Origin of the sequence: Pantoea sp. Ft-CA_14 (assembly GCF_024520875.1) — a bacterium.
Lineage (GTDB): Bacteria > Pseudomonadota > Gammaproteobacteria > Enterobacterales > Enterobacteriaceae > Pantoea > Pantoea agglomerans.
In genome coordinates this window covers 1-115,343 of the sequence record NZ_JALNPM010000004.1, presented here as the reverse complement: position 1 = coordinate 115,343, position 115,343 = coordinate 1, and the positions used below count along the sequence as shown (strand labels likewise).

93 protein-coding genes, 1 tRNA gene and 5 pseudogenes (1 of these 99 running past the window's edge) are annotated in these 115,343 nt (G+C 54.1%); 50 read left to right on the top strand and 49 right to left on the bottom strand.

Going from position 1 to position 115,343, the window contains the following annotated elements; genetic code table 11:
• Positions 1 to 890, bottom strand: the 5' portion of a protein-coding gene (nrdD, locus tag NR195_RS08365; RefSeq protein ID WP_256844412.1) for an anaerobic ribonucleoside-triphosphate reductase. The gene continues 1,249 nt to the left of window position 1, outside the view; only the first 890 of its 2,139 coding nucleotides appear in the window; its start codon is at positions 888 to 890; its stop codon lies off the left edge, out of view.
• Between the two features lie 249 nt (positions 891 to 1,139).
• Here nrdD and NR195_RS08360 point away from each other — a divergent pair, with 249 nt between their 5' ends.
• A complete protein-coding gene (locus NR195_RS08360) occupies positions 1,140 to 3,524 on the top strand; it encodes a beta-N-acetylhexosaminidase (protein WP_256844411.1) in 2,385 nt (794 codons plus the stop codon).
• A 33-nt stretch (positions 3,525 to 3,557) separates the two neighbouring features.
• Here NR195_RS08360 and galR read toward each other — a convergent pair whose 3' ends face one another.
• The gene (gene galR, locus NR195_RS08355) at positions 3,558 to 4,559 is read right to left on the bottom strand and encodes an HTH-type transcriptional regulator GalR (protein WP_010251726.1); all 1,002 of its coding nucleotides are present in this window, start codon (positions 4,557 to 4,559) and stop codon (positions 3,558 to 3,560) included.
• A 190-nt stretch (positions 4,560 to 4,749) separates the two neighbouring features.
• On the opposite strand from galR, the gene NR195_RS08350 reads away from it, so the two are divergent.
• From NR195_RS08350 to lplT, 8 genes are all read left to right on the top strand, one after another.
• Entirely contained in the window at positions 4,750 to 7,023 is a 2,274-nt protein-coding gene (locus NR195_RS08350) for a molybdopterin guanine dinucleotide-containing S/N-oxide reductase (protein ID WP_033769514.1), read from the top strand.
• A gap of 279 nt (positions 7,024 to 7,302) precedes the next feature.
• Positions 7,303 to 9,042, top strand: coding sequence for a penicillin-binding transpeptidase domain-containing protein (locus tag NR195_RS08345; protein ID WP_010251720.1), 1,740 nt, complete (start codon positions 7,303 to 7,305; stop codon positions 9,040 to 9,042).
• A 420-nt stretch (positions 9,043 to 9,462) separates the two neighbouring features.
• The gene (locus NR195_RS08340; RefSeq protein WP_182504627.1) at positions 9,463 to 10,674 is read left to right on the top strand and encodes an efflux RND transporter periplasmic adaptor subunit; all 1,212 of its coding nucleotides are present in this window, start codon (positions 9,463 to 9,465) and stop codon (positions 10,672 to 10,674) included.
• Complete coding sequence (locus NR195_RS08335; protein ID WP_256844410.1) at positions 10,671 to 13,898, top strand: efflux RND transporter permease subunit; 3,228 nt, start codon at positions 10,671 to 10,673, stop codon at positions 13,896 to 13,898. The genes NR195_RS08340 and NR195_RS08335 overlap by 4 nt, the downstream gene beginning before the upstream one ends.
• Positions 13,895 to 16,996 carry a multidrug efflux RND transporter permease subunit gene (locus NR195_RS08330; protein WP_256844409.1) on the top strand — a complete coding sequence of 1,034 codons (3,102 nt, stop codon included), beginning with the start codon at positions 13,895 to 13,897 and terminating at the stop codon, positions 16,994 to 16,996. The genes NR195_RS08335 and NR195_RS08330 overlap by 4 nt, the downstream gene beginning before the upstream one ends.
• 3 nt (positions 16,997 to 16,999) lie before the next feature.
• Positions 17,000 to 18,388 carry an efflux transporter outer membrane subunit gene (locus tag NR195_RS08325; RefSeq protein WP_256844408.1) on the top strand — a complete coding sequence of 463 codons (1,389 nt, stop codon included), beginning with the start codon at positions 17,000 to 17,002 and terminating at the stop codon, positions 18,386 to 18,388.
• Between the two features lie 90 nt (positions 18,389 to 18,478).
• Positions 18,479 to 20,629, top strand: a complete 2,151-nt coding sequence (gene aas, locus NR195_RS08320; RefSeq protein WP_010671792.1) for a bifunctional acyl-ACP--phospholipid O-acyltransferase/long-chain-fatty-acid--ACP ligase — start codon at positions 18,479 to 18,481, stop codon at positions 20,627 to 20,629.
• Positions 20,626 to 21,816, top strand: a complete 1,191-nt coding sequence (gene lplT / locus NR195_RS08315; RefSeq protein ID WP_033759668.1) for a lysophospholipid transporter LplT — start codon at positions 20,626 to 20,628, stop codon at positions 21,814 to 21,816. The genes aas and lplT overlap by 4 nt, the downstream gene beginning before the upstream one ends.
• A 76-nt stretch (positions 21,817 to 21,892) precedes the next feature.
• Here lplT and ridA read toward each other — a convergent pair whose 3' ends face one another.
• From ridA to argF, 4 genes are all read right to left on the bottom strand, one after another.
• Positions 21,893 to 22,279: a 2-iminobutanoate/2-iminopropanoate deaminase gene (ridA, locus tag NR195_RS08310; protein ID WP_010251687.1), complete on the bottom strand. Its 387-nt coding sequence runs from the start codon at positions 22,277 to 22,279 to the stop codon at positions 21,893 to 21,895.
• A 72-nt stretch (positions 22,280 to 22,351) separates the two neighbouring features.
• Entirely contained in the window at positions 22,352 to 22,816 is a 465-nt protein-coding gene (pyrI, locus tag NR195_RS08305; RefSeq protein WP_010251684.1) for an aspartate carbamoyltransferase regulatory subunit, read from the bottom strand.
• Between the two features lie 12 nt (positions 22,817 to 22,828).
• The gene (gene pyrB / locus NR195_RS08300; RefSeq protein ID WP_010251681.1) at positions 22,829 to 23,764 is read right to left on the bottom strand and encodes an aspartate carbamoyltransferase; all 936 of its coding nucleotides are present in this window, start codon (positions 23,762 to 23,764) and stop codon (positions 22,829 to 22,831) included.
• A gap of 313 nt (positions 23,765 to 24,077) precedes the next feature.
• On the bottom strand, positions 24,078 to 25,085 hold the full coding sequence (gene argF / locus NR195_RS08295; RefSeq protein WP_256844407.1) for an ornithine carbamoyltransferase: 1,008 nt from the start codon (positions 25,083 to 25,085) through the stop codon (positions 24,078 to 24,080).
• 160 nt (positions 25,086 to 25,245) lie between these two features.
• Here argF and rraB point away from each other — a divergent pair, with 160 nt between their 5' ends.
• The 4 genes from rraB to NR195_RS08275 all read left to right on the top strand — a co-directional run bounded on the left by rraB (position 25,246) and on the right by NR195_RS08275 (position 28,973).
• Positions 25,246 to 25,662 (top strand): ribonuclease E inhibitor RraB, encoded by a 417-nt coding sequence (rraB, locus tag NR195_RS08290; RefSeq protein WP_010251675.1) that lies wholly within the window; start codon positions 25,246 to 25,248, stop codon positions 25,660 to 25,662.
• 54 nt (positions 25,663 to 25,716) lie between these two features.
• Positions 25,717 to 26,478, top strand: a complete 762-nt coding sequence (locus NR195_RS08285) for a tRNA-(ms[2]io[6]A)-hydroxylase (RefSeq protein WP_033769520.1) — start codon at positions 25,717 to 25,719, stop codon at positions 26,476 to 26,478.
• A 370-nt stretch (positions 26,479 to 26,848) separates the two neighbouring features.
• Positions 26,849 to 28,177: an OprD family outer membrane porin gene (locus tag NR195_RS08280; protein WP_256844406.1), complete on the top strand. Its 1,329-nt coding sequence runs from the start codon at positions 26,849 to 26,851 to the stop codon at positions 28,175 to 28,177.
• A 10-nt stretch (positions 28,178 to 28,187) separates the two neighbouring features.
• Positions 28,188 to 28,973 carry a histidine phosphatase family protein gene (locus tag NR195_RS08275; RefSeq protein ID WP_010251666.1) on the top strand — a complete coding sequence of 262 codons (786 nt, stop codon included), beginning with the start codon at positions 28,188 to 28,190 and terminating at the stop codon, positions 28,971 to 28,973.
• Here NR195_RS08275 and NR195_RS08270 read toward each other — a convergent pair.
• Positions 28,968 to 29,468 (bottom strand): GNAT family N-acetyltransferase, encoded by a 501-nt coding sequence (locus tag NR195_RS08270; protein WP_010671786.1) that lies wholly within the window; start codon positions 29,466 to 29,468, stop codon positions 28,968 to 28,970. The genes NR195_RS08275 and NR195_RS08270 overlap by 6 nt on opposite strands.
• A 305-nt stretch (positions 29,469 to 29,773) precedes the next feature.
• Between NR195_RS08270 and NR195_RS08265 the strand changes: the two genes are divergently transcribed.
• Genes NR195_RS08265 through NR195_RS08255 form a run of 3 tightly spaced genes read left to right on the top strand, consistent with a single transcriptional unit; the run spans position 29,774 to position 31,184 of the window.
• Positions 29,774 to 30,253, top strand: coding sequence for an Hcp family type VI secretion system effector (locus NR195_RS08265; RefSeq protein WP_010671785.1), 480 nt, complete (start codon positions 29,774 to 29,776; stop codon positions 30,251 to 30,253).
• Between the two features lie 50 nt (positions 30,254 to 30,303).
• Positions 30,304 to 30,666 (top strand): tlde1 domain-containing protein, encoded by a 363-nt coding sequence (locus NR195_RS08260; RefSeq protein ID WP_010671784.1) that lies wholly within the window; start codon positions 30,304 to 30,306, stop codon positions 30,664 to 30,666.
• Positions 30,663 to 31,184, top strand: a complete 522-nt coding sequence (locus tag NR195_RS08255; RefSeq protein WP_124889642.1) for a hypothetical protein — start codon at positions 30,663 to 30,665, stop codon at positions 31,182 to 31,184. Before NR195_RS08260 ends, NR195_RS08255 begins: the two co-directional genes overlap by 4 nt.
• Positions 31,185 to 31,235: 51 nt before the next feature.
• Here NR195_RS08255 and NR195_RS08250 read toward each other — a convergent pair whose 3' ends face one another.
• From NR195_RS08250 to pepA, 3 genes are all read right to left on the bottom strand, one after another.
• The gene (locus tag NR195_RS08250; RefSeq protein ID WP_010671782.1) at positions 31,236 to 34,091 is read right to left on the bottom strand and encodes a valine--tRNA ligase; all 2,856 of its coding nucleotides are present in this window, start codon (positions 34,089 to 34,091) and stop codon (positions 31,236 to 31,238) included.
• A gap of 5 nt (positions 34,092 to 34,096) precedes the next feature.
• Positions 34,097 to 34,555, bottom strand: a complete 459-nt coding sequence (locus NR195_RS08245) for a DNA polymerase III subunit chi (RefSeq protein ID WP_010251657.1) — start codon at positions 34,553 to 34,555, stop codon at positions 34,097 to 34,099.
• 65 nt (positions 34,556 to 34,620) lie between these two features.
• Positions 34,621 to 36,132, bottom strand: a complete 1,512-nt coding sequence (gene pepA, locus NR195_RS08240; RefSeq protein WP_010251654.1) for a leucyl aminopeptidase — start codon at positions 36,130 to 36,132, stop codon at positions 34,621 to 34,623.
• Between the two features lie 268 nt (positions 36,133 to 36,400).
• On the opposite strand from pepA, the gene lptF reads away from it, so the two are divergent.
• Both lptF and lptG read left to right on the top strand, forming a co-directional pair.
• On the top strand, positions 36,401 to 37,501 hold the full coding sequence (gene lptF / locus NR195_RS08235) for an LPS export ABC transporter permease LptF (RefSeq protein WP_010671780.1): 1,101 nt from the start codon (positions 36,401 to 36,403) through the stop codon (positions 37,499 to 37,501).
• Positions 37,501 to 38,577 carry an LPS export ABC transporter permease LptG gene (gene lptG / locus NR195_RS08230; RefSeq protein WP_010251648.1) on the top strand — a complete coding sequence of 359 codons (1,077 nt, stop codon included), beginning with the start codon at positions 37,501 to 37,503 and terminating at the stop codon, positions 38,575 to 38,577. The genes lptF and lptG overlap by 1 nt, the downstream gene beginning before the upstream one ends.
• A 353-nt stretch (positions 38,578 to 38,930) precedes the next feature.
• Here lptG and NR195_RS08225 read toward each other — a convergent pair whose 3' ends face one another.
• Positions 38,931 to 39,566, bottom strand: coding sequence for an NADPH-dependent F420 reductase (locus NR195_RS08225; RefSeq protein ID WP_256844405.1), 636 nt, complete (start codon positions 39,564 to 39,566; stop codon positions 38,931 to 38,933).
• 101 nt (positions 39,567 to 39,667) lie between these two features.
• Here NR195_RS08225 and NR195_RS08220 point away from each other — a divergent pair, with 101 nt between their 5' ends.
• A complete protein-coding gene (locus NR195_RS08220; RefSeq protein ID WP_182504634.1) occupies positions 39,668 to 40,576 on the top strand; it encodes a LysR family transcriptional regulator in 909 nt (302 codons plus the stop codon).
• Between the two features lie 9 nt (positions 40,577 to 40,585).
• On the opposite strand, the gene NR195_RS08215 is transcribed toward NR195_RS08220, so the two are convergent.
• The 3 genes from NR195_RS08215 to NR195_RS08205 all read right to left on the bottom strand — a co-directional run bounded on the left by NR195_RS08215 (position 40,586) and on the right by NR195_RS08205 (position 45,087).
• Positions 40,586 to 41,866, bottom strand: a complete 1,281-nt coding sequence (locus NR195_RS08215; RefSeq protein WP_010251638.1) for a DUF445 domain-containing protein — start codon at positions 41,864 to 41,866, stop codon at positions 40,586 to 40,588.
• Between the two features lie 26 nt (positions 41,867 to 41,892).
• Entirely contained in the window at positions 41,893 to 43,395 is a 1,503-nt protein-coding gene (locus tag NR195_RS08210; RefSeq protein WP_256844404.1) for a helicase HerA-like C-terminal domain-containing protein, read from the bottom strand.
• Positions 43,396 to 43,515: 120 nt separating this feature from the next.
• Positions 43,516 to 45,087, bottom strand: coding sequence for an ABC transporter substrate-binding protein (locus NR195_RS08205; protein ID WP_031592609.1), 1,572 nt, complete (start codon positions 45,085 to 45,087; stop codon positions 43,516 to 43,518).
• Between the two features lie 689 nt (positions 45,088 to 45,776).
• Between NR195_RS08205 and NR195_RS08200 the strand changes: the two genes are divergently transcribed.
• Genes NR195_RS08200 through NR195_RS08190 form a run of 3 tightly spaced genes read left to right on the top strand, consistent with a single transcriptional unit; the run spans position 45,777 to position 49,578 of the window.
• On the top strand, positions 45,777 to 46,505 hold the full coding sequence (locus NR195_RS08200; RefSeq protein WP_010251628.1) for a gluconate 2-dehydrogenase subunit 3 family protein: 729 nt from the start codon (positions 45,777 to 45,779) through the stop codon (positions 46,503 to 46,505).
• Between the two features lie 36 nt (positions 46,506 to 46,541).
• Entirely contained in the window at positions 46,542 to 48,311 is a 1,770-nt protein-coding gene (locus NR195_RS08195; RefSeq protein WP_010251625.1) for a GMC family oxidoreductase, read from the top strand.
• Between the two features lie 4 nt (positions 48,312 to 48,315).
• On the top strand, positions 48,316 to 49,578 hold the full coding sequence (locus NR195_RS08190; RefSeq protein WP_010671773.1) for a cytochrome c: 1,263 nt from the start codon (positions 48,316 to 48,318) through the stop codon (positions 49,576 to 49,578).
• Positions 49,579 to 49,621: 43 nt separating this feature from the next.
• On the opposite strand, the gene NR195_RS08185 is transcribed toward NR195_RS08190, so the two are convergent.
• The 3 genes from NR195_RS08185 to NR195_RS08175 all read right to left on the bottom strand — a co-directional run bounded on the left by NR195_RS08185 (position 49,622) and on the right by NR195_RS08175 (position 51,589).
• Positions 49,622 to 50,290: a MarC family NAAT transporter gene (locus tag NR195_RS08185; protein WP_022625312.1), complete on the bottom strand. Its 669-nt coding sequence runs from the start codon at positions 50,288 to 50,290 to the stop codon at positions 49,622 to 49,624.
• A gap of 24 nt (positions 50,291 to 50,314) precedes the next feature.
• Positions 50,315 to 50,950, bottom strand: coding sequence for a hypothetical protein (locus NR195_RS08180; RefSeq protein WP_010251615.1), 636 nt, complete (start codon positions 50,948 to 50,950; stop codon positions 50,315 to 50,317).
• A 129-nt stretch (positions 50,951 to 51,079) separates the two neighbouring features.
• On the bottom strand, positions 51,080 to 51,589 hold the full coding sequence (locus NR195_RS08175) for a DUF2501 domain-containing protein (RefSeq protein ID WP_256844403.1): 510 nt from the start codon (positions 51,587 to 51,589) through the stop codon (positions 51,080 to 51,082).
• A gap of 544 nt (positions 51,590 to 52,133) precedes the next feature.
• Here NR195_RS08175 and NR195_RS08170 point away from each other — a divergent pair.
• On the top strand, positions 52,134 to 52,535 hold the full coding sequence (locus NR195_RS08170; protein WP_010251609.1) for a DUF2382 domain-containing protein: 402 nt from the start codon (positions 52,134 to 52,136) through the stop codon (positions 52,533 to 52,535).
• A 16-nt stretch (positions 52,536 to 52,551) separates the two neighbouring features.
• Positions 52,552 to 53,547 carry a YsnF/AvaK domain-containing protein gene (locus NR195_RS08165; protein ID WP_256844402.1) on the top strand — a complete coding sequence of 332 codons (996 nt, stop codon included), beginning with the start codon at positions 52,552 to 52,554 and terminating at the stop codon, positions 53,545 to 53,547.
• A gap of 104 nt (positions 53,548 to 53,651) precedes the next feature.
• Here NR195_RS08165 and NR195_RS08160 read toward each other — a convergent pair whose 3' ends face one another.
• A complete protein-coding gene (locus NR195_RS08160; protein ID WP_256844401.1) occupies positions 53,652 to 54,320 on the bottom strand; it encodes a bifunctional 2-polyprenyl-6-hydroxyphenol methylase/3-demethylubiquinol 3-O-methyltransferase UbiG in 669 nt (222 codons plus the stop codon).
• The gene (locus NR195_RS08155) at positions 54,317 to 55,330 is read right to left on the bottom strand and encodes an HNH endonuclease domain-containing protein (protein ID WP_159226696.1); all 1,014 of its coding nucleotides are present in this window, start codon (positions 55,328 to 55,330) and stop codon (positions 54,317 to 54,319) included. Before NR195_RS08155 ends, NR195_RS08160 begins: the two co-directional genes overlap by 4 nt.
• Before the next feature lie 376 nt (positions 55,331 to 55,706).
• Here NR195_RS08155 and NR195_RS08150 point away from each other — a divergent pair, with 376 nt between their 5' ends.
• From NR195_RS08150 to NR195_RS08135, 4 genes are all read left to right on the top strand, one after another.
• On the top strand, positions 55,707 to 56,168 hold the full coding sequence (locus tag NR195_RS08150; protein WP_050679771.1) for a hypothetical protein: 462 nt from the start codon (positions 55,707 to 55,709) through the stop codon (positions 56,166 to 56,168).
• Positions 56,169 to 56,197: 29 nt separating this feature from the next.
• The gene (locus tag NR195_RS08145; protein WP_122889235.1) at positions 56,198 to 56,584 is read left to right on the top strand and encodes a hypothetical protein; all 387 of its coding nucleotides are present in this window, start codon (positions 56,198 to 56,200) and stop codon (positions 56,582 to 56,584) included.
• A gap of 149 nt (positions 56,585 to 56,733) precedes the next feature.
• On the top strand, positions 56,734 to 57,765 hold the full coding sequence (locus tag NR195_RS08140) for a DUF1176 domain-containing protein (RefSeq protein ID WP_256844446.1): 1,032 nt from the start codon (positions 56,734 to 56,736) through the stop codon (positions 57,763 to 57,765).
• 211 nt (positions 57,766 to 57,976) lie between these two features.
• Positions 57,977 to 58,061: transfer RNA gene (locus NR195_RS08135), tRNA-Leu, on the top strand.
• Positions 58,062 to 58,666: 605 nt separating this feature from the next.
• On the opposite strand, the gene NR195_RS08130 is transcribed toward NR195_RS08135, so the two are convergent.
• From NR195_RS08130 to NR195_RS08110, 5 genes are all read right to left on the bottom strand, one after another.
• Positions 58,667 to 59,932 carry a hypothetical protein gene (locus tag NR195_RS08130; protein ID WP_235188739.1) on the bottom strand — a complete coding sequence of 422 codons (1,266 nt, stop codon included), beginning with the start codon at positions 59,930 to 59,932 and terminating at the stop codon, positions 58,667 to 58,669.
• A 152-nt stretch (positions 59,933 to 60,084) separates the two neighbouring features.
• The gene (locus NR195_RS08125) at positions 60,085 to 63,366 is read right to left on the bottom strand and encodes a DEAD/DEAH box helicase (protein ID WP_256844400.1); all 3,282 of its coding nucleotides are present in this window, start codon (positions 63,364 to 63,366) and stop codon (positions 60,085 to 60,087) included.
• Between the two features lie 12 nt (positions 63,367 to 63,378).
• Positions 63,379 to 64,551, bottom strand: a complete 1,173-nt coding sequence (locus NR195_RS22960; protein ID WP_051959686.1) for a restriction endonuclease subunit S — start codon at positions 64,549 to 64,551, stop codon at positions 63,379 to 63,381.
• Positions 64,548 to 66,182, bottom strand: coding sequence for a class I SAM-dependent DNA methyltransferase (locus tag NR195_RS08115; RefSeq protein WP_019725280.1), 1,635 nt, complete (start codon positions 66,180 to 66,182; stop codon positions 64,548 to 64,550). The genes NR195_RS22960 and NR195_RS08115 overlap by 4 nt, the downstream gene beginning before the upstream one ends.
• Before the next feature lie 63 nt (positions 66,183 to 66,245).
• Positions 66,246 to 69,659, bottom strand: coding sequence for a DEAD/DEAH box helicase family protein (locus NR195_RS08110; protein ID WP_256844399.1), 3,414 nt, complete (start codon positions 69,657 to 69,659; stop codon positions 66,246 to 66,248).
• Positions 69,660 to 69,884: 225 nt separating this feature from the next.
• Between NR195_RS08110 and NR195_RS08105 the strand changes: the two genes are divergently transcribed.
• The 3 genes and pseudogenes from NR195_RS08105 (at position 69,885) to symE (ending at position 72,380) form a co-directional block, all read left to right on the top strand.
• Positions 69,885 to 70,856 carry a toll/interleukin-1 receptor domain-containing protein gene (locus NR195_RS08105; protein WP_031593699.1) on the top strand — a complete coding sequence of 324 codons (972 nt, stop codon included), beginning with the start codon at positions 69,885 to 69,887 and terminating at the stop codon, positions 70,854 to 70,856.
• Between the two features lie 744 nt (positions 70,857 to 71,600).
• Positions 71,601 to 71,832, top strand: a pseudogene (locus NR195_RS08100) (restriction endonuclease subunit S); the annotation flags it as partial.
• 218 nt (positions 71,833 to 72,050) lie between these two features.
• Positions 72,051 to 72,380: an endoribonuclease SymE gene (gene symE / locus NR195_RS08095; protein WP_033770916.1), complete on the top strand. Its 330-nt coding sequence runs from the start codon at positions 72,051 to 72,053 to the stop codon at positions 72,378 to 72,380.
• 78 nt (positions 72,381 to 72,458) lie between these two features.
• On the opposite strand, the pseudogene NR195_RS22955 reads toward symE, so the two are convergent.
• Positions 72,459 to 72,679: pseudogene (locus tag NR195_RS22955) on the bottom strand (hypothetical protein); the annotation flags it as partial.
• A 432-nt stretch (positions 72,680 to 73,111) separates the two neighbouring features.
• Between NR195_RS22955 and NR195_RS08090 the strand changes: the two are divergent.
• From NR195_RS08090 to NR195_RS08080, 3 genes and pseudogenes are all read left to right on the top strand, one after another.
• On the top strand, positions 73,112 to 73,639 hold the full coding sequence (locus NR195_RS08090) for a DUF2778 domain-containing protein (protein ID WP_256844398.1): 528 nt from the start codon (positions 73,112 to 73,114) through the stop codon (positions 73,637 to 73,639).
• Positions 73,640 to 74,658: 1,019 nt separating this feature from the next.
• Positions 74,659 to 74,766, top strand: a pseudogene (locus NR195_RS08085) (hypothetical protein); the annotation flags it as partial.
• A 394-nt stretch (positions 74,767 to 75,160) separates the two neighbouring features.
• Positions 75,161 to 75,799: an acyl-homoserine-lactone synthase gene (locus NR195_RS08080; RefSeq protein ID WP_031593697.1), complete on the top strand. Its 639-nt coding sequence runs from the start codon at positions 75,161 to 75,163 to the stop codon at positions 75,797 to 75,799.
• A gap of 14 nt (positions 75,800 to 75,813) precedes the next feature.
• Here the strand turns inward: NR195_RS08080 and NR195_RS08075 are convergent, their stop codons facing one another.
• Positions 75,814 to 76,506 carry a LuxR family transcriptional regulator gene (locus tag NR195_RS08075; RefSeq protein ID WP_256844397.1) on the bottom strand — a complete coding sequence of 231 codons (693 nt, stop codon included), beginning with the start codon at positions 76,504 to 76,506 and terminating at the stop codon, positions 75,814 to 75,816.
• Between the two features lie 754 nt (positions 76,507 to 77,260).
• Here NR195_RS08075 and NR195_RS08070 point away from each other — a divergent pair.
• The 3 genes from NR195_RS08070 (at position 77,261) to NR195_RS08060 (ending at position 78,970) form a co-directional block, all read left to right on the top strand.
• Positions 77,261 to 77,617 (top strand): putative T6SS immunity periplasmic lipoprotein, encoded by a 357-nt coding sequence (locus NR195_RS08070; protein ID WP_256844396.1) that lies wholly within the window; start codon positions 77,261 to 77,263, stop codon positions 77,615 to 77,617.
• Positions 77,618 to 77,747: 130 nt separating this feature from the next.
• Positions 77,748 to 78,173, top strand: a complete 426-nt coding sequence (locus tag NR195_RS08065; RefSeq protein WP_256844395.1) for a hypothetical protein — start codon at positions 77,748 to 77,750, stop codon at positions 78,171 to 78,173.
• Entirely contained in the window at positions 78,170 to 78,970 is an 801-nt protein-coding gene (locus NR195_RS08060) for a CDP-diacylglycerol diphosphatase (protein ID WP_256844394.1), read from the top strand. Before NR195_RS08065 ends, NR195_RS08060 begins: the two co-directional genes overlap by 4 nt.
• Here the strand turns inward: NR195_RS08060 and NR195_RS22950 are convergent.
• A pseudogene (locus tag NR195_RS22950) lies at positions 78,971 to 79,258 on the bottom strand (class II fructose-bisphosphate aldolase); the annotation flags it as partial.
• A gap of 238 nt (positions 79,259 to 79,496) precedes the next feature.
• On the opposite strand from NR195_RS22950, the gene NR195_RS08050 reads away from it, so the two are divergent.
• Genes NR195_RS08050 through NR195_RS08040 form a run of 3 tightly spaced genes read left to right on the top strand, consistent with a single transcriptional unit; the run spans position 79,497 to position 81,001 of the window.
• Entirely contained in the window at positions 79,497 to 80,012 is a 516-nt protein-coding gene (locus NR195_RS08050) for a DUF2778 domain-containing protein (RefSeq protein WP_256844444.1), read from the top strand.
• Positions 79,993 to 80,514 (top strand): hypothetical protein, encoded by a 522-nt coding sequence (locus NR195_RS08045; RefSeq protein WP_022625343.1) that lies wholly within the window; start codon positions 79,993 to 79,995, stop codon positions 80,512 to 80,514. The genes NR195_RS08050 and NR195_RS08045 overlap by 20 nt, the downstream gene beginning before the upstream one ends.
• Before the next feature lies 1 nt (position 80,515).
• Positions 80,516 to 81,001, top strand: a complete 486-nt coding sequence (locus NR195_RS08040; RefSeq protein WP_010671741.1) for an Hcp family type VI secretion system effector — start codon at positions 80,516 to 80,518, stop codon at positions 80,999 to 81,001.
• Between the two features lie 230 nt (positions 81,002 to 81,231).
• Here the strand turns inward: NR195_RS08040 and NR195_RS08035 are convergent, their stop codons facing one another.
• The 10 genes and pseudogenes from NR195_RS08035 to NR195_RS07990 form a co-directional block, all read right to left on the bottom strand.
• Positions 81,232 to 82,092 (bottom strand): ketose-bisphosphate aldolase, encoded by an 861-nt coding sequence (locus tag NR195_RS08035; protein ID WP_010671740.1) that lies wholly within the window; start codon positions 82,090 to 82,092, stop codon positions 81,232 to 81,234.
• Positions 82,093 to 82,097: 5 nt separating this feature from the next.
• Positions 82,098 to 83,522, bottom strand: coding sequence for a PTS fructose transporter subunit IIC (locus tag NR195_RS08030; protein ID WP_022625346.1), 1,425 nt, complete (start codon positions 83,520 to 83,522; stop codon positions 82,098 to 82,100).
• A 107-nt stretch (positions 83,523 to 83,629) separates the two neighbouring features.
• Complete coding sequence (locus NR195_RS08025; protein ID WP_010251532.1) at positions 83,630 to 84,103, bottom strand: PTS sugar transporter subunit IIA; 474 nt, start codon at positions 84,101 to 84,103, stop codon at positions 83,630 to 83,632.
• An 18-nt stretch (positions 84,104 to 84,121) separates the two neighbouring features.
• Positions 84,122 to 85,327, bottom strand: coding sequence for a PRD domain-containing protein (locus NR195_RS08020; RefSeq protein ID WP_229518688.1), 1,206 nt, complete (start codon positions 85,325 to 85,327; stop codon positions 84,122 to 84,124).
• A gap of 126 nt (positions 85,328 to 85,453) precedes the next feature.
• Positions 85,454 to 85,633 (bottom strand): annotated as a pseudogene (locus NR195_RS08015) (HTH domain-containing protein); the annotation flags it as partial.
• A gap of 282 nt (positions 85,634 to 85,915) precedes the next feature.
• The gene (gene uhpT, locus NR195_RS08010; RefSeq protein WP_010251526.1) at positions 85,916 to 87,307 is read right to left on the bottom strand and encodes a hexose-6-phosphate:phosphate antiporter; all 1,392 of its coding nucleotides are present in this window, start codon (positions 87,305 to 87,307) and stop codon (positions 85,916 to 85,918) included.
• Between the two features lie 152 nt (positions 87,308 to 87,459).
• On the bottom strand, positions 87,460 to 88,788 hold the full coding sequence (locus NR195_RS08005) for an MFS transporter (protein WP_010671736.1): 1,329 nt from the start codon (positions 88,786 to 88,788) through the stop codon (positions 87,460 to 87,462).
• Positions 88,789 to 88,797: 9 nt separating this feature from the next.
• The gene (uhpB, locus tag NR195_RS08000) at positions 88,798 to 90,297 is read right to left on the bottom strand and encodes a signal transduction histidine-protein kinase/phosphatase UhpB (RefSeq protein WP_167430372.1); all 1,500 of its coding nucleotides are present in this window, start codon (positions 90,295 to 90,297) and stop codon (positions 88,798 to 88,800) included.
• Complete coding sequence (uhpA, locus tag NR195_RS07995) at positions 90,294 to 90,887, bottom strand: transcriptional regulator UhpA (RefSeq protein WP_010251517.1); 594 nt, start codon at positions 90,885 to 90,887, stop codon at positions 90,294 to 90,296. Before uhpA ends, uhpB begins: the two co-directional genes overlap by 4 nt.
• A gap of 181 nt (positions 90,888 to 91,068) precedes the next feature.
• Entirely contained in the window at positions 91,069 to 91,737 is a 669-nt protein-coding gene (locus tag NR195_RS07990; protein WP_010671734.1) for a YecA family protein, read from the bottom strand.
• Between the two features lie 240 nt (positions 91,738 to 91,977).
• On the opposite strand from NR195_RS07990, the gene NR195_RS07985 reads away from it, so the two are divergent.
• Both NR195_RS07985 and NR195_RS07980 read left to right on the top strand, forming a co-directional pair.
• Positions 91,978 to 93,231 carry a serine hydrolase gene (locus NR195_RS07985; protein WP_256844393.1) on the top strand — a complete coding sequence of 418 codons (1,254 nt, stop codon included), beginning with the start codon at positions 91,978 to 91,980 and terminating at the stop codon, positions 93,229 to 93,231.
• 132 nt (positions 93,232 to 93,363) lie between these two features.
• Positions 93,364 to 93,870: an RcnB family protein gene (locus NR195_RS07980; protein WP_033759783.1), complete on the top strand. Its 507-nt coding sequence runs from the start codon at positions 93,364 to 93,366 to the stop codon at positions 93,868 to 93,870.
• Between the two features lie 57 nt (positions 93,871 to 93,927).
• Here the strand turns inward: NR195_RS07980 and NR195_RS07975 are convergent, their stop codons facing one another.
• The 4 genes from NR195_RS07975 to NR195_RS07960 all read right to left on the bottom strand — a co-directional run bounded on the left by NR195_RS07975 (position 93,928) and on the right by NR195_RS07960 (position 97,494).
• Positions 93,928 to 95,040, bottom strand: coding sequence for an FAD-binding oxidoreductase (locus tag NR195_RS07975; RefSeq protein ID WP_052271139.1), 1,113 nt, complete (start codon positions 95,038 to 95,040; stop codon positions 93,928 to 93,930).
• A gap of 19 nt (positions 95,041 to 95,059) precedes the next feature.
• Positions 95,060 to 95,821 (bottom strand): amino acid ABC transporter ATP-binding protein, encoded by a 762-nt coding sequence (locus tag NR195_RS07970; RefSeq protein WP_010671731.1) that lies wholly within the window; start codon positions 95,819 to 95,821, stop codon positions 95,060 to 95,062.
• Entirely contained in the window at positions 95,814 to 96,620 is an 807-nt protein-coding gene (locus NR195_RS07965) for an amino acid ABC transporter permease (RefSeq protein WP_256844392.1), read from the bottom strand. Before NR195_RS07965 ends, NR195_RS07970 begins: the two co-directional genes overlap by 8 nt.
• Before the next feature lie 61 nt (positions 96,621 to 96,681).
• Positions 96,682 to 97,494: an ABC transporter substrate-binding protein gene (locus tag NR195_RS07960; RefSeq protein WP_022625355.1), complete on the bottom strand. Its 813-nt coding sequence runs from the start codon at positions 97,492 to 97,494 to the stop codon at positions 96,682 to 96,684.
• Between the two features lie 193 nt (positions 97,495 to 97,687).
• On the opposite strand from NR195_RS07960, the gene NR195_RS07955 reads away from it, so the two are divergent.
• Both NR195_RS07955 and NR195_RS07950 read left to right on the top strand, forming a co-directional pair.
• Positions 97,688 to 98,773 (top strand): LacI family DNA-binding transcriptional regulator, encoded by a 1,086-nt coding sequence (locus NR195_RS07955; protein WP_256844391.1) that lies wholly within the window; start codon positions 97,688 to 97,690, stop codon positions 98,771 to 98,773.
• A 149-nt stretch (positions 98,774 to 98,922) separates the two neighbouring features.
• The gene (locus tag NR195_RS07950) at positions 98,923 to 99,636 is read left to right on the top strand and encodes a GNAT family N-acetyltransferase (protein WP_033787429.1); all 714 of its coding nucleotides are present in this window, start codon (positions 98,923 to 98,925) and stop codon (positions 99,634 to 99,636) included.
• Between the two features lie 16 nt (positions 99,637 to 99,652).
• Here NR195_RS07950 and NR195_RS07945 read toward each other — a convergent pair whose 3' ends face one another.
• From NR195_RS07945 to NR195_RS07935, 3 genes are all read right to left on the bottom strand, one after another.
• Positions 99,653 to 100,576 (bottom strand): tropomyosin, encoded by a 924-nt coding sequence (locus NR195_RS07945; RefSeq protein ID WP_256844390.1) that lies wholly within the window; start codon positions 100,574 to 100,576, stop codon positions 99,653 to 99,655.
• 218 nt (positions 100,577 to 100,794) lie between these two features.
• Entirely contained in the window at positions 100,795 to 103,086 is a 2,292-nt protein-coding gene (gene opgB, locus NR195_RS07940; RefSeq protein ID WP_010251501.1) for a phosphatidylglycerol--membrane-oligosaccharide glycerophosphotransferase, read from the bottom strand.
• Positions 103,087 to 103,307: 221 nt separating this feature from the next.
• Entirely contained in the window at positions 103,308 to 103,697 is a 390-nt protein-coding gene (locus NR195_RS07935) for a tautomerase family protein (RefSeq protein ID WP_010671724.1), read from the bottom strand.
• Positions 103,698 to 103,799: 102 nt separating this feature from the next.
• On the opposite strand from NR195_RS07935, the gene NR195_RS07930 reads away from it, so the two are divergent.
• The gene (locus tag NR195_RS07930; RefSeq protein ID WP_033787426.1) at positions 103,800 to 104,717 is read left to right on the top strand and encodes a LysR family transcriptional regulator; all 918 of its coding nucleotides are present in this window, start codon (positions 103,800 to 103,802) and stop codon (positions 104,715 to 104,717) included.
• Here the strand turns inward: NR195_RS07930 and NR195_RS07925 are convergent.
• Complete coding sequence (locus tag NR195_RS07925) at positions 104,694 to 105,707, bottom strand: glycosyltransferase family 32 protein (RefSeq protein ID WP_122459314.1); 1,014 nt, start codon at positions 105,705 to 105,707, stop codon at positions 104,694 to 104,696. The two genes, NR195_RS07930 and NR195_RS07925, sit on opposite strands and share 24 nt — an antisense overlap.
• A gap of 504 nt (positions 105,708 to 106,211) precedes the next feature.
• Between NR195_RS07925 and NR195_RS07920 the strand changes: the two genes are divergently transcribed.
• Positions 106,212 to 107,177: a WD40 repeat domain-containing protein gene (locus tag NR195_RS07920; RefSeq protein WP_207254260.1), complete on the top strand. Its 966-nt coding sequence runs from the start codon at positions 106,212 to 106,214 to the stop codon at positions 107,175 to 107,177.
• On the opposite strand, the gene NR195_RS07915 is transcribed toward NR195_RS07920, so the two are convergent.
• The gene (locus NR195_RS07915) at positions 107,159 to 107,713 is read right to left on the bottom strand and encodes a histidine phosphatase family protein (RefSeq protein WP_010671720.1); all 555 of its coding nucleotides are present in this window, start codon (positions 107,711 to 107,713) and stop codon (positions 107,159 to 107,161) included. The genes NR195_RS07920 and NR195_RS07915 overlap by 19 nt on opposite strands.
• Before the next feature lie 580 nt (positions 107,714 to 108,293).
• Here NR195_RS07915 and NR195_RS07910 point away from each other — a divergent pair.
• From NR195_RS07910 to NR195_RS07900, 3 genes are all read left to right on the top strand, one after another.
• Complete coding sequence (locus tag NR195_RS07910) at positions 108,294 to 109,682, top strand: MFS transporter (RefSeq protein WP_031593277.1); 1,389 nt, start codon at positions 108,294 to 108,296, stop codon at positions 109,680 to 109,682.
• Between the two features lie 86 nt (positions 109,683 to 109,768).
• The gene (locus tag NR195_RS07905) at positions 109,769 to 110,791 is read left to right on the top strand and encodes a LacI family DNA-binding transcriptional regulator (protein ID WP_256844389.1); all 1,023 of its coding nucleotides are present in this window, start codon (positions 109,769 to 109,771) and stop codon (positions 110,789 to 110,791) included.
• 11 nt (positions 110,792 to 110,802) lie between these two features.
• On the top strand, positions 110,803 to 111,789 hold the full coding sequence (locus NR195_RS07900) for a nucleoside hydrolase (protein ID WP_010251479.1): 987 nt from the start codon (positions 110,803 to 110,805) through the stop codon (positions 111,787 to 111,789).
• Positions 111,790 to 111,944: 155 nt separating this feature from the next.
• Here the strand turns inward: NR195_RS07900 and NR195_RS07895 are convergent, their stop codons facing one another.
• The 3 genes from NR195_RS07895 to NR195_RS07885 all read right to left on the bottom strand — a co-directional run bounded on the left by NR195_RS07895 (position 111,945) and on the right by NR195_RS07885 (position 114,589).
• Positions 111,945 to 112,409, bottom strand: coding sequence for a YbaK/EbsC family protein (locus NR195_RS07895; RefSeq protein WP_010251476.1), 465 nt, complete (start codon positions 112,407 to 112,409; stop codon positions 111,945 to 111,947).
• Between the two features lie 94 nt (positions 112,410 to 112,503).
• Positions 112,504 to 113,298 carry a siderophore-iron reductase FhuF gene (gene fhuF / locus NR195_RS07890; protein ID WP_010251473.1) on the bottom strand — a complete coding sequence of 265 codons (795 nt, stop codon included), beginning with the start codon at positions 113,296 to 113,298 and terminating at the stop codon, positions 112,504 to 112,506.
• A gap of 193 nt (positions 113,299 to 113,491) precedes the next feature.
• Entirely contained in the window at positions 113,492 to 114,589 is a 1,098-nt protein-coding gene (locus tag NR195_RS07885; protein WP_064690539.1) for a diguanylate cyclase, read from the bottom strand.
• Positions 114,590 to 114,820: 231 nt separating this feature from the next.
• Between NR195_RS07885 and NR195_RS07880 the strand changes: the two genes are divergently transcribed.
• Positions 114,821 to 115,105 (top strand): DUF1435 domain-containing protein, encoded by a 285-nt coding sequence (locus NR195_RS07880; RefSeq protein WP_010251467.1) that lies wholly within the window; start codon positions 114,821 to 114,823, stop codon positions 115,103 to 115,105.
• Positions 115,106 to 115,343 lie beyond the last annotated feature (238 nt).

Below are 115,343 nucleotides of genomic sequence, written 5' to 3'. Positions count from 1 at the left end.
AGACCAAAACCAAAGGTGACAAACGGCGTCTGGCCGTTGGCGGTGTGCAGAGTATTCACCTCATACTCCAGCGACTGAAAGGCGTCGTAGCACTCTTTCTCCGTACGCTGGCGCGCATACTGCTCGGCCTGCGGGATCTGCCACTGCTCAGCAATCGCCAGATGCCGGGCATAGCTCTGCTCAACAAACGGGGCCAGCACTTCATCAATACGGTTAATGGTAGTGCCGCCGTAAATATGGCTGGCGACCTGCGCGATGATCTGCGCCGTCACGGCGGTGGCGGTGGCGATCGATTTAGGCGGCTCGATTTCAGCATTGCCCATTTTGAAACCGTTGGTCAGCATGCCTTTCAGATCGATCAGCATGCAGTTGAACATCGGGAAGAAAGGGGAGTAGTCGAGATCGTGATAGTGGATCTCGCCGCGCTCGTGCGCCAGCACCACATCGCGCGGCAGGATCTGCTGCTGTGCGTAGTGTTTTGCCACGATCCCGGCCAGCAGATCGCGCTGCGTCGGGATCACTTTGCTGTCTTTGTTGGCATTCTCGTTCAGCAGCGCCGCATTGGTCTGATCGACCAGCCCGCGGATGGCGTGATGTAACTGGCTCTGACGATCGCGGGCGACATCGCGATCGTGGCGGTATTCAATGTAGGCGCGGGCCAGTTGAGGGTAAGGACCCGCCATCAGCGTCTCTTCAACCGCACACTGAATTTCACGGATATCTACTTCCGGACGATCGGCCAGCCGCAATGCCACGCGCTCAGCGACCTGCGCGCACCAGGCCGCGTCTTCTACTTCGGCTGCCCGTGCCGCCGCCACCACGGCCTGCTCAATACGCTGCGCATCAAAGCCTGTCCGGCATCCATCACGCTTGATTACCACCGTCGCCATTTCTCTCTCCATAAACTACATATAGGGGTCGAAAGGATTCTATTCGCTACATGTAGTGATTGCTGAGAATTATTGCGATCAGATTTGACCTGAAACAAGGAAGCCTCAACCCGCTGGAAAACTCTGGCTGATGTAAAAAATCGGGTGCTGGTTCAGGTTTCCTGCAGGATCCACTGGCGGATTGGCGTGCAGCAACTTTAATCAACGTTCTGCCCTGTCAAAACGTTGACGTCACAAGGATGCCCGCCAATGTGGTTACCCCGTTCTCTGCTCCTGCTCCTGTTCCTGCTCCCGGCCCTTTGCCCGATCGCTCTGGCCAGTTCGCTGCCGCTGATGCCCTGGCCGCAACAGGTGGAACAGCCCGCCAGCGGCGGCACGCTTACCCTGACGCCGCAGCTGACGCTGCAAATCTCCGGCGATCATCTGGCGGGTGCCGAAGCGCGCTGGCTGGAGCGAATCAGTAATCAGACCGGCTGGCCGCTGTTGCCCGCCACCCAGCCGGTAGCAGCACCGACTATCCGCATCGTCATTGCGAAGGCGGTGGATCCGCTGCCGCTGCCTGATAGCGATGAGAGCTATCAGTTGCAGGTCGATGGCGACGGCGTCCTGTTAACCGCGCCCAGCCGTTTCGGCGCGATGCGCGGCATGGAAACCCTGCTGCAGCTGATACAAAACGGCGCACAGGGGACAACCATTCCTTACGTCACCATCCACGATCATCCGCGCTTTCCATGGCGCGGCGTGCTGATCGACACGGCGCGTCACTTTATGCCGGTGGAGACGCTTAAACGTCAGATCGACGGCATCGCCGCCGCGCGAATGAACGTTTTTCACTGGCATCTTACCGACGATCAGGGCTGGCGCTTCGCCTCCAGCCACTATCCCCAGTTGCAGCAGAAAGCCAGCGATGGCAACTATTACAGCCAGCAGCAGATGCGGGAGATCGTGAAATATGCCACCGATCGTGGAGTGCGTGTGGTGCCCGAGCTGGATATGCCGGGACATGCGTCCGCGCTGGCGGTGGCAATGCCAGAGCTGATTAGCGCACCCGGCCCCTGGCAGATGGAGCGCGGCTGGGGCGTCTTTAAACCGCTGCTTGATCCCAGCAACGAACAGGTTTATCAGGTGATCGACACGCTGGTGGGTGAGATGGCGGCGATCTTCCCCGACCCCTGGCTGCACATTGGCGGCGACGAGGTGGATCCGACACAGTGGAACGACTCGCCTGCTATCCAGCAGTTTATGCGCGATCACGATCTGAAAGATGCCCATGCGCTTCAGGCATATTTCAATCAGCGGGTAGAGAAGATCCTGGAAGCCCATCACCGTCAGATGGTGGGCTGGGATGAGATTGCCCATCCCGATCTGCCGCGCAGCATTCTGATCCAGTCGTGGCAGGGTCAGGATGCGCTGAGCGCGCTGGCAAAAGAGAACTACCGCGGCATCCTCTCCACCGGTTTCTACCTCGATCAGCCTCAGCCTGCCAGCTATCACTACCGCAATGAGGTCACGCCACAGGGCCTCAACGGCCAGGATCGTCTGCGGCCAGGCGACCAGGCGCAGAGCTGGTCATTCACCATGCCGCGGCTGAAAGGCAGCCCGGTGAAGGGCAGCTTTACGCTGATACAGGGAGAACCAGGCTGGCGCGGTTTTATCGACTTCGATGGCAAAGCCCGCCGGATGGTCAGTCAGATCAACTGGCTCTCGACTCAGCAGGTGCGGTTTAGCGTGGATAGCTGGATGGGGCCGTTCCAGCCGGTGTTTACGCTGCAACAGAACGCCCTCAAAGGTTATGCAGAGGTAGGCAACGTGCGTTATCCCACCAGCGGCCAACGGCTGGCGGAGACGCCTGCGGGCATCGCGCCCGCGCTGCCCACACCTGAGCAGGTGCAGCAAAATCTGCTGGGTGGCGAGGCGGCGCTGTGGGCGGAAAACATCAACAGCCAGATTATTGATACCAAACTGTGGCCGCGCGCCTTTGTGGTGGCCGAGCGGTTATGGTCGGCACAGGATGTCACCAATACCGACTCGATGTATTCGCGGCTGGCGGCGATGGATCGCTGGAGCAGCGTGTCGGTCGGAACGCTGCAACATGCGCAGACGGAGCAGCAGATGATGCGGCTGGTCAGTGGGCATGACATCGCCCCACTGCGGGTTCTGGCCGAGGTGCTGGAACCGGCGCAATACTACACGCGTCAGCATCTCAAGTTTCAGGCGGGCCATTACGACTACCATGAACCCCTGAACCGGCTGGCAGATGTACTGCCCGCTGAGAGTGAGGCGGTACGTCAGCTGGAGCAGCAGGTCGCCGTGTTAATCGCCAATCGTAATAATCCGGCTGCCGCCTCTGCGGTTCGCGCGCCGCTGCAGCGCTGGCAGGCTAACACCAGCGCGGTGCTGCCGATCATTAACGCCAGTGCAACGCTGAAGCCGCTGGCACAGAGCGTGCAGCAGATCGAGGCGCTGAGCGCCATGGGCCTCGCGCTGGTTAATGCTTACGTTCGCAATCAGGCGTTTGGTGCCAGTGAAGTGGCGGAGATGCGTGCGACACTGGATGCCGCCGCAGAGGTACAGGATGAAACAGTGATTGCGCTGGTCAGGCCGCTGGAGACGCTGCTGCGCGCCTTTCAGTAAACGCTGCGGCCGGATAAACCGGCCATAGCGTCCTCAGGCCGGGCCGCTGACCGAGTGGCGGCGCACCAGGGTCGGGCTGAACATGTGGGTCACTTCCGGCAGCGGCTGATTGTTGGCCAGCGCCAGCGCCAGCTGGGCCGCCTGCTGCGCCATGGTGACAATCGGATAGCGGATGGTGGTGAGGCGCGGTCGCACATAGCGCGAAACCAGCACATCATCGAAGCCGATCAGCGACATCTCTTCCGGCACCCGAACGCCGTTATCGCTCAGCACCGCCAGCGCGCCGGCGGCCATTGAGTCGTTGTAGCAGGCGACGGCGGTAAAATTCTTGCCGCGACCCAATAGTTCCGTCATCGCCTGCTCACCGCCCACTTCATCTGGTTCACCCCAGGTGACCAGCCGATCGCTGCACGGCAGGCCATGTTCTTTCAGCGCATCGTAGTAACCCTGCAGGCGATCTTCTGCATCGGAGATGGTGTGGGTCGAGCAGATAAAGGCGATATTCTGGTGGCCAAGCTGGATCAGATGACGGGTTGCCAGCCAGGCACCGTAGCGATCGTCGAGCGCGATACAGCGCTTTTCAAAGCCTTTTATCAGCCGGTTCAGCAGCACCATGCCAGGCACCTGCTTCATCAGCACTTCCAGTTCTGCATCCGGGATTTTCTTAGCGTGAACCACCAGCGCCGCGCAGCGGTGACGCATCAGTTGTTCAATCGCCTGCCGCTCTTTTTGCTCATTATGGTAACCGTTACCAATCAGCAAAAAGTTACCGGTGTCACCTGCAACCTCATCCACGGCTTTAACCATTGCGCCAAAAAAGGGATCGGAGACGTCACCGACAATCAGGCCGAGCGTTTCGGTCGATTGCTGCGCCAGCGCACGTGCGTTGGCATTCGGGTGATACTGAAGCTGCTCCATCGCCTGACCTACGGCCTGTCGGGAGCTGTCGCTGGCTTTGGGAGAATTATTGATTACACGGGAGACTGTGGCGACAGAAACGCCAGCCAGTCGCGCAACATCCTTTATGGTAGCCATGCGTTGACCTGCTTTGGGGAAAACGTTTACACATCGCATCAGTGTTACGGAAAAGGGCGGACACATCAACCCGACAGAATGTCAGCGTCGTCGCAAAAAGGGGTAAAAACGGTCACTGCTGCACGTCTTCTGCTGAGGCGTTGCACCATGCTATGCTCAATCTCCCACCTGGCTACCGTGAAAAACAACGATGAAAACCAAAGTGCCACATCTGGCGCACTGGGGCGCCTTTACCGCCGTAACTGAAAACGATCGCCTGATTGGCTGCGAACCTTTCTTCGCCGATGCCGATCCGTCACCGATGATCCACACCATTCCTGAACTGGTCTATTCCGACAAACGCATTCGTCAGCCGATGGTGCGGCGCTCGTGGCTGAAGTCACGCGAAAAGAGCGACCGTACGCTGCGTGGCCGGGAAGATTTTGTTGCCGTCGACTGGGAAACCGCGCTGGATCTGGTGGCGGAGGAGAATCGCCGCATTCGCGAGCGCTATGGCGCATCGGGCATTTTCAACGGCTCCTACGGCTGGTCATCGGCCGGACGTGTTAACCATGCCCGCACCCTGGTTCGTCGCTTCTACTTTCAGGGCGGCGGCGGCGTTGATCAGCAGGGTAACTACAGCTGGGGCGCCGCGCAGTTCTTCCTGCCCTATGTGATTGGCACCTACATGCCGCTGACCGGGCGCGTCACCGAATGGCCGCAGGTGGTGGAACATGCCGAAATTTTTGTCGCCTTTGGTGGGCTGGCGCTGAAAAACGCCCAGGTCGCCTCGGGGGGCGCAGGGCAGCACAGCCTGAAACCGGCGCTGATGCAGCTGGCGGCCAAAGGCACGCCGGTGATCAATATCAGCCCGATGCGCGATGACTGCCCGGAATTTGTTAACGCCGAGTGGATTCCGATTCGCCCCAACACCGACGTGGCGCTGATGCTGGCGCTGGGACATGAGATCACCCAGCGCGGCGCGGTTGACGAAGCGTTTCTCGCCAGCCACTGCACCGGCTGGCCGCAGCTGCGCGCCTATCTGCTGGGCGAAACCGACGGCGTGGCGAAAACCGCCGGCTGGGCCAGCCGTATCACCGGCATCCCGGCCGATCGCATTGTGCAGCTGGCGCAGCAGCTCACCGGCAAGCGCAGCTTTATTACCTGCTCCTATTCCGTTCAGCGCGCCCATCGCGGCGAGCAGCCTTACTGGATGATGATTGCGCTGTCGTCGATGCTTGGCCAGCCAGGCCTGCCGGGCGCAGGTTTCTCTTTTGGTCACGGTTCGATGAACAGCGTCGGCAACCCGCGCCAGGAAGGTCCTGCTCCGATGATGAGCACCGGCCCCAATCCTTCCGGGCTGTCGATTCCGGTGGCGCGGATCAGCGATATGCTGCTCAATCCCGGCCAGCCTTACCGCTTTCAGGGCGAAACCCTGCACTATCCCGACATTCACATGGTGCACTGGGCGGGCGGCAATCCTTTCCATCATCACCAGCAGCTCAACCGGCTGGTGGAGGGCTGGCAGCGGCCCGATACGGTCGTGGTGCAGGATATCGTCTGGACACCCGCCGCGCAGATGGCGGACATCGTACTGCCCGCGACCACCACGCTGGAGCGCAATGACATCGGCGGCTCCTCCCGTGACCGCTTTGTGCTGGCGATGCATCAGGCGATTAAACCGCAGCATCAGGCGCGCAACGACTTCGATATTTTTGCTGACCTGGCGGAGCGCCTCGGCTACCGCGATACCTTCACCGAAGGGCGCAACGAGATGCAGTGGATCGCCCATCTTTATCAGCAGTGTGCGACGGCGCATCAGCGTAAAGGCATCGATTTCCCGTCGTTTGAGGAGTTCTGGCAGCGCGGCTTTGTGGAGATCCCCGAAGGGGGCAAACCCTATCAGTTTATGGATGATTTCCGTGCCGATCCGCAGGCCAATCCGATTAAAACTGCCAGCGGCAAAATCGAGCTCTTCAGCCAGACCATTGCGGACTACCAGCTGGACGATTTCGCCGGCCATCCGGAATGGCGTGAACCCCAGGAGTGGCTCGGTTCGCCGGTCAGCCGCGACTATCCGCTGCACATGATCTCGATTCAGCCTTCCGACCGGTTACACAGTCAGCTGGATGCTACAGAAACGGTGCAGGGCAATAAAACCGCCGGACATGAAACGCTCTACATGCATCCGCAGGATGCGGCCGCGCGCGGGCTGGTGGAGGGCGACGAGATAGAGGTGAGCAACGCACGCGGCGTGATGCTGGCGGGCGTGCGGATCACCGATGGCGTGACGCAGGGCGTAGTGATTATCGCCACCGGCGCCTGGTTTGATCCCGGCTTTGGCAAGGCGTGGCAGCCGCACGATCGCGCGGGTAACCCCAACGTGCTGACGCTCGACATCGGCACCTCGTCGCTGACGCAGGGGCCAAACGCCATGAGCTGCCTGGTGGAAATCAAAAAACATCAGGATTGCACAATAGCGTAAGGATCTCATGGCTGGTTACATTTTGCCGGTAACTGTTGCGTTTGAGAGATGGCAGCCGATCGATCCCTCTTGCTACATTCAGGGTCCCAGAGGTATTGATGGGTGAACATCAATAGATTTTCTTGATTACACCAACCTGCGCAGATGCGCAGGTTTTTTTTTGCCAGAAATCGGCTGCCGATAACGAACTGATACACAGTTTTCCTGTTATACGGCCAGCGCTTTCTTTATAACTGCTGGCACCAGCCCCTTTCTCTTTATTTTGCGCAGCGGAATGCCATGCCCCGGATTAAAAAACTACTGGGAAAAGACCAGATAAAAGCGCCGTTTAACCCTTTTCGTTTCCGACTGATCTGCCTGGGTGTCACGACCTGTCTGGTGGTGCTGCTGGCGCGCGTCGCGGACCTGCAGTTCCTGAATCAGCCGATGCTGGAGCACGAAGCGGATCAGCGATCGCTGCGTACCGTGACGCTGCCGACCAGTCGCGGCACGCTGCTGGATCGTAACGGTGAAGCGCTGGCGCTCAGCGTCCCGTCGCGCGACGTGATTGCCGATCCGCAGCGCGTGCTGGAGAGCAACCCCGATTTTACCAGTGCCAAATGGGCCTATCTGGCGGCGGCGCTCAACACCCGTCCCGAAGAGCTGGCGGCGCAGATCACCGCCAACCCGAAACGTCGCTTCCTCTATCTGGGGCGTAAAGTTGAGCTGGGCATCGCCAAAGATATTAAAGAGCTGAAGCTGAAAGGCATCAGCGAAGTCTATGATGACAGCCGTTTCTATCCGATGAGCGAGGCCTCTGCGCCGCTGATCGGCATCGTCGGGGCGGATAACGTCGGCCTGAACGGACTGGAAAAGGGCTTTGATAAAGTATTGCAGGGCGAGCCGGGCAAAGAGGTCTATCGGCAGGATGCCGCGGGCAATATCATCGCGATGATCAACTATCAGCCGCCGACCCAGCCGCCGACGGTACAGCTCAGCATCGACAAATATGACCAGTACACGCTCTACAGCAAACTGCGCGACGGCGTACTGATCAACAAGGCGGACTCGGGTGCGGCCGTGCTGGTGAAAATCGACACCGGCGAGATTCTGGCGATGGCTTCCTATCCGTCGTTCAACCCCAACAACTATGAAGGGGCAACGCCCGCGCAGATGCGTAATTCTGCCATCAATGACAGCTACGAACCGGGATCGACCGTCAAGCCGTTAGTGGTGATGGAAGCGCTGGAGCGCCACCTGGTGCGCCCGGATTCGGTGATCGACACCACGCCTTACAGCGTTAACGGCCACCTGATCCGCGACGTCGGCCACTGGCCGCGCCTGACCATGACCGGCATTCTGCAAAAATCGAGCGACATCGGCGTGTCACACCTCGCGCTGGCGATGCCCGCCGAAGCGCTGGTCAACACCTATCATGCGTTCGGCCTTGGCAAACCAACCGGCTTAGGGCTGACCGGCGAAAGCGTCGGCTACTTTCCGTTGCACCGCACCCGCTGGGCAGATATCGAGCGGGCCACCTTCTCCTTTGGCTATGGCCTGCGTGTGACGCCGCTGCAGATTGCCCGCGAATACGCCACGCTCGGCTCCTATGGCATTTACCGTCCGCTGTCGATCACCCGCGTTACGCCACCGGTCATGGGACGCCAGGTCGCCAACCCGGAAACGGTGAAAGAGGTAGTGCACATGCTGGAGAGTGACGTCCTGCCGGGCGGAACCGGGCTGAAAGCCGCGGTGCCGGGCTACCGTCTGGCAACCAAAACCGGTACGGCGGAAAAAATGGGCACCAGCGGCAAGTATGATGGCGGCTACGTCAACTACACCGCCGGTCTCGCTCCTGCCAGCCATCCTGAAGTGGCGCTGGTGGTGATGATCAACCATCCGACGGCGGGCGATCACTTCGGTGGCTCGGTTGCTGCACCGGTGTTCGGCAATATCATGGGGCCGGTACTGAAACACATGAATATTGCACCGGATGCCATCTACACCAAACCGGCGGCCACTCCTTCAGATAAATCTTAGATAAATCAGAGTGTAAGCGAGGCGTGAAGGATATTCACACCTCGTTGCACTTCCCCGAATTCGGTTGCGTTTTCCTGCTGTCTCCGCGCGGTCAATCAGTGCGAGGATAGCAGTCCCAGAGGTATTGATGGGTGTGAAAACAACACTGCTTCGGCAGTGAGACCCTGTTATTACACCAACCCACGCAGATGCGTGGGTTTTTTTTGCCTGCTTGCCTGAGCCTGCCGCTACCGCTGTAAAAACCCCCGCTAAATCAACATCGTTCTTAACGAAACTCTGACAGTTTGCCGATAGAAAGGCGCATCGCCTTTCACTGATAATGGCCGCCGTGAAGCCTGGCGGTTTTTTGCCCGCCGCCGCTCACTGCCGCATTCCGCACGTTCCGGGATTTCTTTTTCTGCTTATCTGAAGAGTTCGACGATGACTCACCTTTCTCGCCCCGCGCGTTCCTTTGGGCTTAAATGGCTGCTTCTGTTGCTGGTGGCGGCGATTGTCGCTGGGGTTATCTGGCGTCTGCTGGCGGCGGGTCACGGGCCTGGCGAGGGGATGCCGTCGGGCAGACCGGGTGCGCATGGCATGATGGGCGGAGGGGCAACGCTGGTACACAGCGGTGTCGCCAGCACGGCGGATGTGCCGGTGTGGCTGAATGCGCTCGGCACGGTCATCCCCAACGCCAGCGTTACGGTGACCAGCCGCGTTGACGGCCAGCTGGAGCAGGTTTTCTTTACTGAGGGGCAGAAAGTCAGCGCCGGGCAGCTGCTGGCGCAGATCGATCCGCGCAGCTTTCAGGCCACGCTTAACCAGTATCAGGGCGAACTCAGCGAAAACCAGGCGCTGCTGAAAAGTGCGGAGCTGACGCTGGCGCGCTACCGCAAACTGGCGGCGCAGGATGCACTGGCGCGTCAGGATCTGGACAGCCAGATTGCCACCGTCGGGCAGTATCGCGGTGCCGTCGCCGCCGATCAGGCGCAGATCGCCAGTGCGAAACTCAGCATTGAATATGCCCGGATCACCGCCCCGATCAGCGGGCGCGTCGGCCTGCGTCAGGTCGATCCCGGCAACATGGTTCAGAGTGCCAGCAGCACCGGCCTGGTGACCATCACCCAGATGCAGCCCGCCGCCGTGACCTTTAGCGTGCCACAAAGCGAAATCCCGACGCTGGTCAGCGTGCTGCATCAGGGACAGAGCCTGCCCGCCACGCTGTATGATCAGGACAACCAGCATCAGCTCGGCAGCGGCGAGGTGAAGTTCATCAGCAACCAGATCGACACCGCCACCGGCACCGTGGCGCTGAAAGCGGTGTTCGCCAACCAGGATGAGTCGCTGTTTGCCAATCAGTTTGTGAATCTGCGGTTGCAGACCCGGGTGCTGAAAGGCGCGACGGTGATCCCGGCCCAGGCGCTGCAGCTGAGCAGCGACGGCAGCTTTGTCTTTGTGATCAATCAGGATCGCAGCGTTACGCGCAAAGCGGTCACCACCGGTCCCGCTTTCGGAGACGATCAGCAGGCGATCCTCAGCGGCGTTTCGCCGGGCGATCGGCTGGTGACGGAAGGGATCGATCGTCTGACCAGCGGCAGCAAAGTGTCGCTGGCCGATGAGAAACACGCCGCTGCGGGTGCTGTGTCGAAATGAACCCGTCGCGCCTGTTTATTCTGCGTCCGGTCGCCACCATTCTGCTGATGGTCGGCGTGCTGATCGCCGGCATTTTTGCCTGGAAATTCCTCTCAACCTCGGCACTGCCGCAGGTCGACTATCCGATCATTCAGGTCACCACGCTCTATCCGGGTGCCAGCCCGGATGTGATGGCGTCGTCGGTCACCTCACCGCTGGAGCGCCAGTTAGGGCAGATGGCGGGGCTGAGCCAGATGAGCTCCACCAGCGCCAGCGGCTCGTCGATCATTACCCTGAAGTTCAGCCTCGATCTGTCGCTGGATGTCGCCGAGCAGGAGGTGCAGGCAGCGATCAATGCGGCGAATAACCTGCTGCCCGACGACCTGCCCAATCCGCCGACCTACAAAAAGGTCAATCCGGCGGACAGCGCGGTGGTGACGCTGGCGGCGAGCTCCAGCACGCTGCCGCTGACCGCGGTGCAGGATCTGGTCAACACCCGGGTGGAACTGAAGCTGTCGCAGATCTCCGGCGTCGGGATGGTGACGCTGGCGGGCGGCCACCAGCCGGCGATTCGGGTGCAGATGAATCCTCAGGCGCTGGCGGCGCATCATCTGACGCTGGAGGCGGTAAATACGCTGATTGGTAACAGCAACGTCAATGGCTCCAAAGGTGGCTTTGACGGGAAATATCATTCGGTGACCATCGACGCCAACGACCAGCTGCGCACCGCAACCGAGTACGGGAACCTGATCCTCAGCTATGAGAATGGCGCGGCGCTGCGCCTGAAAGATATCGCCCACATTGAACAGGGTCCGGAAAACAGCTTCCAGTCGGCGTGGGCCAACAACCAGCCCGCAATTGTGATCAGCGTGCAGCGCCAGCCGGGCGCGAACGTGATCCAGGTGGTGGACAATATCAAGGCGCAGCTCCCCGCGCTGCAGGCGGCGCTGCCGGAGGGGGTGAAGATGACGATTCTCTCCGATCGCACCCAGACCATTCGCGCCTCGATCAGCGACGTTCAGTTTGAACTGATGCTGTCGATTGCGCTGGTGGTGATGGTGACTTTCCTGTTCCTGCGCAACGTGGCCGCCACGCTGATCCCGAGCGTGGCGGTGCCGCTGTCGCTGGTCGGCACCTTTGGTGTGATGTATCTGGCGGGCTTCAGCCTGAATAATCTGTCGCTGATGGCGCTGACCATCGCCACCGGTTTTGTCATTGATGACGCTATTGTGGTGGTCGAGAACATCTCCCGGCGGCTGGAGCAGGGCGAGTCACCGATGGAAGCCGCGCTGAAAGGCTCACAGCAGATTGGCTTCACCATCATCTCGCTGACCTTTTCGCTGATTGCGGTGCTGATCCCGCTGCTGTTTATGGGCGATGTGGTCGGGCGACTGTTCCGGGAGTTCGCGATTACGCTGGCGGTGGCGATTCTGGTGTCAATGCTGGTGTCGCTGACCCTGACACCGATGCTGTGTGCATATCTGCTGCGCCATATTCCGCCAGAACAGCAGTCGACGTTTGCCCGCAAGGGCGGCGAACTGTTTGATGCCCTGGTGCGCGGCTATGACCGGCTGCTGACCGTGGTACTGAACCATCAGAAACTGACGCTGCTGGTGGCGCTGGCCACCTTCGGGCTGACGGCGCTGCTCTACATGATGGTGCCGAAAGGCTTCTTCCCGACCCAGGATACCGGGCTGATTCAGGGCATTACCGTCGCCTCACAGGACGTCTCGTTTAACGCCATGGCAACGCGGCAGCAGGCGTTGTCGGCGCGGATCCTGAAAAACCCGGCGGTGGAGAGCGTCTCATCGACGATCGGCATCGACGGCACCAACACCAGCCTTAACAGCGGGCGGTTACAGATCAACCTGAAGCCGTTTGGCTCGCGTGATCTCAGCGCCAGCGAGGTGATCAGCCAGCTGAAACAGGCCACTGCCGATGTGGCGGGCATCCGGCTCTATCTGCAACCGGCGCAGGATCTCACCGTCAACGATCAGGTCTCGCCGAGTCAGTATCAGTTCACCCTCGATGATGCCGACAGTGAAAACCTGGTCAGCGCGTCGCCGAAACTGGTGGCGGCGTTGCAGCAGCGGCCCGAGTTTAATGGCGTGGTGAGTAACCTGCAGGATCAGGGGCGCGTCTCTTACGTTGAGCTGAACCGCGATAAAGCGGCGCGCTTCGGCATTACTGCATCGGACGTGGACACCGCGCTCTATAATGCCTTTGGTCAGCGGCTGGTCTCGACCATCTTCACCCAGTCGAATCAGTATCGGGTGGTGCTGGAAGTGGCTCCGGCATACCAGCAGGGTCCGGCGTCGTTTGATGATGTCTGGCTGCAATCGTCCGGCAGCAGCAGTTCGGCGTCGTCATCCACCAGCACGACTTTATCAACGTCAACGTCTTCGTCAACATCGTCGTCTTCGTCAACGTCCACTTCAGCCTCTGACACCAGCGCCAGCACGACCAGCAGCGGCATGGTCAAACTCACTGCTATCGCCACTATCCACCAGCGCACCGGTTCGCTGATGCACATGCGGCTGAATCAGTTTCCGGCGGTGATGATCTCCTTCAACCTTAATCCGGGCTATTCGCTGGAGGATGGACAGCGGGCGATCGCGGAAGTACGGCAGCAGCTGCAGCTGCCGGAGAGCACCACGCTGCGTTATCAGGGGGAAACCTCGGCGTTTCAGAGCGCCACCGGCAACACGCTGTGGCTGATTCTGGCGGCGCTGATCACCATGTATGTGGTGCTCGGCATCCTCTACGAGAGCTTTATCCATCCGGTGACCATCCTCTCTACGCTGCCGTCGGCGGCGGTGGGCGCGCTGCTGACGCTGCTACTGGCGGGCACCGAATTCAGCCTGATTGCGCTGATTGGGGTGATCCTGCTGATCGGCATCGTGAAAAAGAACGCCATCATGATGATCGACTTCGCGCTGGAGGCGGAACACCATCAGCAACTCAGCGCGCGCGACGCGATTCATCAGGCCTGTCTGCTGCGCTTCCGCCCGATTCTGATGACGACGATGGCGGCGCTGCTGGGTGCGCTACCGCTGATGCTGGCCTCCGGCTCCGGGGCAGAGCTGCGTCAGCCGCTGGGGCTGGTGATTGTCGGTGGGCTGATTGTCAGTCAGGTGCTGACGCTCTTCTCCACGCCGGTCATCTACCTCCTGTTTGATGGGCTGGCGCAGCGCGGTAACGCCTGGGTGAAACGCCGTCAGCAGCGGGCGCGGAGCGGGCAATGAATCTGACCCGGCTGTTTATCTTTCGTCCGGTGGCGACGCTGCTGCTGACGCTGGCGATCCTGCTGCTGGGCGCGCTGGGCTACCGGCTGCTGCCGGTGGCACCGCTGCCGCAGGTCGATTTTCCTACCATCATGGTCAGCGCCAGCCTGGCAGGCGCCAGCCCGGAAACCATGGCGGCGACGGTCGCTACGCCGCTGGAACGTTCGCTGGGGCAGATTGCCGGTATCAGTGAGATGACCTCCAGCAGCTCGCAGGGCTCCAGCAGCATCATCCTGCAGTTTGAACTGGACCGCGATATCAATGGCGCGGCGCGCGACGTGCAGGCGGCAATCAACGCGGCGCGCAGCCTGCTGCCCAGCGCAATGGCCTCGCTGCCAACCTATCGCAAAGCCAACCCGTCAGACGCGCCAATAGTGATGCTGGCGCTGACCTCTGCCACCCGCACGCCAGGCGAACTCTACGATCTGGCGGAGAGCAAAATCGAACAGGCGATGGGGCAGGTACAGGGCGTCGGCGAAGTGTCGCTGATGGGCAGCGCCTTACCGGCGGTGCGGATTGATCTGCAGCCGCTGAAGCTGACCCATTACGGCATCTCGCTGGAGACGGTGCGTGCCGCCGTCGCCAACAGCACCACTAATCTGCCTAAAGGGATCTTACAGAGCAGTGACCAGTCGTGGCTGGTGGACAGCAACGGCCAGCTGGAGAAGGCCGCCAGCTACCGCGATTTGATCATCACTTATCAGCAGGGCAACGCGGTGCGACTGCGCGACGTCGCCACGGTCTATGACTCGGTGGAAGATCGCTATCAGGCAGGGTTTCTGAATGCCACACCGGCGGTGATGATCGGTATCAAACGTCAGGCGGGTGCCAATATGCTGGAAACCATCGACGCGATAAAAGCGCAGTTGCCACAGCTTGAAAAGAGCCTGCCCGCTGACAGCCAGCTGAAGGTGGTGGTTGACCGTTCGCCTGGCGTGCGCGCCTCGCTGTATGACACCGAAGAGACGCTGCTGATCGCGGTGCTGCTGGTGATTGCGGTGGTGTTTATTTTTCTGCGCAATCTGCAGGCGGTGATCATTCCGGCGCTGGCACTGCCGGTGTCGCTGATCGGCACCTGCGCGGTGATGTATCTGCTGGGATACAGCCTGGATAACCTGTCGCTGATGGCGCTGATTATCGCCACCGGCTTCGTGGTGGATGATGCGATTGTGGTGCTGGAGAACATCACCCGTCACATTGAGCGCGGGCTGAGCCCGCTGCGGGCGGCGCTGCGCGGGGCGCAGGAGGTGAGCTTCACCGTGCTGTCGATGACCGTGTCGCTGATCGCGGTGTTCATCCCGATCCTGCTGATGGGCAGCATTGTCGGGCGGCTGTTCCGCGAATTTGCCGTGACGCTCACCGTGTCGCTGCTGATCTCGCTGTTTGTTTCGCTGAGCCTGACGCCGATGCTCTGCGCCCGCCTGCTGAAACCAAAGCCGCCCGTCAGCCAGCGGCCGCATCCGCTTTATCAGTTGATTGAAAACCAGCTGAATCGCCTGCTGGCCGCCTACGGGCGCGGGCTGGCCTGGGTGATGCGCCATCAGAAACTGACGCTGCTCAGCCTGCTGCTGACCGTACTACTGAATGTTTTTCTCTTCGTCGTGGTGCAGAAGGGCTTCTTCCCCAATCAGGATACCGGGCTGCTGATGGGTGCGCTGCGCGCCGATCAGAACATCTCGTTCCAGGCGATGAAGCCGAAAATGCTGATGTTCACGCAGATCATTCAGGAAGACCCGGCGGTAGAGAGTGTGATGTCGTCGATGGGCAGCGGGATGTTTGGCTCCCGTAACAGCGCCAACTTCTTTGTGCGGCTTAAAGATTTTGATCAGCGCGATGCGACCGCCACCGAGGTGGCCAACCGGCTGACGAGAAAAACCAGTCACATCGCCGGGGCCCAGATGTTCCTGATGGCGGCGCAGGACCTGCACATTGGCGGACGCAGCGCCAACGCCACGTATCAGTACAGCCTGCAGGCGGACGATCTCGATCTGCTGCGCACCTGGACGCCGAAAGTGCAGGCGGCGCTGGCGGCGATCCCCGAGCTTAACAGCGTGGACTCCGATTCGCAGACCGGCGGCCAGGAGGTGGAGCTGAACATCGATCGTGATCGCGCCACCCGGCTGGGCGTCAACGTGAACATGCTGGATACGCTGCTGAACAATGCGTTCAGCCAGCGGCAGATCGCCACGCTCTATCACACCCTGAATCAGTATCACGTGGTGATGTCACTGCAGGATAGCGACACCGCCAATCCTGAGACGCTGCAGCAGCTTTATGTGATTAACGACAGCGGTGACCGCGTGCCGCTCTCCGCCTTTGCCCGCTTCAGCGGCGGCAACGCGCCGCTGTCGGTGGCGCATCAGGGCCAGGCCGCGACCAGCACCCTGGCGTTTAATCTCAACGAGGGTGTGTCACTGGAACAGGCGCAGGAACTGATAAAACAGGCGATGGCGAAGCTGGGCCTGCCATCGACCCTTCATGCCGGTTTTGCCGGCACCGCCGCCGCCTTTTCTCAGCTGACCGCGACCATGCCGTGGCTGATTCTGGCGGCGCTGGCGGCGGTCTATCTCGTGCTCGGCGTGCTCTATGAGAGCTACATCCATCCACTGACCATTCTTTCGACCCTGCCGTCAGCGGGCGTCGGCGCGCTGTTACTGCTGCTGCTGACCGGCACGCAGCTCACGGTGATCGCGCTGATTGGCATCATCCTGCTGATCGGCATCGTGAAAAAGAACGCCATCATGATGATCGATTTCGCCATCGACGCGGAACGGCGGCAGGGCATGTCGCCACAGCAGGCGATCACCCAGGCGTGCCTGATGCGCTTCCGGCCCATCATGATGACCACGCTGGCCGCCTTTTTCGGCGCGTTGCCGCTGGCGCTGGGCAGCGGCGGTGATGCCGATCTGCGCAGCCCGCTGGGCATCGCTATTGCGGGCGGACTGGCGCTCAGCCAGCTGCTCACGCTGTTTACCACGCCGGTTGTTTATCTTTGGCTCGATCGTCTGGGCCGTGCCACTCAACGTCAATGGCGTCGTCTGCGCCCTACGGAATCCTGATCCATGAAACCGCTTATCCCCTTTGTTGTGATGCTGCTGCTGTGCGGCTGTAGCGTCGGTCCCGACTATCAGCGCCCCGCGATGGCGATGCCGGTCCACTATAAAGAGGCCAAAGGCTGGCAGCAGGCGACGCCGCTTGATGCGCAAAGCAAAGGCGAATGGTGGGCGGTTTATCACGACGCCACCCTGAGCGGCCTGCTGAACCAGGTGAGCATCTCGAACCAGAACGTGGCAAATTATGCCGCGCAGTACCGGCAGGCACAGGCGCTGGCGAGTGAGTCACGTGCGGCGCTGTTTCCCTCGCTGGGCTATGACGGCAGCGCGACGCGCAGCGGCAGCCACGCGACTGACAGCAGCTTTCGCACCACCAGCAGCAGCCATCAGGCGGAGCTGAGTGCCAGCTGGGAGCTGGATCTGTGGGGCAAACTGCGACGCACGCTGGAGGAGAACCGCGCCAGCGCCTCGGCCAGCGCGGCGGAACTGGCCAATATCACCCTGAGCGCCCAGTCTGAGCTGGCGCAGGACTATTTCCAGCTGCGCATCATGGATCAGAAAATCGCGCTCTATCAGCAGAGCGTTGATGCTTATCAGCGCTATCTGAAAGTGATTACCAGCCAGTATCAGGCGGGCACCGCGTCGCGTGCGACCCTGGCCCAGGCGCAGCTGCAGCTGGAGAGCGCCAGCGCCTCGGCGCAGGATTATCAGTGGCAGCGCGCGCAGATGGAGCACGCCATTGCGCTGCTGATCGGCAAAGCACCCGCTGAATTCAGCCTGACCGCCGCGCCGCTGACGGCCACGCTGCCCGCGATTCCGGCAGCCCTGCCGGGCGAGCTGTTGCAGCGCCGTCCCGACATTGCTTACGCCGAACGTAACATGGCCGCGGCCAATGCTGCGGTGGGCGTGGCGGTGGCCGGTTACTATCCCGACCTGACCCTGAGCGCCAGCGGTGGCGTCAGTTCTTCCGTGCTGCATTCGCTCTTCTCGCTGCCGAACCGCGTCTGGTCGCTGGGGCCGGAGCTGAGCGGCACGCTGCTGGATTTTGGTGCGACCGCAGCACAGGTCGATCAGGCACGAGCGGGCTGGGATGCCAGCGTTGCGACCTATCGTCAGACGGTGCTGACCGCAATGCAGGAGGTGGAAGATAAGCTGGTGGAGCTGAACACGCTGCAGGGTGAGATCGCCGCGCAGCAGCGCGCCACCGACGCGGCGCAGACCTCTGCGCGGGTAACCCGTTTGCAGTATGAGGCGGGCATGATTACGTATCTGGATGTGGCGACCACCGAAAACAGCCGCCTGAGTGCGCAGCAGAGTTTGCTGACGCTGCAGAGCACGCAGTGGGTCAGCAGTGTGGCGCTGATTGCGGCACTCGGCGGTGGCTGGCAGGCACCCTGAAGGCGGCGTCAGGTTACCGATAATTCTGTTGTCGAACCGCGTCAAATCCTGCATCGTGAGGGGCTATTTTCACAATGCTAAGGAGCCGGCATGGTTTTCACACTATTGCGCCTGATATTTCGCCTGTTATGGCGGGTCGAACTGCGTGGCGACGTCGCCGAACTGCATAAGCAGAAGGTATTGATCACGCCGAACCATATGTCGTTTCTCGACGGCATATTGCTGGCGCTATTTTTGCCGATTAAGCCGGTCTATGCGGTCTATTCGACCATCAGCGAAAGCTGGTTTATGCGGCTGGTTAAACCCTTTATCGACTATGTGCCGCTCGATCCCACCAAACCCATGGCGCTCAAACAGCTGGTCAGGCTGATCGACAGTGGCCGTCCGGTGGTGATCTTCCCGGAAGGACGTATTACCGTCACCGGATCGCTGATGAAGATCTACAGCGGGGCGGGTTTTGTCGCGGCGCGTTCGGGCGCGAATGTGGTGCCGATGCGCATTGAAGGCGCAGAGTACACGCCGTTTGGTCGTCTGGCGGGCGTGTTTAAACGTCGCCTGTTCCCCCGCATCACCCTGACGATTCTGCCCGCCACCCGCATTCCGATGCCGGAGGCGAAACGGGCGCGCGATCGGCGCGTGCTGGCCGGTGAGCATCTGCATCATGTGATGATGGAAGCGCGCATGGCGGTGCGTCCGCGTGAAACCCTGTTTGAGGCGTTTCTGGCGGCGCGTACGCGTTATGGCGCGTTTAAGCGCTGCATCGAAGATGTCAATTTCAAACCCGACAGCTACAACGGACTGCTGAAGAAGGCGCTGGGCGTGGGCCGTATTCTGGAGCGCTACAGCCAGCCGCGTGAAGTGGTAGGACTGCTGCTACCCAATACCACCGTCACGGCGGCGGCGATTTTCGGGGCATCCCTGCGCGGACGCGTTCCGGCGATGCTCAACTATACGGCGGGCGTAAACGGCATGCGGGCGGCACTGACCGCCGCGCAGATCAAAACGGTCTTCACGTCGCGCCAGTTCCTGGACAAAGGCAACCTGTGGCATCTGCCGCAGGGGCTCGATGATGTGCAGTGGATCTATCTGGAAGATCTGAAAGATACCGTGACCAGTAAAGATAAACTGTGGATCGTCGCCCATCTGCTGATGCCGCATCGCGCGCAGCTGCCCCAGCAGCCGGAAGACGCCGCGATGGTACTGTTTACCTCCGGCTCGGAAGGCAACCCCAAAGGGGTGGTGCATTCGCATAAAAGCCTGCTGGCGAACGTCGAACAGATCCGCACCATCGCCGACTTCACCCCGCGCGACCGCTTTATGTCGGCGCTGCCGCTGTTCCATGCATTTGGTCTGACCGTCGGGCTGTTTACGCCGCTGATGACCGGCGCCCAGGTGTTCCTCTATCCCAGCCCGCTGCACTATCGCATCGTGCCGGAGCTGGTTTATGACCGTAACTGCACCGTGCTGTTTGGCACCTCGACCTTCCTCGGCAACTACGCGCGCTTTGCCGCGCCCTATGATTTTGCCCGCCTGCGCTATGTGGTGGCGGGGGCGGAGAAGCTGCAGGAGAACACCCGTCAGCTCTACATGGAGAAGTATGGCATTCGCATTCTTGAAGGCTACGGTGTAACCGAATGCGCGCCAGTGGTCGCGATTAACGTGCCGATGGCGGCGAAGGCGCACACCGTCGGACGCATTCTGCCGGGCATGGATTCGCGGCTGATGTCGGTGCCGGGCATTGAGCAGGGCGGACGGCTGCAGCTGCGCGGACCGAACGTGATGAAGGGCTATCTGCGCGTCGAGAATCCAGGCGTGCTGGAAGTGCCGGTCGCCGACGATGGCGAAGGCAATCAGGAAGCGGGCTGGTATGACACGGGTGATATCGTCAGCTTTGATGACGGCGGTTTCTGCCAGATTCAGGGGCGCGCCAAACGCTTCGCGAAGATTGCCGGTGAGATGGTGTCGCTGGAGATCGTCGAGCAGATCGCTCTGAAGGCGTCGCCGGACAAACAACATGCCGCCTCGCTGCGCCCGGATGGTCAGCGTGGTGAGGCGCTGGTGCTGTTCACCACCGACGCTGAACTGGCGCGCGACAGCCTGCAGAAAGCGGCCCGCGAGCTGGGTGCGCCAGAACTGGCGCTGCCGCGTGATATCCGGGTGATGAAGCAGTTGCCGCAGCTGGGCAGCGGTAAACCCGATTACGTCACGCTGAAAAAAATGGCGGAAGAGGAGCAGGCATGAGCCTTGATCGTAATGCGCCGCTGATGTCACGCGGCATGATCGCCGTGATTATCGCCCAGTTCTTTTCGGCCTTCGGCGATAACGCGCTGCTGTTTGCCACGCTGGCCGTGCTGAAAAGCCAGTTCTATCCCGACTGGAGCCAGCCGGTGCTGCAGATGCTCTTTGTCGCGGCCTACATTCTGCTGGCACCCTTTGTCGGTCAGGTTGCGGACAGCATGGCAAAAGGGCGGGTGATGATGCTCGCCAACAGCCTGAAGCTGCTGGGCGCGCTGGTGATCTGTTTCGGCTTCAATCCCTTCCTCGGATATACCCTGGTGGGCGCTGGCGCAGCCGCCTACTCCCCGGCTAAATATGGCATCCTCGGTGAGATCACCCACGGTGAGAAGCTGGTGAAAGCCAACGGGCTGATGGAGGGATCGACCATCGCCGCCATTCTGCTCGGCTCAGTGGCGGGCGGGATGCTGGCTGACTGGCATCTGCTGGCGGCGCTGGGGATCTGTGCGCTGACCTACGGCATTGCCGTGGTAGCCAACCTGTTTATCCCGAAACTGCAGGCGGCGCGTCCGGGGCAGAGCTGGCAGTTTGGCATGATGACGCGCAGCTTCTTCAGTGCCGCCGCGCTGCTATGGCGTGATGCGGAGACGCGTTTCTCGCTGCTCGGCACCAGCCTGTTCTGGGGCGCAGGCGTGACGCTGCGTTTTCTGCTGGTGCTGTGGGTGCCGGTGGCGCTGGGCATCAGTGACAACACCACGCCAACAACCCTGAATGCCATGGTGGCAATCGGGATTGTGATTGGGGCGGCGGCGGCGGCGAAGCTGGTGACGCTTGAAACGGTGCGTCGCTGTATGCCAGCCGGTGTGCTGATTGGTGTGATGGTCGTCGTCTTCGCGCTGCAGCATTCTCTGCTGAATGCCTATCTGGTGCTGATGCTGATTGGCGCGCTGGGCGGTTTCTTTGTGGTGCCGCTGAATGCGCTGTTGCAGGCGCGGGGCAAAGAGAGCGTCGGTTCAGGTAATGCGATTGCGGTGCAGAATCTGGGTGAGAACAGCGCCATGCTGATTATGCTGGGGCTCTATACGCTGGCGATCAAGGCGGGTGCACCTGCGGTGGCGACGGGCGTCGGTTTTGGCGTGCTGTTTGCGCTGGCGATAGCGCTGCTGTGGCTGTGGCGACCGGCTAAGCGTTAAGCGATTCACCGCCTCTCTCCGGGATAGCCGGAGAGAGGCGGGCGCCCTCGTTAACAATAGATGTTAACAACGGAGATTAGCGACGAAGGGCAATCGCTTCGATTTCGATCTTCACATCTTTTGGCAGACGCGCCACTTCGACACAGGAACGTGCCGGGAAGTGAGCTTCATGCTCGGTGAAAAACGCCTCATAAGCCGCATTGACCGTGGCGAAGTCATTTAAATCCTTTACGAACACCGTGGTCTTCACGATGTCGCCGACCTTCAGACCCGCTGCTTCAACAATCGCCTTCACATTTTCCAGTGACTGACGCGCCTGTGCGGCAACGTCATCCGCCACCTGGCCGGTCGCCGGATCCACCGGGATCTGGCCAGAGGTGATGATCATGCTGCCCAGATCGACACCCTGAACATAGGGGCCGATAGCGGCAGGGGCTTTTTCAGTACTGATTTCACGAGACATCATTGCTCCTTTGATTACGTCGTCAGGCGGCCATGCCGCCGGTGTTGCCCATTATAAGGTCGGGCAGGGCGATTACCAGTGACCCAGCACCACATGGCGGGCGAACTCTTTTTCGCAATATTTGCACTTCAGATGCACATCGTCGGCGCGCTGCTTCACGGCAAAGCTGGAGAAGACCGGCTCGCTGCGGCTGATGCAGTTGCTGTTCGGGCAGGTCAGCACCCGTTCAACGTGGTCCGGCAGCGTCGGGGCGATCTTCGCGACCACTTCATAGTCGTCGATGCGGTTGACCGTGGCATGGGGCGCATAGACCGCCAGCTGATTGACCTGATCGTCGGTGAGAAAGGTGTTCTCAATCTTGATCAGATCTTTGCGGCCCATCTCGCCTGAGGGCAGATTCAGGCCAATAGTAATGCGCTGATCGGTTTCGGTCAGCCGGAACAGAGAGAGCAATTTAAAGCCGATCTGCGCCGGAATATGGTCGATGACCGTGCCGCGTTTGATCGCTTCGACCTGCAGTTTGTTGTCCTGCGTCATGGGGTTATCTCCTTACAGGGCGAGTTCGCTGTTTAAAACCAGTGCCAGCAGAGCCTGGCGCGCATAGATGCCGTTACCCGCCTGCTGGAAATACCAGGCATACGGGGTTTTATCGACATCGGTGGTGATTTCATCGATGCGCGGCAGCGGGTGCAGTACTTTCATATTGTCGCGCGCCGTAGCGAGATCGGCGGCGCGCAGAATGAACTGCGCTTTGACGTTGGCATATTCTGACGGATCAAGCCGCTCTTTCTGCACCCGCGTCATATAGAGGATATCGAGCTGCGGCATCACCTCTTCAAAGCTGTCGTGACGTGACCAGCTGATATTCTTCTCATCCAGCATGTCGGTGATATAGGCCGGCATCGCCAGCGCATCGGGCGCGATAAAGAAGAAGCGGTTGCCGTCAAACTTCGCCAGCGCCTGGGTCAGAGAGTGGACGGTTCGGCCATACTTCAGGTCGCCGACCATCGCCACATTCAGCTGATTAAGACGGCTCTGCGTCTCCTGAATGGTGAAGAGATCAAGCAGTGTCTGGGTCGGATGCTGGTTCGCGCCGTCACCGGCGTTGAGAATCGGGATGCCACCGGAGAATTCGGTCGCCAGCCGCGCCGCGCCTTCCTGCGGGTGACGCATCACAATGGCATCGACGTAGGTGCTAATCACTGAAATGGTGTCGGCCAGGGTTTCGCCCTTTTTGCCCAGCGACGTATTACTGCCGTCAGCAAAGCCCACCGCTGACGCGCCGAGGCGATGAATGGCGGTTTCAAACGACAGGCGGGTACGGGTAGACGCCTCAAAGAAGCAGCTGGCGATAACCTTGTGCTTCAGCAGTTCCGGCTGCGGGTGGGCTTTCAGCTTTGCGGCGGTGTGCAACGCCAGTTCCAGCTCTTCACGACTGAGGTCGTTAATTGAAATAATGTGTTTGCGATATAGCGGGTTAGCCATAGCTTTCTCCTCTGCGCGGCCGGATTGCGGACAAAAAAAAGCCCCTGCTTAAGGGGCTTTTTTAAGATCGGGTCGATGACCGAAAGAAACAGTAGCACCGCCTGCGGTCAGGCGTGATTGAGCGTCAAGTTGTCCGCTGTGCTGTAGCATATTTCCTCCGGCAAATTGGGCCGCATTATACCCGTTCGCGGTGGGTCAGCAAGAGGAAAACGTTTGCGCCTGCCTGGCCGATCGGAGGCCGGGCCAGGTCAGGCGGATGAATCGCTAAGTATCCGCGCTCCCTGGCAGCATCAGCCCGTGTCACATCCGTCGGTCAGCGCTGGCCCAGCGTGGCCACCATTACCGCTTTAATCGTGTGCATCCGGTTCTCGGCCTGGTCGAACACAATGCTGTGTGGCGACTCAAACACCTCGTTGCTCACTTCCATGCCGTTGGGCAGATCGTACTGTTCCGCCATCTGCTGGCCCAGCGTGGTCTGATCGTCGTGGAAGGCGGGCAGACAGTGCAGAAATTTAACCTGCGGGTTGCCGGTCAGATCGAGCATCGCCCGGTTCACCTGATAGTCACGCAGTAGCGCGATACGCTCGGCCCACACCGCTTTGGCTTCGCCCATCGACACCCAGACATCGGTGTAGATAAAGTCAGCGCCTTTCACGCCGTCGGTAATATGTTCGGTGAGGGTGATTTTCCCGCCGGTCTGCTGCGCGGCTGCACGGCACTGCGCCACCAGTTGCTCCTCTGGCCAGCAGCTCTTCGGTGCCACCAGACGCAGATCCAGCCCCACCTGTGCGGCGGCTTCCAGCATGGTGTTGCCCATGTTGTTGCGCGCATCACCTACATAAACCAGCGTCATCTCGCTGAGTTTTTTGCCCGGCAGATGCTCCTGCATGGTCAGCAGGTCGGCCAGCAGCTGGGTCGGATGAAACTCGGTGGTCAGGCCGTTCCACACCGGCACACCGGCATGTTCCGCCAGCGTTTCCACCAGTTCCTGACCGTAACCGCGATACTGAATGCCATCGTACATCCGGCCCAGCACCCGCGCGGTGTCGCGCATCGACTCTTTATGGCCGATCTGGCTGCCACTCGGGCCAAGATAGGTGACGTTTGCACCCTGATCGTAAGCGGCAACTTCGAAAGAGCATCGGGTACGGGTCGAGTCTTTTTCGAAGATGAGCGCGATGTTTTTACCTTTCAGATGCTGCACTTCCTGGGCGCTTTTTTTCGCCCGTTTCAATTCAGCGGAAAGGGAGAGGAGATGATCAATTTCGGCGGGCGTAAAATCCAGAAGCCTGAGGAAATGGCGCTGATACAGCTGACTCATACAACACTCCGGTAATCATTAAAGTGAATTAAAATTCAATCTAACCGGATGGATATGCATTTTCAAGTGCGGTGCTAATAAACTTTTCGTTTTGTGTAGTGGCGCGACGGGCAGTATGGGAAAATAATTGATTATTGCCGAACTCAGAGAGGATATCGTCATGGCATATGAAGCATTACTGGAAGAGCAGCAGGAAGAGACGCGGCAGATTATCGAAGAGCTGCTGGAGGATGGCAGCGATCCTGATGCGCTCTATACCATCGAGCACCATCTCTCATGCAATAATTTTGATTCGCTGGAAAAAGCGGCCGTTGATGCGTTCAAGCTGGGTTATGAAGTGACCGAGCCGGAAGAGCTGGAGCTGGAAGATGGCACCACCGTGATGTGCGTCGACATCATCAGCGAATCCGCCCTGAAGCCTGAACTGATCGATGTGCAGGTTGAGCAGCTGGTGAACCTGATTGGTAAGTACAACGTCGATTACGACGGCTGGGGCACCTATTTTGAAGATCCCGATGCCGAAGATGAAGATGACGACGCCATCGAAGATGAAGATGATGATGGTATTCGCCACTAAGTAGCCGGGGCGGAGAGTTCTCCGCCTGTCACCCCTGCCACCTGTTTTAACATCATGAACTACGCACCCTTACTTGAACCGATCTATCAGTTTCTGCACTGCCGCACGCCACAGGCCTGGATTGATGAGGCGCGCAAGCCGGAAAATCTGACCCTGCTGTTAACCGACCATCTGGTGTGCGAACTGAAAGCCGCGCAGACCGCGGTGTGGTTGATCCGCAAATATGTTGCCGACAAACCCAGCGGCGACGCCATTCTGGCGTGGCTGAAACCTTATGAAGATTTTATCTTCCGCGAAGATGGCGACAGCGACTTTATCAACGCCCATAAGAACCTAACAAAACGTATCATCGTGCGCAATGCGCTGCCGTGGGCGGATGAGCTGGTGGAGAAGATGGTGCTGCTGATTAAAGAGGAGCTGCATCACTTCTATCAGGTGTGGGAAATTATGCAGTCGCGCGGGCTGGTCTATCAGAAGATCACCTCCAGCCGCTATGCCAAATCGCTGCTGCGCGAAGTCACCACCCATGAACCGGAAACGCTGGTGGATAAGCTGATATGCGGCGCTTACATCGAGGCGCGCTCCTGCGAACGTTTCGCCAGTCTGGCACCTTATCTTGATGACGAACTGGCGAAGTTCTATCTGTCGCTGCTGCGCTCAGAGGCGCGACATTATCAGGACTATTTAACCCTGGCGGCGCAGATTGCCACCAGAGACATCACGCCGCGGGTGCAGGCGATTGGGGCAACAGAAGGGCGGTTAATTAGCGAACCCGACAACGAATTACGCTTTCACAGCGGCGTACCGGCGTTCTGATTAGAGTAAACGGCGCTCTTACGATGGCCGTTTATTTTTTATATTGAACCGGGTTGATTTTATTAATAATAAAAAGATAAGTATTAACTGTTAATCTAATATGAACGCGTTACCTCCGAAAAATATAATTTGAGTGACCCCTCACAAAATATTTTATCTCTTCTGTTTTTTCTTTGCGGAATAACTATAGTGCTCTTGCCGGATTAGGATTGTTATTTTTCAAGCAAAACCTGATTCATAACGCCTCTTTGCCAGAGAGGGTTGTGAATCAGGTTTTTTTTTGCACCGGCTATAGCCGGGGAAAAGAATCAGCGACTTTTTTCGCCCGGCCAGTTTTGCTAATAAGCATTTAATGGAAGGAGTCATTAACATGAGGGGAAAGCGCGGTATTCCGTTATTTATTTTACTGTTTTTGCAGCCATCTGGCGCATGGGCTGACTTTTCCGACGCATTATCGTTCTCTGACAATGCTTTCCTGCGTGATTCGCAACTCGATCTCAGACTGCGTAATCACTGGAAGTATCTCAAGGAAAATGAAGCGCAGCCTACCGCTGTTCATAATGCCTGGGGACAGGCGGCAAGCCTGAATTTTCGTTCCGGCTATCAGTGGGACTGGCTGGGTTTCGATGCAACTTATACCCGAACGATCAGGCTGGGAGCCAGCGACTACTTTGCCACGCGCGGCCTGCTTTACGACAGCGGCGGTCATCAGCAAAAAGCTGACGCGCACGGCTTCAGCAAGTTTGGTGAACGCTATCTGAAAGTGAAGCTGGGGGACGCGAATGCGGGATTTAAAGGAAAAGCGGGCTGGCAGGAGTTAAAAAACATCGGCGTGCTGACCACCACGGACCGCTTGTCACGCAACAGTTACTCAGGCTATAGCGGCGCGCTGAACGTGCAGAAGATTCGGCTGGATTTGGCTTACGTGACCAAAACGCTTCGCCACGACTCGCCGGAGAGTCTTGCCCTGCAAACCCAGGACCGACGAAAAATTAATGCGATCTATACCGGCGCACTGAGCTATACCGGTGATCGCGGACGTCTCGCCTACGCATTTGGCGAAGCGGAAGCCTACCAGCGGCGTCATGTTATCGAAGCGAATTACTCGCTCTCGCCGGACTGGCGCTTGTCCTCTCAAATTTATGGCAGTCAGGGGCTGGAAAATTATAAAAGCATGGCGGCCAGCAAAAGATCGTTCGATAACCACGCGTGGCACTATGTCGGTGAAGCAGACTGGATTAACGACAGATGGACACAGAAATTCGCTGCCGCCTGGACTTCGGCGCCCAAACATAATGCGGTGGGATATTATGTGCGCCCGCTGACAAAAAATACCCGTGGGCGTTTCAACGCCCTGACCTCTGCCGGAAAAGATTATACCCGTGATAAAGAACTGGCGCTGGTGTCGCAGACGGAATTTGAAATTTCAAAAGGCATTTTTAGCGGGTTTCAGATTAACTATGGACAGTTTAATTACCGTAATACGCGTATACGTTCGGGGGAAGTCGCGCTCATAAATCGCTTTATCGAACCCCATCCGGCCCTGAAGGATTTATCGGTCTTTACGCTATTCGGTTATGGCTGGTCATATAAGAATAATAAAGAAACGCCGGTTTTTAATGCGCAAGGAAAATATATGCGTTCTCCCAGCCTTTCTGCAGAGATCGCGGTTGAGTATAAATTAAACCTGTTCAGATAAGGAAAATACGATGAAAAGAATTTTTAAAGCGTTGCTGATTCTTATTGTGGTTGGGGCTGTCGCAGGCGAAGCCTTTGCCGCCGATGTCACTCTCTACGTTACGCGGCATGGTAAAACGATGTTCAACACGGTGCATCGCGCGCAGGGATGGGCAGATACTCCGCTAACGCCAGCGGGGGTAGAGGTGGCGCAAAAGCTGGGACGCGGTCTGCAGACGATCCCGTTTATCGCCGTCTGGTCCAGCGATGCTGGCAGAGCGAGAGAAACCGCGCAGCTTGTGATGCAGGCATGGAAAACGCCGCTGCCGCTGAACGAACGCCGGGAATTGCGGGAAGTGGGCTTTGGCCTGTATGAGGGCGATCTGAATAATAATATGTTGAACGATGCCGCCCATCAGTTGGGATTTGCATCCGACACGGCGCTAATGGAGGCCTATGGCAAAGGCAAGGTTCATGTCGACAGGATCATAGACGCTATCCGGCAGGCGGAAGCGTCAGGCACGCCGGCACTGAGAGGCATTAAATCAGCAGGCATGGCCGAAAGCTATCAGCAGGTTGCGAAGCGAATGGTCGATAGTCTGACTGAGATAGCGCAGCAGGCCCGGCAGCAGGGCGGCGGTAACGTTCTGGTGGTCACGCATGGCCTGGCGATTACAGCGCTACTGCAGGCGCTTGGCGATACGTCGTTAAACCAGACGCTGGACAATGCGAGCGTAACCCGGCTGCGCTATACCGACAGCGGAGAGTTCGTGATTGAATCCATCAACGATATGAGTTACGTAGAGCGCGGCTTATAACTTCCGCAACATACGCACTTCGCAATCGACATGGCCTGTGCAGCCCATCGCGCTGTCGATATGCTCGAAGCCGAGTGACTCATAAAGTTTAATGGCCCGCGTCAGGCTGGCGGTGGTTTCCAGATAGCAGCGACGGAAACCGTGGCTGCGTGCATGTTCTATCGCCCGCAGCGCCAGTTCGCGTGCCAGACCCTGACCGCGCACCTCTGGCAGAAAGTACATCTTTTGCAGTTCGCAGATATCGGGTGCGCTGCAGGCGAGCGGCGCAACACCGCCGCCGCCGACCACCTTGCCCTGATACTCAACAATCCAGTAGGCGCTCTGTTCGGCACTGTAGAGCTCAAACAGCTGGTCGAGCTGCGGATCGGAAACGGTGTAGCCCTTGTCAGCCGTCAGGCCGAACTCCGCGGAAACATCGCGGATCACCTGGGCGATATGCGGATTATCGGCGGCAGTAATCGGCCGCACCTGAAGGTGCTGAGAGTCAGAAATCATGTGGGAGTTGAGCTATGTAAATCGGTTAGACATTTACCAGAAGTAACATTATCGTCATGTAAAAGCAATATTCCTGACAATGCAGGGAGGCTTTTAAAGCGTCATGTTTTTTAATGTCACTTGAAAATCTGTTTTATCATTTACACCTTACTATGTTCAGTAATAAGGAATTGTTTCTATCTTCTGGTCTTAATAGTGCTGATTACTTCACAATCAATTTGTTTGTCTTAATTGATGTAAATCAAAAATGCTGACTGCTACTCCTGTAAGTTAATATCTTTAACGCTAATTAAAGGATTAATTTCATGGCAATTCCAGCTTACCTATGGCTGAAAGATGATGGTGGCGCAGATATCAAAGGATCAGTTGACGTCCAACATCGAGAAGGAAGTATTGAAGTACTTAGTTTCATGCATGGTTTGAGCATACCGGTCGATCCTCACACCGGTAAACTCACAGGGACGCGTGTTCATAGTGCATTAGAATTCGAAAAAGAATTCGACTCATCCAGCCCTTATCTCTATAAAGCAGTCTCCTCCGGGCAAACACTCAGGTCAGCTGAAATAAAATGGTACCGTATTAATCACGCTGGCCAGGAAGAGGAGTACTTCAATATGTTCATTGAAGGAGTGAAAGTGGTGTCGGTTAATCCACTCATGCATAACATCAAATCCATTGAAAATATGAACCATCTTGAGTCAGTAACGCTGCGCTACGAAAAAATCACCTGGAAGTACTGTGATGGCAATATTCAGCACTCCGATTCATGGAAGGAGCGCACATAATTCAACTATCAATGGCGCAGCAATTCTGTGAGTCATTTTAAGGAGCGTGTATGACATGGGTCTATGACGTCAGAAAGCGATCTTTTACACGAGATGGTGTCTATAAATTCGATGCGTTATATGCCGGGGCTGAAGGATATAAAGACGATCCTGCATTAGCATGTGAGGTGAACAAAGGTCCTTTGCCAGCAGGAAAGTATAAGATTGCCAGTCCTATGGCAAAGCATCCTACAGCCGGACGGTTTGTTCTCCGTCTTATACCTTATGCGGGTAACAATATGTGTGGTCGCGCCGGGTTTCTTATTCATGGAGATAACGGCTTTGGTACCGCTTCGAATGGCTGTATTGTCGCGTCTTTCAATGTAAGAAAAAGTATTGCGGATAGCGGCGACAGGGAGTTAATAGTGAAATGAAATGGCTCATTATTTTGCTATTAGCATTGTTTTCCGTCTCCTGTTCATCAGGAAGGTTCAATTCTGCAGAACATGTTTTGTCAGATAAAGTGATTACGGCATCCCGCAATAATGACAGCAGTTCACTTTCAGATGCTGATTATGACAAGATAACAGAATATCTTTCTCAGGGCCGGACACGCTGGATTGAACTTTACCCCATCCTTAATCGATCGCCATTCTTAGGCGCAACCTCTTTTCAGGAAGGTCTGGACATCGCGATGGCCTATGCCTTACCTGAAAATCCTGGCGCGGTAATGAAATACGTTAATCAAGGCAATGTTAATAAGCTATGCGGCATGCCATTTATTGAGCCGACGCCGGATGAAACAGATGCGTACTTTTTAAAAGCCCGCACGGCGCTTACTCAGTTAACGTCAGAAAGTGACCGGGAAAAAAGATGCCTGTCTGTATTAGAAAAGAGTCATGATCATCTTGCTGCTGAAACAAGGACGAGAAGGGTGTCATCGAAAAAATGATATTAAAAACCCCGCGCGAGAGCGCGGGGTTTTTTCAGAGCGAGGAATCAATCAGAGCGCCGCAATGACCGCCTGCTGTTCAATCAGTTTTGCTTTTGATTGTTGCAGGTCCGCTACGCGTTCGCGCTCTTTCGCCACCACCGCTTCCGGGGCGCGCGAAACAAAGCCTTCGTTCGCCAGCTTGGTCTCGATCTTCTCGATTTCTACATCCAGCTTAACCAGCTCTTTCGCCAGACGCTCCAGCTCGGCGGTTTTATCCACCAGATCCGCCATCGGGATCAACAGCTCTGCGCCTTCAACCAATTTGGTCACCGACACCGGACCTTTCTCGCCCGCAGGCAGAATGGTCAGGCTTTCCAGACGCGCCAGGCGCGACAGGAAGTTGCGGTTGGCTTCAACGCGACGCAGTGCCGCAGGCGAGCAGTCACGCAGCAGCACATCCAGCGGCTTGCTCAGTGCGATGTTCATCTCGGCACGGATATTACGCACCGCCACGATCGCCTGTTTCATCCACTCGATGTCCGCTTTCGCTTCGGCATCTTCTTTCGCCGCATCGTACTGCGGGAAAGGCTGCAGCATGATGGTGTCGTCGCTGATATTCTTCAGCCCCTTCACGCGCTGCCAGATGGTTTCAGTGATAAACGGAATGATCGGATGCGCCAGACGCAGCAGCGCCTCGAGCACGTGAACCAGCGTATGACGGGTGCCACGCAGTTCAGATTCACTGCCGCTGTTCATGACCGGCTTGGTCAGCTCCAGATACCAGTCGCAGAACTGGTTCCAGGTGAAGTCATACAGCAGGTTAGCCGCGATATCGAAACGGTAGCTATCCAGCGCTTCACGGTACGCTTTCACCGTGTTGTTGAACTCGGTCAGGATCCAGCGATCTGCCAGCGACAGCGTCATTTCGCCGCCATTCTGTCCGCAATCCTGCTCTTCGGTGTTCATCAGCACAAAGCGGCTGGCGTTCCACAGCTTGTTACAGAAGTTGCGATACCCTTCCAGGCGCTTCATATCCCAGTTGATGTCGCGACCGGTAGAGGCCAGCGCCGCCAGAGTGAAACGCAGCGCATCGGTGCCTGATGGCTCGATGCCGTCCGGGAACTGCTTCTCGGTACGTTTGCGGATTTTCTCCGCCAGCTGTGGCTGCATCATGTTGCCGGTGCGTTTTTCCAGCAGCGCTTCCAGTGAAATGCCGTCGACCATATCCAGCGGGTCAATCACGTTGCCCTTGGATTTCGACATTTTCTGACCTTCTTCATCACGGATCAGACCGGTCATGTAGACGGTTTTAAACGGTACCTGTGGTTTGCCGTTTTCATCTTTGATGAAGTGCATGGTCAGCATGATCATGCGGGCAATCCAGAAGAAGATGATGTCGAAGCCGCTGACCAGCACACTGGTCGGATGGAAAGTACGCAGCGCTTCGGTGTTTTCCGGCCAGCCCAGGGTGGAGAAGGTCCACAGACCTGAGGAGAACCAGGTATCCAGCACGTCATCATCCTGACGCAGCGCCACATCGGCGGCCAGGTTATTCTCGGCGCGCACTTCGTCTTCGGTGCGGCCGACGTAGACGTTACCGTTGTCGTCATACCACGCCGGGATGCGGTGACCCCACCAGAGCTGACGGGAGATACACCAGTCCTGAATATCGCGCATCCAGGAGAAGTACATGTTTTCGTACTGCTTCGGTACAAACTGGATGTCGCCGTTTTCAACGGCTTCAACCGCGACTTTCGCCAGCGGTGCGGTACGCACATACCACTGGTCAGTCAGCATCGGCTCGATAACCACGCCGCCACGGTCGCCGTAAGGCACGGTCAGATCGTGAGGTTTAATCTCTTCAAGCAGGCCGAGTTCATCGACAGCGGCAACAATCGCTTTACGCGCCGCGAAGCGTTCCATGTTCTGGAAAGCCGCCGGGATCTCATCGGAACAGGCATCGCTGGCTTCGCCATTGGTGTCATACACCTGAGCACGGTCGCGGATATCGCCGTCGAAGGTCAGGATGTTGATCATCGGCAGTTTGTGACGACGGCCGACTTCGTAGTCGTTGAAGTCATGCGCCGGGGTGATCTTGACGCAGCCGGTGCCTTTTTCCATGTCGGCATGTTCGTCGCCAACGATAGGGATAAGACGGCCAACCAGCGGCAGCATCACAAATTTGCCGATCAGATCTTTGTAACGTGGATCTTCCGGGTTAACGGCGACGCCGGTATCGCCCAGCAGGGTTTCCGGACGGGTGGTGGCGACCACCAGATAATCTTTACCGTCGGCCGTTTTTGCGCCGTCAGCCAGTGGATAGCGGATATGCCACATCGAGCCTTTGCTCTCGCGGTTTTCCACTTCCAAATCGGAGATTGCGGTACGCAGTTTTGGATCCCAGTTCACCAGGCGTTTGCCACGGTAGATCAGGTTCTCTTTATAGAGGCGAACAAACACCTCTTTCACGGCGTTGGAAAGGCCATCGTCCATGGTGAAGCGCTCGCGCTCCCAGTCGACGGAGTTGCCCAGACGGCGCATCTGGCGGGTAATGGTGCCGCCGGATTCTGCTTTCCACTGCCAGATTTTGTCGATGAACGCATCACGGCCATAGTCCTGGCGCGTCTTGCCCTCTTCAGCCGCAATTTTGCGCTCAACCACCATCTGCGTGGCGATGCCCGCGTGGTCAGTACCTGCTTGCCACAGGGTATTTTTCCCCTGCATGCGCTGGTAACGGATCATGGTGTCCATGATGGTTTGCTGGAAGGCGTGACCCATGTGCAAGCTACCGGTGACGTTCGGCGGCGGGATCATGATGCAAAAGCTTTCCTGGCTGGTATCGCCATTCGGTTTGAAGTAGCCCTGCTTTTCCCAATGCTCGTAAAGCGGCTGCTCGATATCTTGCGGGTTATATGTCTTTTCCATTTCTGCTATGTCGTTTGCGGCTGTGGTGGCGCTGCCGTATTCAATTGGAATCCAACGCTGCGATACGCTTTATAGCGGTCGCGCGCCAGTTGTTTGAGCGTGTCTTCGTAAGGAACGAAGTCTATCACTTCATGGAAAGCAGTAGCAAAATCTGCGAAGTGGGGCAGCAGGCTAATCAGCAGGTCGCGCGGTGAACTGCCGCGACGCTGTGGCCAGGCCAGCTCAACCGGCGCACCGTAGCGCGGGCCTTCACCCGCCAGGTTATGCGGCACGAAGGCGTTTGCCGGTCGTTGCCACAGCGCTTCGTCGAGACGAATGGCTTGCTGTTCATCTTCGCAGGCGATCAACACCCGCTTTCCGGCCCGCCAGCGTGTTTCCGCCAGATTGCACACCAGCGCTTCAACGGCGCTAAGGCCATCGCTCGTTGCATCGGTTTCCAGCACGTAGAAGGTTGCGTTTTTCATCGGTTTGCTCATCAGAAGATCAAGGGCGGAATGATATCCGCCCTTGCTGTCAGAAAAGAGGGCGCTTAATCGTCGCCGTTCAATCCTGCCCGATTCAACAGAAATTGCGACAGCATCGGCACCGGACGTCCGGTGGCGCCTTTGGCCTTGCCGGAGCGCCAGGCGGTACCGGCGATATCCAGGTGTGCCCAGTTATATTTGCGGGCAAAGCGTGCCAGGAAGCAGGCGGCGGTAATCGCGCCGCCGGGACGGCCACCAATGTTCGCCATATCGGCAAAGTTGGACTCCAGCTGCTCCTGGAACTCATCCGCCATCGGCAGACGCCAGGCGCGATCGCCTGACTGCTCCGAGGCGCTGATCAGCTCATGCGCCAGCGGATTGTGGTTCGACAGCAGGCCGCTGATGTGATGACCCAGCGCAATCACGCAGGCACCGGTCAGCGTCGCCACGTCAATCACCACTTCCGGATCGAAACGTTCAACATAGGTCAGCGCATCGCACAGGACCAGGCGGCCTTCGGCATCGGTGTTCAGCACCTCAACCGTCTGGCCAGACATGGTGGTCAGCACGTCGCCCGGACGCATCGACCGGCCATCCGGCATGTTTTCACAGCCCGCCAGCACGCCAACCACGTTCAGCGGCAGATTCAGCTCTGCCACCATACGCATCACGCCATAGACGGCGGCCGCGCCGCACATGTCATACTTCATTTCGTCCATGCTGTCGGCAGGCTTGATGGAAATACCGCCGGAGTCAAAGGTCAGCCCTTTACCCACCAGCACAATCGGGCGCGCTTCCGCATCCGGATTGCCTTTGTATTCAATTACCGACATCAGCGATTCGTTTTGAGAACCGGCCCCGACAGCGAGATAGGCGTTCATGCCCAGCTCTTTCATCTGCTGTTCGCCGATGACGCGGGTGGTGACATTTTTGCTGAAGGCATCCGCCAGCTGACGCGCCTGTGACGCCAGATAGGCGGCGTTACAGATATTAGGTGGCATGTTGCCGAGATCTTTAGCCGCTTTCATACCGGCCGCGACTGCTAATCCATGCTGGATAGCCCGTTCGCCGCTGGTCAGTTCACGGCGGGTCGGTACGTTAAAGACCAGTTTGCGCAGCGGACGACGTGGCTCCGCTTTGTTACTTTTCAGCTGGTCAAAGTTGTAGAGCGCCTCTTTTGAGGTCTCTACTGCCTGACGCACTTTCCAGTAGGTGTTGCGGCCTTTGACATGCAGCTCGGTCAGGAAGCAGACCGCTTCCATTGAGCCGGTGTCGTTGAGCGTGTTAATGGTTTTCTGAATAACCTGCTTGTACTGGCGTTCATCCAGCTCACGCTCTTTACCGCAGCCAATCAGCAGAATACGCTCGGACAGGATATTTGGCACATGATGCAGCAGCAGTGTCTGGCCCACTTTTCCTTCCAGCTCGCCGCGGCGCAGCAGGGCGCTGATGTAGCCGTCGCTGATTTTATCCAGCTGCTCGGCAATCGGTGACAGACGACGCGGTTCGAAAACGCCAACGACAATGCAGGCACTGCGCTGTTTTTCCGGGCTTCCGCTTTTTACACTGAACTCCATGCACTCTCCTGAATCTTAAAGACAACGGCCGCTGCTGCCGCTAGAATGTAGCGCGCTCATGACCCATTTATTCATCGTCGCAGCATGACATTCTGCTGCTGGAGGTCATAATGAATCAGGGTGACAAGATGTTGTTTTTTCACCACCCGGACGCGTTTTTCATACAAATTTAGCTACGGCGACGGCCATTGATGAAGAAAAATGGCTGATAAGCGTTGAAACTAGCGATTTTCCTGCAAAAAGACAAGTTTTCACAGGCGTACTAAGCGTGATCATCATTAGATATCTGGTTCGGGAAACGCTCAAAAGCCAGCTGGCTATCCTGTTTATCCTGCTACTCATCTTCTTTTGTCAGAAGTTAGTCAGGATCCTGGGTGCCGCGGTGGATGGCGAAGTGCCGACAAACCTCGTTCTGACCTTGTTAGGACTCGGTGTGCCTCAAATGGCACAACTTATACTGCCCTTAAGTCTGTTTCTGGCGATCCTGATGACGCTGGGGCGGCTCTACACGGAAAGTGAAATTACCGTGATGCACGCCTGCGGCCTGAGTAAGGCCGTCCTGGTGAAAGCGGCGATGGTGCTGATGCTGTTTACCTCGATAGTGGCGGCCGTGAACGTCATCTGGCTGGGGCCGTGGTCATCCCGCTATCAGGATGAGGTGACGCAGAACGCCAAAGCGAACCCGGGTGCGGCAGCAATGGCCGCCGGACAGTTCCAGACCTCCAGCGACGGCAGCGCCGTGCTGTTTGTTGAGGATGTGAAGGGCAACAACTTTGGTAACGTGTTCCTGGCGCAGTTACGGCCAAAGGGCAACGCGCGACCATCGGTGGTGCTGGCTGACAGCGGTCACATGGAGCAGCATAAAGATGGCTCGCAGGTGGTGACGCTGGATAAAGGCACCCGTTTTGAGGGCACCGCTCTGCTGCGTGATTTCCGTATCACCGACTTCACCAATTATCAGGCCATTGTGGGTTATAAAGCGGCAACGCTCGATCCTAACGATGCAGAACAGGCGAGTCTGACTGACCTGTTCGCGAATAAGACACCTGAGTTTCAGGCCGAGCTGCACTGGCGTCTGACGCTGGTGTTTGCGGTGCTGGTGATGGCGCTGATGGTGGTGCCGCTCAGCGTGGTGAACCCACGTCAGGGGCGCGTGCTGTCGATGCTGCCCGCCATGATGCTCTATCTGATTTTCTTCCTGTTGCAGAGCTCGCTGAAGTCGAGCGGCGCGAAAGGGCGGCTCGATCCGGCGCTCTGGATGTGGGTGGTGAATATCAGCTATCTGGTGCTGGCGGTGCTCCTTAACCTGTGGGATACGGTGCCGATGCGTCGGATTCGCGCCCGCTTTACCCGCGGAGGGTCGGTCTGATGTTTCGCGTACTTGACCGCTATATCGGTAAAACCATTTTCAATACCATTATGCTGACGCTGTTCATGCTGGTGTCGCTTTCCGGCATCATCAAGTTCGTCGATCAGCTGCGCAAGACCGGCCAGGGCAGCTACAACGCGCTGAGCGCCGGTTACTACACCCTGCTTAGCGTACCCAAAGATATTGAGATCTTTTTCCCGATGGCGGCCCTGTTGGGCGCGCTGCTGGGACTGGGCGCGCTGGCGCAGCGCAGTGAACTGGTGGTGATGCAGGCGGCGGGCTTTACCCGCATGCAGGTTGCGCTGTCAGTGATGAAAACAGCGATTCCGCTGGTGTTGCTGACCATGGCGATTGGCGAGTTTGTTGCGCCGTCGGGCGAGCAGATGGCGCGTAATTACCGGGCGCAGCAGCTTTATGGCGGTGCGCTGGTCTCAACACAGAACGGTCTGTGGGCGAAAGATGGCAATAGCTTTATCTTTATTGAGCGCATTAAAGGCGACAACGAAATTGATGGCGTGAGCATCTACAGCTTTAACGATCAGCGTCGTCTGCAGAGTGTGCGTTACGCGGCGACGGCGACCTGGGATGCGGCTAAGAAGCGCTGGATACTGTCGCAGGTTGATGAGTCTAATCTCACCGATCCTAAGCAGATTACCGGTTCACAGAGCCTGAGTGGCGAGTGGAAAACGAATCTGACGCCGGATAAGCTGGGTGTGGTTGCGCTGGATCCAGACGCGTTATCGATTCGCGGTCTGCATAGCTACAGTAAATATCTGAAGCAGAGCGGCCAGGAATCGGGACGTTATCAGCTGAATATGTGGAGCAAAATCTTCCAGCCGTTGTCGGTGGCGGTGATGATGCTGATGGCGCTGTCGTTTATCTTTGGTCCGCTGCGTAGCGTGTCGATGGGTGTGCGTGTCGTAACCGGTATCAGCTTTGGCTTCCTGTTCTACGTGCTGGACCAGATTTTCGGTCCGCTGAGCCTGGTTTACGGTCTGCCGCCGATTCTGGGAGCGATTCTGCCGAGTTTTGCGTTCTTCGCTATCAGTATGTTTATGTTGATTAAGCGGCGCTAAGCGCAATGAATGCAGTAAAAGAAAAGGCCGCGCAAGCGGCCTTTTTTGTGACCGGTGTTCAGGCTCAGGGCAGGCTCCCATCGCTTTACGTTTTGCAGCCGTGTGGGAGTAACGGTTTCAGCGGCCTGATTGTCTGTACGTAAAGCCGATGGTCTGTTTGAGTGAAGGCTCAGGGAGCATACGCCTTCCACAAAGACGCAAAAGCGCCATCCGTGGCGGCTCAGCGCGGGCCATCCCTGGCCCGCGATGCTTTGCTACAGGCGTATGCTCCCATCGCTTTACGTTTAGCTGTCGTCTGGAAGAGGCGGTTTCAGCGACGGTTTAAGCGGCTTTATTCTGCGCTGATGCCCTGTTTATGCGGAGTGCCGGGTGGTCTCTTTCAGTGTCCTGATAAGTTGCTCTCTGTTCAGGGCTACGCAATAGGCGGGCATTCCACGCTCGAAACGCCAGCCTTCCGCTAACGATCCCGCATCCACCGCATCAAATCCAAAGGCTTCATATAATGCCGTGGCGATCGCTTTCCCTTCGCTATCATCTCCCGCCAGCGGTAACGCCTGCCGGTTGGCATCGCCCGGCGGCAGGCCCTGAGTTTCAAGATCGGTCATGCGGATGGCATTGAATGCCTTGGTGACGCGGCTGTCAGGAAGCAGGCGGGCAAGCCGTTCACTGGTGCTGATGCGGCCATTGAGCAGCTCTTCAATTTCGCCATCGCGGTCGGGATAGTAATTAACCGCATCAAGTACGATTTTTCCCCGCAATTCTGTGGCCGGAAGTTGTTCCGTTGCCGTGAGCGGCACGGCAATCACCGCCACGTCGCCGAACTCTGCGGCCTCGGTGGCGGTGCCGGTTTCACAGCCAATCATCGGTTTCAGGCTGAACAGCGTTCGTGGATCGCGCGAGTTGCTGAGCATCACCTGATGTCCTGCCTGAATCGCCAGTTTTGCAATCGCCCGGCCAACAAAGCCTGCGCCAATAATGCCTATTTTCATACGTTTCTCCTCGATGAGTTTCACGCACTGACCTTAATTAAAAACAGGAGGTGAATAAATCGACAAACAGACGCAATATAAACAACCAACAGGAGGGAATCATGGATCGGCTTACCAGCATGAACGTGTTCGTTACCGTCGCGGAATCGGGCTCGTTTGCCGCAGCCGCAGGGCATTTGCAAATCTCACCGCAGATGGTGGCGAAGCATATCGCCATGCTGGAGAAGCATCTCGGTACGCTGCTTCTGCATCGCACCACCCGACGACAAAGTCTGACGGATGTGGGCCGCAACTATTACGAACGCTGCAAAATCGTGCTGGCAGAGGTGCAGGAAGCGGATGCGATCGCGCTGGATATGCAGCAGCGGCCGTCCGGTACGCTGAAGGTCAGCGCCCCGGTCACGTTTGGTTCTTTTAGCCTGGCGCCGTTTGTGACCCGCTATCTTGACCGGTTTCCGGAAACGCAGGTCGATCTTGAACTGAGCGATCGGCTGGTCGATCCGTTTGAAGAGGGTTATGAGGTGGTGATCCGGATTGGTGCGCTGGCGGACAGTTCGATCATCGCCCATCCACTGCAGCCCTACCGGCTGATAGCCTGCGCGTCGCCAGCCTATCTGGCGCGGCACGGTGTGCCCTCCACGCCAGCGGAGCTGGTGAACCACGCCTGTCTCGTTTATGGCATCTGGTCGCCCTCAAAACCCTGCCGCTGGGTATTCAGCCAGGCCGGTAAGGTTGAAGAGGTGCATCCGCAGGGGCGCATGCGATCAAATGACTGGAAAGCGCTGCTGCATGCGGCGCTGGAGGGTTATGGCATTACCCTGGGACCGGCCACCATTCTCTCTGAAGAGATCAGACAGGGTCGGCTGGTCCAGGTGCTGCCCGATTATGCCGGGCCAGCACGACCCATGCATGTGCTGATCCCGGCAGGCCGCCGACAGACGGTGAAAATCCGCAGCTTTGTTAGCGCCATTATCACCGAGTTTGGCCTCTATCCACCCCAATCCGGCTAAACCAGGCGGTTATCGGCTCAGCAGCGGGAGTAACTGAGGCAGCTGCGACAACAGGTAGAGAATCAGCCCGATGGTGCCGCCAACCAGCGTGCCGTTGATGCGGATAAACTGCAGATCTTTGCCGATATTAAGTTCGATCTGCTGCGACATGTCGCGTGCATCCCAGCTCTTCACGGTGTCGCTGATATGGCGCGTCAGGAAGCCAGCAAACTCTGGCGCAACGCTGCGTGCGGCCTGTTCCAGATGCTGATTCATCGAGTCACGCAGCGCCGGGTCGGCCGCCAGGGTTTCTCCCAGCCACAAGGCTGCACCGCGCACTTTCTCCTGCACCCGTGAGTCATCACTGCTGAGATCCGCCTTGAGCCAGTTGCGCATATCATTCCACAGTTCGCCGATATAGCGGTTAAAGGAAGCATCCTCTTTCAGCCAGCCTTTGATCTCCTCGGCACGCTCTGCCATTTCCGGGTCGTTCTGCAGTTTAACTATCAGTTTGTCGACCGCCCGATTGAAGCCGAGGCGCAGCTCATGTCCCTGATCCAGCGCCACATCATCCAGCAGTGAATCGACCGCGTTTGCCACCAGCTCGGCGCTGTGCTCGCCCAGCCATTCAGTCGGCAACATTTTGGCTTTGATCGGATGCTCGCGTTTGAGCCAGCGCACCAGCTGCATGGCAATAAACTCGCGGGTACTGGGCTTGTGCAGCAGCTTCAGCAGCTGTTCGATTGCCGCGTCCAGCAGCGCCTGATGACGGTTGTTTTTCGTCAGGCTCTCCAGCAGCAGGGCGCTGGTCTGGCTGAGATCGACCTTGTCGATGGCGCGATGTACTGCGCGGCGCATGAAGGTCTGGATCCGCGCATCATCGGTCAGATCAAGGAAGCCGCGCATGACCTGCAGCAGATGGCGGCCAATGCGGTCAGCATTGCCTGGCGCATTCAGCCATTGCGCCAGCAGGTTGGAAGGATCGTGACGGCGAATCAGATTGAGCAGCGAGTCGGTATCAAGAAACTTCTCCTGCACAAAGCGACCGAGGTTTTCACCGATACGATCTTTGTTGCGCGGAATGATGGCGGTATGACGCGAGATAAAGGGCACCGGCACGCGCCGGAACAGTGCGACCACCGCGAACCAGTCCGCCAGCGCGCCGACCATCGCAGCTTCCGCAATCGCTTTTACGCCGCTGACCCAGAAGCCGGGCGGCAGAAAAAGCGTAACGATAAAGGTAATTGCAGCCAGCAGTAACAGCAGCAGCGCCAGACGTTTCGTCCGTTTCAGTTCGTGTTGTTTATCCATATCCTGATCTTAGCAGAGAGCCGGTTTCATCGGCGACGACCACCCAGCAGGCTGCCGAGTACGCCGCGGATGATCTGATTGGTAATCTGGCGCGTAGCGCTTTTCGCCATGGTCTGCACCACGCCATCGTGCTTGCCGCCGCGCGGGCCGGTTCGGCCAAACAGGATCTCTTTCAGCCCGCCGAGAATGCCGTTATCTACCGCGACATCGTCGCCTTTCGCCGGGGGCGCGCTGGCCTGATCGCTGGCGGCCTGAAACCCTTTTTGCAGCTTCTCAAACGCCGATTCGCGATCAACTTCGCTGTCATATTTGCCATAGAGGGGTGAATGGTTGATCAGGCCGTTGCGCTCATCGCCTGTGACCGGACCCATACGTGAGCCGGGGGCGATCACCATGGCGCGCTCTACCACCGACGGGCTGCCTTTGGTATCCAGGAAGGAGATCAGGGCTTCGCCGGTGCCCAGCGCCTGAATCGCCTCGACGCTGTCAAACGCCGGATTGGCGCGCAGGGTATCGGCGGCGGTTTTTACCGCTTTCTGATCTTTAGGGGTAAAGGCGCGCAGGGCGTGCTGAACGCGGTTGCCGAGCTGGCCCAGCACCCGATCGGGAATATCCGCCGGGTTCTGGGTGACGAACCAGACGCCGACCCCTTTGGAGCGGATCAGCCGCATGACCTGTTCTATTTTCTCCAGCAGCACCGGCGGCGCGTCGGTAAACAGCAGGTGCGCCTCATCAAAGAAAAACACCAGCTTTGGCTGATCGAGATCGCCCGCTTCCGGCAGATGCTCATAAAGCTCCGAAAGCAGCCACAGCAGGCTGGTGGCGTAGAGTTTCGGCATCTGGTAGAGCTTCTCGGCAGAGAGGATGTTGATGACACCTTTGCCGTTGCTGTCGACGCGCATCCAGTCGGCGATATCCAGCATCGGTTCACCAAAGAAGTGCTCCGCGCCCTGTTGCTCCAGCGTGAGTAATCCGCGCTGGATGGCGCCGACCGAGGCGCTGTTGATATTGCCGTAGTGGGTCTGGAAGCTTTTGGCGTTGTCACCGATGTACTGGGTCATGGCGCGCAGATCTTTGAAGTCCAGCAGCAGCAAACCCTGGTCATCGGCGATGCGGAAAATAATCTGCAATACGCCGCTCTGCACCTCATTCAGATTCAGCAGTCGCGCCAGCAGCAGCGGCCCGAGATCGGAGACGGTAGCGCGAACCGGATGGCCTTTCTCGCCGAAGATATCCCACAGCACCACCGGATTGCTCAGCGGCTGCCAGTTGGTGACGCCGATTTTCGCCAGCCTCTCCTGCAGCTTTTCGCTGGACTGGCCAGCCATAGCCACGCCGGTCAAATCGCCTTTAACGTCAGCCATAAAGACCGGCACGCCGCTGGCGGAGAACGATTCAGCCAGTTTCTGCAGCGTAACGGTTTTACCGGTGCCGGTCGCGCCGGTGATCAGGCCGTGGCGGTTGGCCATTTGCGGCAACAGATGAAGTTCGACGTCTGGCGTACGGGCAATCAGTAGCGGGGAAGTCATGATTTTCCACTCTCAGGCATTGGGTTATGCCTGAAGGATAGCAAGCCGGAGCGGCACAGGAGGAGAACTATTCACCAAAAAAAGGCCGCTGCCCGGGGAGCAGCGGCCTGCAACAGTAGTTTACTTCTGCACCTCTTCAAAATTGAGCAGGCTGACCCCGATGCCCTGCTGCAGGTGACTGAGGTTGCTGCGCACCGCCACCTGGGTTGCGCCCTGTAACAGCATGACAAACGGCGAATCCTGCTGGATGCGGGTTTGCAGCCCGGTGTAGAGGTTGCGACGTTTCACCGCATCGCTCTCTCCGGCGGCGGCGCGGGTCTGTGCACTCAGCTCCGGAATCGTCCAGCCGACGCGCCACGCCAGGGTTTTGCCGCCGCCCGGCACGTTATAGGCAAAGGTGCTGGCATTGGTGTTGGGATCGATGTAGTCCGCGCCCCAGTAGGTAAAGATGGCCTGGAAGTCACGGCTGCGCATTTTGCTCCACAGCTCCGATTCCGCCACCGGCTGGATATCAAGCTGCACATCCGCTTTGGCAAAGCTGGCCTGCAGTGCCTGCGCCACATCAATGTAAGGCGGCTGGTTCACCACCGTCAGCGCGATATGGGTGCCAGGTTTGATGCCGCCTTTTTGCAGAATCGCCTGCGCCTTTTTCAGATCGTAATGGAACGGTGTCGTGTTCAGCGCACCATCGAAGCCGTCCGGCAGGAAGCTCTGATGAATGCGGTACTGACCTTTCAGCAGCTGGTTCGCCAGGCTGTCATAGTCAACCAGCCAGCGCGCCGCCTGCCATAGCGCCGGATTGCCCAGCGCCGGTTGCTGCGGGCTTTGGGTGTTAAAGCCGATGTAATAAACCAGGCTGGACGGGAAGGCATCAATACGCACATTGGCGGTGTTCTTCAGCGCAGTAATCTGATCCGGGCCGAGCTGATAGGCGACATCCACATCACCCTGCTGGATCAGCAGACGGCGGCTGCCCGGATCGGCCACACCTTTCAGCAATACCCGCTTCAGATGCGGCTTCTGGCTGCTGTGGGGATTGGCTTCCAGCACCAGCGCCTGCAGCGGGACAAACTGTTTGATGGCATAGGCGGCGCTGCCGGCGGAGTGCACCTTCAGCCAGCTATTGCCGTAATCGTTGTTGCTGGCGTGCTCTTGTGCCAGTTTGCTGTCGACGATGGAGGAGACCGGCGCGGTCAGCAGGCGCAGCGCCAGATCGCTGCCGATCTCCGCTGGCCAGCGCAGTTCAAGCTGGTGGTCGTTGATCACCGTGAACTGCTGATCGATGTTTTCTGGCGTCCAGCCAAATTCACCCAGAATAAAAGAGGGCGCTTTATTGAGTTTTACTGCACGGGTTAATGAGAAGACCACATCCTGTGCGGTCACGGGATGACCACTGGCGAAGCGGGCCTGCGGATTAAGATCAAACACCAGGCTATGAGGCGTTTTGCCTGCCTGCCAGCGCGTGGCAGCCAGCGGCGAGAGCTGCTGCGGATTCTGATGATCCGGCTCCAGCAGCGTCTGGTAGATATTGCGCAGGCTGCTGTTGCTGACGGTCTCAAAACTTTCCGCCGGGTCGAAACTGATGATGCCATCAAGCGGAACGGCAATTACCAGCGTGTCGCCAGGCGTGGCGGCGTGTGCCGGGTGAACCAGTGCCAGAGCCGTAAACAGGGACAAGAGTGTTTTTCGCATGGAGGGTTATCCTGAGTCGTTGATAGCTCTACTCTATCGGGCGCCGGATAATCTCCAAATGCGGGTTTCTTATGAGCTTTGCACAATTATTAGCGTAGTCATTCAGGCAAAGAGACAAAATAAGATAATGACGGTCAGTAATTATTTTATTGTCATTTTACAGCGGGCGGAATAAAGCCGGTTTTACTCAGCCGATCACAAATTGCGCACAGTCTGATTGTATGACTATCAAAGTCACTATAGTGTTAACGGTGAGAATCATTCTCTTGTATGGAAGTATGATATTTTTTTATCGGTTATCTGGCGTGATGATGACAGAGTGAAAATAATAACCCTCATTCCTGCGTTAAAAGAGTTAAATACCCGATGTTTATGCGGTTTTACCCCCGATTCCCGCGCTGTAAATCTTTTACCTCTCCGCAACCCTTTCGCAACACCATGATAAACTTTTACTAAGACACATCTTAAATTCAATTTTTACATCCAGACATATTTATATCCCTAAGATTGCCAGGTTATTAACCGATAAGTTCCGTTAGTCACCGAACCATAATTCTACCTGCCCTTGTCTGTTCTGCCGTCGTCTGTGCCGCGTGCGTTGATCTCTGCGGGGAGTTTTCCGCCTGCACTCAGCCTTTCAGCTTCATAACAAATAAAGCGGGTATTTAGCAGATGAGAGTCGTGCGGATATGCTTTTAGAAAAACCCACCACCAGGCGTAAATTTTTGCTCGGTTCACTGCTGGCGTTGCCATTAAGTGAACTGGTCTTCAAAGGCATTACTGCGGCACAGGCGGCAGAGATGGCCGCACCGGAGTTAGCCGATTACAAACCGATCTTTTTTAGTGCCGATGAGTGGCAGTTTATCCTGGCCGCCACTGACCGTTTGATTCCGGCAGGCGGCAAAGGCAAAGCGCCGGGCGCGCTGGAAACTAACGTGCCGATCTTTATCGATCAGCAGCTGCACAGCGAAGCGTTTGGCAGCGAAATCTACATGCAGGGGCCGTTCAATACGCAGGCGCCCGCAACCATGGGTTACCAGATCCCGTTCCGCCCACAACAGATGTATCAGACCGGTATCCGGCTGATTAATCAGTGGTCGCAGAACACCCATCAGAAAGCGTTTCATGCGCTGACGCTGGAAGAGAAAGATGCGGTGCTTACCCAGGTAAACAAAAACGAGATCGACTTTGCCGCACTGGGCGAAGCCGATCTTAAGCCTGCGCATTTCTTCAGCCAGCTGCTTTCCGATACCAAGCATGGCTACCTTGCTGACCCGATGTACGGCGGTAATAAAGGCATGAAAGCCTGGATCGCCATCGGCTTCCCCGGCGCGCGTGCCAGCTTCACCGAATGGGTGAAACAGCACAACGTTCCTTATCCGCTGGGTCCGGTCAGTGTGAAGGGCGAACGCGCGTAGGGCGCGTCCACATCAGGTATTTGAAACAGGATTATCATGGCACAGGTTACTAAAAAAGAAGTCGACGTCGTGGTCTGCGGCCTCGGCTGGGCAGGCTCGCTGATGAGCATCGAGCTGGCACTGGCAGGTCTGGACGTGCGCGCCCTTGAGCGCGGCGGCGATCGCGATTATGACGAGTTCGCCTACCCGAAACCGGCGGATGAATACGCCTATGCGGTGCGCAATAAAGTGTTTGCCACCCCCGCCGAAGTGGCGGTCACCGTCCGCTACAACAGCAGCCAGACGGCATTACCAACCCGTAAATGGGGTGCGTTTGCACCGGGCACCGGCGTAGGCGGTTCCGGCCTGCACTGGACCGCAGTACTGATCCGTCCGACACCGACCGATATCAAATTGAAGACCTATGTCGACGAGGCTTACAAGCCGGGCATTCTGCAGGATGATATGCGGGTGATGGACTTCCCGTTCAGCTGGGAAGAGATCGAACCCTACTACTACAAATTCGAACTGATTTGCGGCCAGTCGGGTAACACCGGCAACCTGCGCGGCAAAATTCTGGAAGGCGGCGATCCGTTTGAAGGCCCGCGTTCTGAGCCTTATCCGCTGCCTGCGCTGGATGACACGCTGAACAACGTGATGTTCAAAGAGGTGGCGACCAAACTCGGTTACCATCCGTTCCCGAACCCGTCGGCCTGTGTATCGCGTGCGTGGAAAAACCCGTACGGCAACCAGATCGCGCCGTGCAACTACTGCGGCTACTGCAGTAAATATCCCTGCCTGAACTACTCCAAAGCGTCGCCGCAGACCGCCGTAATGGATTCACTGAAGCGTATGCCGAACTTCTCCTATGAAGTGAATGCGGAAGTGATCAAGGTCGTGCTGAACGATGATAAGAAAACCGCGAAAGGCGTGATCTACATCGATGCACAGGGCAACGAGTGCTTCCAGCCAGCGAAAATCGTGGTGCTGAGCAGCTTCCAGCTCTACAACGTGCGTCTGATGCTGCTCTCCGGCATCGGCAAGCCTTACAACCCGATTACCGAAGAGGGCGTGGTAGGGCGTAACTACGCGTTCCTGTCCAACGGCGGCGCGACGCTGTTCTTCAAAGATAAAAACTTCAATCCATACGCCACGGCGGGCGCGACCGGCCAGATGTTTAACGATATCTCGCCAGGCAACTTCGACGGCCCATCGCTCGGCTTCCTCGGCGGCGCGAAGATCCACAGCTCACAGGCGACCGGTACGCCGATCAGCACCGCGCTGCCAAAAGGCACGCCGACCTGGGGCATGGGATACAAGGAAGGTCTGGAGGAGTGGTACGGTCATTCAATGAAGATCAGCATCACCACTACCTGTCAGTCTTACCGCGATATCTATCTGGATCTCGATCCGAACTACAACGATCACCGTGGCCTGCCACTGCTGCGCATGACCTTCAACTGGAAAGAGAATGAGCTGAAGCTGCAGCAGCACCTGAAAGGCATCGTCGGCAATATCGCCAAAGAGCTGAACCCTGACAGCATGAGCATGAGCTTCCTGCCAATGGGCGCGGATTTCGATCTGACCAAATATGTCTCTACCCACAACGTGGGCGGTGCCGTAATGGGCGATAACCCGAAAACCTCGGCGCTGAACAAGTATCTGCAGAGCTGGGACGTGCATAACGTCTTTGTGCCGGGCGGCAACGCTTTCCCGCAGAACTTCCAGGCGAACCCGACCGATACCATCGGTGCGATCACCCTGATGGCGGCACAGGCGATCAAAGATCAGTATCTGAAAAATCCCGGCCCACTGGTACAGGCATAAGCGCATGAATAAGCTGAAACTGAAATCTTTTATCTTTGCCAACGCGGTGCTGTTAGCCAGCGGATTTGCGCTGCCGGTTCACGCCGAAGATGAAGCGCAACTGATTAAGCAGGGCGAATATCTCTCGCGGCTGGGCGACTGCATGGCGTGCCACTCACTACCTGGCAAGCCTGACTATTCGGGCGGGCTGGCGATTGAGTCGAACCTTGGCACCATCTTCTCTACCAACATCACGCCCGATAAGCAGCACGGTATTGGCAACTACAGCGAGCAGCAGTTCTCGGACGCGGTGCGCAAAGGGGTATTACCGGACGGTTCGCATCTCTATCCGGCGATGCCTTATCCTGATTACGCCAAAATCAGTGATGCCGACATTCACGCGCTTTACGTCTACTTCATGAAAGGCGTGCAGCCAAGCGCAGAACAGCCGCCGGAAACCGATCTGAGCTTCCCGTTCAGCCAGCGCTGGGGCATGCGTTTCTGGAACTGGGCGTTCGCCTCGGATAAGCCTTTCCAGCCGATTGGTGGCGCTTCTGAAGAGGTTAACCGCGGTGCCTATATCGTGGAGAGTCTGGGTCACTGCGGCAGCTGTCATACGCCGCGCGGTCTGGGCATGAACGAGAAAGCGCTGGATAGCGGTGACGATAAATTCCTGGCAGGCGGCAGCCTGAACAACTGGGATGTGCCGTCACTGCGTGGCCTGCCGCGCTGGAGCGAGCAGGAAGTGGTGGACTACCTGCAGACCGGCCGTAACGATAAAGCGGCGGTGGGCGGCGAGATGACCTCGGTGATTGAGCACAGCAGCTCACACATGACCGACGCCGATCTGAAAGCCATCGCGGCCTACCTGAAGTTCCTGGGCGGCAACCCGCCATTGCAGGCGTACAACGTGCAGGCGCAGCAGGCAACGGAAGCGAAACTCACTGCCGCGAAGAACCTGAGCGAAGGCGAGCGTCTCTATCTGGATAACTGCGGTGCCTGTCACTTCGTGACCGGCAAAGGCGCTCCAGGGATCTTCCCGGAGCTGGATCAGGCGACGATCGTCAATGCCAAGGATCCAACCGGATTGATCCACACCATCCTGGCCGGCGCACAGCAGCCTTCCACCGCGAAGGCCCCGTCGAAACTGGCAATGCCAGGCTTTGGTCAGCGTCTGAGTGATGAAGAGGTAGCGCAGCTGGCGACCTTTATTCGCCAGGGCTGGAGCAACACCGCGCCAGCGGTGAGCAAAGATCAGGTTGCTGAAGTGCGTAAAACGCTGAAGTAATCGAGTTTTCCCCTCTGCCCGTTCGGAGAGGGGAAATCCCGGATTAGTGAAAGGTGCGCACCACTTCCAGCACGCCGTTAATGATAAACTGCACGCCCATACAGACCAGTAAAAATCCCATCAGGCGCGATATCGCCTCAATGCCGCTTTTACCCACCAGCTTCATGATGGCACCCGAGCTGCGCAGTGAAACCCACAGAATCAGACTCACCAGCAGGAAGATCAGCACTGGCGCGACGGTGATGACCCAGGCCGGAAAGTCGACGCCGCTTCTTACCGTCGAGGCAGAGGAGATGATCATCGCAATGGTACCCGGCCCCGCCGTACTCGGCATCGCCAGCGGCACAAAGGCGATATTCACCGGCTCTTTGGCTTCATCCAGCTCATCCAGTTTCTGCTTTGCTTCGACAGAATGGCCGGCAGGTTTAGCCGGAAACAGCATCCGAAAACCGATAAAAGCGACGATCAGGCCGCCCGCCATGCGCAGGCCAGGAATGGAGATGCCGAAGGTATTCAGCACCGCGCTGCCCGCGTACCACGCCACCATCATGATGGCGAAGACATAGATAGAAGCCTGGCGCGCCTGTCGGTTGCGCTCCTGGAAGTTCATCTCACCCGCCAGCCCCAAGAACAGCGCCACGGTGGTGAGTGGATTGGCGAGCGGCAGGATCACCACCAGCCCCAGACTGACTGCTTTAATTAACTCCAGCATGACAAATCGCCTTTTCCGTGGTGATTAGTGCTTCGGACGCTCCAGCGCCTCAAGCAGTTCCGGAAAGAAGTCCTGCAGGATTTCAGGGGTCATCAGTTCGGGATACTGCATCAGATGTTCGCGGATACGCTCATTGATGTCCGGCAGCAGACGCTGGGCCGCAGCGCTGGCGGTGATTTTGTGCTTCTTCATGGCGCGCAACAGATCGCCCGGCAGCGCGTCTTCGTCGTCGGCGTCATCCACCATCTCCAGCGCGTCCAGTTCGTCGAACATCTCCATCAGCGCTTCGGTCTGCGGCGTGCGCGACTCATATTCACGCGGGTGTTCATCTTCCAGGAAACGCAGCATGGCGCGCATTGGCGTGCCGTCTGGCGTGGAAGGCGGCTCGGTGGCGAACCAGCTCAGCAGCTGATGCATGGTAACCTGATGGACGCGAAAGCCGCTGTCGACCAGCTCATCGGCCAGCAGCTCGGCAGTTTCGTTTTCAATCACGCAGATGTGGGTACGTTTGGGTTCGTACTGCTCCAGCCACTGGTAGATCTCTTCAATCACGCCATCGTCATACTCGAATTTTTTGGTGACATAGCTGTCGTCCTGTTCGTGAACGCAGGCCTGAATCTGATCGGGGTCGAAGTAAAGTGCGATGTTGATGCCTTTCATGCGTGCTGTCCTGTAGAAATCAAAACAACACTATAGCGCTCAACCCCAGGTTAAGGGAATGTCAGGCATCACAGCAGTGGGGCGTTTAACGCTCCCCTCAGAGCAGAGAGGGGAGAGAAGGGAAGGAGATCAGGAGATAAAGTTTTTGCCCTGCTTCAGCACTACGTCACAGGCTTTGGTTTTCAGCTTCTCACCCATCGGCGAGTTGCTCAGGCTTTGCAGATTCAACTGCTGGCCGTTACCGGTATTCAGCAGACCGGCCACGCCCTGGGTGTAGTCGGTTTTCTGTTCCTGCGCGGTGGTGGTGTTCAGACCGAGCTTGCTCAGCACCTGGTCTTTGACCGACTGCACGTTGTTTTTCACCACGTTGTGTTCGACGCAGTACTGCATCACACCGGCGGCATTAGTCATGCTGTTGGCGCTGACCGCTTTATCGCCGTCGCCCAGCATGCTGGTAATAGAGGAGAGCGACATGCCGCCATTCTGCTGCGTGGTGCCGGTGGTGCTGCCGTTGTTCTGCTGGCTGAGTTGCGATGCTGCACTGCTCAGCTGATCCTGCCAGCTTGCCGCTGATGCACTGCCTGCGACCAGAAGTGCCGCCAGTCCCCATCCCCACGCACTGCGTTGTGCTTGCTTCATTTCAACCTCGGTATGTGCTTATTCAGTTTTCCTAAGAAAGGCTGACGGGCAGAAAGTTCCTGACTTCCTTTTATAAAAAGCGTCTTAAATAGCACTTTGGGAATCTTCTGTAACAGGAGCAATAAAATATTCAGATGCTTGTGGGTGTTATTATTGTGTGAAGTGATTTGCTGAAGGCAGTAATAAGCACGCCCCGTGGAAACATTATTTAATATTCTCAAGGTATTTATCAGGAATTGTCCTGGTTTAAATTAAAGTTACCGCTTTGCTTATAGCGTGTTTTCTAAGCGCTTGCGTCTGGCTTGGTAATATTTACCTGCGAAATCATCTTAATATAACTTCATATATTTTGGTTATTTTTTATTTTTAGCGTAGCGGTGATTTAAGCCGTGCCGCTGGTTTTTGATGCGATTTTTTGTGCCGTAATTAAATTGAGTTAGCGGAGTTTTTTATTATTCCGGCTTGCGAAATCAGCCAGAGTGTTCATGCTTAATCACTGTGTCAGGCAGTTGTGGCAGATATTTAATTTAACGGGAGCGATATTATGGCTGGACAGCCAGAGCACAATAATAATGCAGAGGTCACGCTTAAACTCGCTGAAGAGCAAATAGCCCTGACGAAGCAAAAGATTGTGGATGGACATGTCCGTGTTACCCGTTCCACAACTGAGCATGACGAGGTCATCAGTACACTGCTTAACCGGGAGAAGGTTGAGGTTGAGCATGTAGCGAAAGCGCAACCCGTTGAAACGATGCCCGAAATCAGGGAAGAGAACGGTGTACTGATTGTCCCGGTAGTAGAGGAAGAAATCCAAATCGTCAGAAAGCTGGTGCTTAAAGAGGAGATCCACATCCGAAAAGTGCAGGAAAATGTTCCTTTTCAGGAGGTGGTGACCCGACGTGAGCAGCAGGTGAACGTTGAAAGAGATGACGATCAAATTAGCTAACAGAGAGGAACCTATCATGGCACATGAAAAAATCGTAACACTGTTCGATTCTGCAAATCAGGCAGAGGCCGCGAAAAGAAATCTCGTGAAAGCAGGCTTTTCTGATCGGGACATCAGTCTTATCAGTGGAGAACGTTTGCAGGAGGAAGGACACTCTATCCGCCATCCGAGCATCTGGCAGCGTCTGTTTGGTCACTCAGTTGATAAAGAGCAGGCCGATGTTTACACCAGAGCGATGGACAAGGGCGGCGTAGTGCTGACTATCCGTACTGAGGAGGAGAAGCTGGCTCGCGCCATGACCATTCTCCATTCTCATGACTCGGTGGACGTTCCGTCACGTATGCAAAGCTCGGTTGAAAATGGCACCACCGCGCCGGGCATCAACCCGACGACGGCAGGCAAGCAGTTTGCTGGTGAGACCAACGACCGACAGGTTGAACCGCGACGCACCTCACTGACTGGTGATGAGAGCGAAGCTGACATTCTGCGTCTGGCCGAAGAGCAGGTTGAAGTGGGTAAACGTCTGGTGAGCGAAGGCTCTACTCGTGTTCGCCGCTACACCGTGACCGATACCGTATCTGAAGATATTTCGCTGCATGAGCAGCACGCTGACATCTTCCGCCGTTCGGTGAATGAACCCGCGCTGGCTGGTGAAGTGGACTGGTCCGAGAAAACCGTCGAGGTTGCTGAGACGCATGAGCAGCCGGTGATCAACAAAACGACCCACGTGAAAGAAGAAGTGGTGGTGCGTACCGACGGCAGCGATCGTACCGAGACCATTAACGACACGGTGCGTCGTCAGGAAGTGGATATCGACCATGCACGAGGTGGTCTGGAGCGCGAACTTCCAGGGACGAATGCAGGGGTAAAACCTGCGACCGCCGCAGCAGGCACGCAGTCACCAGGTGCACATAACCGTGACCACAAAGAGAGCCTGACTGAGAAGGTGAGTGAAAAAGCCAGCGAAGTGAAGGATAAGGTCGGGAACAAACTGCACGACCACTCGCATTGAGGCGCTTATCCTGACAACAACAGGCGCTAATGGGCACCGCTGATGCCCGATGCTGAGCATGCAAGATGCAAGAAGGGGCCAACCGAGAGGTTGGCTCTTTTGCGTTATTTTTTCCTGATAATCGCATTCAGCCAGACTTCGTCGCCACGTCCCGCTCGTACATCACCGGTCTGCCAGATTGTTTCTGTTTCAAGGGCGAACCTATTTACCGCTGCGTCCTCAGAACCAGCCTCTCTTTTTATCCCTATCTTATTTGTAGCCAGAATGTCACCGCCAAGTGTATTAACCCCATCTATCAGTTTCTGTAAGCCAGCCACATCCATATCTGTAAATCTGCGCCCATCCTTTTCCCGTTCGCCGCGGCCATATTTAAAAGAGAGATACCCTACGGCGCCAGGCTTCAGCGCCATTGCCAGTTTTGTTATGACGCCGGGTAGTTCAGCTTCGGAAACATGCAGCAGCGAGGCGCAGCACCAGATACCGTCATATCTTTCAACCGCATCCACATCCTGAAAGCGCATCTGCGCTACAGGCTTTCCGGATAACTGGCGGGCCAGCGCAACCAGCTCCGCCGAGGCATCAAAGGCTTCGACGATAAAACCCATTTCGCTGAAGGCTTTAACGTCACGACCTGAACCGCAGCCTGCATCAAGAATGCGAGCGCCCGGCGGCAGGCAGTCAATAAAAGGCGGGTAAAGCGCAGACATATCCACGCTTGCCGTATCGGTAAAAAATCGTTGAGCATTCTGTCGGTAATAATCTTCGTTGCTCAAAACAGGCTGTCCCCTTGTGCCGCTGGCTGCCACTCGTGGAGCAGGGAAAATTTTGCCGTATCCCAGCTGTTTTGCAGGAAACTGTGCCGCAGTATCGGCGTTGCGCCGGTCTGGCGGATTAACGTCTCCCGCAGTGGCAGATGACTGTTAATAAAGTATTCGTTTCGATCATGCAGTCGCTGCAAAAGTGTTATCGAAGGGATACGTGCAAACTTACCCTGAGCGCCGCGATTACAGGTCTGGCAGGCCAGCACCAGATTCCAGACGCCGTTGAGGTTGCCGATTTGCTCGCTGAGCATCAGCGGCAGAAAGTGATCGACATCCGCCAGGTTCTCTTCGCCGCCCGTCACGCCAATGGCACGGAAGCAATAAAAGCACCGGCCTTTCTGGTAGCCGTTCAGGCTGCTGCGGCAGCTGGTAATGGTGACGCGGCGACCGCTCTGACGGCTGAAAAGCATCTTGTCATTATCGTCATAATCAACCGCAATCAGGTTGCGTGAAACGTTCATCGCCCAGGCTTCTTCTACCAGCCGCCATCTGGCATCCGTTTCCGCTTTCAGACTGGCAAACTGTTCGTTTTCCGTCAGCTGATAAAAGTTATCCGTAAGCCTAATGCCTTTATGGCTTCGCCGTTCATCCATGAAAAAGCGTTTGTCGATCTCGGCGTGATTCACATTATGAAAAGCATCGATGACGTTTGCGAACCCGCGCTTAACGGTAATAGCAATTAATTGCTCTTCGCTGATTTCGCCTGCGTTGAATTGTCTGCATGCCTCCAGAAACTCGCTGCTTTTGCTGGTGATCTGCTTTGGTGCATGGCGCAGGTGGGCGCATAAATGCCGCACAAAAGGCACGGCCAGCGCTTCCAGCGTAATCAGGTCGTTGTCTGGCTGTTTCAGGTCGTAGAGCGCATGGGCAAGGGCAAATTTATAGGAGGCGACATTTTTGCCAAAAAGGATAACGCCGCGCCAGTAGTTTTCAAGGCGGGGATCGGCCTGGTAAAAGCGCATGCAGGATCCTGTTTTGCGAGACAACTCGAGGAATTCACGTAACAGGATCACATAACAAATGCAGGTAAATGTAAACCGTAAAGGTGGGGAGGAGTTGGGCGTTTCTAAGGGCGAACAGGCGCTGTAAGACAATCAAGACAACATCAGCGTGAGAGGTAAGTAGAGGGAGGATTCTCAGGCTAAAACGTTGGGCCATAGCCGGATTTATTCAGGCAACTCAGTTGTGCGGCAGGTGCGCAGCAATGCCTGTCGCTGGTACGCGTCAGACAGATCGTAGTGCACTGAAAGATGAGCGGGCAGGGCGGTAAAAACGGATAACGGCGTCATATCTTCTTCGATATAATCAGGAAATCTCCGCGCAGACAGGGACATTTACATGCACGAGATTTTTTCTTTTATCGTTCCACTGCTGTCGTTAGCGTTCTTCATTTTGCTCATCTGGTCTTTCTTCAGGCCTTTGCCCCTTAAAAAAGGGCCTCCTCCTTCTCCTGGCGAGATGAAAAAGATATCGGCTAACACTCCGATATTGAAAAAATTGGGCATGAACACGGAAGATTATTACTATGACAGCGACTTCCTGTATCAGCAGCGTGAAGGCGAAACGCTTTGCAAAGTTCCGCTGGAAAATATTATCAGGATAAAAGTTACCGGAACTGAAGTCAGCAGTCGCCGGGTATGGCTGGTTCGTTATGTCACCGGGTCTTATAGCACCGAAAGGGAGTTCAGAGTCCTGAACAACTACACCCTTTTTAATCGGGATTTTGCCGGTTTTCTTGCCGCCGTGAAAGAGGCTAATCCAGCGGCTGAGGTGCAGGAAATGACCTTAGGACGACTGTAAATTGGCAGGATAGCGCGGAGCGCTTTAGCATGAGCAATGATATGGAACCCTCAATGGCGGACGTTATCGCTTTTGTCCGCGATTTTGCAGGATGTAGACGTGAAATAATCGATGAAAATACCTGGCTGGAAAAGGATCTGGGGATTACCGGCGATGATGGTGTTGAATTGCTGGAGGAGGCCGAAAAAGTTTTCGGCGTGAGCTTTTCTGCAGAAGAAGGTGGTTTCAGGAAGGCGTTCTTTCTGAAAGAAAACGAATATCTTTTCCATAGTGAAGGCATCGATTTTTTTGGCATTGTTTATCTTTGCAGACGACTGCGCGGCATTCCTGCGCCTGTTGTCCGCGATCTCTCTGTCGGCCAGTTGCACAGCGTGCTGGTTGAAGCGCTTAACAAAACAGAGAGAGTTACCCGATAGGCGCATCGCCCAGGACGGAGCGTAACCTTTTTTCAAAGCCTGGCGGCGATTAACAATGGCTTTGGGTTCCCTCACACCAATGGTGAAAGAGTGATACCTGTGCTGATATCAGAAATACAACCTGAGGGAATAAAGTGAACTGTAAACCGATGCTTTTCGTACTGGCGGCGTTCTCCCTGTCGGCTCAGGCCGCCCAGAGCGGAAAAACGCTTGAGCACAAAGACTGGGAAGTTGTCTGTGATAACACCCTGACCTGCCGCATTGCAGGTTATGCCAAAGAAGAGGATCCCTCCGGCTCAATCCTGCTCACCCGTGCCGCTGGACCTGCAACGGAGCCAGTGGGAGAAGTGACGCTGGGCGACACCGAAGATGACAGCGAACCGGCAGAAAAGCTGACGCTGTGGATCGATGGTAAATCAGCAGGCGATCTGGTGGCGGCTGACGATAACTGGCGGCTTTCGGCAAGTCAGACCGCTGCGGTAATCAGCGCCGTCAAAGGCAGCGGTAAAGTCGAATTTAAAGGCGGCACAAAGCCTTTCCTGCTTTCCGGCGAGGGCGCTTATGCCGTGCTGCTGAAAGCGGACGACGTGCAGGGCCGTATCGGCACGCCAGGTGCACTCACCAAAAAGGGCAATAAGCCGGAAAGCAGCGTGGCTAAGGCTGTGCCCGCACCGGTTATTCAGGCGGCAAAAACCCTCAGCGGCGAACCCCGTTTGCTGACCGCACCAGAAATCGACGCACTGAAAACCCGACTGCTTTCGACGGTCAATCACAATGACGATGACACGTGCGACAGCCTGTATTCACCTGCAGAAAACAGTGATCCGGAAACCGATGGACTCACGCTTACGCCACTGGACGACACACACGCCTTGCTTTCGGCGCTCTGCTGGCGTGCCGCTTATAACGAAGGATATGGCTACTGGGTCATCGATAACCAACTCAAAGGCAAGCCGGTGCTGGTGACCATTTCCGGATCGGATTACGACAAGGGCGAGATTACCAATGTGCAGAAAGGCCGGGGTATCGGGGACTGTATGAGCCAGGAAAGCTGGGTATGGGACGGCAAGACTTTCCGCAAAAGCTATGACGGCGGGACCGGTATGTGTCGTTATATCCATGCGGGCGGCACCTGGGATCTGCCCACGCTAGTAACGGATGTGAAGCCTGTTTCGGGGTAAAGCTTTTGATATGCCAGTGAAACATGATGGCTGACGTGAGTGCTTTGCAGCGGGCGAGGGTGAGTGAAGAATTTCTGACAAGGATTTCACACAGTGTCCCGGAGAACCCAAGAGACGGTTTTTTCAGCAGTTGCACCACTGCCTGCGGATAAGGGTTGCGGAAACAGGGGGTAACGGTATAATCCACAACGTTTTCCGCATACCCTTCAGTGCCGAAGTGGCGAAATCGGTAGACGCAGTTGATTCAAAATCAACCGCCGCGAGGCGTGCCGGTTCGATTCCGGCCTTCGGCACCAGGTATGGAAATTAAAGTCGCTCATGGGCGGCTTTTTTTGTGTCTGAAATCCGATGTTTACCTATCACTAAATTATCACTTAAATCTAAAGGTATGATTGCTTTCCTAAACTATTATTGTGGAAGGGCTGTATATATCTTGATCTGCAATGATGAGCAAGTTTCTTGGATGCAAATTGGTAGAAAAGGATTACGCTGTTTTACTACTCAAAAATCAACCCTGGTAATGACATGTGAATTGTTTGCCATATCCGTTTAATTAAAGTTAATCGGCTAGCCTTAATGGGATGGCTGGTTGGTAATTTTTCTCAATGGCATTATCACCAAGAGCAATACATTCACTGATTTTATCGGCAAGAGCGATCCACGAATTCTTTCAATAAGTGGATAATTAATAAGATTACTGAGCTCTACGCTCAATTAGTCATGGATGCTATTGTATAAACGGTTGAGTACAAAACACTATTGCCGCTAGTGTGAATCCCCACAGTAGATTCAGATGTATCATTTAACATAAACTCCAAGGGTACAGGAGAAAGTACCCCTTGTTCTTTAATCATTCAACACAAAGAATGACCTTGCAATTGAGTGTTTGTCACTATTCTATTTAAGTATCATGCTTTATTTTGTTCAATCTTTTGATATAATTGATCGTTGAAAAAAACACTTTTCGACATAAGATGGTACATCTTATTAATGTACGCACAATAAAACCACATGTTTTTAGAAGGATGAATTTAACTCTATGTTTCTCAGTTATGAGACGATTCTCTACATTACCTATTTTTGTCATTACATTGGCAATTTTCCCACCAATAAAAAAAGACATAGCAATAAACCACATCCATCTATAATGAGGGGCATTTTTACTTAAGGATAAACGAGCTTGTTCTTTTAATAAAACTTGGCGGTACCTTAATAATGATGTAGTTACACACTCATTGGCGACAGCGAAACGGTCTGACATGCCTGTTTTATATTTTCCCTCTTGAATGGCATTGCAGTAAGCTGGGGGTGGGGTCTGGCACCATCGAGAAGGTGATGGCAATTGTGTTATTGTTTTTGAAAGAGTCTTATTTGGACATAGTTTTTTATTATAGTCTTGAAGTTCCTGTCTGATTTTCTCCGGAGATACTTGATTACTATAATACTCAGGAATTTTGTAGAAGGTGTCAATATTTTCAGGCATAACATATTCAATAACAGATGATTTTGTACCGGCAATGTTTTCTAGCGTTTCTTGAATGTACGATGCCCACTGACAAGATGACATTTCGTAAAGCCTGTTATTATCACACATGCGGCTATAGTCTTTCACCTGAACAAGAAGATATTTGGCGGCATCATTAATGTCTGTAATTGTTTCCTCATAAGCCGTTTTACCGACAGCAACCTCTCTATCTGATACCCAAAAAATACCGTTACCAACTGCTGTCAGAATGAGAAAAATATCTGTCCACTGTCTGAATTTTTCTCCTGTAGAAAAAATATCGCTAATGATTACGGCTATGATCCAGCCACACAATAGCCCAATGAAACTCAGGCTTGCGAGTCCAGCCGCGTTACCTGTCACACCTGTACCTCCTATTGCATAGGTCAATGGTAACCACTGGATAGCTGGAAGAAGATGAAAGAGTGATAATAGCCCTGGAATTATAATAAGTACAAAAGAAATGATGAGACCTTTTTTTCTGGCAAGTATCCATGAGCTCAAGAAAACGAAGGGTAATAATAAAATAAAGAGCTCAAGAAAGCCGCCTCCTAAGATAACTGCAACTTTATTGGGAGACCAGTAGCTGCTCAAAAGAGCACCCTGTGCGTTCGTTTCTACAAAGTTGGTACTAATCACTCCCATCCCATCCAGTGTTTGCAATAAGGCATATCCAGCGCTGTAGCAAAGCATTATGTAGGGATAAAAGAATAGGATCATAATTTACTCTCTTTTCTTACTTTTTCTATCGTTTTTATAGCATATTCGATTCGTTCTTTAATATGGCTAAAGTCGAACATTGTCAATTTTTAGCCCTATTTAGAACCAATAACAACTAAATCTGCCATCGTTGTTTTTTTGATAAACAGCGCCGTGCTGCCAAGTAGCTTAAGGCCTTCTTCATTAATTTTTCTTACTCTAAGCCCTGGTTGAACAATAACAACTTGGAATTTAAGAGGTGTGATTCTGGAGCGCTCTTTCATAGCAGTAAGGTCTTTTATTGTGCCTTTCAGAAAGCGAGAATGGCCACGCGATCGCCACTTCTCCTCGCGACGCTTAATATGGTGGTATAGATAGGAAAGATTCAGGTGTTTCCAACGAATGCATCTCTGTGCCTGCCCACATACTTCGTAAAGGTCTATAAGTCTGGCTCCTGCTTCTTCTGAACCTGAATATTTGCAATGGATTAAAGAGAGAACAATACAGTCATCAACTATTTTCAACCCCACTAAATCTGCTGACTCACCTTTCCCATCATCATTAATAATGACATCGTAATTATCTTTAATTTCACAGTACCAACGCCATTGGATGGATAATGGATCACGAGTATAGCCCATTGATTCCACTCGAACATCAGTTCCTTTCCAATCAAAAGCTACAATTTCGTCTTTGTCATAAAGGCCAATATTTTGGCTTACATGGACTATATGAGCGTTGTATGAAAATGAACCATCGGAGTAATGAATCATTACTGGATCAATTTCCATATATTCTGATAGTGATACCGGTTCAGATTCACCACGCTGTACAAAAACTTCAGGGCCAGATATCAACTGATAGGCATAGCCTTTTGCTGTAGCGCTTCCCGTGAGACATAATTTATATTCAGATGACGTTTCATCTGTAGAGAAAATGAGTCGCACATTACCATCTTCAAACTTTCCAGCAGTCCTAACCTCTACTAAATATAAATGAGCAGATACAGTATCAAAATGAAAAATAACTTTATCTTCGAACGCAGTAAGCAAATACTCACCCCATTGAGCTGATATTGGATATTCATTATAGGGTTCAAGTAATGGGACAGGACGCAAAAAGTTACGCGTAAGGTTGTTTGGATCCGGTTCAGAACTAAAAATTTTGTCCCAGGCTTTCTTAACCCAGCTGCACCAATCAGCAATGCTGCCACCTTTTTGTGGTGACCAGACTTTACCTTTGCGTTGGGAGCATCCCCAAATTACACGGTTTCCGGATTCATAACCTAATGCAGCAATATTACTTAAGCTTGATTGAGATGCTTCAATTAATGACAGCCCCTCAGTGACATTTGGGCCAAAGTATTGAGTAAAGCTGATTGCTCCAATTTGGGATGCGCCTAAATTTCTTGCCAAAGGATATTCAATACCATTAAATACATTAAAGACTTTTTCACCACTGACAACTTCAAATTTATCATCACAAATAGTACTGACTAGATTCTCAACTCGAAATGCTTTATAGTCATTTGAAAATATAAACAAGGCGGATCTGCTTTGATCCCAATGAGCAATTAGAATTTTATAATTGGTATCTTTAAGATCTTTGTAGTTTCCCCACCGGACTGAAGTTGCCTGTACAGCTAGCACAACAAGCAAATTCTCATCTTCAGCTATTGCATGCCAGGATTCATCGAATCTAGGCAGTTTCTCCTTGTATCTTTCAGGCTCCCAATTGTCACAGTACGTTTTAAATAACATGACAGAACAACTTGGCTCAAGATTCCAGAGAGAAATCTGATCGTGTAAATCACCTTTCCTTTTTAAGGCATCCACGACCTCTTGCAACCTAATCTCTCTAGCAATTCGTCCTTCAGAGAGTCGCCTTAATACGTTATCCCAATCGGCATCTGTTGAATATAGATGCTGTAATTCACCTTCAACATTAGGGTCCGCAACATTCATGACTACACTGGCTTGACCAATTTTCTGTGCTTTATTGACACGAGTAAATCGGCCAATGAACTGCAAAGTTACTGCAAGAGACTTATGATGATCATGTAAAGCTGCAATTTTCAGGTTGGGTAGATCATAACCTTCTCCCAACATGTCTACGCAAATAACGATTCTTGATTGTCTTGATAATAATTTATTAAGACGTTTTTTTATTTCCGTTTTAGGATAATCAGAATGAACAACGATTGGATTAAAATTCGGTACAATATTCTGATAAATAGTAAATATTTGTTCTGCTCGCTGCTTATTGCTAGTACGGGCCATAATCAAATGATCAAGGCCATTATTTAAGTCTATGCGCAGTTGACCAACGGCTGTATCTGCGATTGCGTGATCCATAAGGTCAGAGTAATACTCTTCTACAGGCAGCAAATTTACATTTGTAAAATAGCCAGCTCGTTGGGCTTCCCCCATCGTGTAGTTATAGATAATTTTTCCACCAAGGGACTTCTTATCATTCCTAAAGGGGGTAGCTGTAAACTGCACAACACGTTTGTCTTTAAATCGTTCACGAATTGTTTGCCAAGATGAGGCTGAGATATGATGAGCCTCATCAACAAAAAGATGGCTACACGACTCGCAAAGTGTATTTAATGCTGCTTCGGAGCAGGCAGACAAAACGCTGGTCGTAGCAACCAAGACGTTTGATTCTAAAGCTAATTGCTTAGCCTCTTCCGCTACCTGAATTCCCTTCTTAATAATAGCTACATTAGGGAGTGCAATGTTAGGCGGAACGACTTTTAGCTCTGGTAAATATCCTAAATCTATGAACTTTTTGGATATTTGTGTTCGGAGGGAGTCAGATGGGACTATGAGCAAAATTCGCTCGCATCGCTGGTATATCATGGTAGCCAGCATTGTTTCCGTTTTTCCCGTTCCAGTGGGCAGTACGACGGTAGCTGGTTCTACCTGCAAATCAGTAGCGAAATAGCCTGCGATTGCATGAAGTGCACCCAGTTGGGGTTTTCTAAGACCTGGATAATGGCGCTCTGGATCGTCTTCTCTAAACTGAAATTGATGATGCCATTGTTCATTAATTTCATCAGGTGAAGTGCTAAATGCTTGCTCTGGAAATTGCTCCCAGATTAATTCAGTATCTTCTCGCCATTTTTCGAATGTAAATGGTTCCTTAGCTTTAAGAGAAGCTACACCATCTGAGCATTTCCCTCTGGAATTTGGATCTTTCAAATAGATATAGTCTAGAGGAGGCTTTAGACCCGTAACAAGTTCAAAATATCCTGGGAAACGTGCATTTCTGACTTGAGCCGATACTGTTGTTGAGCGGCAAAGTAACTTATGAACTAAATTCCCACCAACTTTTCGTGCAGGAACAGCTTGCGCAGGCAAGGTGATTTTAATTGTTAACAGGTCGAAGAGTTCCATTTGAACTTACTCCTATAGATATCCTGAAAATATCTTTTGGTTTAACATTGTGTATAATTTTGTGAACGAATTGCAAGAATACGGGAGATTCATGACTGAATTTCTAATTTCAACGAATTTTTTTTGTAGGGATATTGGAGGCATGTAAATATCAAGTGACTCAATCCCACCTTGGCTAATAGTATACTGGCCCGCAGATGTTTTGATTTTCCTTGATATTATTCTTTTTCCACTTTCATGATTGAAAAAATAAGATAAAAATATTGGTTCATATTCTTTACTGATTTTTAATCTTATTAAATGATCGTTGTGATAAACATTTTCTTTATATCCTTCAAAAACGGCAGAGCGTCCAACGTAATCTGGATTTCCATTTACACGAATAAAAAGGATATCCCCGTTAGCAACTAAAAAACGCTCTTTTTCGGGAGTTGTTAATTTGATTCTATTCAAATTATTATCGAAGCGAATCCCTTCATAATGAACATCTTGCAGTCTAAGTACCACTTCCCCAGTATTCTCGCTTTCTTTCCTTCTGCGTGATAATCCATTATTTGCATGAATAATGTGTTGACCTAACGGTCTAACATCCCATCCCATGGGATTTGATACTGGATCGCCGAACATTTTCAAAAAGGTAGCGCGCAAAAAATCATCAGCCAATTTGATAGCTTGTTCGCGTTTTTGGCGTATATCAGCAGCTTTATCAAGAATCTCCGCGATACGCTTTTGTTCACTTAAAGAAGGCAGAGGAACTTCCAATGATTTAATCAATCCTTGGCTAATATTAGGTTGAGCTCCACCAACCGCATTTTCGACAAAATAGCTGAACTTGCTCTTCAAGAAGTAATAGAGATACTTCATATCAGCAATTGTCGTATCTGGCCTAATATTGCAGATAGCTTGATTCGTGGCTGCATTAATTCCTAAAATTGCTAAGCGGCCAACAGTGGCTCCATACATTGCTATTAAGATTGAGTCTTTCTCAACTATTTTAGCGCTGCTATTTTCTAGCCCTGCGGCTGTAATGTACTCATTTGCGTCATAAATTGTTGAATCTTTAAGGTCTCCTGATTTAATCCAAGGGATATCTCCCCCCTCATAATACTCAGGCTTTGACCTACTGGGTGTTCCACCGCTACCGGTGCTACAAAAATCCTCAATTTTTAAATAACGCCAACTCACAGCATCCCCTCCAGCTCATCCAAATCCGCCAGAATCTCTTTCTCCAAGTCCTTCAGGCGTATCAGTATCACCTTCGGATCTTCATATTCCTCAGCCTGATACACCACCTCTTTGTAACGGTTTATAGAGAGATCGTATTTTTGCGCCGCAAGCTCCTCCTTTGGCACAACAAACGCCGCCTGAGTGCGATCTTTAAAATCAACGTCAGTATCAATCCCTTCCGGTTGCTGCTGTTTCAGCAACGAGGCTAATTTCTCGCCCATAAAGTTATCAACCGGTAGTCCGCGCAAAGTACGGTAATGCTTCCAGCTTGCCAGCAGATGCGGCAGGTCGTTATCTTTTATCGGGTTACGCTTATCATCCAGGCTGTAGCCGTCATTTTGTAGATCGTAGAACCAGACCTCATCCGTCTGACCGCCTTTGGTAAAGATCAGGATCGCCGTTGCCACGCCAGCGTAAGGCTTAAATACACCGGAAGGCAGGTTGATCACCGCTTCCAGTTGGTTATCTTCCACCAGCGTTTTACGCAGCGACTGGTGCGCTTTGCTGGAACCAAACAATACGCCCTGCGGCACGATAGTGGCACTGCGTCCGCCAACTTTCAGCATTTGCAGAATGCGCGCCAGGAACAGCAGCTCAGTTTTCTTGGTTTTCACCATCGCCGACAGCGTGGCGTCGATATCTTCCTCATCCAGTGAACCAGTAAACGGCGGGTTCGCCAGAATTAGGTTGAATGCGTTTCTACTGGCCTGCGGGAAATTGGTGCTGAAGCTTTGGCTCATGGTGTCCTGATAATGAATATCCGGCTCTTCAACTCCGTGCATAATCAGGTTCATGGCGGCAATACGCAGCATGGTGGTATCAAAGTCGTAACCGTGGAACATGTTGTTATCCACATGGTCACGCCACGGTGTCAGCAGATCGCCGGTAAAGATTTTTTGCTCTTCTAATTCGCCGCGTTCGTTGGTGCCAATCTCGGTATGAATGGACTCCAGTGAACTGTATTTCTCCAGCAGGTACTCATAACTGGTTGCCAGAAAACCACCAGTGCCACAGGCCGGATCGCAGATCGTTTCACCACGTGCCGGGTTTGGCTCCATCATTTCAACCATTGTGCGGATAATGTGGCGTGGCGTGCGGAACTGACCGTTGATTCCGGCGGTGGTCAGTTTGCTTAACAGGTATTCGTAGAGATCGCCTTTGGTGTCGCCACGATCCAGCGGCAGGTTTTTGATCACCTCCACGGCTTTGGTCAGCAGTGACGGTTTAACAATCTCCAGGCGAGCATCTTTCATAAAGTTGCCCAGCAGCGTCACTTTCGTATCTTCAGCTTGCCCAAGCTGACGGAAATGCTGGAACACGCCGTCGCGCACAACTTCCATCATCTCGTCCGAGCCAAGGTTGCTGTAGTGGCTGAAGCGGAACTCCTGCTGCTCAGGCGCAAAGCGTGGTTTAAAATCAACGCCTGCGATTTGCTTACGCTTCTCGTCCCGTTGTTCCTGGGTATCCAGCATCCTGGAGTACATCAGGTAGGTGATCTGTTCGATAACGGTCAGCGGGTTTGTGATACCACCTACCCAGAAATCTTCCCACAGCCCGTCGATTTTACTTTTTAAGTCACCGGTGATCATTGTTAACGTCTATACCCTGTTATAAATACAAAAGCCCCGCTGCCGGGGCTTGTCATGTGTGTATTATACCGTCGCTGCGTCGGTCACAACACCCAGCTCTTCGACTATCTTTTGCAACCGGACGATCTGCTCTAGATCCGGGAATACGCCAGTAACGCCTTCGTTGTGGATATGAGTAAACGGCTGTTCAAAGAGTTGCCGCATCTCAATGGTGCCGTAATCGCGGATGTGGTTTTTCAGCAATGACAGGAAGCGCAGTTGCTGGCTGGTCAGGCTGTTGTCAGCTGCGAACTGTGCAAAACGTACTTCTACCGCGTCGCTGTCCATCCCGATGATAGTACGTAAAAGTTTATCCAGGCTGGCGGTTGCCTGCGGATAGAACTCTTTCAGCGCCCGAATATCAACGTTAGGGTTCTGGATCAGCACCAGCTTAGCCAGTTCATCCAGCTCGCTTTGCGTCACCGGCTCCCCGTTGCGGATTTTCTTCAGTACCGGATTTTGCTGGAACAGCGGCTCCAGCGCTCCCTGAACCTGCTGACGATACAGTTTGAAATCAATCGAGCGGATGTTGGTTTTGCGGGTTTCCGTCTGGATTAGGTTCGCATCTTCGGTAATATCCACCTGTATCGAACCAAATTTTGGCGTCGCATCTTTCTCCATCAGGTGCATTATACCGCGCAGATGAATGCGGATATCCTCCAGCTCTTCCAGGCTGGCTTGCTTCCACCAGCCTAAATCACGAAGTTGATTAATCCGTTGTCCCTGTTGCTGCACCTGAGTCAGATGCGGCGGCAGACGTTCCACTTTCTCGATGATGACCGGCCAGAGCACATCCAGCTCTTCCGGGTTGGTATAACGGGCAGTTTGCGCCGCCAGAATATCCATATCAAAGCGCATGGCATCGCTTTGCCCGCGAACGTCCAGCCACTGCATCAGAGGGGCCAGGACAGATAGCAGATCCTGTTGTGTTTTCGGGGAAAGCTGGCGCAGCACTTTTTCATCGCTGTACTGCGCTTTTTGCTGCCACTTTTCCTGCACGGCAATCGACTTTTCATCCAGCGCGTTGATCTGCTCGCGGAGCTGGTGAGCGACTAAATCCACCGCCTGTTTGTCGAACTTACGCTGCGCAGTAGCCCCCAGCATAACCCACGCTTCAAAGCGTTTTTGCGCCAGCGATTTTGTCGCTGTGACTTCGGCCTCTTCGGTATGCAGCTCGTGATACTCAAAATTGCCCCAGTGATCGAAGATACGGAATTTTTGTTTATCCAGCGGTTTGCCGTTGTCATCGTAGCCGTACAGCCCCGCGCAGAGGCGCGTACCACGGCCAATCATCTGCCAGAACTTCACTTTCGATTTGACCGGCTTGGCAAAGACCAGATTCACAATTTCCGGGACATCAATGCCGGTATCGAGCATGTCAACAGAGATAGCGATAGTCAGCTCTTTGTTGGTGCTTTCGTCCAGTCCTTTAAAATCGTCGATCAGTTGCTCGGCACGGGGGTCATAGTTGTCGATGACCTGACAGAAGCGTCCGGCAAACTGCGGGTACATGTCGTCGAACAACTCATTCAGCAACAGCGCGTGTTTATGATTACGGGCGAAAATAATGGTTTTACCAGGCAGTTGGCCGTCCTGATCTTTCAGGCCGTTTTCCATCAAGTTACGCAAGATATAGCGGTTGGTGTCTTTGTTGTAGATCGCCTCATCCAGCGCCTTGCCATCAAATTCCAGCGTATTAGGATCGATACCCTGTTCTTCAAGTTCGCGGATTTGTGCGTCGCTTAATTTCTCCCGTTTGATGCCTTCGCGCAGGAATTCAGTTGTGTGCGTGACAACCTCATAGGGAACCAGATTGTTATCGGCGATGGCATCTTCCAGGCTGTAGTTGGCGGTAGGGATACGTCCTTCACAACCAAACAGGCCGAAAGTGGTTTTGCTCACCATGTCGATTGGCGTAGCTGTCAGGCCAATCTGGAGGGCATCAAAATACTTAAACAGATCGCCGTAAACGTTATAGATCGAACGATGGGATTCATCGGCGATGATCAGATCGAAATAACCGACATCGAAATGGTCCATGATTTTCATCATGCCAGGATAGGTAGCGATGTAGATTCTGGCATTCTGCCTATCTGCTTTTTTCGATTTCCCGACCACATACAGCGGCTCATTGGTGAATTGATTGAAGGCATTCGCCGCCTGTTTGCGCAGCTCTTTACGGTCGCAAAGGAACAGAACGCGTTTTACCCAACGGGCATCAATCATCAGTTTGCTCAGTGCAATCGCTACACGGGTTTTACCAGTGCCGGTGGCCTGAACGATTAATGACTGACGATATTTATTGGTAAACCGTTCGCTGACGCGGGCAATGGTTTCAAGCTGATACAAACGTCCGGCAACGGCCTTACCTTCGTTATCTTTAACGTGCGGGACACTATTCAGCGGGAGACGGGTTTCACGTTGCTGAATAAGATATTGCAGGCTTTCCATGCTGTAGAAGCCAAATACCCGGCGCGGAGGATAGCCATGAGTTTTATGGTCGTCCCACAGCCAGATGTCGTAGCCGTTGGTGTAGAAAATGACCGGACGCTGACCATATTCTTTTTCCAGCCAGTCTGCATACAACCGGGCCTGAATTCGCCCTTGCTCGGCATTGACGCTGGTTTTTTTTGCTTCCACCACCGCCAGCGGTTTATGTGCCTCATCCCACAAGACATAGTCCGCATAACCGTCACCGGTCGCGGTAGGCTGTTCTTTAACGGGGTGTTCCTGCGTAACCTGATCGGTATTGTTAAGCTCTTCCCCTACATTCCAGTCGGCGGCAAGCAGGCGAGAATCAATCAGGCGGCGGCGGGTTTCCGCTTCATCAATAGAGAGGATATCGGCAACATGCTGGTTGCGAGCTCTGGCTTCATTCAGGCGCTGGGTGAGGTGTTCGGCCTTTTCCTGCTCTTGCTGTAGTGCACGTTGTAACGCCAGTTCACGCTCACGGCTTTCATCTTGAGCTCTGATTGCATCTTCCAGACGTTTTTCATCTGCACGACCTGAAGATTGCGTTAATGGAGGAAGAGAAAATTTGGGGCAGTTATCAACATTACCGTGGGCATAACGAACATACAGCCAAACTCCCAGTAAATACGCTTCCTTTAACAGCCAGTAAGTATCTTTAGCTTTGATACGTCCGCCGTGCGCGGCGCGGTTACCGTGTATACGCAGTGCATCCAATTTCATGATGATGGCTTCCGGCATCATGCTGGTAAACACATCGGCGTTCATTAAATCGTACAGATTCGCCTTGATGCCTTCCGGCAGTCTTTCTTGGCGGTACAACCAGCGCACCATTAATTCGGTATAGTTGCGAAGCTTAACTAGGCTGCTTTCCGGGTCTGTGTGGACATAGCGTTCTGCCATTAACCCCAGATCTGCCAGTTCCGGCCACTGGCTACGCAACATTTCAAAATTGAGAGACTGCTCCATCAATCATCGCCTTATGTCGTGGATACAACAGGATTTCTGGAAATAATATCACACTAATTTGGCTGACGAAGTGAGTCGGATGGCATATGGTGATTACGAATTGGTTGGAATAACAAATTAATGTAGATCAAGCATCTATTTATTACGGCCTGCAGCGTGATTCTTTTAAACTTTGGGCTCAGAATAGTCTTTTAGACGAAAATGGTTCAGGAGCATTTCACCATTATGACTACTCTCGTTTTTTCCTATTCTCATGCGGATGAAGCACAACGCAATGAGCTAGAGAAGCATCTCTCCCCGCTAAAGCGAATGGGGAAAATCACCACATGGCACGATCGCCGAATCGTTCCTGGACAAGAGTTTGAACATCAGATCGATCACTATTTTTCGCAGGCAGATATTATCCTGTTGCTAATTAGCAGTGATTTCATCGCTTCTGACTATTGTTACCAGGTGGAGATGACCAATGCACTGGAGCGGCATAAAAGGGGCGAGGCGGTGGTCATTCCAGTGATCTTAAGAGAGTGTGCCTGGCATCAGTTGCCATTTGGCAGCATTATGGCGGCGACAATCGACGGTAAAGCTATAAGCAAGTTTGCCAGCCACGATGAGGGATATGTTCAGGTCGTCGATGCTGTTTCTCGAGCCATTGCCAATTTAGAAACGAAAAAGCCGCAGCAGATTGTGCCCGCACCAGCTCCGGCTAACCCAATGCTTCAGGCGACGGATACAGTGTTTACGCCACGTTCCAGCAATCTTTCTCTGCCAAAGAATTTTACTGACCTCGATAAAGATCGTGCCCGTCGCGAAGGTTTTGAGTATGTTGCTCGTTATTTTGCAAACTCACTGGATGAACTCAAAAAGCGCCATGCAGGGCTAGACGTTGATTTCCATCAACCTGATAACGATTCCTTCACATGTGCCGTGTATATCAACGGTGGCAAGGTTGGTCAGTGCGGAATCTGGTGTGGCAGTCGTAATATGGGATTCGGGGATATCTGCTACAGTCAAAGCGGTGTGACTCGTAATAGTTGCAATGAAAGTCTTTGTGTTGCAGATAATGGGCAAACACTTGGGTTCCGCACCTTGATGGGATTGGGCTACAGCAACTCAAGGGATTTGTTATTGACTAACGAAGGTATGGCAGAGCATCTATGGGATATGTTCTTTAGTCCTATTCAGCAGCGTAATCGATAATTGCAGACCGTATCAGCAAAATTGATACGGTCTATGTTGATGATCAGCCAAAGCCCATCTCGGTTAAGGTAATGGCAGAATCCTATATTCCACCTCGATAATTGCTTTGAAAAATGGCCGAGCGGATCACCGCCCTTAGCGCTAACATATCGTTAACTCGCACTGTTTCTTCCTTAGTCTGATATCTATCAGCAACACGAGGTAATTTTCATGATGACACATACTAGATTATCTCAATATCACTCAGAACATAGTTGCCCTAGGAACAGATTGGCAAACTAATTTGACCTGCATCCCATTGATATTTCCCAGTGATTGGTATCCTTACGCATATACACTGTACGGTAGTAATGATGAGGCTTCGTTATAAACAGTATGTACTATCCCATCGTTCATTACTTTGAATAGTATGTTCTCAACATTGCTAAATTCTGGATTACCCCGTTTTGCAAGTGTGCTATCCAGAATTATTTATGTTTAATGTGTGTGTTTTTGCCGTAATTTTTAATACATTAACTTCACTATTATTCTTCTTTATTTCAGTGCATCCGGTTGGAGTAAATCATCGTTTTTGAAGTCAAAATAACCCAGCGTTACCATATGTGAATTATTCCATATAGCATAATCTGCAATATCACCCGGCTTACTCATTTTATATACACAGTAATAGTATGGCTGATATTTACGACACTCGTGAATGTTGTAGTTTAAATCTGCTTTGTCAGAGGAATATCTCACCTTTTACGCTTAGAACAGCTCTTCGCCTACGCCGACACCATTGAAAAACAGGTCAACAGTGCGCTCTTACGCATTAACAACCTGACGCAATCCATCCTGGCGAAAGCATTCCGTGCTGAACTCACCGCGCAGTGGCGGGCAGAAAAACCGGAACTAATCAGTGCTGAAAACAGTGCTACCAGTATTACTGGAAAAAATTAAAGCCGAGCGTGCAGCCAGTATAGGTAAAAAATCCTGATTCTTAATTTTTTTTGCGCACCTTAATGGCGCGCTTCTTATTATTTAATTCCAGCTAAATCTTAATATTTATATCCAAATGATTTTATAAATAGCTTATTTCACGCTGGACTTACCGTCTTTTTCCTGATGATATATACAGGTATTTAGCGCGGCGCGGATGTGCGCCAACACACCCGCGCCGCTAATCACAATCACTATTGAAAAGGAATAGTAATCATGACTGACGCCCATTCTATTGCACAACCGACCGAACCAGAAGTCTCTCCTGCAGATAACCGGCAATTAACCGTTAGCTATGCAAGCCGCTATCCGGATTACAGCCGTATACCCGCCATCACTATGAAAGGACAATGGCTGGAAGCTGCCGGTTTTGCCACGGGCACAGCAGTAGATGTAAAGGTAATGGAAGGTTGTATTGTGCTCACCGCCCGGCAGGAGAGCGAACTGATGCAGTCGCTGCGCCAGGTATGCAAGCTGTCGGCGCGGAAACAAAAGCAGGTGCAGGAGTTTATTCAGGTTATTGCCGGTAAACAGAAAGTCGTCTGAGTGTAAAACCGCTCCCGACATCGTATCGGGAGCGGTTAAATGTCAGGATGCGATCACTTCCACAAATACATCAGTTGCCTAACTTTCTTCGCTGTTGACCACATTTCCCTCCTTGCAGACCAGCGCCTTATTACCTGACCGCAAAGAAACGTTATCGCTGAACTTAAAGCTATACCGCTGAGATACAAAGTTAATGCACGGTATCCCATTCCCTGATCGAAGCGAATATTCAATACCTGGCCATCTTCAGCGGTCATCGCCAGCTTACGATGATATTAAATATTACGAGGCGAACAGAATGCCATCACTTTGACTGGTTTTGACCTGCTCACCATTAATTAACATATTGCAATGTTAGTGCTGTCTTCATCGGCAATTTGAAGACGTGCGTATAAAAATGGCTTTCCAAATCAGCATCCTTCGTGAGGCCAGAGCCGATTTTTTTTTCCCGAAACTCTCCGTAAGCATACTATTCACAAAGCTACTTTCTAAACCTGGTGCAGGAAATCTGGCGGTAGAATTATAAAGAGTGTTATCTACATTCAGCACTGAGTTATCAAAGTCTATCAGATTTTTCAGCACGTTGGCGAAATAGAAACACAGTAAATATTAGATATATCACTAACTCATGATTGTGTTGAATATTAGACGCAGATCATTTTCATTTTATGATGAGGCATTATGATAAATCACACTCATCTATAAAATGATCAAAGTAGAAGGAGCCAGACATGGCATTAAAAGGAATTTTCACAGTCAATGATGCAGATTACTCACCTTTACTCATGTATGGAATCGGGACGTTTATGGCGTACTCTGGTAACAGGGAATATCGCAATCGTGCAGGATGCATTGCAGTTCCAGACAACGGGCCAATACCTGATGGTTTATATCACATCGTTAAGCGCCCAACCGGTGGCTGGAAAGGTATAATCCGAACTGACTTGCATGATTTCTACTCATGGCCTACTTCAACACCAGTTATCAAGTATGAATGGTTTGCTTTGTATCGTGATGATGGAAGGATAGATGATCATATGTGGGTTAATAATGTAGAGCGAGGGAATTTCAGACTACATCCTCGCGGGCCTCTTGGTGTATCTTTAGGCTGCATCACTTTGCAACACAGAACTGATTTCATCGCTATTCGGCAAGCATTACTCTCTACTTCACAAGTGAAATTACGTAATGGACTAATGTCTTATGGCACAATTGAGGTGGTTTTAAATGGAAGCAAAACGTGTCCCAGCGGGGTTTAGAATCCTTATCGCAGTATCTTTGTTTGTAATGACGTTCCTTCTGGTAAGACCGTCAGATCCATCGACACAAGGAGAGCAGCAGTTTTGGACAGAGTTAGCAAAGCTATTTAATCAACGCGATATTGAGGGTTTCGTGGGTATTGCGCTATTAGTGATATGTACAATGGTAACGCTCATTGGTTATCAGATTATAGTCAGAGCGATTGAGAAGAAAATTAACACTAAGCAATGATTTTATAAGGTGTGAATTAATTCTGGCAGAAGTTGAAAAATTAATTACAAATTTAATGACGTAAATTCGCTCACATTGTGCATTAAATTATTAAGACATGTATGGCTAAATCTTAGGTTTTCTTGCCCAAAAATACGTGCATGCGTGATTGATTGAGTTGCATTATAACCTGCTCACCGTTTTCTGGTGTATCCACCACCGGGACATCGGATTTTCGTTGCCTGATTGTTTAATTCACTTTCCTGCAGTCCCATGATCCCCCTGGGAACGAAAGAGACAACACAGGGATGCTTATATGGGATGGAGCCTGTCAGAAAATTGTCTTATTTGCCTGTCGGGGAATAATGTTTCGCCGGAATAGTTTGAACGTATCATCAGCCCTTTTACTACATGGAGCCACGCCGGACAGGACTACCAGTTTGATTATCGCTGACATCACCAGCGCTATAATGTCAATACCCAACCAAAATCCAGCCATCCCCTTGCAGGAACGCTTTCCAGACACGGAGAGCGGTCAAAGGAACAACTAAAAGCCATGATAGAGTGTGGTGATGTGGTATGCCTGAATGATGTGTCTGTTCTGTCCGCCGGGCTGTTTTACATTGCCGACAACGGTAAGTTAATTTGCGGCGATGAAAATGCCTTCAGATTCGGTGGAGCGGAAACATTATCGGTGCGTTTAATCCTGCAGTGAGTAAGCGCGATCACCGACGCTCTGACGGAATACCTGCGCCAACCTCATTAAGGCAGCTCAGCGCGGGAGGCGGGAGACAGCCAGCCAGTAACCTACGGAACGCTTAACATCAAAGGCGTCGGCCGGTTACTCGCTGCTGGCGGTATCTGTAACGATAATAGTGAGGGGTTTCGTATAACGGCTGAACAGTTTGGCGGCGATGTCTTCAGCAACTGATTAGTGTCAGGCGGGGAAACCCCCGGTTAACCTGTATCACAGATTAGATAATAGTTGCTTTAGTCAATGCAAAAGGAAAGCTTGCCCCTTAAAATTATAAAGGGCAATAATTAAACTATAGTTAATTGATGTTTTTCGTATTTTAATATAATTATCGTTTGAGCGCTTATTGCACTCTGTACCCGGCACCTGAAATATCAGATAATCGCGGGTGGGTTTTCCCTGGTGTTGACTTGGTCTTTGACCTCCTGACCGCTAAGCATGGTGAGTGCCCGGTGGTCAGGTACTTTTTTAAGTATAGGGTCTGCGCAGGTGTAATAAAAGCTGTCTTAAAAGACAGGGGTAATGGTTCCCATGTGTGATTATCAGGAATGAATGAATGAATTCTGCTATTGAGTTTTTTTTGCGTGATTACGATGAATTTCCGCCAGAATTATCAACCGAACTCTACCGGCTAAGAAGAAAAACATTTCGTGAGAGGCTCGACTGGAAAGTCGAATGCATTGACGGCATGGAAAAGGATCAATTTGACAACGAAAATACGACTTACCTGCTGGGCATGCATAACGGGAAGTTGCTATGTGGTGCACGGTTTATAGATTCAACGCAGCCGACGATGATGAGCGAAATTTTTCATGAATATTTTGAGGGTATAAGTGGTCTCCCCACAGATATCCCCTGTTGTGAGATTAGCCGGCTGTTTTTAGATAAAGAAAGACGTGACTCTGCAGGCCTTCATGGCTTGCCTGCCAGTAAAGTGTTATTCCTTGCAATGATTTTTTATTGCATGAAGAGAAACTATCGGGGGATGTACGCTGTGGCAAGTCGCGGCATGTATGCAATATTTCGCCATGCGAACTGGAAAATAGAAGTTATTCAGAAAGGCCTTTCTGAAAAAGGAGAAGTTATCTACTACATTTTCATGCCTGCCAGCATGAGCATTGTGGAAGATATTATCACCAGGGACAAAGCCAGTGGCTGGCTTCGTGAGATGTCCCGGCACTTACGCCATCTTTAACCAGTAACGCTGGCTCAGTTGTCCAGCAGCCGGAGCTCCGTCCCTAGTTTTACCGCATGTGTGGCGTTATTCACTCCGAGCTTTTTCATGACGTTGCCCATATGGAATTTTACGGTGCGCTCCGCAATAGATAAAATGACCGCAACTTCGGCGTATGTTTTCCCGGCGCCGACCCACTTAAGTATTTGTCGCTCACGCGGTGACAAAAAAACGTTTTTTTTCTGATGGTGTTGACTGTATAAGTTAAGCGTCTTCTGATGCAAATTAATAAGAAAGCTAACTATTTTCGAACGATTTTTTTCCATATCAATACCAGAATCTTTCTGACTGATAATGGATAGCAAAGCCAGGTTGTTCAGGTAGTCATGCAGAGGGAATGTCTGCCCCTGGAAAATATTATATTGAAAACTTTCATTGAAAATTCGCGTGAGATTGTAGCCGCCTGACAGAATGACGTTGTTTTCCCAATAAAAATCTTCAATACAACGTAAACTCTGAATGATGACAGGATCAATAAACTGATACTTTCTTTCAAGGTATATATCGAACCACTCAGGGTTGTTATTAATAATACGCATCTGTGAAGGGTCTTTCTTGTTCATAATGGCGTAGGCATAGATAATACCCTTGTAATCCTCAAAGAATGCATTCAGTTCATTCTGGATTAACAAATTGATTCTTGTATCGTTGTAGTATGTATCCTTCACGTCAGTTTCTACCTCCGGGATGAGTGGATAAACCAGTATAATCCGCTTCGTTAGCTGTTGCTAATCGTATTTTAAACCAGTTAAAGGACAGTGCAAATCACATCTGCCAGCAATATCCTGGATATTTTTGCTTTACAAAACGGATGGAAAGACCAGCTTACAAGACTACAGATGAATTATCGGGATTCACAAAAATCTGCGGGGACAGCAGGAACATTCGAATAATGATTCGCGATTTTAAGGTATTGCTGACTGGAGTGAACCGACAGCAGCATTTTTCATAACAAAAATCATGCTGGCAGGCGTAATTAAACAGACACCGAGTCAGTACCTGACTGCTGACGGTTTTTAAATCCTGATGCTTATGCTCCCCTTCGGCTCCCCGGCGTTACCGGGTCGTCAGTTCTGCTGCGCTAACCCCTGTGGGTTTCGGACATAGGGCCTGATGGCAAACGTTCAGGTCAACCCTGCAGCCGGTTTAACGCCTGCGCTTTCACTGACCATATAGGTGATGACAAGCGAGTGTTAATCAGCAGGAGGCACATCAGGTCGTGTAAGCAGGCCAGTAACCTGATTACTCTCCTGAACAGTAAGTCTCTATTTTAGTTGACTATTGGTTACTACTGGTTTATGGGATGAGTAAGTGTTTTTTCTATCAGAGGACAGGGCGCATGGGGATGTACAGGGGCAATAATATGTTGCAGGATGTCCCCACGCTTTATCAGAAAAGCGTAACAGGGAAGGGGCGTTAATCATGAAAAACAAGATGATGCTGGGTGCCATATTTCTCTTAACGGGATGCCCTGGGCCTGGCGACCGAATGGTGGAGCGCGAATCTACAACGGCATTTATCAAAGACAAGCAAGTTTGTGTGGTGTCGCCACTGGAGCCACAAGAAAGGATTACTGCCATTCAAATCAACAGCGATAAAAGCAACTCTCTTCACAAGGTTTTTGATGACAAACCTGTTTATGTTCCAAAAGGTGAGTGCCTTCCTGTGTTTGGATTTAAGTTCACAACTGGAGAACGTTACTATTTCGCCTATGATGTTCAATCTGATAAATCAATGTCGCATTTAGTCACTGCTGATTTTTCTTATCCAAAAGAATAGGGGGCATAACGGCCCTTTGATTCTCATAAACGCACGCATGTCATCAGGCCAGGCTTAACGACTTCACATCTGCGGTAGTTAAGGTAGTTACCAATGATGGGACATCACTCTTATTCATGGGGACGAGGCAATGAAAAACCTGTTTAAGTGGTCCGCACTTGTGGCTGCCACCGTCCTCATTCTCATTGGCTTGTTTTTCTGGCTTACTGCATCGGGCTCTGATGAAACGACTGTCTATAAAGAAAATGACTTCTTCAGCTATCACACACTGACAGACAAGGACATTGAAAACGCGCCGCGTATAACGGACAACTACTATTTTGAAGCGCACCCTGGCGACGGATACTCACCTTCAAATAGTATCGTATTTAAGGGGGCTACAGATACTGCATCGCTGCAGGCTTATCTCGAAAAGCTGGGATACGTGAAGCAAAATCGCAGTCTGGGCGAGAAGGAAATATGGGCAAGGCCTGATAAGTTGGATGGGGATCTGTTCTATCTGTACTTTAATCCCACAACCCATGAGGTTGAGATGACCAGGGTTCTGAATAATTGAGTCGCCTGAACGGGAAATTGTTACGGCGATGCCGGTCTCTGCCGCTGGTCATCGTGCTGCTGCTGACAGGATGCGCCCGCTCTGACGCGCTGTGGACGGTCACGCATGACCTCTGCATGAATAACTATCACTATCGTCGCGATCCGGCTCCCTGCCAGCAAATCTATCTGCCGCAGGACAACACGCAGGGCTTCAGTATTATCCAGAATCCTCGCCACAGGCTGCACTTTATTCTTGTGCCCACGATGGCGATGTCCGGCATTGAGAGCATTGCGCTGTCGCGCCCCGGACGTCCCGACTATTTCGGCTACGCCTGGTTAATGCGCTATCGTCTGATGGCGGCCTATGGCGCTAAAGTGCCTGAGGATCGGCTCGGCATGGCGCTGAATTCCGCTTATGGCCGCAGCCAGAATCAACTGCATATTCATCTGACCTGCCTGCGGGAAGATGTCTATCGCCAGCTTCAGGCCGAGCGCCCCTTTATTCATAATGACTGGCGACCCTTGCCCGACCGTTTGCTGAACCACACCTACTATGCCCGTCGCGTTATGCAGCAGACGGCGATGGGGATTTATCCTGTCTCCTCCGTGGCACGCCATTTCCGGCTGTCGCCGCCGCAGCTGGCAGAGTCTGGTGTGGCGCTCATCCCGGCGACGTTTTCGGGAGAAAAAGGGTTTATCCTGCTAACTACCCGGCGCGGCTGGGATAAGGGTAATCGGGCGTCTGTTGAGTCCCTACTGGATAAACGCTGCGCTATTCTTTCAGCGCCGCCAGCTGACGTTGCAGTCGGGAAGTAACTAAACCTTATCACCCTTAATCCTCCACCGACCCAGCCACTCTGGTGTAATCAAACCCTCTGCCAGCAAGAACCCGGCTGACGAGGACGATCGCCCGTGCATCGGTTTCGTAAACATTGAATCAGGTTCGTGTCCGCCCTGTTTCAGTTCCTGCTCCAATGCCACGAAAAATGCCTTCTTCATGTCGCTGAAGATATTGATTTTACCGACGCCATAACGAATTGACTCCGCGACCTCGCTGTTTTTGTTGCCCGAACCGCCATGCAGTACACGTGGAATATTAATTAATAGTAAGCTTGTTACAAGCTTGTCATTTATACATGATTGTTGAGCTATAACATCTCTGTTACTCTCAGGTTAAATAACAAGCCATAAACGCATATTAATTACATCTGTTAAGTGACTTATTGCTAACATAATCATCCTATTTCTTAAATTCAGACTTTTTCCAGGGAAAATTATCGCTCATTTTCTTTTCACCAGCGTAGGATAAGCGCACAAAGGATTATAGATGCAAGGATTATCAATGGCTCTACATGGAAAGTTTGTTATTAATGATGCTGACTACTCACCGTTATCCTTTCCGGGTGTGGGAACGTTTTTAGCGTTCTCTGGCAATGGTGCTTATCGTAATCGTGGTGCCTGTGGAATGATTCCTAAAGAGGGGCCTGTACCAGCGGGTAAATACTGGATTGTTGACCGTCCTGAGGGAGGCCTCCGATCACAACTAAATGCCGGTGTAAGGGATATTTATAATCATTTTGCCAGCGGTGCTACGTTCAGGCATTCCGAATGGTTTGCAATATGGCGGGATGATTGGGCAATTGATGATTACACCTGGGTTGATAGCGTTAAGCGTGGTAACTTTCGTTTGCACCCCGGCGTTCTTTCTGAGGGTTGTATCACACTTCCGCATGATTCTGATTTTTCCCTGTTACGCAATGCATTATTAAGGACCCAGAAAATAGGGGTTCCTTGTATGAGGAAGTTAAAGGCCTATGGAACGATTGAGGTAATTGCCAATGGCAAAACATGTCCTTAGTCTCTTTATAAAATTGGCGCTCTTTACTGTGATTATGCTGTTCGTAGCTAAAGAAGTTCCCTATGATGGATTAGTTGACTCTATAACAGCCTTATTTGATTTCCAAAGCGCTCTGAACGTTACCCATTTCATTCTGGGTGAACCTGACTTAGAGGCCTGGGAGTCGTTGCGGGATTACTTTTCTATTTTAATTAATACTCTAATCAGCATTCCGGTTATGAGTGCGATTATCACCCTTTTTAACGGCCTTACTCACAAAGTGACCCCATCTTGCCTCCCTAAAGAGTGGGCTTTCTCTACCGTGCGACGATTGATAAAAATAATCATTTTTGTAATGCTGCTTTGGTTATTCGTCCGTTTTGTACCTTACCAGGCTGTTTTTCCGGACATAGAAAAATTTTCAGATGTTGCTATGGCTGCACTTATGGCTTTCAACCTGATTTTAGCCATTTTCTGCTATTACTTTATTATGAAGAAATGCACATTCAAAAGGAGTTTGTAAAATGCCTATTCCAGCTTACATGTGGCTTAAAGATGACGGCGGTGCAGATATTAAGGGATCAGTAGACGTTCAGGATCGTGATGGTTCTATCGAAATTGTTGGCTTCAGTCACGGTTTAAATATTCCAGTGGATAGTGCCAACGGTAAAATCACCGGCAAGCGATCACACTCTCCCATTATGATTGAAAAAGAGTTTGATAGCGCCAGCCCATACTTATACAAAGCCGTTGCTACTGGTCAGACGCTGAAAAGTGCGGAGATTCGCTGGTATCGCATTAACCATGCCGGGCAAGAGGAATGCTATTTTGTTATGACTATCGAAGGGGTGAAGGTGACTGGCATTAATCCGGGGATGCCAAATGCTAAAATGGCAGGAAACTCGCAGATCAACCATATGGAAAGCCTTTCCCTGATGTACGACAAAATCACCTGGCGTTACGTTGATGGTAATGTGCAGTATACGGATGACTGGAATGTTCGGTCCTGAGATTAAAATCCTGTTTCCTGGGGTATAGCTAAGTTCTCCTTGGCAGTGAAGCAGTAATTAAAACGTTACCGGGGTGTAATGGGGGATTTAGTGACGACCTCCATGCATGCTCGAAAAACGTTACGACCGCGTTATCCGGTTGTACAACATCTAAAAAAGGCACCTATTCATCGGTGCCTTTTCCCGGCCTCCTACCAGTCTTCAAGCCACCATCCACGCCACACAACCCCTTACCGATACAACGCCGCTTTCCCCACCGAACTAAACAGCGCCATCTTCGCCGCGACCACTTCACTCGCCGCCTGCATCGGTTTAACAAAGAGGGAATTAGGCTCGTGACCCCCAAGCTTCAGCTCCTGTTCCAGCGCCACGAAGAACGCCTTCTTCATATCGCTGGAGATATTGATTTTACCGACGCCATAACGAATTGATTCCGCGACCTCGCTGTCTTTGTTGCCCGAACCGCCATGCAGCACCAGCGGGATATCAACCACCTTACGGATCTGCTGCAGGCGCTCGATATCCAGCTTCGGCTGCTTCCCTTTGGGGTAGAGGCCATGCGAGGTACCGATGGCGACCGCCAGCGTGTCGGTGCCGGTCTCGCGCACAAAGGTCTCGGCCTGCTGCGGATCGGTATAGAGAATCTCGTTACTGCCACCTTCGCCGCTGCCTTCCGCCACGCCGATGGTGCCCAGCTCCGCTTCCACAGAGACATTAATCGTGTGCGCTATCTCGACAATCTTCTTCGTCAGCGCAATGTTCTGTTCGAAAGGGTGAGACGAGGCGTCAATCATCACCGAGGTAAAACCGGCGTAGATCGCCTTCATCACCTCTTCCAGCGAGCGGCCATGGTCCAGATGGATCACCACCGGCACGCGCGCCTGAATCGCCAGCGTCCGCAGATAGCCGATAAATTCCGGGCCGGTGAAGGCCATCTCTTCAGGATGGATCTCCAGAATCAGCGGTGAATCCAGTCGCTCGGCAGTCTCAACCGCCACACGTCCAAACTCCGCGCTGGCGATGTTAAACGCACCAACGCCAAACTGATGCTGTCGGGCAACGCTGAGCAGATCTTTCATGTTGTAAAGCATAGGTTTTATCCTTGTTTTGCAGGAACGGAGATATCTTTTTTCAGGAACAGCAGGATCAGCGCCGTCAGCAGACTGCCTGCGGCAATCGCAAACAGATAACCCATGACGTTGCTGATCACGTTAGGAATGAAGATGACGAAAATGCCGCCGTGCGGAGCGCGGGAAGCACAGCCCAGCATCATTGAGAGGGCGCCTGCTAACCCGGAGCCCGCCACGATAGCCGGGATGACCCGCAGCGGATCGGCGACCGCGTAAGGGATCGCGCCTTCGGTAATAAATGACAGACCGAGGATGTAGGTGACCTTGCCGGTCTCACGCTCCTGCTCGGTAAACTTGCGGCGGAAGAGGGTGGTTGCCAGCGCGATGCCCAGCGGTGGCACCATGCCTGCCGCCATACAGGCGGCAATCGGTCCGTAAACCCCGCTCGACATCAGGCCAATCGCAAACATACAGACGGTTTTATTCAGCGGGCCACCCATATCAAAGGCCACCATCATGCCGAACAGCAGGCCGAGAATGGCCGCATTGGTGTTACCCAGCGAACTGAGGAAGTCGGTCAGCCAGCCGAGCAGCATTTTGATCGGCTCACCAATCAGCAGCGCCATCAGTGCGCCGGTCAGCAGCACGCTTAACAGAGGCACGATTAAAATAGGTTTCAGTCCGGCGACCGCTTTGGGCAGATGGATATGGTTATTGATCAGCAGCGTGATGTATCCGGCCAGGAAGCCGGCAATCAGCGCGCCGAGAAAGCCGGAGCCGGTGTGGATCGCCATCATCCCACCCACGGCGCCCGCCACGATGCCCGCTTTGCCGCTGACAGACTGGCTGATCCCCAGCGCCAGAATCGGTAGCATCAGGGCAAAGGCGGAACCGCCACCGATGTCAGAGAGCATCTTCGCTATCGGGCTGAAGTTCGCGTCCCCTGGTGTGGCCGCCGTAATTCCGAATGAAAAGCTCAGTGCGATTAAAATGCCGCCTGCTACCACAAACGGGATCATCAGGTTTACGCCGGTGATGAGGTGCACATAAATCTCTGAAATCCAGGAACGGGAACCCGACGCCTCACGGGCACTGTTAGCCGGTTCAGATGCACTGGCCTGCGGAGCGGAGTTGGCCAGCCTGGGAGCCAGTTCGCCGTTAACAATGGCATTTAACAGGCCTTCAGCATCCTTCGCGGCACGGGTAACGGGCACTTCAATCACGTTTTTATGCTGGAAGCGCGCCATCTCAACTTTTTTATCTGCGGCGATCAACACGACGTCCGCCTGATGAATATCGTCGTCGCTGAAAATATATTCGCTTTCAATCGCGCCCTGGGTTTCAACTAATACATTCAGGCCCAGTTTTTTAGCCGCTTTTTTTAAATTACTTTCGGCAAGGTAGGTGTGGGCGACACCTGTAGGACAGGCGGTAATGGCAATAATGTTCATAAATGTTCTCCAGTGAAAATTTTATATTTATGTTTTTCGGTCTGAAGGGATGGCTACAACCTGGAATACCTCCTTTATTTTTTAATTCATGCTGCTCTCCGGTTTATTCAGGCTCCCGATCGGGATAACAGTAAATGAAACATCTCTTCGCGATGCGGGACATTAAGCAATTGCTCGACAACATCCTCATCGCCTAACGCAATGGATATTTTGGCGAGCATTTTGATATGGCCCACATCTTTATCGGACTCTTTTACCGCGAACAGAATAACCAGCCGGACTTTAGTGCCGTCGATGGTCTCCCACGGAATATCCTGGCGTAAACGACCCACGGCAATGCGGGTTTTGGCGACGGCCGCAGATTTACCGTGCGGAATAGCAATATGATTTTCAAATCCGGTAGAGCCTAATTCCTCACGCAGATAAACATCTTTCAGGAAAGCGACTTTATCGGTGACGGCCCCGGTCTGGCAGAGCAGGTCGGTCAGTTGAGAAATAATCTGCTCTTTGGTCTGGCAATCGACATCGAGAATAATGCACTCTTCTTTTAATACTTCGTTAATAGCCACGGCTGTCGTCATTTTGCTTCTCCATTATCATTAATTAATCGAATTCGATACCAGACATTCTGTTACCCGTGCGATATCTTTCGCCGAGAACAGGGCCGAGACATACACCACCGGTTTTTCCAGCGGTTCCAGCCGGATGGTGGAAATCACCACGTCACACTCATGTCGTTTCAGGGAGTCAGCAATATTTTTCCCTGGAACGATGTCGATAATTTTCCAGTCGGGAAAGGCGCGGATAATCCGTCCGTAAAGCAGCTGCGAGGTGCCCAGACCGCTGGAGCAGACCAGCAATACCCGTTTTACCTTGATGCTGTTTTCGATAGCCGCCTGAATATGCACCGTCAGATAAGCCACCTCATCGTCACTGATTTCATCCAGGCTGTACTCCTGCGTTAGCTGGCTGATTACCGCTTTAACGGCGGCGAACACCGTACCCAGCTCGGTCTGGATATCATGCAGCAGCGGATTTTTAATCCGAATGTGATATCTGAGGCGGTTCAGCATCGGCTTGATATGCGAGGACAATGACGCCTGCAGGTTCTGGTCGGTGGTGATTTCAATGTTGATGCGCTGCGCCACCCGGGCGATCAGCGCCTCAGCAAAGCGGGTTTCACGCTCTGAAATCAGGGAGTCATCGTGCTGTGGTGACTCACCGCCCGCCTTACCCGAAGAGACCAGATACTGATAGATAGAGTGAGACTCTTCGGCCACCAGTACCGTGTTGTAAGCGGTCTCAATGCGTTCTATCACCGCCAGTGACACCTGCCAGGCGTGATGGTCGCTGACCCGGTTCATCGACACCGCGCGGGCGTCGGTCCTGTGCATCGGCGAGTGACTGCGGTGGATCAGCACCAGAATATGCGTAAATAAATTGATGTAGTAAGGATCGCTTATCGTATATTGCAGTTGCTGTTCAATAAAATTAATTAATTGCAGGGTAAAATGGACAGCCTGCTGACCAAATTTCTCTGAAAGCTCCTGCAGCGTGCTTTCATCCAGACGGCTTTCCATCATGTCCTGACGGTTATAAATCGATTTTAACACCAGCGCTTTCATCGCCATGCGAATATTATGGTCACTGCCTTTTATGCTGGTTCCGACACGGCTTTTTAATAAGGTTAAATCAAACTGATGTAACCATGCTTCTAATGTTTTTAAATCATTCACTATCGAGGCGCGGCTGATAAAATATTTATCCGCCAGCTCGCTGATGGATGAACTTTTTGGTGACAGCATTAATAAATCCGACGCTATTTTCAGCATCCTGAAGTTACTGCTGAAATCATCCGCCTCGGTTGAGAAAATCCGGCGCGCGGCTATTTCCGACTGCGCATCAGCGAATTTAATTGTGATCCCTCTCCCACTTTTTCCGCTGAGATTGATTCCCTGGTCAGAAAGTTTTTCGTTAATGTCGGCAATATCGCGGCGTAGAGTTCTGGGTGTAATAGACGTTTTTTCTGAAATAGCGTGCAGGCTCACATAACTGTTATGAGAAATAAGCTGTCGCATAATCGTCAGTTGCCGTTCAGTCAGCGCCTTCATCATCATCAGGTTCCGCTTAATCCGTTATTCGCCTTGTCAGTTATCATCTAAGCAAAGGCACTATGCCATGTAAATATTAAAACATGGCCACAACCTGGTGGTCCGGCTGACCACCTGACAGTGAATTTCTTAAATAATCGGGGACGAGGTGAAAGAATAAGTGAAAGGGGATGGGAAGGTTTGGCGGGCTGACTGGCAGTGATCCGATTGGTGGGGCTACATCAATGGCTGAGGGCGGAATCTGGCGGGAAAGCCCGGCTTACGCCGGGCCTGATTCTATCTTTACGCCATCTTCAAACGCTGTAGCCGTTTCTCGCGGCGAATCTTACGCTCTTCCATCACCGCAACCAGCGCCATCAGGCAGATACAGGCGATAGCAGCGGCATCCAGTGCGGCAAAGGTGCCTGCCCAGCCGGTCAGGCCAAATATCGGCGTGCCGTCGGCAATCATGCCCAGGCCCAGTTTGGCGAAGCTGTCACCAATCAGATAGGCGAAGGTGCCTTTGATACCATCCGCTGCGCCAATCGCTTTTTTCGGTACAAAGCCGACTGCGGCGACGCCGATTAACAGCTGCGGGCCAAATACCAGGAAGCCCAGAGCGAACAGCGACGCCAGATAAACATACTGGTTGCTGGCATGCTGATAGATCCCGAGCGTGGCAATAATAAGCGCTAACGCGACGCAGGCGACCAGCGCACGGCGGCCATTGGCCAGATCGGATAACCAGCCCCACATCAGCGTGCCCACCAGTGCGCCGACTTCAAACAGGGTAAACCCCTGAATCGCCACCTCTTTAGAGAGCTTCAGCTCCTGGAAGGCGTAAACCGTTGACCACTGATCGATCCCGATGCGCACCACGTAGAGGAAGATGTTGGCGAAGCAGAGCAGCCAGATCACCTTGTTCTTCAGTACGTACTCAACAAAGATCTGCCATTTGGTCATCGACTCATCTTCAGCTTCTTTGTCCTCATCGCTCAGCTCTTCGTCAAACAACTCTTCGGCCTTGCCCAGGCCATAAGACTCCGGGGAGTCGCTGCCGTAGCGCAGGCCGATAAAACCAACAATCAGCGCGATAATCGACGGGAAGATAAACATCCCAATCACGTGGCCGTTGAACAGCACATTGGCGCCAAACAGCGCAACGCCCGCCGCACCGGCACCGCCGAGGTTATGCGAGATATTCCACATGCCAAGATAAGTACCCCGTTTGCGGCGCGGCGTCCACTTAGTGATGGTGGAGTAGCTACAGGAGCCGCCGGTACTCTGGAAGAATCCGCTTAAGGCATAGAAGGCGATCATCAGGAACAGGCTGACAGATCCGGTGCCCATGCTGGCGCTGAAACCCAGCATACAGATGGCCGAGAGGATCAGCATAAACGGCAGGAACTGCTTGGTGTTTTTGCCGTCAGCATAATAGGAGACCAGGGTTTTCCCGACGCCATAGGTGATGGAGAAGCCCAGACCGATCATCCCCAGCTGCGTCATGCTCAGTCCGTAGGTGGTGATCATATCGTTCTGCGCGATATTGAAGTTTTTGCGGATCAGATACATGGTCAGGTAGCCGATAAAGACCACCAGATAGGACTGCATAAACGGCTTGAACCACATCTTGCGCCGCAGTTCGATGGGCAGATCCAGCGTTGGTCTGCGCACCTGTTTAAGGAATGCCAGCATGGAAGGGGATTCTCCTGGTTGGAATAGCTGCAATGGGCAGCGAATGGCTGGCATTGTAAAAACCTGCCGCCAGACTGGCCTGAGACAGCATCCAGGCGAAACCAGGAAAATTTCTTAGTTTTGCCCCACTCGGGGCAAAAAGGAGAGGCGTATCACGCTTCAGGCAGGGGACGCGGCGCCTGAGCATTTAAAAACGGCAGCAGAAGCAGCGCGGAGATCCCCGCCGCCGTGGCAATGACCGCAAAGAAGCCGCTCCAGTGCCAGACGTCGATAACCCACGCCAGCGGCCAGCCGGAGAGTGACGCGCCAAGATAGGCGAAAAGACCGACGAAGCCGGTTGCCGCGCCCGCCGCATCTTTATGGGAACACTCGGCTGCCGCCATGCCGATCAGCATCTGCGGGCCAAAGACAAAGAAACCGGTAGTAAAAAAGCAGGCTGCCTGCATCACGTAACTGGTAAAGGGCATCAGCCACAGTGAGCCGACGGAAAGCAAAATCCCGGCTGCAAAAATCAGGTTCATCGGCCCACGGTTGCCGTTAAACAGCTTGTCCGAGCCCCAGCCCGCGACCAGTGCGCCTATCACACCGCCCAGCTCAAACAGGGTGACTACCGAGTTGGCCGTCACCAGATCCACCCCCAGCGTGTCGGAGATGTAGAGATTTCCCCAGTCATTGAGCGCCGCGCGAACCACATAGACCAGCACGTAACACAACGACAGCAGCCAGATATAGGGATTGAATAGCACGTAGCGGGTCAGGATCGCTTTGCGACTCAGACCTGCGCCTTCCTGCTGCTGCGCCATCTCCATCTCATCCTGTCGCCAGTCGCCTACCGCGGGCAGGCCGACAGTCTGAGGCCGGTCGCGCAGACGCCAGCAGAGAAACAGTCCGGCGAGGATCGCTAAACTGCCCGCAATCATCATCCCGATTCGCCAGCCATAGTGCAGCGCCACTGCACCGATAACGATCGGGATAACCGCACCGCCAACGTTGTGCGCAGTGTTCCATAGTGCCCACCAGCCGCCGCGCTCGTTGCGCGAATACCAGCTGGTCAGCAGGCGCGCGCAGACCGGCGCGCCCCAGCCCTGGAAAAAGGCGTTGATGGTCCACAGCAGCGCAAAGGCCCACAGTGAGGTGGAGAAGCCAAACAGGATATTGACCACGCCGGTAGCGATCAGCCCCAGCCCCATAAAGTAACGGGCGTTGGAGCGGTCACTGACGATGCCGGAGAAGAACTTCGACAGGCCGTAGGTGATGTAAAATAGCGTCGCCAGCAGGCCAATATCGGTGCGCATCATCACGCCGCTGGCGATCACTTCCGGCGCTGCCGCATTGAAGCTTTTGCGGGTAAAGTAGAACAGGGCATAGCCGATCCAGATGGTCGACATGATGTGCCGCCGCCAGTAGCGATAGCGGCTGTCAATCTCACTTTTGTCCTGCAGCGGAGCGGCGTTAGCGGGCGTTTTCAGAAAGTTAAACACGGTGATTCCTCAGGCCGTACGCAGCGGCAGATGCACGCTGACGCGGGTTCCATGGGTGCAGGAGATAGTCAGCGATCCGCCCAGCGCGCTCACGCGTTCGCGCATCCCGACCAGACCAAAGCTCTGCTGACCGGAACCTGGCGGCAGACCGCAGCCATCATCTTCAATCACCAGTAAAACGCGACCATCCTGTTGCCAGCCTTTGAGCGTCACGGCGCTGGCGCTGGCGTGTTTCACAATGTTGTTCAGCCCCTCCTGACAGACGCGAAACAGCGTGACGCGCTGCGCTTCGCTCAGCAGCGTCTCATCAATACGCCACTCAAGGTGACTGACGATGCCGCAATCCTCCAGCTCCATCTCACGCATCAGGGAGCGAACTGCCTGTTCAAGTGACAGGTCATCTAGCTGGCGGGGTCGCAGACGTCCCAGCAGTCGCCGCACTGAATCGTAGACACCCAGTGAGAGCTGCTCAATATGGACGCCGCTCTGGATCACCCGGCCATTATCCGGCGCAAGGCGCTGCACAATGCCCGCCTGAGTGCGGATTGCCGTAATCGTCTGACCGATATCATCGTGCAGTTCGCGCGCCACCTCCTGGCGCACATTCTCTTCTGTCTCGACCAGCCGTTCCGCCAGGCGCCGGTTGCGCGCCAGCTCACTCTGCAGCGACTGATTCAGCTCGCGCAGCCGCTGGATACCGGCACCCAGCAGCAGTCCGGTCAGGCTTTGCGCCAGTAGCGAGAGCAGGAGATCGACCGGATGATCGTGCCAGGTCTGGCTGGCGATCAGCGCGATTGCGTTCATCAGCGTAGCAATCAGCGCACCCTGCCAGCCGTAGTGCCAGGCCAGCGCAATAATCGGCAGCGCCAGACAGAATGGCGTAAAGCGCGACAGTTCAGCGGGCAGGCCAAGCTGCAACCAGAGACTGATGACAAACAGCAGCAGATACCAGATAAGATGCCGGGCGCGCCAGTTGACCGGGTGCGAGACCAGCGCCGGTCCCAGCGGCTGCCAGCGGGTGCTGGTGAGGTAGTGCCAGATGACCAGGCAGGTCGGGGCCAGCGTCAGACCACCGGTGAGCGTCAGCAGCAGGGCGTTCAGCATCTCCTGCTGTCCCGCCCACGCCAGGGACTGCAGCAGCGCCGCGGCGATCAGAGCCGCGCCCTGGCTCAGCAGCGTGCGCCAGTCACGCTGATGGCGGTAATGGGAGATCAGCGCCACCGGCAGCAGCGTCAGTACACTGCCTGCCATTAACAGCGGCAGATGCGCCAGCGCGACCACCTTCGCCAGCCAGATCAGCATGATCCACTCAGCTGCCAGCAACACCGGCCAGTAAGCGCGTGGACATTGCAGCATCAGCCCCAGACGCAGGCCAAACGGGAATAGCAGCACCGCCAGCTCCGGGCGTTCCACCAGGTGCAGGCTGATACTCCACAGGCAGAACCAGGCCGCCGAGAAGATGAAAAAGCTGGCGACAATGGAGATCAGCCGCGAAACACAGGGGCTCATTGCCAGCCATCAAACATGCGGCGCGCCAGCTCCACATCATTGCTGACGCCGAGCTTCTCCATCAGATTCGCGCGGTGGACATGTACGGTTTTCGGTGACAGCGCCAGCTCAACGGCAATTTCCTTTACCGCCATGCCCTGCGACAGTTTTTCTGCCACCTGACGTTCGCGTCGGGTCAGCGGGTCCTGCCGACCAGCGGCCAGCTTGATCGCAATCTCTGGTGTCAGATAACAACCGCCTGTGGAGACCGTGCGCACCGCCGCGATCAGCTCATCGGGACGACAGCGTTTAGAGAGGAATCCGCGCGCACCGGCATTAAGCGCCTGTTCCACCAGTGCCGGACTGTCATGGACTGACAGCATGATGGTGGCCAGGCCCGTCGGCAGCTTGCTCAGCAACTCCAGCCCGGAGAGATCCGGCATCGAAATATCGCAGATACAGACCTGAACGCCCCGGCCCGGTAAACCTGCCAGCGCCTCACGGCCAGAACCAAATTCCGCTACGACCTGGAAATCCGATTCCAGGCCCAGCAACTGGGCAAAGCCGGAGCGGACGATAAGGTGATCGTCAATAAGCGCGATGGTGATCATGTTTATTCCTGGCGGGTAAAATCGCGCTTACCTTAGCGATAAGCACGAAGCTGTTCAAGTCGTGAGCAGTCTATTCAGGTAAGGGAGTGGGTAGAGTGATGCAGGTCAAACTGTCGTGGATCGTGAGAGAAGCATGCCGGGCTGAATCGCCGCCCGGCAGATCGTGAGGCTAAGCAGCCGATCAGTGCAGACAGCACTGCTTATATTTTTTGCCGCTGCCGCACGGGCAGGGATCGTTGCGGCCAGGCAGTTTCTCTGCCGCGACAGGCTTCTGGGGAACGGGAATCGCTTCAGGCTGGGAGATCCAGTGATCGTGCAGCGCCAGCGCAGCAGGACGGATAGCTTCAATGCTGGCTTCCATCTCGTCCGGCGTCATGGCATCGATCTTTTCAAGATTCTCTTCCACGCCGTGCAGAGCGATGGCGTCCAGCGCGGGTTGCAGGTCCTGCGGCAGGGCAGTCCAGTCGGTCAGCGCGACACCGCGCATGTAGCCGAAGCACCACTCTTCCACCACGGTAAATTCCAGACCTTCCATTTCACGGATGCCAAACAGCGGTTCGAACTGCTCAGGGAATTCAGATAAGCGGTCAGCCACATCATTCATATGCTGGAAGCAAAGCGACATAAAGCGCGTCATTTCACGCTCGTTGCTCCATTTTGGGATCTGCTTCTCGCCACCCCACAGTGCCACCAGCCACTGGCTTGGCTCGACGGTGACGGGACCGGAGAGTACGGCAGTCAGCAGGCCGTCGAGCTCGGAGACATCAATAATCGATGCTTCGCTGCCATATTTTTCCAGCATATCTTCCAGCCATTGCAGCTCTTTTTCGGACAGTGGGCCTTCTTTCATGCGGTTGCCTCCCGGGCATTTCAAAAATTTCAGCGGCGTTGAGCCTTAAAACCGCAGCAGTGTACACCCTTGTGGACTGCAACACAGCTAACCCTGTTCGGGCGTGCTGCGGTGATTAAACCGCGTTTAGCACCACTTTCATCCCGTTGTGCAGGCGATAGCCCACAGCACTTTATGGTACATTTTTGCGCTCCAGCCAGACAGTTGCGTGTTAAATAATAATAAGTTAATGATTAATATATGAAAAATGGATTTACTGGCAGGCCGGCTGTTGCAGTCTCCCTTGCACGGCTGACCCCTGGCGGCCAGTGGATCAGCAGATTAATGACGCGATTCATGCCAGCCTTTATCTTCCTGCTGGCGGGATGTGGAACCCTGTCGCAAACCTCCGCCCCGGTGGGCGACCGCGTTTATCTGACACACGCCACCTTTCATGAAAATGTCGACGACATCGTGCAGCATTACATGCAACAGAAGCAGGTTCCCGGCATCAGCATTGCGGTCATTCATCGCGGTGGGCCGACCCGCTATTACGCTTTTGGCGTCACCGATCGTGTGCATCGCTATCCGGTCACGCCCGATACCCTGTTTGCACTGGGATCGCTGAGTAAAGGCGTGACGGCAGAAGTGATTATCCAGCTGGTTGATCAGGGTAAGCTGCGCTGGAGCGATACACTGGCCGATCTTCTGCCGGAAGGCGTTCACCTCAGCGCTGACGCGCAGCGCATCACGCTGCTGCAGCTGGTAACGCACACCTCGGGTTTGCCGCGACAGGATATGGATCTGACGATGCTGCAGCAGTTCGTACGTTATCTGGACACTGGCGAGAACTTCTATGGCAATCTTGATAGCGACAAGCTGCTGAGTTATCTGGCGGACTTCTCTGCACCCGCGGTACGCATGCCACACTACTCTAACCTCGGCTATGCGCTGCTCGGTTATATCCTGCGCACGCGTTGTCATCAGGATATTCAGACGCTGGCGTCACAGCTTATCTTCACACCGTTAAAGATGAATCAAAGCAGTTTTGTACCGGAAACGCTGACGGGCTATCCGCTGCGTGCGCTGGGCCATGCAGGCGATCAGCCGAAATTTATTCGCCGCGGCACGCTGACGCCTGACTGGCATTTTCACGGCAACATGGTGGCCGCGGCCAGTCTCTACAGTAACGCGCGCGATCTGAGTGCTTATTTGCGCGCACATCTCAGCGCTACCGGTGATGCTGCGCGGGACCGGGCTTTCGCGGCGGTAGATCAGGCGTGGTATCAGCAGGGCGCGCAGGCGCAGAATATCGCCTGGGTGACCGACACTTTCGAAGAGCAGCAGATCACCTATCAGGTGGGCTATATCGGCGGCTATGCCAGTTTTATCGGCTACGATAAACGTAACGGCAATGCGATTGTGGTGCTGCAGAACGGCTTTAACTGGAGTAACTATTTAGGCATTGCGTTGTTGGTCGATCTGGCAACTCAGGATAAAGTGGTCGGACAGTGATCCGCTACCTGGCCTGTGTGCAGTAAAGTGAATAGCGCTGTTTTTCCTTACACATAGCGTCAGTGCGCCGGAACTGAAGTGCGATAAACATTGTCTTTAGCCTGACTGTCAAAATTCAACGTGGAAATCATTATGCGCAGGACTCAACGTGTACTTTTATCAATGGGATTACTGGTTGGCTCGCTGAGCCTGATCCCCGCTGTACAAGCCGCTGGCGAAGCAACGGATACCGTTCCGCCACCGCCGCAGATTCAGCCTGCTAATCCGGATGCGCAGCCCGCTACGCCTGATACGGGCAGCGTTCAGCCGGATGCCGGTGGCGCGCAAAGCCAGGCACCGACCAGCTCACAATCTAATGATGGTATTACGCCGACCACGCCGGCACCTTCCAATGGCGCGCACCCTAATTACGACCTCAGCACCATCATCATCGACTACAAACAGTACCAAATCGGTGACACAGTGCCAGAGAAGTACACCGATAAAACGTACACCATCAATGAGTGGCAAAAGCGTAATCTGCCTGCTCCGCAGGAAAATACCCACTGGGCCTATATCAACGCCAACTACATTCTTATTACCAATGACACCGGCAAAATCGTCATGGGTAAATCGGGCGATATCTTCTTCCGCGGTTAAAATAAGCGCGGTTAAAATAAGCGGTAAAAATCAGCCGGTCGTGATGACCGGCTTTTTTTAGCTGAAACGCTCAGCACCAAAGCTTGCCAGCATCGGATGCTTTTCACCGCTTACAATCTCCTCCGCCAGTAATTCACCGACAATCAGCGCCAGGGTTGCGCCCGAATGCGTGAACGCCACATAACAGCCCGGCACCTTCTGCAGTTGCCCCAGCACCGGATCGCCATCGCCTGGAATCGGCTTCAGGCCAATTTTCCAGCTCTGGACGCTGAGCGGCTCGTCACCCCGTAACAGCTGACTCGCTTCCTCGGCCAGCTTTGCTACAACCTGCTTATCAATATGGTAACCGCCTCCGGCCAGCTTCTGGATATCAGCCTCGTACCAGTCGTGATCCAGGGCGTAACGGTTGCCGGGGTTTGGCCGGATGGCGGCGCGAGGCGTGTTCAGCACCGCCTTGAGTTCATGTTTGCCCGGCTCAGTGATCACCAGCATGGAGACGGGCGATCCGTTGGGAATCGTCACGCCCAGTGGCGCAATCACATCCGGTGTCCAGGGCCCGCAGGCGACCACCACCGCATCTGCCCGCAGTTCGCCCAGCTCACTGCGAATGCCGCAGGCCCGGCCCTGATCGGTGATCACACTGGCTTTACCGGCGTGTTCAATCACTTCACCACCCCGCGCCCGGAACTGATTCACCAGATACTCTGACAGGTGCGGCAGGCTGACCCAGCCTTCACCGGGGTTAAATATCGCCTGCGACGGCAGCGCGTCAGGATCGATCGTCGCATCCGCCTGCGCCACGTTATCAGGTGTCATGAGTTGTGAGTCGTAGCCGTGTGCTTTCTCATAGGCGTGCCGCGCCTGCGTTCCGGCTGCATCATTGCTGAACCAGCAAACCCCGCCATCAAAACGCAGCCAGTCGAGGGTGGGTTGTTGAGCAAACAGGGTGCGATAGCGATCAATGCCCGCCATGCGCAGCGCGTGATAGGGGCGGGAGCGTTCACCCGCCGAGTTGAGCCAGGAGAGTGAACGTCCCGATGCGCCAGAACAGAGCGCGGCTTCGGTCACCAGGGTCACCGCCGCTCCCCGTTTTGTCAGCTCCAGCGCCGTCGAGACACCTATTACGCCACCGCCCAGAACAACCACTTTCATTTCAGTTTTTACCGCCATTATCAGGTTCCTTGCTCAGTTACAGCACTTCAGAGAGAAAACGTTGCAGTCGCGGCGACTGTGGCGTATCAAAAATGGCGCCCGGCGGCCCGGCTTCAACAATCTCGCCTTCGTCCATAAACACCACCTGATCCGCCACTTTGCGCGCAAAGCCCATTTCATGTGTCACCACAACCATCGTCATGCCGCGACGACAGAGATCCGCCATCAGCGTCAGGACACCCTTCACCAGTTCGGGATCGAGCGCGGAGGTCGCCTCATCAAACAGCATGACCTCGGGATCCATCGCCAGCGCGCGGGCAATCGCGACACGCTGCTGCTGGCCGCCGGAGAGATCGCGTGGCCGGTGATCGGCGCGCTGACCCAGACCCACTTCTTCCAGCCGCTGACGCGCAATCGCCATCGCCTGCGCTTTGGGCAGGCCCTTAACCCGCCACGGTGCCAGCGCCACGTTCTCCAGCGCGCTGTGATCGGGGAAGAGATTGAAATGCTGAAACACCATGCCGATCCGTAACCGCAGCGCATCTGGCTTGTCGCGCAACACTGACCGATCAGCCAGAAGTACATCTCCCGATTGCGGTTCATGCAGCCGGTTGATGCCGCGCAGCAGCGTCGACTTACCCGAACCGGATGGCCCGATAATGCAGGTGGTGCTGCCGGGCGCGACCCGCAGCGAGACGTTACGCAACACCTCAATCGGGCCATAAGCCAGAGTCAGATCGCGCAGCTCCAGGCTGGCACCGTGCCAGCTCGCGGCAGTGGTGCTGTTCAGGTTATTCATGGTTGCCTCCGATCCGGGGATGAGTGACCAGTGCGCCGCCGGGCGCTCTGACTTCATCCACCTCTTTTAAGCCACTTTGCGGGGCAGTCAGGCGACGTCGGCCGGTGCGATAACGCACATCGACATAGTTGACCATGTGCGTCAGCGGCACAGTGATAATCAGATAGAACAGCCCTGCCAGCATCAGGGGCGAGAGGTTGCCGGTGAGCACCGCCGCATCCTGGCCCACGCGAAACAGTTCCCGTTGCTGGGTCATCAGGCCCAGCAGGTAAACCAGCGAGGAATCTTTAATGATGGCGATGAACTGGTTAACGATGGCGGGCAATACGCGGCGGATCCCCTGCGGGATCACCACCAGTCGCATTGCCCGGCCATAACTCATCCCCAGCGCACGGCAGGCTTCCATCTGGCCGTGTTCAACACTCTGAATACCGGCGCGGAAAATCTCGCCCATGTAGGCGCTGGCGATCAGGCTGAGGGCGAAGATCCCCAGCGGATAGGGCGTAGGACCGAACAGCTGATAGCTGAAGCGCGCCAGGCCCTGACCAATCAGCAGAATGGTCAGAATCGATGGCAGACCGCGGAACAGATCGGTATAGAGCCGGGCAGGCAGACGCAGCCAGCGTGAGGGCGAGATGCCCATCAGCGCCAGCAGAAGGCCGAATAGCGTGCCGAGCAGCGTTGCCGCCAGCGAGATAATCACCGTGTTGACCAGCCCGGTGGTCAGCATCTGCGGCAGTACTTCCATCATTGATGGAAAATCAAAGAAGGTGCGGGAAAGAATCGTGAGCAAGTCCATCGCCGTCTCCATGCAGGGTGGGGGATCCCCCGGTTAACTCAGGACGCGAACGTCCGCATCTTTACTGCCCGCCAGGCAGATACTGTTTTGGCATCGGCGATCCGGGGAACCACTTCTGATAGAGCCGTTGCCAGGTGCCATCCTGCATGGCTGCTTTAATGGCGCGGTCCAGCGCGGCCTTGAAGGCGGGTTTGCCTTTGGCAATGGCAATGCCGGCCGGTGCATCAAACGAGGGGATGTCGGCGGCAGAGACCAGCTTAAAGCGGTCGGCGTAGCTTTTTGCCGCCTCGTAGTCGAGGAAGATCGCGTCGAGCGTACCGTTGTTGAGCGCAGAGACTGCGCTGTTGTTATCCGGGAAGCGTACGAGATCGGTCTGGGTGAAGTGTTCGACGGCATAGCTCTCCTGCAGCGTGCCCTGAACCACCCCGAGCCGGTGTTTTGCCAGGCTGGCGACATTCTTCACGCCGCTGTCGTGGCGGGTCAACACGGTGAGAAATCCCGCCAGATAGCCGGTTGAAAAATCCACCGTCTTTTCACGCGCAGGGGTGATGCCGATGGCCGCCACCGCCGCGTCATACTGACCGTTGGCCACCGCCGGCATGATGGCCGAGAAGTCCTGTCCAATAAAATCGACCTTATCGATCCCGATACGATGGGCGACATCTTTGAAGAATTCGACGTCAAAGCCGGTGAACTGACCGCTGGCATCCGTGAAGGTGTAAGGTTTTGAGTCGCCGACGCTGGCGATGCGTAGCTGACCCGGTTCGATCAGGCCATAGGGATTGTTATCGCTGGCAGCCAGCGTACAGAACGACAGTGAACAGAGTGCGAGCGTGGTGCCGAGCAGTTTGCCCAGGGTGGTTTGCGATTTCATAGCTCATCCGTTTTTGCAGGTTTAAACATCAGAGACTGTTGAGCCAGCGATTATTATTGAGACCGGTCTCAACACAGGTGGCACCTTAAGACACTGATGTTGTGAGACCGGTCTCAAGGGGTTACAATGAGTTTAAGCACAGCCTTTTTTCGGCGTCAATATTCCTGTCATCAACCTGTGATTCAAAATAATTATGACCAGCCAGAAACGACAATCTAAAGCGCCCACCGTGGCGGATGTGGCGCGCGCAGCAAAAGTATCCAAAGCCCAGGCGGCGCGTGCGCTGGGTGGCTATGGGGCGGTCAGTGATGAGGTGCAGGAGCGGGTCAACAGCGCGGCCTCCGCGCTGGGCTACCGTCTGAATGCCCTGGCCCGCAGTATGAACACCGGACGTTCCAATACCATTGGTGTGATTGTCGGCGACATTGAGAATCCCCATTTCGGTCTTGCGCTGCGCGGTATGGCGGATGTGGCGCGCACTGCCGGTTACCATCTGCTGCTCAGTAACAGCGATGAGAAGTTGCAGGCTGAGCAGGATGCGGTGCGGGTGATGCTGGAAAAGCGGGTCGACGGCATCATCGTTGCGCCCTGCTGTTCAGAACACCGTCACAACAGTCACCTGACTCAGGTACTGGAAGAGGGCAGAGCGCTGAAATTATTTGATCGCGCAGTAACTGACCTTGATGTGGAGGCGATCTGTTGCGAATTTACCGAAGTGGCTGCAGAAGCAACCTCGCAGTTACTGGAAGCGGGCCATCGCCACATCGCCTATATCACCAGCATGGCACTGGCAACCGACTACAGCACGCCAGGGGATTTTGGCCTGACGCCGGTCGCCCAGCGCGTGGGCGGCATGATGCAGGCATTTGCTGCCGCGGGCGTGGAATTTGATCCGACGATGGTGAAAGTGAATGCGCTGGACGAAGCGGAGATTGCCCGTATCGTGGCCGAGCTGTGGCAGCGTTCGCAGCCGCCCACTGCGCTGGTGGCTTCTGACAGCGTGGTGGCGATGTGGCTGCTGCGCGAAGTGACGCAGCGCGGACTGCGAATCCCTGCCGATCTCTCTTTCATGATGTATGACAATTTTCCGTGGAGTGAGATTGTCACGCCACCGCTGACGGTGGTAGCGCAACCGGTGTATGAGATGGGCCGTGAAGCGGCACGACGCCTGATCGCGGAGATACGCGGCGAAGCCGTCGGACCGATGCCGCGCTTTGATGCCCGTCTGATGATTCGCCAGTCCATTGCCGCACCGGCCAGCCTCATCAGTGGGAAATAATAGGGTTAACCCGGCCAGCCCGGTAACCGGTATATCGCCTGGCTGATGCGTTCGCAGGCAATGGTTCTATCATTTTCGCCAGTTTTGGTCCTTTTTAATCAATTATGATCGTGGCAATCTGCAGAGATAATCTGCAGCCAGGAGACAACATGCCACAACATACCAATCAGTTCGGACAGCCGGTCGGTGAGCCAATGCCAGACTGGCAGCCCCGACCTCTGCCCCAGCATCAGGTTTTTACTGGCGAAGTTTGTCGGCTGGAGCCGTTCAGTGTGGCGCGTCATGCTGAGGCACTGTTTGAGGCATGGGCGCTGGCTGAAGATGGGCGTGACTGGACTTACCTGCCTGCCGGTCCCTTTACCGAACGTCCGGCATGGCAGGCGTATGCCGCACAGCTTGAAATGAGTCGTGATCCGCTGCATTTTGCCGTGATCGATCTCGCCACCGACCAGGCAGTAGGCAGCCTGTCGTTAATGCGCATCCAGCCTGAACATGGCGTGATGGAAGTCGGGCATGTCATGTTTTCGGCCCGGCTGAAGCAGACCCGCATGGCAACGGAGGCGCATTTCCTGCTGATGCGTTACGCCTTTGAGACGCTGGGTTATCGCCGCTATGAATGGAAATGCGATAGCTGTAATGCCCCTTCCCGTAAGGCAGCGGCACGTCTCGGTTTTCGTTATGAAGGCGATTTCCGTCAGGCAATCATCTACAAAGGGCGTTCACGTGACACCAGCTGGTTCTCGCTTATCGATAGCGAATGGCCGCAGGTGAAAAAGGGCCTGCAGCGCTGGCTGGCGGAGGATAACTTTACCGCCGACGGTCAGCAGCGCGAAAAGCTGGAGGCGCTGCGCGACAGACCCTGACAGGGTGATAACGCGATCACATTACAATATCTTTCAGGACCGCCGCCAGCAGGGTGGTGGTCATGAGAATAGATAACCGTTTGATCCAGCGCATATCGGTGGTCAGAGTAACAACGTCATTTCTGAGGCTGTCCACAGCCGAAGTTAATCGGAAATTCATTTCACTGAGAGCGACATCCAGCTTATCCACCTTGGCTTCTAACTGATTAAAACGGATGGCCAGTTTGTCCGTTTTTCTTTCAACATGGCCAAGCCGCTCGTCTATCTGATGTACTTTTGTTGTGAGCTGACCAAGCCGCTCATCTATGTGATCGACTTTGGTTGTAAGCTGGCCGAGCCGGTTGTCTATTTGATCAACTTTTATTGAAAGCTGGCTGACCCGGCTGTCTGTCTGGTCGACTTTCAATGTAAGATTGCCGAGTCGATCATCCATCAGGTCGACTTTGGTCGTAAGGTGACTGACCCGATCGTTTGTCTCGTCGACTCTGGTCGTAAGATGGCTGACCCGATCGTTTGTTTCGTCGATTTTAGTCGTAAGGTGGCTGACTCGATCGTTTGTTTCGTCGATTTTGGTTGTAAGGTGGCTGACCCGATCGTTTGTTTCGTCGACTTTGGTCGTAAGGTGACTGACCCGATCGTTTGTTTCGTCGACTTTTGTTGTAAGGTGTCTGACCCGATCGTTTGTTTCGTCGACTTTGGTCCTGAGCTGGCTGACCCGATCGTCTGTCTGGTCGGCTTTTGCCTGAAGCTGGCCGAGCCGAATGTCTATATGGTTGGCTTTGGTCTGAATCTGACCGAGTTGCTTTCCAATCTGTCCGCCTGGCTGCCTCTGCTGCATATCAGTAAACACCTCCACCATCGCCTCCGCTTGCTGATCGTCGATCCCTGCCTGTTGCAGCGCTTTAAAGGCTTTGTGGGTACTCATCATTGTGCTTGTCATCACGACACCTCCCTGTGCACTTCAGCGATAACGGCATCATGACAGGCAAAAGAAGTATCGCCACTAAGCCGGTTATATTTTGCGCGTCTCGCCGAAAAATATCAATTAGTACAACAAGTAACGTGCAGCAGAGTGCGGGCTGTCTCGCAACATTTAGCTGATGGCAGGATGAGGCGACTCTGCGGAAATCCGCAGAGTCGGAAAGAGAAAAGCGGGCGTCAGGGCTGTGGCACGATTTTAATTTCAACCATGCCGATGCCCAGTTTGCGCGGATCCTGACCGGTGATATTGCCGGTGTTACTCAGCTGCGGTTCAGGTGGTGCAATCACCAGACGATGGCTGGCGCCTGGGTTATCAAAATGCAGGGTATGTGTCGATATCTCTTCACTCAGCGACAGCAGTTGCTGCTGATCGCCCACCCGAACCGGAATCGCCCGGTGCGCATTGGGGCCATACGCACGCGCGGTGATCACCAGATCGAACTTCGCGGGCAGCGCATCGATATAGTCGATATGAACCTCGGGCGCGAGATTAGCGTTAGACCAGCGTCCCCAGCTCTCTGGCCGTGAGATGCCGCTGAAGCTTTTAACACTCTCCGGCGCGCCAGGCACGTCGAGCCGGAAGCTATCGGCGCTGTAGCGAATGTTGTTATCTTCAATACGGATCTGCGCGAGGTTCTGCTGGTAACGCGCATCGCTGATAGCGCCCTCGGGGAATCGGACTTTGCCTTTCCACTGCGGTTTGTCGACATGCGTCACCGACGGCGTGCCGCCGAGCTGTCCCATCGCCACACAGAGATCGCCGGAAAGTGCCAGCGAAGGCTGCCAGAGTCGCGCCATCTTAAAACAGCGATCCACCCAGAGAAATTTATCGGCTGAGGCGAAATCCGCCAGCTGATAGCGCAGCGGTGCCGAATATTCCCCCTCCGGCATCGGCTCAACGTGCTTATCACTGATGCGGAACAGAATCGGCAATTTGAAGGTGGTCCCCGAGAAGCTGAAGATATTCTTCGCCTGATCCACCGTGAAGTTGTCTATCTTCTTCGGGAAGTTCCACAGCTGGATAATGTCGGGCTTCCAGCTCGCCACCTTACTCTTCATATCGTCGAACTGGGTGGAGAGTGAAAGCGATGAGAGGCTGCTGCGGCCCAGGCCAATCGCGTTATCGCCGCCGAGAATATCGAGCAGCGTGGCGCCGTTATCCAGCGTGCTGCGCTTCGCCTCCATCAATTCCGCCTGCGGCTTGTCACCACGGATCACCATGAAAAGATTGCGACGGGGCTGTTTGACCAGCCACGGATGCGCAGTGTTGTTCATCGCCAGATGATCCGAGCTCACCACAATCACGGTGTTTTTGAACCACGGCGACGCTTTAATGCGCGCAATCAGGCGCGCCACATGCTCCTGCGAGCAGGCGACCGCACTGAATGACTGATTCGGTTTGCCCTCAATGCTGTAGCTCCTGCGATCGCAGCTGCGTGAGATAAATCCGTCAGGATGATGGGTGTCGACGGTCAGCGTAAACAGCGCAAAAGGTTTACCGGCCTGAGAGAGTTCCTGATACTTCTCAAACACCTCATCCATTACCGTATCGTCGTAATAACCCCAGTTATTACGGTAGGTGGGATCGGCGACGCGGCTTTTCAGCTCCTGCGAACCATAAAGGTTAGCGGGATCAAAACCGTGTGATTTCAGGAAGACATCTTTCCCGGCGAAACGCAGATCGGCACCCTGAATAAACCAGTTCTCGTAGCCAGAGTTTTTCAGGATGTCGCCCAGACAGACGTTCTGAGGATAGAAGCTGGAGAGCGATGCTGACGCATTGCCATCAAACGGGGCAAACAGCGGAATGCCACACTGTGAGGCGACCATGCCCGCAATGGTGTAATCGGTACCTGGCAGCTGTTCGGTTTCGCTGAAGTCGATGCTCTGCTCTTTCTGCCGGCTCAGCTCCGGCGCTAAGCCGGGAAAGGCGATAGGGTCAAAATAGGTGCGCTCTAGGCTTTCACCATAGATGTAAACCACGTTGAGGTGCGGCTGTTCAATGCGATTACGCGGCACTTTATAGAAGTTGTCGAAGTCAGAATCTGCCAGTTGGGTATGCGACACAATCAGGGTCGCGACCTGGCGAAAGGCCGGGGTGGTCTGCACCGAGCCGAGTGCACAGGCGGCGGCCAGCAGCGACCAGCCCATGTGATGCGGACGCTTACGCCGCCGCAGAATCCACGACAGCAGGCAGAACAGCAGAAACAGCACGATGATCAGCCCAATCGCCGGCACCACATATTTACTGACACCCGCGCCGGTCAGACTGTTGGTCAGGGTATAGAGCACCGCATCGTTGATGCCGTCACCGGTAAAATAGTTGCTGGCATAGAGGGTGGCGTTCAGCACAACGAAAAGCACCAGCAGAATAAGAACGACAATAAACCAGAATTTGTTACGCCCGGCTTTACAGGAATAGATTGCAATAGCGGCCAGAAACAACGCGACGGACACCAATTCGGACAACGGCAAATCCTCTCTTCAGGGCTACGCGAGGCTTCACGCAACCGGCCACCTTCGGGGGATGGTTTTTCGACAATCTATATTGGCTGTAATCCGGCTGCAACATATCCGGCCCGATTTGTGCGGTGAAGAGCAGATTGGTTTATTGTCATTTCAGAAGTGAGGTTATCAGGCGTGACGGTGGCTGGCGCGCACCGTCAGCAGAGCAGAAGTCAGGGCGATTTTCAGAGTTTGCCGGTGAGATATTGTGCTTCGCCGTCGGCAAAACTCCAGTCACCTTTGTCATTGGTGATAAAGCTGATCATTAAATCGTTGCCCTGCACACCACAATGCTCACGCAGCTCACGCGCCAGCTCGGCCATAAACAGCTGTTTCTGTTCACTGCTGCGTGGGCTGGTATAGACCCGTACCATCACCAGATTATCGCTCCGGCTGAATCCCAGTCCGGTATCCTGAAACACCATCTGGTAGTGCTTGTTTTCCTGAACAATCTGGTAGCGATCGCGTTCCGGCACCTTAAAGGCCGTGAGCACGGCGCGGTGTGCCGCATCCAGCAGTGTACGAAGCTCTGATTCTGAACGACCCTGGATAACATCAAATTGTAGCAGTGGCATAGCGGATTCCTCCCGGTGATTAAGAACCTTATGGTGACCCCTTTATCCGGCGGGAAAAAGCGCGTAGCCTGAAATGATTATTCACTATAGTGAACAATCACGATGAAAGAGATGAAAACGGATACGCTGTGGGATCATCTGCACTGGCTGACCGTACTGGCAGAGCAGGGCAGCTTTACCCGCGCGGCAGAGCGGCTCGACGTCAGCAAAGCGGCGATGAGTCAGAAAATTAAAGAGCTGGAGGAGATGGCCGGTGTGTTGCTGGTACAACGCACTACGCGCAGCGTGCGGCTGACCTCTGCCGGTGAGAAGCTGGTGGAGGAGCTACGCGAGCCTTTTGCCCGCATTGAACAGAGTTTTTTCAGCGTGCGGGATACCGCCGGGCCGGTGCGTGGCCTGGTGCGCATTACCGCACCGGTGGCGTTTGCCCGTCAGCAACTGGTGCCGATTATCGGTGAATTTCTGCGTGATTATCCGCAGGTGCGTCTGCAGCTGGATGTGACTGACCGCATTGTGTCGCTGAGCAGCGAGGGATTTGATCTGGCCATTCGACACAGCGACACCCTGCCGGAAACCCACGTGGCACTGCCGCTGTGTGACACGCGGACATTACTGGTGGCATCCCCCGCCTATCTCAACGAACAGGGGATACCGCAGTCGCCGCAGGATCTGGCGCAGCATAACTGCCTTTACTATCCACGCGGCGTCGAATCACCGCGCTGGCGATTTACCACCTCCGCGGATAGCGAACAGGTCCAGATACGGATTCAGGGCAGCTTTGCCACTAACAACAGCGAGTCGATACGCGATGCGGCCCTGCAGGGGTTAGGGATCGCTATGCTGCCCGATTTCAGCGCCCGGGAGGCGCTGGCAGCAGGGTCATTGCAGCAGGTGTTGCCTGCGTGGCAGCCGGTTGAGGCCTTTGCCGCCCGCCTGTGGATCGTACGACCCTGGGCGGCGCAGGTGCCCCGCGCGGTCACCACGTTTACGCACTGGCTACGCGCGCGCTTTGACCGTTGAAGGCAATGCCAGCGCAGGTGGCGTGGTGTGCATCATCTCGCCAATCAGGCTGCTGCGGTTATATAAACCAAGCCGCAGATTGAAGTCGAGATGCAGCCGCTCGTTGCCGGTTAATTTTATAATGGGTGGCGGCGTCTGTGGCCGCTGCTGAAACATCACAGACTGCGCAAAGGCGCTGCTGCTGTCGGCATGCAGGCGCTGATAGAACCAGGCGCTGGCTTCACTTTTACGCAGATAGAGATTCGCCCGCCGGTATTCCCGCATCGCAACCTGCTGCGCCAGCGACAGGAGCTGACGAGACGGATTCTCCATATTCTGCACAATCAGCGGAAAATCATCACGCTTCTTCAGCTCATGGAAATAGTTGCGGATACCGACGTTTTTAACCGGCGCCAGCTGTTTCAGCCATTCGCGGATAAAGGGATTTTGCGGGGCGGCAGCAAGAAACCAGCTCTCGGTGACCGGTGCAAGCAGGTTCAGCGTCGATTGCTCGTTATAGTAACCAATGAGATCCATTGACCGCGCTTCGTGAACGCGATGCACCCAGGCGAGATTCTCAAACAGCAATGTGCTGCAATCGATGCCGATGCCGCCATAACGGTGAATCAGCTCAAGCCGGATGATTTCACTTTTATGTGCCAGCGTCAGATCGGAAGAGATAAAGTTAAGATCGGGCAGCCACTGCGACAGGGTGCGCTGCGTAATCAGATAAACCTGGTGGTCGGGGTTGTCCCGCCGGATTTTACTGATATTCAGCGCCATCGAGGCAGGCAGGTGATCGTTATGCCAGACCATCCAGACGATTTTTGGAATCTCCGGCAGATCTTTCTGCTGTGCGATCAATACAACATTATCCTCCTGACCCGGATCATATTCCGGAGCCTGACAGAGTTTCTGCTGTTTTCTATTCCATAACATCTGGCTACTGAACGATATTCTTTTCCAGTTACGCCAGATTTTATGCGCTGGACGTTGGCGATGTGAAGTCATGGTACACCTGTTATTTTTATTTTCCCGTCATAGTGCAGGCTCTGCCCGTTCCGCCAGAGGCGGGAACGGCCGGAATGACATACTGGCTGCAATCCCGATGAGTGCGGGAATTAATGAATAGTTTTCCCTGGTGGCGACGCAGTGCTGGAGCGCGCGATAGTTTCCTCACGGCTGTTTAATTGCACTGCACCTTTTTAATAAAACATTATTTACACATTAGCTATGTCTTTTTTTGACTTTAGGATAATACGGAAATAATCCGGTCACGTTATGAAAATAATAATGTCGTCACTGTTAATCATTTATTTAAATGCGGGAATAAACGCACTTAAGGAATATCTGAATATTATTCTTAACCTGCGCATTATCCTGCGGCCCGGGCCACAGGAACAGTGGCTATTGTACTTAACTGGTGGTGTAAGCCCGGCTCATCAATCCGCGGAATCAGACAGCCTGAAGAGGATTGTCTACGCTTAAGAAGAACTTACTGAGAAAGGAGCGCGCATGCAGAGTGAATCTTACGGGTTACTGGCGGTTGATAAGCAGGGCAATCGCGTCCTGTTTCTTAATCCGGAAACCTTCGCGGTCGAGCGGGAACTGAACGCTTTTCCACCGCGGCCGCATGAACTCCTGATGCTGGCCCCCTGGGGTAAAGCCTATGTACCCATTTTTGGCGACGGCGTTCATGGTAATAACCCGCATCCGGGTCACAAAGTGGCGATTATCGATTTACAGCGTCGGGAGATCAGCGGCTTTATCGATCTGTCGCCGCTGCGGGCACCCCACAGCGGGCAGCTGGGCCGCGATGGCAAAGTCTATCTCTGCTGTGAGCAGAGTGCCGCAGTGGCGGTGATCGATCCGCAGACCGACAAAGTGGAACAAATCATTCCAGTTCCTTCTCACAACGCGCATCGCCTGACGCTGTCACCCAGCGGCCGCAAGCTGTTCACCGATAACGAAGAGGATGCGACCATCACCGTGGTGGATCTCTGTGAAGCAGAGGGGCGGGTCATCGACACCATCCTGCTGCCCGGTCCGATTGCGGGCATCGCTGCCTCTCCGAAGCACCCCTATCTGGTCGCCAGCGCCGCTGATGCACCGTTGCTCTATGTGATCGATCGGCAAAGCCACCGCATTCGCCAGCGCCTGACGCTGCCGGGTCATGAGCGGCCCTGTCAGGTGGTACGCTTCAGCGCCGATGGCGAGCAGCTGGTGGCGATAGGGGATCAGGAACCACTGGTGACGCTGTTTGACGATCTGCTGAATCCGCTGGGCGACATCCGGGTAGGTAACATGCCGATGGACGGCTGTTTTACGCCAGACAGGCAACAGCTGCTGATTGCCAATCAGGATGATGGCACGCTGAGCGTGATCGATCTGGCGCAGCGTAAAGTGATTGCCACGCCGCGTGTCGGAACGGGCTGTGAGGTGCTGGGTTATTTTCCAATCGGTCAGATAAACGGACGATGATAGATCGCGGAACTCCAGTGGCGGCTGCTGGCGTGCTTCTCCGCCTGCCAGCCGCGTTTACGTAATTCGCGCGCAATCATCTTATTCATGATGCCGTGGCCCAGCAGCAGCACCGTGCCATGCCGTGAGTGATCGATCAGCTTCTCTGCCGCCGCGGAGGCGCGGCTGCGCGCATGTTGCAGCGACTCCGCTTCACCCGCATACCCGCAGAACCACAATAGCCGCAACAGGGCCAGCCAGCACAGGGTAGGCAGCTGCACCGCGCCGGTTCGCAGCAGTGGCACGGCGACTTCGCTGAACACGGCATCAACCTCATGGGGCTGCAGACCGAGCTGGCTCAGGGAGGATTGTGCGCGGGGCAGGGGACTACAGACAATAAACGTAGCCTGACGGGCAATTTCGATGCTGCGCGGCGGCGGTCCGTCACTAACCTGTGACAGATCGTAGGCTTCGCACCAGTCTGCCAGTGCCTGCACGCTCTGGCGACCCGCAGCCTGGTGGTCAGGTTTACCGTGTCGCATCAGGATAATTTTCATAGCATCTCTGTCCGCCCTTTTTGTCAGGGTAACGTATTGTCTGCGCTTACAGCGATTTTTCAGAATAAATACACCTGTCATCTCATGGTCACAGGCGTGTGCGACAACAGAGCCCGATGAAAGGATTTTAGTTAGTCTTATAACGCTTAATCATAAGAGAAAATGGTAACTTATAGTCGATGGTGATTTTTTTCAGGCGATGTGTTGCGGGTAACTGGCTGAATTTGCGCTAAAAATGTGTGATGACGGGATGTGATAGTGAAGTTTTACTAATAATTTTCATCAGGATCTATTGATTTATCTACGCGCGTAGATACACTAGGTCCCCAGTGATTGCTCACGGTGCCCGATGCACAGTAGGCCCATCGATTGTTAAGTTACATTCGCTCAGTTTAAGCGACCGGTGAAAAATACACCGGCGAAATGGGGCGAAGAACAAGATTCCAACACCAGGGAATCCTTTAACCTTTCATCATGGTTAGTCAACTGAACGTCGTCACCGGGGAATTTCCGCTTTTATCAGGGAATCGACCCATGGACGGGCGTTTATCGATCTGCATACTCATTCAGGGATAGGGTTATGACGGCACACAACTCCGTTAATCAGCAGGCATCACTGTCATCCACTTCAGCCGCCGATGAGCGGTTTAACACCCCTTCAGGCCGCAAAGATTTCTGGCGCGCCACTTTCTCATGCTGGCTCGGAACGGCAATGGAGTACGCGGATTTCGCGCTCTATGGCCTGGCGGCCGGTATTATCTTCGGCGACGTCTTCTTTCCGGAATCAACCCCTGCCATGGCACTGCTCTCCAGCTTTGCTACCTGGTCAGTCGGCTTTGTTGCCCGGCCTATCGGCGCACTCTTTTTCGGCTGGCTCGGTGACCGCAAAGGCCGAAAGGTGGTGATGATCTCCACTATCATTCTGATGGGCGCTTCCACGACGTTTATCGGCTTAATCCCGAGCTATGCCTCTATTGGCGTCTGGGCTCCTGCCTGTCTGGTTCTGCTGCGCTTTACGCAGGGTTTTGGCGCTGGCGCGGAGTTATCGGGCGGGACGGTGATGCTGGGCGAATATGCGCCGACAGAGCGTCGCGGACTGATCTCCTCCGTGATCGCACTGGGTTCTAACAGCGGCACACTGCTGGCTTCGCTGGTCTGGTTGCTGGTGGTACAAATGGATCAGCAGAGCCTGCTGGAGTGGGGCTGGCGTATTCCGTTCCTCAGCAGTGCGCTGATTGCGCTGGTTGCCTTGTGGATTCGACGTCATCTGCGCGAAACACCGGTGTTTGAGCGCAGAAAAGCGGAAATGGAAGCGGAACGCGCAGGCGTACTGGCCGCTCCGGTGGTGGATCAGCGGCCTTTCTTCCAGCGTACCCGTGCCTTCTGGACCATGGTTGGCCTGCGTATCGGCGAAAATGGCCCCTCCTATCTGGCGCAGGGCTTCATCGTCGGTTACGTCGCGAAGGTGCTGATGGTCGACAAGTCCGTACCAACCACTGCGGTGTTCCTCGCGTCGTTGCTGGGTTTCCTGATCATTCCTTTAGCGGGCTGGCTCTCTGACCGCTTTGGTCGCCGGGTGGTTTATCGCGTGTTCTGTCTGCTACTGATGTTCTACGCCTGGCCCGCCTTTACGCTGCTCGACACGCGTGAACCGATGCTGGTGATCCCGGTTATCGTGGTCGGTATGGCGCTGGCGTCGCTGGGTATTTTTGGTGTGCAGGCGGCATGGGGCGTGGAGATGTTCGGCGTTCATCATCGCTACACCAAAATGGCAGTGGCTAAAGAACTGGGTTCCATTTTGTCCGGCGGAACCGCACCACTTATTGCCGCTGCTATGCTTTCTTATACCGGTCACTGGTGGCCGATTGCGGTTTATTTCTCGGCGATGGCCGCAATTGGGTTCTTTACCACCTTTGTCGCGCCTGAAACGCGAGGGCGGGATCTCAATCTGCCTGAAGATGCCATCTAGCTTTGCCTGAGGATGCCATCTGCCAGGATAGCGCGAAAAGCAGCAGGCCGTGTAAAGCGGCCTGTTTTTTTATGGAGGAACGTGATGTGCCTAAGTCGTTAACGGGAAAAGTGACCCGCAGTGAAGTTGCGAAAGCGGCAGGCACCTCAGTGGCAGTTGTCAGTTATGTCATCAATAACGGGCCTCGCCCGGTTGCCGAGGCGACCCGTCAGCGGGTACTGGAGGCGATTAAAGCCACCGGTTACCGGCCAAATGCGGCAGCACGCGCACTGGCTTCCGGTAACACCAAAACCTTCGGGCTGGTGGTGCCCAACATCGGCAATCCTTTTGTGGCCTCAATGGCGCACGTGTTGTTGCAGGAGTCGATGAATCACGGCCACGTCATGCTGCTGGGTGATGCAGGTGATGACCGCAAGCGCGAACTGGAATTAATTCAGGGATTGCTGAATCGGCAGGTCGATGGACTCTTTTACAACAGCGTCGATCGCCATCCTTACATTGACCTGATTAAAGCCAGCGGTACGCCACTTGTCATGCTGGAGCGGGTTGAGCCTCAGCCGGGCGTTAACATGCTGCGGGTCAATGAGCGTCAGGCCGCCTGGCAGGTGACGGCACACCTGTTGAGTCACGGTTATCAGCAGGTCGGCATAATCAGCGGCCCGGTCGATATGCTTAACGCGCAGGATCGTATTCAGGGCTGGCGTGATGCCATGCAGGATCGCGGTCTGCCGATTGATGAATCGCTGATGTTTCCCGCCAGCTACACCCCACAGGGCGGATACGCTGCGGCACAAACCATGATCGCCCGGGGTCGTGTGCCTCGTGCGCTGTTTACCAGCAACGAAGGTCAGGCGATTGGCGCGCTTCGCGCCTTTTCCGAACATCAGATCCGTGTGCCGCAGGATGTGGCGCTGGTCTGTTTTAACGGTACCAATCACTCGTCGTTTCACGTCCCGACATTAACGACCGTGCGCCAGCCACTGCGTGAGATGGCCCGCGCTGCGATTCATATGCTGAAAGAGGGACAGAGCGAAGCGCAATTAAAGGAGTTTCCACACTACCTTGAAATCGGTGAATCCTGCGGCTGTGAGCCGCAAAGCCAGAGTTAGCCTATAAAAATATGAAAAGAATTATTATTGACTGCGATCCCGGCAACGGTATCGCGGGTGCCAACACCGATGATGGGCTGGCGATTGCGCTGGCCTTAGCTTCACCTGCACTGTCGCTGGAATTGATCACCACCGTGGCCGGTAACACGCCATGTGAAGTTGGCGCGCGCGTCGCCAAAGATCTGATCGTCCGGCTGGGATTATCTATTCCGGTAATCCAGGGTGCGACGCAGGCGCTACAGGAAGATCCTGCGCCGTGGCGCGAGACGCTGGATAACCGGGTCAATCAGCTTGCGCTGGGTAAGATGTGGCAGGGCGTGCGTCAGCCAGCGGATATCGCGGCGGATGCGTTTGATGCTGCTGACGCTATCGGCAAACTGATTTGCGACAATCCGGGCGAGATTACCCTGGTGGCGATTGGTCCGCTGACGAATGTGGCGCTGGCAATGCAGCGCTATCCCGCTATGGCCGACGCTGTGGCGGAAATTGTCATCATGGGCGGCGTGTTTACGCTGGATGATTATATCAAAGACACTAATTTTGGCCTGGATCCGGAAGCGGCCCATCAGGTGCTGCACAGTGGTGCAGCAGTAACGCTGGTTCCGATGGATGTCACCACGCAGACGCTGCTGACCCAGCAGGATTTGACCCGCCTTACCGCCGTCGATCATCCGCTGACCGAATTTGTGCGCGACACGCTGCGTCCGTGGATCGACTATTCGATGGCGACCCGGCAACTGGCGGGATGCTGGATCCACGATGCGCTGGTGGTCGCCTGGTTGCTGAATCAGCGGGTCGCGTCAGGCATCGATTACCGGGTAGATATAGAACTGCGTCCCGGTGCGACGCGCGGCAAAAGCTGGCGTTATCGTCAGCCCCTTCGGCTCACTGTCGGTGTGCCTGAGCAGTGCGGCGCATCGGTGCATGTGCTGCATCGTGTCGATAACACGCTACTGTTGTCGATTATTGAACAGGCATTTAAGCGCCTGAAATCCTGATGTCGTGGGCGATTAACTCGCCCGCTTGCTGGCTGCGGCAGATCGGTTTCCAGAAGGGCGCTGTGGCCATCAAACGCTGACGGTATCTGTCAGTTTGTCAGCAGCATCAGGACGCGGGCAGAAGGTGCAGGGCTTGTGTGAGCTGATACCCGGCATTACATTGCTTCGCACACGTCGATCCAGCGGGCGTTAGTCAGTTCAGCCATCAGCTGTGGGGTAATGCGGACGGCGCTATGGATAGCGCCAGCGGCGGGCAGGACTTCCTCGAAACTGCGCAGTGAAACATCACAGTAAACGGTCAGCGGATTCTCGAGGCCGAAAGGACAGACGCCGCCCACCGGATGGCCGGTCCAGTTAATCACCTCGTCCACGCTCAGCATTCGCGCTTTCGCCCCCAGCGCCGCTTTCAGCTTGCGATTATCCAGCCGGGCATCGCCTCGTGTCACAATCAGCACCACGTCGTTTTTCACTTTCAGTGACAGGGTTTTGGCAATCTCTCCTGGCGTCACGCCATGGGCGCGGGCAGCCATCCCGACCGTCGCAGTGCTTTCGGCCAGTTCAATAATTTCAATTTCAGGGGCGTGTTCGGCAAAGAACTGGCGCACGGACTCCAGGCTCATCTTTCTCTCCAGGCTGATCGAAGGCGTAAAAATTGCCACAAGCCTCAGTGCCTGTAAACGAGATAAACGGAGAATTCAGCGTAATTAAGTCTGTTTAGCTGCCGCTCAGGGTGCAGTTGCCGCATTGTTCGACATCGGGAATGCGATAACGCTGGCAGCAGCTGCGACGGACCAGTTCGCCGTTGCGCGGAATCATGGTGCGGTAGAGCGGGTTTTCGCTGCCATCCAGCAGCCGCTGGTTGAAGAACAGTGCCTGCTCCAGTTGCAGCACCAGCGACTCATCGATCTGGCTTTTCAGTTCACCCAGGAACCACTGGAATGAGTAGCCCATATTGTTCCAGATGAGTCGGGCGTTGATATCACCATGCTGCGTAATACCATTAACCACCGGGATCAGATGCTGCTGAATCAGCCGATCGATACGCTGCTGAGGGTTAAGGTAGCGCGCTTCTTCATCCTCCTGCACATCGATCCAGAAAGTAGCCGGATGACCATTCTCATGAAAACCGACGCGGATATGCTCTGGCGAGCAGTCCAGCGCACGCGACTCCTGCAACAGCGCCATGATCAGTGTGGGCAGCAGCAGACCAAAATACCATTGCGCCCAGAGTGACAGCACCGGTTTCGCTTCACGAACCGCATCAGGATGATCGCGATAGAGGTAATCGCTGTAGCGCTGAATAATTGGGGTAAAGGCTTCTGATTGTGACCAGGCGGCGAGGGTCAGCGTGTCGCGCGGAGCAGGCTGGCTGAGCTTCGTCGATTCAAGCAGATAGCTGCGCTGTTGTTGCAGCCGCTCATGCAGACTTTCCGCCAGTGGACGGTCATTTTGCCGGAAGATCATCGACTGAGCGTTAAAACGCTGTTCCTGAGCTGAAACGGTTGCCATGACGACTCGCGAAAAGTGTAGATAAGAAAGCAAATGATAATCGTTATTGATTAACTCTACAAGTCGTGTAAAAAATCGTCGTTGCGGGTGGGAAAACGGCGGGGTTGAGGTCAGTTATCCGATCGGGCAGAGCAGCAGAGAGCCGGGCATATCGCGCCGAAGCCTCAGTAATTACCGATGACATTACGTTTAATTATGCATGTTCACTGGCGGTCTGATGCTGTTTTCGGGGTAAATCTTCCCAGGCGAGAATGGTATTCCGGCCCTGATTTTTAGCTACATATAATGCGCTGTCAGCATTGGCGACCGCCAGGTCAAATTCATTATCGTAAATAGGCGCGATGCCGGCACTGATGGTGACGTGGGTTGAAACGGTTTCATTGAAAAGATGGGGGATTTCTAAATCCAGCACGTACTGACGGATTCGCTCTGCCAGTTTCATGGCGATGGAACTGTTCACATTGGTCATCAATACCAGAAACTCTTCGCCGCCATAGCGGGTGACAACATCGCGTGAACGCACCGCATCACGAATTGCGACAGAGACCCGCGCCAGCGCCTGATCGCCCATCGCATGCCCGTAATTGTCGTTATAGGACTTAAAGTGATCGATATCCAGCAGCAGCACATAGTGGCTGCCAGCATGGTTTTCCAGAATATTATCCAGCCGGTTCTTAAGACCACGACGGTTATAAAGCCCGGTCAGCGGGTCGAGCATGCTGAGGTCGCTGAATGTCTCTTTCTCTTCGTAGAGCTGATGCATCAGGCGCAAAGTAAAGTTGTCGGCACGGCGGCGCATCAGATGCTGTAGTGAGAAACCAATCAGCGGCAGCGTAATGGTCAGCAGGATCAGCGGCAGGTGCTGCGCATTGTCGAGCAGCAAAACAGTGAGCACCGGTGGCGTGACATGCAGACAAAAAGCCCCCAGATAATCGCTCAGGGCGATGGCACTGATAAATAACACACTGATCAGACTGATAATAAGAAAGCCACCATCAAAATAGAACACCTGATGAAAGCGATAATTAATATGCCAGGCCCAGAGCATTCCCAGCAGCAGCGCCACAGGATTTAACAGGGGAAGTTTTACTTTAGGCCATATTAAAAGGGAAATTAACATGATGCCGCTAAAGGCCGCGACACTCATTACCGGCAGGGTCGTCTCACTTTGCTCACTGCTCATTATTGGCAGCAGATGAAATAGCGAAACGGCGATATTCAGAAACAGAAAAAGCATCACTGAAAGCCGGTATTTACTCTGTTTCAGTTCTTCATAAGATTGTAATTTCATTATAAGTACTCGTGACGACCCTGAAATACCAAAGCGCACGCCGGCAAAATCAGGTTCTGCCAGACAATGAGCAAATTATTGCTGTTGCTGTTATTAAAGGTGTTATCGGCCGCAATCTAGCATTTTCCAACTGGTCTGTCATCTTCGTTGCCGGGCGTGACAAAAACAGGCTGCAGTGCAGGCAAAACTGTCATATGATAATGGGAATGCTTATCATTTGAGGTTGGTGTCATGGGGATAGCGATTATCGCGGCCTGCGGCCTGTGGGGAGTCAGTTGGGCGCTGGGTAAAAAGCTGGATAGTGCGTGGGGCGTGTTGCTGCCGTGCATTGCGCTGCCGCTGTTCGCCTTATGGGAACCGAGCTTCAGCCAGTGGCGGATGGTGATGACGGTTGCGCTGCTGCTGACAGTCGTGATGCTGTTTAACCAGCGGCTGCGTCACTATCTGCTGCTGCCCTCCTGTCTGGCGTTAGCGGGCGGACTGGCGGCTGTCTCTGTGAATTTTCATCTGAATTAACATAAGCAGAGTGGTTAAAACCGGCGAACGGGGTAAAGCGGCTGGAAAAGGTAAAGCGACCGGAAAACAGAACAACTGGAAAAGGTAAAACGAGCAGGGTGTAAAACGAAACTACAGGGGAACAGAAGAGATGAGCGGGAAAGGCCTGAAGATGACAACGTTGGTGCGAAGAGAGGGACTTGAACCCTCACGTCCGTTAAGACACTAACACCTGAAGCTAGCGCGTCTACCAATTCCG

Coding starts and splice junctions, on each gene's coding strand:
- NR195_RS08360 (WP_256844411.1), top strand. CDS start 1,140: ATGTGGTTACCCCGTTCTCTGCTCCTGCTCCTGTTCCTGCTCCCGGCC.
- galR (WP_010251726.1), bottom strand. CDS start 4,559: ATGGCTACCATAAAGGATGTTGCGCGACTGGCTGGCGTTTCTGTCGCC.
- NR195_RS08350 (WP_033769514.1), top strand. CDS start 4,750: ATGAAAACCAAAGTGCCACATCTGGCGCACTGGGGCGCCTTTACCGCC.
- NR195_RS08345 (WP_010251720.1), top strand. CDS start 7,303: ATGCCCCGGATTAAAAAACTACTGGGAAAAGACCAGATAAAAGCGCCG.
- NR195_RS08340 (WP_182504627.1), top strand. CDS start 9,463: ATGACTCACCTTTCTCGCCCCGCGCGTTCCTTTGGGCTTAAATGGCTG.
- NR195_RS08335 (WP_256844410.1), top strand. CDS start 10,671: ATGAACCCGTCGCGCCTGTTTATTCTGCGTCCGGTCGCCACCATTCTG.
- NR195_RS08330 (WP_256844409.1), top strand. CDS start 13,895: ATGAATCTGACCCGGCTGTTTATCTTTCGTCCGGTGGCGACGCTGCTG.
- NR195_RS08325 (WP_256844408.1), top strand. CDS start 17,000: ATGAAACCGCTTATCCCCTTTGTTGTGATGCTGCTGCTGTGCGGCTGT.
- aas (WP_010671792.1), top strand. CDS start 18,479: ATGGTTTTCACACTATTGCGCCTGATATTTCGCCTGTTATGGCGGGTC.
- lplT (WP_033759668.1), top strand. CDS start 20,626: ATGAGCCTTGATCGTAATGCGCCGCTGATGTCACGCGGCATGATCGCC.
- ridA (WP_010251687.1), bottom strand. CDS start 22,279: ATGTCTCGTGAAATCAGTACTGAAAAAGCCCCTGCCGCTATCGGCCCC.
- pyrI (WP_010251684.1), bottom strand. CDS start 22,816: ATGACGCAGGACAACAAACTGCAGGTCGAAGCGATCAAACGCGGCACG.
- pyrB (WP_010251681.1), bottom strand. CDS start 23,764: ATGGCTAACCCGCTATATCGCAAACACATTATTTCAATTAACGACCTC.
- argF (WP_256844407.1), bottom strand. CDS start 25,085: ATGAGTCAGCTGTATCAGCGCCATTTCCTCAGGCTTCTGGATTTTACG.
- rraB (WP_010251675.1), top strand. CDS start 25,246: ATGGCATATGAAGCATTACTGGAAGAGCAGCAGGAAGAGACGCGGCAG.
- NR195_RS08285 (WP_033769520.1), top strand. CDS start 25,717: ATGAACTACGCACCCTTACTTGAACCGATCTATCAGTTTCTGCACTGC.
- NR195_RS08280 (WP_256844406.1), top strand. CDS start 26,849: ATGAGGGGAAAGCGCGGTATTCCGTTATTTATTTTACTGTTTTTGCAG.
- NR195_RS08275 (WP_010251666.1), top strand. CDS start 28,188: ATGAAAAGAATTTTTAAAGCGTTGCTGATTCTTATTGTGGTTGGGGCT.
- NR195_RS08270 (WP_010671786.1), bottom strand. CDS start 29,468: ATGATTTCTGACTCTCAGCACCTTCAGGTGCGGCCGATTACTGCCGCC.
- NR195_RS08265 (WP_010671785.1), top strand. CDS start 29,774: ATGGCAATTCCAGCTTACCTATGGCTGAAAGATGATGGTGGCGCAGAT.
- NR195_RS08260 (WP_010671784.1), top strand. CDS start 30,304: ATGACATGGGTCTATGACGTCAGAAAGCGATCTTTTACACGAGATGGT.
- NR195_RS08255 (WP_124889642.1), top strand. CDS start 30,663: ATGAAATGGCTCATTATTTTGCTATTAGCATTGTTTTCCGTCTCCTGT.
- NR195_RS08250 (WP_010671782.1), bottom strand. CDS start 34,091: ATGGAAAAGACATATAACCCGCAAGATATCGAGCAGCCGCTTTACGAG.
- NR195_RS08245 (WP_010251657.1), bottom strand. CDS start 34,555: ATGAAAAACGCAACCTTCTACGTGCTGGAAACCGATGCAACGAGCGAT.
- pepA (WP_010251654.1), bottom strand. CDS start 36,132: ATGGAGTTCAGTGTAAAAAGCGGAAGCCCGGAAAAACAGCGCAGTGCC.
- lptG (WP_010251648.1), top strand. CDS start 37,501: ATGTTTCGCGTACTTGACCGCTATATCGGTAAAACCATTTTCAATACC.
- NR195_RS08225 (WP_256844405.1), bottom strand. CDS start 39,566: ATGAAAATAGGCATTATTGGCGCAGGCTTTGTTGGCCGGGCGATTGCA.
- NR195_RS08220 (WP_182504634.1), top strand. CDS start 39,668: ATGGATCGGCTTACCAGCATGAACGTGTTCGTTACCGTCGCGGAATCG.
- NR195_RS08215 (WP_010251638.1), bottom strand. CDS start 41,866: ATGGATAAACAACACGAACTGAAACGGACGAAACGTCTGGCGCTGCTG.
- NR195_RS08210 (WP_256844404.1), bottom strand. CDS start 43,395: ATGACTTCCCCGCTACTGATTGCCCGTACGCCAGACGTCGAACTTCAT.
- NR195_RS08205 (WP_031592609.1), bottom strand. CDS start 45,087: ATGCGAAAAACACTCTTGTCCCTGTTTACGGCTCTGGCACTGGTTCAC.
- NR195_RS08200 (WP_010251628.1), top strand. CDS start 45,777: ATGCTTTTAGAAAAACCCACCACCAGGCGTAAATTTTTGCTCGGTTCA.
- NR195_RS08195 (WP_010251625.1), top strand. CDS start 46,542: ATGGCACAGGTTACTAAAAAAGAAGTCGACGTCGTGGTCTGCGGCCTC.
- NR195_RS08190 (WP_010671773.1), top strand. CDS start 48,316: ATGAATAAGCTGAAACTGAAATCTTTTATCTTTGCCAACGCGGTGCTG.
- NR195_RS08185 (WP_022625312.1), bottom strand. CDS start 50,290: ATGCTGGAGTTAATTAAAGCAGTCAGTCTGGGGCTGGTGGTGATCCTG.
- NR195_RS08180 (WP_010251615.1), bottom strand. CDS start 50,950: ATGAAAGGCATCAACATCGCACTTTACTTCGACCCCGATCAGATTCAG.
- NR195_RS08175 (WP_256844403.1), bottom strand. CDS start 51,589: ATGAAGCAAGCACAACGCAGTGCGTGGGGATGGGGACTGGCGGCACTT.
- NR195_RS08170 (WP_010251609.1), top strand. CDS start 52,134: ATGGCTGGACAGCCAGAGCACAATAATAATGCAGAGGTCACGCTTAAA.
- NR195_RS08165 (WP_256844402.1), top strand. CDS start 52,552: ATGGCACATGAAAAAATCGTAACACTGTTCGATTCTGCAAATCAGGCA.
- NR195_RS08155 (WP_159226696.1), bottom strand. CDS start 55,330: ATGCGCTTTTACCAGGCCGATCCCCGCCTTGAAAACTACTGGCGCGGC.
- NR195_RS08150 (WP_050679771.1), top strand. CDS start 55,707: ATGCACGAGATTTTTTCTTTTATCGTTCCACTGCTGTCGTTAGCGTTC.
- NR195_RS08145 (WP_122889235.1), top strand. CDS start 56,198: ATGAGCAATGATATGGAACCCTCAATGGCGGACGTTATCGCTTTTGTC.
- NR195_RS08140 (WP_256844446.1), top strand. CDS start 56,734: ATGCTTTTCGTACTGGCGGCGTTCTCCCTGTCGGCTCAGGCCGCCCAG.
- NR195_RS08125 (WP_256844400.1), bottom strand. CDS start 63,366: ATGGAACTCTTCGACCTGTTAACAATTAAAATCACCTTGCCTGCGCAA.
- NR195_RS08115 (WP_019725280.1), bottom strand. CDS start 66,182: ATGATCACCGGTGACTTAAAAAGTAAAATCGACGGGCTGTGGGAAGAT.
- NR195_RS08110 (WP_256844399.1), bottom strand. CDS start 69,659: ATGGAGCAGTCTCTCAATTTTGAAATGTTGCGTAGCCAGTGGCCGGAA.
- NR195_RS08105 (WP_031593699.1), top strand. CDS start 69,885: ATGACTACTCTCGTTTTTTCCTATTCTCATGCGGATGAAGCACAACGC.
- symE (WP_033770916.1), top strand. CDS start 72,051: ATGACTGACGCCCATTCTATTGCACAACCGACCGAACCAGAAGTCTCT.
- NR195_RS08090 (WP_256844398.1), top strand. CDS start 73,112: ATGGCATTAAAAGGAATTTTCACAGTCAATGATGCAGATTACTCACCT.
- NR195_RS08080 (WP_031593697.1), top strand. CDS start 75,161: ATGAATTCTGCTATTGAGTTTTTTTTGCGTGATTACGATGAATTTCCG.
- NR195_RS08070 (WP_256844396.1), top strand. CDS start 77,261: ATGAAAAACAAGATGATGCTGGGTGCCATATTTCTCTTAACGGGATGC.
- NR195_RS08065 (WP_256844395.1), top strand. CDS start 77,748: ATGAAAAACCTGTTTAAGTGGTCCGCACTTGTGGCTGCCACCGTCCTC.
- NR195_RS08050 (WP_256844444.1), top strand. CDS start 79,497: ATGGCTCTACATGGAAAGTTTGTTATTAATGATGCTGACTACTCACCG.
- NR195_RS08045 (WP_022625343.1), top strand. CDS start 79,993: ATGGCAAAACATGTCCTTAGTCTCTTTATAAAATTGGCGCTCTTTACT.
- NR195_RS08040 (WP_010671741.1), top strand. CDS start 80,516: ATGCCTATTCCAGCTTACATGTGGCTTAAAGATGACGGCGGTGCAGAT.
- NR195_RS08035 (WP_010671740.1), bottom strand. CDS start 82,092: ATGCTTTACAACATGAAAGATCTGCTCAGCGTTGCCCGACAGCATCAG.
- NR195_RS08030 (WP_022625346.1), bottom strand. CDS start 83,522: ATGAACATTATTGCCATTACCGCCTGTCCTACAGGTGTCGCCCACACC.
- NR195_RS08025 (WP_010251532.1), bottom strand. CDS start 84,103: ATGACGACAGCCGTGGCTATTAACGAAGTATTAAAAGAAGAGTGCATT.
- NR195_RS08020 (WP_229518688.1), bottom strand. CDS start 85,327: ATGCTGTCACCAAAAAGTTCATCCATCAGCGAGCTGGCGGATAAATAT.
- uhpT (WP_010251526.1), bottom strand. CDS start 87,307: ATGCTGGCATTCCTTAAACAGGTGCGCAGACCAACGCTGGATCTGCCC.
- uhpB (WP_167430372.1), bottom strand. CDS start 90,297: ATGAGCCCCTGTGTTTCGCGGCTGATCTCCATTGTCGCCAGCTTTTTC.
- uhpA (WP_010251517.1), bottom strand. CDS start 90,887: ATGATCACCATCGCGCTTATTGACGATCACCTTATCGTCCGCTCCGGC.
- NR195_RS07990 (WP_010671734.1), bottom strand. CDS start 91,737: ATGAAAGAAGGCCCACTGTCCGAAAAAGAGCTGCAATGGCTGGAAGAT.
- NR195_RS07985 (WP_256844393.1), top strand. CDS start 91,978: ATGAAAAATGGATTTACTGGCAGGCCGGCTGTTGCAGTCTCCCTTGCA.
- NR195_RS07980 (WP_033759783.1), top strand. CDS start 93,364: ATGCGCAGGACTCAACGTGTACTTTTATCAATGGGATTACTGGTTGGC.
- NR195_RS07975 (WP_052271139.1), bottom strand. CDS start 95,040: ATGGCGGTAAAAACTGAAATGAAAGTGGTTGTTCTGGGCGGTGGCGTA.
- NR195_RS07970 (WP_010671731.1), bottom strand. CDS start 95,821: ATGAATAACCTGAACAGCACCACTGCCGCGAGCTGGCACGGTGCCAGC.
- NR195_RS07965 (WP_256844392.1), bottom strand. CDS start 96,620: ATGGACTTGCTCACGATTCTTTCCCGCACCTTCTTTGATTTTCCATCA.
- NR195_RS07960 (WP_022625355.1), bottom strand. CDS start 97,494: ATGAAATCGCAAACCACCCTGGGCAAACTGCTCGGCACCACGCTCGCA.
- NR195_RS07955 (WP_256844391.1), top strand. CDS start 97,688: ATGACCAGCCAGAAACGACAATCTAAAGCGCCCACCGTGGCGGATGTG.
- NR195_RS07950 (WP_033787429.1), top strand. CDS start 98,923: ATGCCACAACATACCAATCAGTTCGGACAGCCGGTCGGTGAGCCAATG.
- NR195_RS07945 (WP_256844390.1), bottom strand. CDS start 100,576: ATGACAAGCACAATGATGAGTACCCACAAAGCCTTTAAAGCGCTGCAA.
- NR195_RS07935 (WP_010671724.1), bottom strand. CDS start 103,697: ATGCCACTGCTACAATTTGATGTTATCCAGGGTCGTTCAGAATCAGAG.
- NR195_RS07930 (WP_033787426.1), top strand. CDS start 103,800: ATGAAAGAGATGAAAACGGATACGCTGTGGGATCATCTGCACTGGCTG.
- NR195_RS07925 (WP_122459314.1), bottom strand. CDS start 105,707: ATGACTTCACATCGCCAACGTCCAGCGCATAAAATCTGGCGTAACTGG.
- NR195_RS07920 (WP_207254260.1), top strand. CDS start 106,212: ATGCAGAGTGAATCTTACGGGTTACTGGCGGTTGATAAGCAGGGCAAT.
- NR195_RS07915 (WP_010671720.1), bottom strand. CDS start 107,713: ATGAAAATTATCCTGATGCGACACGGTAAACCTGACCACCAGGCTGCG.
- NR195_RS07910 (WP_031593277.1), top strand. CDS start 108,294: ATGACGGCACACAACTCCGTTAATCAGCAGGCATCACTGTCATCCACT.
- NR195_RS07900 (WP_010251479.1), top strand. CDS start 110,803: ATGAAAAGAATTATTATTGACTGCGATCCCGGCAACGGTATCGCGGGT.
- NR195_RS07895 (WP_010251476.1), bottom strand. CDS start 112,409: ATGAGCCTGGAGTCCGTGCGCCAGTTCTTTGCCGAACACGCCCCTGAA.
- fhuF (WP_010251473.1), bottom strand. CDS start 113,298: ATGGCAACCGTTTCAGCTCAGGAACAGCGTTTTAACGCTCAGTCGATG.
- NR195_RS07885 (WP_064690539.1), bottom strand. CDS start 114,589: ATGAAATTACAATCTTATGAAGAACTGAAACAGAGTAAATACCGGCTT.
- NR195_RS07880 (WP_010251467.1), top strand. CDS start 114,821: ATGGGGATAGCGATTATCGCGGCCTGCGGCCTGTGGGGAGTCAGTTGG.